Consider the following 115343-nt stretch of genomic DNA (forward strand, 5'->3'; position numbering starts at 1 on the left):
TCGTCAGCAAAGTCGGTTGTCATCGTCGGAGCAGGTACGGTCGGCACCGAGTTGGCAGGGGAAATCGCCGCAGCTCAACCCGACAAAGACATCACATTGGTTTCTTCAGATAACACTTTGTTTCCAATGTACCCGGCAAAGTTGGGCGCGCAGTTGAAACGCAAGCTGGAACGCGCAGGCGTGAACATCGTTCTGGGCCAAAGAGCGGAAAACTTGCTACACTTGGACAGACCCTATGCCGGGTCGGTCAAATTGACCGATGGCCGGGTGATTAGTGCTGATCTGGTGTTTCCTGTGATCGGATCCAGGCCAAATACGGCTTTGGCGCAAACGCTTTCCGGGGTCGCCACGGCACCTTCTGGCCGGATTCAAACCGACAAATGGTTACGTCCTTCCAAATACCCGAACGTCTTCATCGCAGGGGACATTGCCGATATCGGTGACGGTATGACCATTGTGGCAATATCCCGACAGAATCCGTGGCTAATCAAAACCTTGAAACAAGCACTGAAAGGTCAGGCGATCGAGGATCTAAAGCCATATGTGCCATGGAAAAAAGCCCCGATCTTACTGCCCCTTGGTCCCAAAATCGGGAACAGCTGGCTATTTGCGACTGTTGGCGATTGGGTCACGCGCCAGATGAAGGGAAAAGACCTTTTTATTTCGAAGTATCGCAAGGCGTTCGGGCGATAGGATCGGCTGAATGCCCCACAATTCACCTCCCGACAAGAGACCGCCAGGACATAAACTAATGACACGTGTCGACCTTCCGAAATTTCCAACCAGCCACGGGTATATGAGTGAGCGCGTTCAGCAGGCATATATCACAGCTGCGATCGAAAATGGACTGCTGCCCGCTGACGCCCACCGCATGGCAGAGGTTGTTTCGCTAACTGCACCGGGCGACACCTCGAAGCCGATTCAGTTCTGGCAGCTATTCTCTGTCTTGGGACAAGATGCAATTGTTGGCGTAGTCACCAGATTCTATGAACGCGTGTTTGCCGATGAGCCTTGGTTCACATCCGTCTTCGAAAGGGTTGGGGGATTGCACCACCATGTTGCGACCCAGGCATCCATGTGGATCGATGTCATGGGGGGTGGCCCCTATTACCACGGCGCTGAGTTTCGGTTGAACTTTCATCACGCGCATAACGCAATGGCTCTGATGAATGACAAGGGGGCAGAACGCTGGGCCAACCTGATGAGACAGACGTTGGATGCCTCTGCGGACCTGCTCACAGATGATCCACGCGTGCGGATTAGCCTCAACACGTTCCTGTCATACTTCATGACAAAATACGCCGAAGAATTCGCTTTCCAGGATCGGCACATTTTTGGTGAAACGAACGGACAGCTAAAGCGCCGGATAAACTTCCTGAGAATGACGACCGCAGCAATCGAAAACTTGAGCACGCAAGAGCTAAGCGACGCGCTGGCTGAGCGCGGTGTGGACGTGTCCCAATATCCGGACAAACAGGCGCTTGTTGAAAAAGCGTTGATGGTGTGACGCCTGCAATCCAAGCCAGACACCAAATCACCCCGCCGAAACAGCTGGCAGCATCACAAACACTTATGTTGAAGCTGCCAGACCGGTTCCGATATTGTCCCTTGTGCGGTGCAGAAACCGGGCCGCTTGGCAAGAGCGGCTCTGCGGCTTGGCTTGAAATTAGATCCGGAAGATTACATGCGCTCCGAACCAAACAGGCTGCAGGTCAGGTCATTTTCTTTAGTATCCACGCACAGGGTTCACGATATTGACCAATCTCTCGCCGCGTATCCAGCGATCCAGATTCTGAATAAACAGATCAAAAGAAGCCTGTTCCCATTCGGCATAAACCGATGAGCAATGCGGTGAGATGACCACGTTCTCAAGAGCCCAGAGCGGGCTTGTTTCGGGAAGAGGCTCGGTTTCGAACACGTCCAATACCACCGCCGCCACATGCCCTGCACTCAGTGCTACGTGAAGGGCAGCTTGATCCACCACACCGCCGCGTGAAACATCCGCGAGGATGACGCCTTGCTTCATCGCCGCAATCTCTCGCGCACCGATCAAGCCGCGTGTCGCTGGAATTAGTGGGGTCGAGACGGCAATGAAATCCGCAAATGGCAGAAGGTCATGCAGTTCATCCGCTGCGTACACCTCATCGACATTTTTCATCGGCCTGGGGCGCGCGCGGGTTCCCAGGACTTTCATTCCGAAGGCCTTGGCGCGCGCTGCCACCGCCTGACCGGTATGACCCAGCCCGATGATCAGGAGTGTTTTGCCCGCCAGCGGCCTGACCGTACGCGCGTTCCAGACCCGCGCTGCCTTGTCTTTCTGCAGACCAGGCACATCCAGGGTAAAATGCAAAAACCCGCCAAGGATATATTCCGCCATCATCCCAGCGGCCACACCCGCAGCATTGGTCACGATTGTCCTCTGAGGGTCCCACTTGCCGTAATGATCAGTACCCGCCCCACCATTGGCAATCCAACTTGGGCCTTGCGGGCCAAACAGCGCGTCGCGCGGATAGCCAGGCGTGCCCGCGAAACGAACCGAATAGACGACCTCGGGCTTATAGCTGTCGACCAGCGTGGGAAGGCCCTCATAGCTGTTGCATTCACGATAATCTGCCTTTGGGAATGCGGCGCACAAGCTTTCGGCAAGCGGTGCCGTGTCGCTATTGTGCAGAATGATACGCGGGGTGTCAGACAAGGTTTTCCTCCACGGAAGCACGGACATGCTGTTCCATTTCACTAAATGTGGTCTCAGGCCGCATCAACCGCCCTGGCATCTTTCGCGGTGCCGCGAGTGGCAAAGGCACAATCCACAGTGACTCGCCCTGCCATCACACCTGTTGCAGCGGCTACCATGCGAACCGTGTCGATCAGCAGCGCTACGCCCATGTTGAGAGCACCTCGCAGCATGTCCTGGCATGCGAGCGAGAGCTCAGCGACCCGGTCAAAACTCATAGCCGCTCTCTTTCCAAAAGCTGACCGAACCCCGGCAAGGCTTCGCCGATTCCAGCAAGCTGCATCGCACGGAAAGCCATTGCTTGATTAGACGTGATTACTGGTTTGCCCACTGCTTGCTCTAAATGGGCGATGATCTCGACGCTGCGCATGTCAGTGCAAGACAGCACAATCGCATCGGCCTCGGGATGGTTGGCGGCAAGGCCCAAATCGAACACTGCCTGCGGGTCCAGTTCGCCCTGTCCGTAGTTGTCCAAATCACTGTCCACCTCTGCGCGGATCAAGGTTTCAACACCCATTTGTGCCAAAAATCCGACGGCCATGTCATTGATCGCAGGCACATAGGGCGAGGCAAAGCCGATACGCCCCACCCCCAGTGTGGTCAGCGCGTGTACCAAAGCGCCTGCCGCCGTCACAGTTTGGGCACCACTCGTGGCTTTGATCCGTTCAGAAAGCCCTCGGTCAAATACCGGGCCGTGCGTAAGCGTAGCCGAGGTACAGCCATAAAGGATCACATCCGGACGTACACCCTGCAACAGATGCAGCGACTCGTCCAAATCCGCTGCGCCCAGCCCGTGCATCTGGTCTGCATCGGGGACCTTGTCCTGATCATAGCCCCCCATACGGGCGAAATGCATCGACACGCCATCGGGGCGCAACAGTGTCATGTCGGGTTCGAGATTTGTATTGGTGAAAGGCACCAGAACACCAAATCGGGCACGCCCACGAGAATTCGTCATGATAATCCCTCCTTTGCCAGGCGCTCCAGAAGGCTCGCTGCAATTTCGATTTGATCCGCGACACTGATGGTTACGCGTAGGCAATCGGCAAGCCCAGCTCCGGCTTGCGGGCGCAAAAACACGCCCTCTGCGCGAAGGGCATGATCGGCGTGGTGCGCCGCTTCAGGGCTTTCCAAATGGATCAGGACGAAATTGGTAAAACTTTCAGGCACGTTTAGCCCGGCCTGAAGCAGCCGTTGGCGCAATCCGTCGCGCAATCTCGCCGTTTCCCGACAGGTTTCGCGCATGTAGCCTTGATCCAAGAGCGCAGCTTTTGCAGCCGCCTGGCCGGCTATCGTGATGTTGTTGGGGTTCATCACCTTGCGAAGCTCTCGGGCGATTTCAAGTGGAAACAAGCCCCAACCTACGCGCATCCCGGCCAGACCATACGCCTTAGAGAAGGTACGCAGAACCACCGTATCGCCGCGTTCGACCAGATCGAACACGGGCTCTCTTACATGATCTGTGAACTCGGCATATGCTTCGTCGACCACCAGTAGGGTATCGCGCGGCAAGCCTTCGCGCAGACGTACCAGTTCGGCGCGCGGGATGCGGGTGCCAGTAGGATTGCCGGGATTGGCAACGAAGACGATACGGGTGTCGTCCCGGATAGCTGCAAGCAACGCATCGACTGAAACGCGCTTGTCTTCTTCCGGGGCGTCGTCATAGCGCGCTCGTGCTATCTGCGCGGCAGTTCGGAAAAACGGGTAGGCATGCGCCGGGGCCAGCACCGAATTGTGCTCATCCGCAAACGCTTGTGTGATGCATGAGATCAGCTCCATCGAGCCACAGCCACACAGGATGCCATCGGCAGGGATACCATGGAGCCTCGACAACGCTGCGCGAAGATCCCCCCAGTCTGGGTCGGGGTAGAGATTTCCGGCTTCCAGCGCTTTTGCGGCCGCGTCAATCGCGAGGGGACTGGGAGGGCGTAGGCTTTCATTTTGAGAGAGCGAAATCAGGGGCATCCCCTTCGGTGCATCAAGCTGAGCCAGCGCATAAGGTGACATCGCGGATATATGCCCAACCGAACGGATCATGGTTTGTACCCATAGATATCGCGCGCAGCCTCTTGACTGATCAGGCCTTCGTCGAGATCGCATCGAACGTCGTTCCAACTACGCTCATGCGGATCTCCAAAACCGCCACCACCCGGTGTTTCGAAAAGCAAGGTTTCTCCTGCCTTCACCCGAACCTCTCCTTTTCCAGGCAGATCTGGTCCGTCATGGCCGATGCGGATGCGCCCCGGTGCGCCAGGACCCCCTCCCTGACGCCCGCGCGCAGGGTTTAAGACACGCTCGACCGAAAGAAACACCATGAATTCTTCGTCCTGCGACGAGCGTACTTCAATATGTTGACCTAAGCCGCCGCGTGTTCGCCCGGGTCCGCCGCTGTCCGGAATGAGCTCGCGCCGTGTGATCAGAACAGGGGCGACCGCTTCGGTCGTTTCCACCTGACTTCCCCAGACACCCGACGGAAAGGCGGTGGCCGAGAGCCCATCCAGATCAGGCCGCGCCCCGGTTCCACCGCTGAATACAAGCTCCAGCGCAAACTGCTCATCCCCGCGAGACACCGCCTCGGGTGTATGGCGCAGCGGCAGGTCATACATGCATGATGCCCCCTCGGCCGGAACGGAATCCGGCAGCGCCTGCGACAGGCAGCCATAGACCAAATCGGGTGTCATCTGCCCCAGTGTATGGCGCATGGCGACCGGTGCGGGTGCTTGGGCGTTCAGAATACAGTTCTTTGGCCCCGTAACGTGGAATGGCTCAAGCGAGCCCGCATTGTTGGGAATGTCCGGCCCGATAATACAGCGAAAGGCAAACACCGAATATGCGGTGGCGTAATTGAGCGGCACGTTGATACCCTTTTTTGACAGGCCGGAAGTGCCGCTAAAATCCAGATTAACGTAATCTTCACCGATGGTCAGGGTCGCATGCAGATCAATCTCCTGCTCATACCCGTCTACCTTCAGCACATTGCGCCACGTCCCTTCGGGAAGTTCGGCAATGGCCTCAACGGTGCCACGATATGAAGTATCAATGATGTAGTCGGCTAGTTCGTCCAGATGGTCGATACCGAACTCATCCATCATGCCGGCAAGTCGCGCGGCACCAGTCTCGCAACACGCGATCAGCGCATAGATATCGCCTTCATTGGCGACGGGTTCGCGAGAGTTGGCTTTGACTATCTCCATCAGAAGTGTGTTTAGATTGCCCGTATCCACTAGCTTACAAGGTGGGATGAGCAGCCCCTCGTCAAAGATGTCAGCGCCCTCTGGCCCCATGCCCAGCCCGCCCAGATCGACTAAATGCGAGGTGCAGGAGGTAAACCCGACCACCTGATCCCGAAAAAACACCGGCATCATCAAAAGGAAATCGTTCAGGTGCCCAGAGGCTATCCACGGATCATTCGTTAAGTAAATGTCGCCGGGCCTCATATCCTGAAGCTGAAAGCGGCCGCGCAGTGTTTTGACTGCTTCAGCCATGGTGTTGATATGGCCTGGCGTGCCGGTCACGGCCTGGGCCAGCATTCGGCCCTGTAGATCGAATATGCCAGCGGAAATGTCACCGCATTCGCGCACGATGGGGCTGAAAGCTGCGCGTATCAGCGCCTGACCTTGTTCCTCTACCACGGCCAATAGCCGATTCCACATGACCTGCAGGCGAGTATTCGACGTGCTCATCGGTTGCCCTCCCGTTTGCGTATGAGCCAAATGTTACTGCCGCCATCCAAATGGGCTGAGAAATCTGCGCTGACGAATGTCGTGGTCTGCGGCTCGATAATCAGGGCAGGCCCGCTCACTTGGTCGCCGGGCCTGAGCGCTGCGCGCTCGTGGATATCGGCCTCGCGCCACTCACCGGTGACATCACACAGGATGCGCCGCTGCCCATCTGGCCGCGCAGGCTTTTTCTCAAGCGTCTCGGGGTAATGCTCCAGCGCGGGTGGCTCTGACGTGACCTCCAGCGCCCAATTCAGAACCTCGATAGTCATGCCTGGCACTGCGCGGCTGAATTGGCGGCTGTATTCCTCCTCGAACGTCTTGCGAAGCGCAGGAATATCCGCCTCTTTCAAAGCCCGGTCAGGTAGCGTGATTTCAATCTCATGCCCTTGCCCATGATAGCGCATGAAAGCCTGCCTTTGCCGGGTTAGTCGCCCTTCTGGTGCGCCAGCCCTCACAACGGCCTCAGCCTCACTGATCATTGCGTCGAAGAAGGCATTAAGCCCCTCAAGGTCGAGCGCCTCAAGGGTGCTATAGCGCGAGCGGATGATTTCAAACGAGACCGGAGCAAATAGGAACCCGACCGCCGAACCTACCCCTGGATCACGCGGGACCAGAATGCGATCGACTTGTGCACGCCGCGCCACCCTTGTGGCGTGCAGGGGGCCATTGCCACCAAAAGCGATCATCAACCGAGCGCCCAGATCCTTGCCAGATTCCACCGCATGCATCCGCCCTGCGGCAGCCATGTTCTCATCCACGATCTCGCTGACCCCATGGGCGACCTGTGCGCTGCTTAGCTCCAGCGCCTGCCCGATCCCCGACGCAAGCGCAGTTTCAGCCGCGTCCGTATCGATCCCAAGGCGTCCCTCAGCAAAACGCCCGGGTTCAATCAGCCCCTGCACCACATCGGCATCTGTTACCGTCGGATTGGTTCCACCCTTGGCAAAGGCGGCGGGTCCGGGCTCGGATCCCGCACTTTCGGGCCCGACCTGCAAGCGGCCTAACCGATCCACATGCGCGATCGAACCGCCACCTGCTCCAATCTCGATCATTTCGATCACCGGAATACGTACAGGCATACCCGAACCCTTAATAAAACGCGCCGCACGTGCGATTTCGAATTTTCGGGCTGTCTGCGGGCGATATCGGTCGATCAGGCACAGCTTGGCAGTCGTTCCGCCCATGTCGAAACTCAACACTTCGCGCTCGCCGGTCTCGGCGGCGATGCGCGCAGCCAGAATGGCGCCCCCTGCAGGACCGGATTCTACAAGTCGGATCGGCAGGCGCGCTGCGGTTTGCATCGTGGTCATGCCCCCACCCGCAGTCATCATCAAGATCGGGCATCGCAACCCCTCATCGCTAAACCGCGCTTGGAAATCAGCCAGGTAGCTTTCCAACTGAGGCTGGATATAAGCGTTGGCAATGGTGGTTGAGAGCCGGTCGAACTCGCGCGCCTCGGGGCTGACCTCGTGCGATAGCGAAATCGTTAGATCGGGTAGCGCCGCCAGCAGAAGTTCTCGCAGCCGCAGCTCATGTGTCGGGTTGGCATAGGCATGCATAAGGCAAATGGCCACGGCCTCAGCGCCGCAAGCAGAAAGCTCTTCAACCAGTCGGGAAACAGCCCCATCATCGAACGGCTGCAACTCCTGCCCGCGCGCGTCCATTCGGCCTTTAATCGTAAAGGCGCGCGCGCGCAGCACGATCAGATCAGGTTTAACAAGATTGATCTCATATTGGTTGTAGCGGCGCTCATAGGCGATCTCTAGAATGTCACGAAACCCTTCGCTCGTCACAGTCGCCACGACTGCTCCACGGCGCTCAATCAACGCATTGGTGGCCAGTGTCGTGCCATGGATAAAGCCGCTGATCTGAGGCCAGTCCGCCCCGGTTTTATCCAACACGTACTTAGCACCCGCAAGCGCCCCAAGTGTCGGGTTTTTCGGGGTGGTCGGTGTTTTGGCAGTAGCAAGGATATGACCTTGCTCATCGACCAAAACCGTATCGGTAAATGTACCGCCAATATCAACGGCAAGGCGCAACGCGTTCTTGTTGTGCATCTAGAAAAACCAGAAAATCAGGAGAGGCAGAAGAGATGAGGATGCCCGGTCCAGCAAAAGCCAAATCGGTTCATTACCAGTGTCAGTTTAGACGACCAGATCACAGCCGGTTTCCCGGCGTCCCAGTTTTGCAATCATGATTTGCGCCATGTTTGGCCGCTCTTGCTCTTTTCCATGCCCAAAACGCTGCCCGAGTACCGGACTGGCTGTCAACAAAAATGTGGACATGTCCCGCAAGCATGCGGGTGCGTCAGCCAGATTCGAACCGGCCTCAGCTAGACCAATAGGGCTATCCTTTAAGAAACGCGAAGATCGCGAAATCTGGATGAACGACCGTGCGCGTCAATTTGTATACCCCCCCGTTGGCTAGCGATCTTTCCTAATTGATGTGGTTCTAGACAAAGGAATGAGCTGCAGCGAACTTCTACCGATTTTGCATGCGCCTGAAACGTTGCATCGCGCGCTCACGTCGTCGGAAAGGAAGGTGTGAATTCTCGACGCGGTTGTTGAGCCACCTGCCCGTTTGCTGTTTTTTGAATGCACCCAGTTCTCTGAGCGCGGCTCTGTATGAGGCGAAGCGATCCGTGACGACGGTTTCCGCTTTGCCGTGTCGCTTCATTAACTTCTTGAGGAATTTCAGTGCAGCCTGCTTGTTTCGGCGTTTGGCGACAACGGCTTCCAGTACCTCGCCTTCGTGATCAACAGCCCGCCAAAGATAATGCCGCTTGCCATTCACCTTCACGAAAACCTCATCCACATGCCACTTCCATTTGGAGAATGCGCGCAGTTGTTGAACCCTCTTTCTTCGGATCTCAGAGTCAACCATCGGACCGAACCGGTTCCACCAATATCGGATAGTTTCGTGGCTCACGTCGATCCCGCGTTCGTGCAGCAGATCTTCGGCATTCCGAAGCGAGAGCGGGAAACGGATGTACAACATCACTGCAAGGCGGATGATCTCGGGACTGGTTTTGAAGTACTTGAAAGAGGCAAGTTTGGTCATGGGCAAAAGCTACGCAACGCCCCTACCCCCGCTCAAACAAAGTTCTTCTGACAAGACCCGGGCTAGTATGTGACCTCAGCCTCCGCCTTCGGCAACTTCAGGCTGACCTTTCCTTCGCTGAAGTTACTAAACGACAGATCCCAGCTCGTCCCTGGCCATACCAGTTGCAATTGCTTTGTTGCTGGTCGGTAGACAGCAGTATAGAGCGTCCCGAACCCCGAGCTGAATGCCGTGGAATAGAGAGGCGGACGCAGGAAAGCGTCGATAAACCGCTTTTCGCTTTCGGGGTGCTGGTTGAGACGGTTCAACAGGAACCGTTCCCGCTCGAGCGTAGCGGTAAAGCGTGCATGTTTCGACCATTCCACCTGGCCCTGGTGGTTGGTCGCCACCGGCACGTCAGAGATTTGCGGATGCCGGTCGGGGGCCAGAAACACCGTGCCATGATTGTACTTTGCGTCCAAAACGGTGACGTTATAGCTCATGTGGCAGGGAATACGACTTAGGCATTCAACCGCTTCAGCGGTTGTTTCGCAGGTTTGCAGAACATAGCGCAGGATCAGTGGAACGCCGAACCCCTCACCCACCTCGCGCCGTCCGCCAAATGTCAGCGACACCGTCAGACCGGCATCGTTTATCCCGTCGAGCAGGCCAAGTACGCCATCACTCATCCCGATCACGCCACGCTCACCCCAGCGGGTTCTAAGCAAGGCGGCATCGAAGGTCTTGGGGTGGTAATCATAGTTTCGCACCAGAATAGGTGTCTTGCCGCGCCAGACCGCCTGGCTGCACCCCGATAGGTATTTCGGCGGGCAGTAAAAACTGAGAAACCGCGCTTGGCTGTCGCTGCCGCCGACCAGTTCAACCACCTCTTCATACAGCGGCATGATCTCGGGCATATGCTGTTCCAGCGCGCGCAGACATTCGCGATAAGTGGGGCGGGCCGAATACCCCTCTTGCGCCCACCATTTGCGGTAAGCGGGCCAGTATTCGGCAAACAGCCCGGCCAGCTTGGGACCGGGCTGCGCCTCGTCGATAGAACGAAAAACAAGCGTCATAGGACTTTCTACATGATTTTGAACGCGGGGTCTTCCATCGGTTGCGCGGCGGGCAGAGGTTCAGCCGTATAAGCCGAAGTGATCCCATGGATCCACTTTTTCGACTTGTCAGTCAGTTTGAAACCTTTGGTCATCGACCGCCCGCGCGTCACCAGGATGCCCAGATCAGCCCCTTCATAGCGGTAATCTCCAACATTCGAGATACGCAGGAAAAACGCCTCATTCTCGCCCACGGCACGGCGGTGATAGTCGAACCGGTCAAACACCACACGCCCGTCTTCCAGCATCTTGTAGATCCCCGATTGCGGGGCCTGCGTGATGCGGTCGACACTGTCATCGGTATGTTTGATCACCATCTGTGACCAACTGTCGATCATGTCCGGGTCAGCCCAGCGGGCATTCAGTTCCTCGACATCCAGTTCGAACGGTTTCTTCGAAAACTCCAGCAGGTGGAACAGGAACAGCGGCGCATCGGCATGTGCAAAGGCCGCGTGGTTGGTCATCGAGCTGGCGCCGGTGATGCGCGGGTTCAGCTCACCCAGCCAAAGTTCATCGGTTTTCTTGTCGATCAGGAAGTCGAGTTCGAAATAGCCACGATAGCCGGATTTGCGCAGTTCTTCTCCGAACTGGAAGGTCAACTGCCGCGCCTGTTCGCGGGCCTTGGGTGGGAAGGCGGTCGAGAAAATCTCATTCCCGCACCAGCCTCCGCGATAGGGGGTGAGTTCCTTGAAGCCCACAAGCTCGGTCATCAGCGGGCCGACGATGGTGCCTTCGGACGTCGCGCAGGCCTCGATCGCCGCACCACGACAATCGATCCGTTTCATGATCTTGATTTCGCCTTCGCCGATGATCTCGTCTTTGTGTTTATTGAAATCGGCCTCTGACTTGATGAAAAACGTCGTGTGGCCGCTGTCGCCAAAGGCAGACTGCAGCACCAGATCGTTCCCCAAGCCGGCCTTGTCGCAGATCTTTTTAAGGTGATCGTAACTTTTAACCACGCTCAGCGTGTTGGGCACCGAAGGCACGCCCGCCTTGTTGCCGATGCGGACGGTTTCGATCTTGTTGTCGCATTTGGTGCGCAGCTTGGCTTTGGGGAACCAAAGCTGACCGCCCAGTTCCTTGACCAGCTTTTCGGTGGTTTCATCGAACATCAGGAAGACGAACTTGGGCTTGCCGCCGCGCCGTTTGACCAGATCAATGACTTCTTTGTGCTGTAGCAGATAGTTGTTGATGTCCTCGATGGACTGGAATTCGTCATGCGGCATTTCAGAAGGTACGAACACGTTCGGATGTCGCCCGTCAAAGCAATCCATGTAGCATATATAGGTGAAGTTCATCACCCACTCATCCAGCCCCAACAGGTTGAAATTGGTCGCTGACACGAAATAGATCGGGTCCTTGTTGGTATGAAAATACCGGCGGATTTCCGAGATGTTTTTCAGCACCTTCTTTGGCATATGGTCCTCCCAGTCCCTTATGATTTCTTAATTGTTTTCAAAGCGTCTTCGGTAAATATGCGCAGGCCCAGATCGGCGCGGAATCCATGGATTTCCGAGACGTCCAGTTCCTGCATGAATTTAAGGATTTCAGGACTGATCACCTGCCCCGGCACAAGAATGGGAAAGCCCGGCGGATAAGGGATCACAAATGTGGCCGAGACCATCTCTTCCCCTGTTTCAAGCCGGTCCAGCATGTCTTTGTCGGGCTCGACATAGTCGCAGTTGTCTTCGTCATAAGACAAGAAAAACGCTGTGCGGATGTCGCCTGCCTCAGTGCCTTTTTCACAGCGGAACGCATCGTGGAACCGGCTGAAATCGGGCAGCGGCGGGACGTGTTCGCTCAGGTTCCTGACGCGCTTCTCAAAGGCCCGTTTTTCCATCTTGGACGCATCGTCCATCAGATCGTCGAGTTCCTTGGCGATCTCGACCAGCACCTCGATCAGATAGGCGACCGAACTGCGCGTGGTACCAATATTGGTCATGAACAGCACGGTGTTGCGCGAGGTTTTGTTGATCTGGATGCCGTATTTGTCCATCAGGATCTTGGTCTTGAAGGTATCGCCATCCCAGCCGGTCGCGCCCACATGGAGCGTGATACGCGTGGCATCCAGAACGAACTCATCCTTTGCCCAGCAATCCCAGACATCGGCCCAGCCCTGATCCGGGTCGAAATAGCTGGTCATGCCGCTTTCGCGATATTGCTCGGGGATCATGTCGCCTGCGGTGACCAGCCGGAAGTATTTCTTGAGCAATGGATGCGTCGTCACCGCCCGGCGGATTGCCATGGCGCTTTCGACCTGCCGCTGGACGAACTCATACCCTTCGATCTCAACCTGCCTGCGGCCCACGTCCAGCGATGCAATGATCTGGTAGTTGGGTGAGGTTGAGGTGTGGGTCATATAAGCCTCATGAAAGGCTTCTTCGACAGCACCTTTGAACTGCTGGTCATTGACGTGGATCATTGAGCCCTGCCGCAAGGATGTCAGCGTCTTATGCGTTGATTGCGTCGCATAAACCCGGACCCGCGCATCGGGGGGCGCAATCAGGCGTGTGTTCAGCCATACCTCATCGTCAGCGCCTTCGAGAGTCGCCTGTTGCGCCTCATAAGCCTCCGCTTGTTTTGTCGAACGGAATTGTTCGCGCAGAATATTGGCCGACCGCATTGCGGTTCGTACACGTGAGTTGGGCGCAAATCTTGCATAGGCGAACCACGCTTCATCCCACAGGAACACGAGGTCTTTCTTGATCGCCAGACATTCCTGCATCACCCGCTGAACGTTATAGACGATGCCGTCAAAGGTGCAGTTGGTCAGCAGCACCATGCGCACGCGATCCAGCTTGCCCTCGGCACGCAAGGCCAGCAGTTTATGTTTGATTTCACGGATCGGCACCGCGCCGTACATCGAGTAGTCGTGCAGCGGGTAGCTGTCCATGTAGACCACGCTCGCCCCCGCCAGCACCATACCGTAATGGTGTGATTTATGGCAGTCACGGTCGACCAGCACGATGTCACCGGGCCGGACCAGCGCCTGCACCACGATCTTGTTGCAGGTCGATGTTCCGTTGGTGGCAAAGAAGGTCTGTTTAGAGCCAAACGCGCGAGCGGCGGCTTCTTGCGCCTCCTTTATCGGTCCTTTGGGTTCCAGCAGCGAATCCAGCCCGCCCGAGGTGGCAGAAGTTTCAGCCATGAAGATGTTCGATCCGTAGAAAGCCCCCATGTCTTGAATCCAATGGCTGCGGCTGATGGATTTACCCCGGCTGATCGGCATTGCGTGAAACACGCCTGTGGGCTGTTTGGAGTATTCCTTGAGCGCTGTGAAGAAGGGCGTCTTGTACCTTCGTTGCACCCCCCGCAGGATGTTCAGGTGCAGTTCCAGAAAGTCTTCCTGATTGTAGAACACCCGCCGGCACAGGCCCAGATCAAGACCGGCGATATCTTCCGCCGAGCGGTCAGTGATCAAATAGGCATCCAACTCGGGACGAAGCATACCGATCCGGCGGCAGGTTTCTGGTCCGTATTCCGAGGGCGACAGCGCATCAAGATCGGCGCCCTCGCCATAGAGGCTGATATAGCGGCCCAAAACATTGGTTTCGTTCTTGGATTTCAGGCTCAGGCCCGGGCGGACGATCACAGCCTGAACGTTCTGATTGAACAGAACCCCGATCAACGCGTCCTCGACACTAGGAACCACAACGGTTTCATATATGAACTGGTCTTCGCTGCGGCGCATCCGTTGCAAGCTGGTTTGCAGGAAGCGTTCCTGATGTTCGTTGACGTTGTCGACGATCATCACTTCGAAATAGGGCCGCCCCAGCGCGCGCGCCTCGTGGCTTTGGGCCGCTTCGTCCTCGAACTCATCGCCTTCGGTTTCATCCGCGATCAGGGGGATCGAGCGGCGACGATACGCCCCCGATGTAAGCGCACGCGACACCCGGCGCACGGCGGTTGAGAAATCGCCAAAGTTGCCATGATCCAACAACCGACGCAGGTAGTCGAAGGCCGACCCGCCTGGAAAAGCGAAATACACCTCGATCGGGGCCAGCGCCTGCAACAATTGCCGCGCGCGGTCTCGATCCTTGTCACTTGCACTTTGATCCAGAGATTCGGCCGTTTCCCGCAGCGCGCTCCATCGGTCTGCTCTCAGCTGTGAGGCGCTGTAGTAGTCCGAGATAGTGTGGAGCTTTTCGCTATCGGAAATGCCGTGCATGAAGTTTTTCCTTTCTGCCGATACCGAAAAGTTGGGCTGGTATCAGTCTGTGCCGGAGCGCCCTTTGTAGAGATACAGATTGTCGGGCTTGGTTGCGGCGTCTTCTTTATATCCCAGCGCCGTTCTGGGGTCGGATGCAGCGACACCCGCAACGTCGCCTTTTTGCGGAATACGCAGTGGGCCCAGCGTATGCAGATAAGCATCCGCCCCGCTGGTACGGTCATAAACCGGAAAGTCCGCCTCGCGGTCACGGAAACTCTTGAGAACCTGCCCCAGACCTTTCAGTCCAACTTCGCGTTGACGACGGACCTGATCCAGATCGATCTCGATGGGGAAGATGTCCTCTTGCCCTGCCGATTGGTGCAGCACAGTGGCCGAAGGATCAACGACCAGCGAGCGGCCTACGCCCCCAGCGGCCAAACCGTTCACGTCAAACACATAGCATTGGAATTGCGCCGCGGTTGCCTTGGCAATCGATAGCTCGGCCTCGCGGTCGGTTGTGCCAGTCAGGACCGGATGCAAAAGAACCTCAACCCCCTGAGAAGTCAGGTGCCGTGTTGTTTCGGGGAACCAGATATCATAGCAGATCGACAGGCCAAACCGGCCCACTTCCGGCACGTCGAATATGCAGAACTCGGTGCCTGAGGCGATGTTTTGTTCATAAGGCTTGAACGGGAACATCTTGGAGTATTTCGAAACGATCTCACCATCCGGGTTGATCACCACGGAAGTGTTATAGATCCGCCCATCCTCGCGTTTCTCGAACATCGAGCCAGGGATCAGCCAGATCCCGTAACGCCGCGCCGCGTCCTGAAAGCGCGACAGGTCGTCATTGGGAAAGGGTTGGGCAAACCGGTCAAGCGGACCATGAGGCGCCAGCTCGCTGAACAAGGCCATCTGGGTCCAGGGGAACCGAGCCATCATGATGTCGATCCGATGCAACATAGCGTCGACATTCGACTGCAGCGCGCCGACATGCATCTGGATTCCGGTTATCGCAAAGGGGGTCATATTTCGTTTCTTCTCATTTTCTCGCCGATTGCGACCGCCGCTATGATCCGGCGCTCTTCATCGGAACACAAAATCGTGTATTCACGCAAGCCTGCTGTCCTCAGGCCAATTGTTTTGGAAGATTCCGGCGTCATAGAGCCTCTTCCTCGGCTGCATCCTCTGTCAGTGTTTCCACAAAATCGATATCGTTGCGGACCCAGAAGAACCGAAAGCCACAACTGCGCAGCCATTTTTCAAGGCGGTCCAGGCTGGACCATTCCCGCCGAAGACCGCGGGTGGATTCGACCAACGCCCATTGGCTATCGACCAGAAAATACACCGTCCAGGTGTTGGGATGCGTCGAGTGGTTGGCAAAGCCGCCGCTGACCACCTCGCGCGCTGTGCGCACAGCGACAGGGTAATCTCCGATGCGGTTTTCAGCAGCAAGAATCGCCAGATCGTTTTGACGGATCGTGAAAGTCGGGAACGGGGCGACGCTCATGCAGCCTCGGTCTGTACGGCGTCGAGCAACGCCTTACGCCGTTCACTAATCTCCGCCGGTTTGAGGTTTTCGATACGGGTCGCAAGCGTCCAGACATGGCCGAAGGGATCGGCGATTGTAGAGCAGCGTTCACCCCAATAGGTATCGGTCGCCTCGGCAATCAGGCGGGCGCCATTTTCCAGCGCTGTCGCGAGGGTCGCGTCAGTGTCTTCGAGATACATGTGATGTCCAACCGGTGTGACCGTGCCCGAAACGGCGGGACCATGCGCACCCCAACCGGCGGTGACAAACAGCATCGAATTGCCAATCTTGATGGTGGCAAATCTCGGAGCCTCTTCCACGTCACAGGACTGAACCTTCGCACCAAAGGCGCTTTCGTAGAACTGCAGCGCTGCGGGTACGTCAACAACAGCAAGCGACGCGGTGCAGGTACGATAGCCACGGGGCAGAGTGGCAGGCTTCTTCATTATTCCGGTCCTCTCCGAATTGGGCGACGGTCGCCCTAAGTGACATGCAGGAATTTCCCGCACTATGCACCATACTGTGGCTCATTCCGGCGAGGCCTGCAACACTATGATGCATAGTGCTGATTTTTCACTCCAAATGCTCAGAAAGTTGGCGGTGTGCTGGCGCTGATGATCCGGCAGACTTCGGGGCCGACCTGCCGGAACCGGTGCGGCGTGCGACTGTTGAAGTAATAGGCATAGCCGGCCCCAGAACCTTGCGTTGATCGCCCACCGTCACCTCGACCCCGCCCGAGATCACGACGCCGGCCTCTTCCAACTCATGGCCATACATCGCCCGCCCTGTGTCGGCGCCAAAATCATAGGTCTCCTGCAAGATCATCATCGCGCGCGCATGCAGGTTCGATCCCACCTGCCGCAGCGACAGCCCGCCCCTGCCGATCTTGGTCAGTTCTTCAGCAGCGTAGAACACTGTCTGCTCACTTTCGATCTCGAACGAGAAAAAGTCCGACATGCTGATCGGGAGGTGCTGTCAGACGAATTTGAACCAGTCTCTGCTAGGCCAGTAGAGCTGCCCTTTATTCGGCACAAAGACCGCGCCACTCGGCGAGAGCGGCGGCGCGGGTCAGCTTGAAGGTGTCTCGGCTTGCTAGCGATCTTTCCTGGTCGAAGTGGTTGTATACGGAGGAATGGACGGAAGCGAATTTCTGCAAACTTCGCATGCGCCTGAAACGTTGCATGGCGCGTTCGCGTCGTCGAAACGGCAGGTGCGAGTTCTCGACGCGGTTGTTGAGCCACCTACCCGTCCTTTGTTTTTCGGTAGCGCCCAGCTCTCTGAGCGCGGCTCCCTATGAGGCGAAGCGATCCGTGACGACGGTTTCCGCTTTGCCGTGTGGCTTCATCAATTTCTTGAGGAATTTCAATGCGGCCTGCTTGTTTCGGTGTTTGGTGACAACGGCTTCCAGCACCTCGCCTTCGTGATCGACGGCCCGCTAAAGATAAAGACGCTTGCCGTTCACCTTCACGAAAACCTCGTCCACGTGCCACTTCCATTTGGAAAATGCTCTCAAGTGCTGAACACGCTTTCTTCGGATCTCAGAAGCAAACACTGGGCCAAACCTGTTCCACCAATACCGGACAGTTTCGTGACTCACGTCGATGCCTCGCTCGTGCAACAGATCTTCGACATTCCGAAGCGAGAGCGGGAACCGGATGTACAACATCACCGCAAGGCGGATGATCTCGGGGCTGGTTTCGAAGTACTTAAAAGAGGCAAGATTGGTTATGGGCAAAAGCTACGCAAGACCCCTGCCCGCCTCAAGCCAAGTTCTTCTGACAATACCTTGCCGTCAATTGATGTTCTGCAGGGACACAGCCTTTTTGACCTCTGGGCGAGAACTCAAGCCGGTTGAGATTCTTTTGGAATAATCGCCCCCGAATGCATCACGATCTGCGACGCGAGTGAATGCCCGTACTTCATGGCTACGCTAGTATCTCCGGTCTGCAGAAAACGGCCCAGAAAACCACCATTAAAACCATCTCCCGCCGCAGTTGTGTCGACCACTTTGTCCACCGCTTGGAACTGCTTATCTGGTTGCGGGCCTTTCAAGCATAGCGGACCTCGATGACCACGTTTCAGAGCCCCATTTTCGATACCATATGTCTGGAAGCGTTTGACAACCTGATGTTCTGAAATCTCGTCAAACAGGGTCAACTCATCATCCAACGAGGGCAAAGCAATGTCACATTGTCGCCAAGCAGCTTCGACCGCGGTCAAAGCAACGCTCTTTGATGGCCACAATGACCGGCGATAGTTGCTGTCGAAAACAAACTTTCCACCCATTGAGCGATAAGTTGGCAACCAATTTAGAAAGGCGTGACGGATTTTCTCATCTAGAATCGCAAGTGTGATTGCCGAGGCGTAGACAACGTCATATTTTTCGAGGGACTGAAATGGATGACGTTCATTCTGCTGAAAGAGCAGACGCGCGACGGATTGATGGCGCCAGTATTGGAAACTGCGCTCTCCGGATGGATCTGTTGCGATAGTATAGACACCGGGCAATCGACCTTCAATCCTTCCCAAATCGTTGATGCCAATTCCCTCCGCCTGAACAAATCGAGAGATTTCGTCAGAGAAGTGGTCGCTTCCCAGCAGACTGACAAGACTGACACTGTGTTTGGCAGGCAAGGTGCGGCGTAAATAGATCGCTGTGTTTAGCACGTCACCCGCAACTCCGATTCTGGCTGTACCGGGAATGGTAGTGGCAACCAGTTCCATCATGACTTCACCGATGCAGGCGACTTTCAAAGATTTCATTGGCCGTACTCCTTACCGGAACATTGCTTTGCATCAGTGATTGTGTCTGAGGGCGAACTTTCGTTCGATGTCCTGAAATTTAGGTGCCTGCCTCAGCACCATGCCTTCCGAAAAGGGTTGAACAGAGTCTCGGAACATTTGCTGCCATGGGGTTTGGCTTGCTGGGGCCTTGAAGCCTCCCGCGTTTTCCAGCGTCCTTCGTCGGTCAGCCAGTTCTTCATCGGCGATCAATACATTGACCGCCCGATTGTTCAGATCTACCCGCACCCGATCTCCGGTCTGCAATATTGCGAGACCACCGCCATCGGCTGCCTCGGGTGAAGCGTTCAGGATTGAAGCGGAACCGGATGTTCCCGATTGCCGTCCATCCCCGATACAGGGAAGGGAGTGAATACCTTGTTTGATGAGGTAGGACGGCGGTCGCATGTTTACCACTTCAGCACCGCCCGGATATCCAATAGGCCCTGCACCCCGCATCACCAGAATGCAATTTTCATCGATTTCAAGGTTCGGATCGTCGATGGTTTCGTGAAATACCTCTGGCCCGTCAAATACGACGGCGCGCCCTTCAAACGCATTCGGATCGTTTGGATCGCAGAGATAGCGCCGGCGAAAGGCATCACCGATGACCGAGGTTTTCATAATGGCGCTGTCAAACAGATTGCCCTTCAGATTGAGAAAACCGGCATCCTGCAAAAGAGGGTTTTCCACTGAGCGAATGACATCGGCGTCTGCGGCCTCAATCCCTGAGTTGTTTTGGGCGAGCGTCTTACCGTTGGCGCAGATCGCATCCGGATTCGGCAGCAATCCTGCGCGCATTAGCTCAGCGACAACAGCGGGCACACCACCAGCGCGGAAAAAGTCCTCACCCAGATACTGGCCTGAGGGCTGAATATTGGCCAATAGCGGAATGGCGTGACCCAGCCTTTCCCAATCCTCATTGGTCAACTCGATACACAGATGACGGGCAATTGCATTCAGGTGAATCGGCGCGTTGGTCGACCCCCCCAGCGCAGAGTTGATGACGATGGCATTCTCGAACGCTTCGCGGGTCATGATCTTGCTCGGACGCAAATCCTCTCGCACCATTTCGACAATGCGCAAACCAGTGTAGTAGGCCATTTGCCCACGTTCCCGATACGGCGCGGGTATGGCGGCACAACCCGGAAGTTGCATACCCAGCACCTCGGCGAGCGAGTTCATGGTGGATGCAGTTCCCATTGTATTGCAATAGCCAACCGAAGGGGCGGATGAGGCGGCAAGCACAAGAAACTCTTCTGCGTCGATTTCACCTGCCGCCAGTTGTTGCCGCGCCTGCCAGATAACACTTCCCGACCCGGCCCGTTCACCCTTGTACCACCCATTCAGCATTGGCCCGACTGACAGCGCGATCGCAGGAACATTTACGGTCGCCGCAGCCATTAACAGCGCAGGCGTTGTCTTGTCGCATCCAATGGTTAGCACAACCCCATCAATAGGATAGCCAAACAGTGTTTCCACTAGTCCCAGATATGCCAAGTTCCGGTCCAGCATGGCGGTTGGGCGTTTTCCGGTCTCCTGAATCGGATGCACCGGAACTTCCAGCGCAATACCGCCAGCGGTTCGAATGGCCTCGCGCGTGCGCTGCGCGAGCTCAAGATGATGACGGTTGCAGGGTGAAAGGTCGCTGCCGGTCTGGGCGATCGCGATGATCGGTTTGTCGGACCTCAATTCTTCCAGTGTCAGCCCGTAATTCAGGTATCGCTCCAGATAAAGAGCCGTCATCTCGGGATCATCGGGATTGTTGAACCACTCACGCGAGCGAAGCTTGGTCATGTCACCGCCCCACCCATGCGCCGTCATTGGCGGACGAAGATTGGGCCGCCGCTATAAACCACATCCCGTCCAGACCGTCCTGCAAATTCGGGATCAGCGCATTATCGGTGCCCGAGGAAATCACATCGGCGATGTCATTGTAGAGCGTTGCAAAACCTTCCAAATACCCTTCAGGATGTCCTGGCGGGATGCGGGTCCAATCCGGGCCCGTTCCGGCCCCACCCCGGGTCAGGATCTGTTTCGGTTCGCCAAAGCGCGTGTAGCTCATATGGTTGGGGTTCTCCTGTGCCCATTCGAGCCCACCTTTGTCGCCATAGATGCGCAGGCGCAGACCGTTTTCGCAGCCCACCGCCACCTGACTGGCCCAAAGCATTCCCCGCGCGCCGCCTTCGTATCGCAGCAGGATATGTGCATTGTCGTCCACCTTTCGGCCAGCGCCAAAGCTTTGCAGATCCGCAGACAGCACCTGAACCTTTTGTCCGGTAACAAAATTGGCCAGATTGAACGCATGAGTACCGATGTCACCAATTGCTCCAGCCCCGGATCGGGTCGGATCGGTGCGCCAACCGGCCTGCTTGTGACCGTCCTGTTCCAGCGGTTCGGTCAACCAGTCTTGCGCATATTCCGCCTGTACCAACCTGATTTGCCCCAAATCACTGCGCGCAACCATGGCGCGGGCCTGCCGGATCAGCGGGTAACCAGTGTAGTTGTGGGTCAGAAAGAACCGGGCCTTGCTGGTTTCGGCCGCAGCCTTAATCGCATCAGCTTCCTCGTTGCTGGCAGCAAGAGGTTTGTCGCAAATCACGTGGATACCCGCATTCAGAAACGCAGCGCTGGGACCAGCATGCATGTGGTTGGGGGTCACGATGGCAACCGCATCAATCCCATCCGGGCGGGCAGCCTCGGCCGTTGCCATATCCTCGTAAGAGGCATAAGACCGGCTCGATGCGATCCCAAGTTCAGCGGCACTGGCCGCCGCCCGATCCGGGTCCGAGGACAGAGCCCCAGCAACAAGTTCAAACCGACCGTCAATACGGGACGCAATACGGTGCACCGCGCCGATAAAAGCCCCCTGCCCGCCGCCAACCATGCCCAGTTTCAAACGTGTCATAGCCCCAGCATCCCCTTGATCATTGCCTCATCCCGCTCGCCACCGGCGAAGTCGTCAAAGGCTTTCTGTGTGACCTCGATCAGGTGTTTCTTAATAAACGGCGCGCCCTCGGCCGCGCCCTGTTTGGGGGATTTAATGCAGCATTCCCATTCCAGAACCGCCCAGCCGTCATAGCCGTATTGGGTCAGTTTCGAGAAGATCCCGGCGAAATCCACCTGGCCGTCGCCAAGCGATCGGAACCGGCCGGCGCGGTTTACCCATCCCTGATAGCCAGAATACACACCTTGCCGCCCGTCCGGATTGAACTCGGCGTCTTTAACATGAAATGCGTTGATGCGGTCATGGTAGAGATCGATGAACGCCAGATAATCCAACTGCTGCAACAGGAAATGGCTCGGATCATAGTTGATCATCGCCGCCTCGTGTCCACCGCAGGCATCGACAAACATCTCAAACGTTGCGCCGTCAAACACATCCTCGCCCGGATGGATTTCGAATCCTATGTCCTGCCCGTGATCAGAATAGTGGTTCAGGATCGGGGTCCACCGGCGGCCAAGCTCGGCAAAGGCTTCCTCGATCAGCCCGTCGGGCCGCTGTGGCCACGGGTATAGAAACGGAAAAGCCAAAGAGCCGGTAAAGCTGACAGTATGATTGAGGCCGAGCCGCTCGCTCGCAATCGCAGCTTTTTTCATCTGGTCCACCGCCCATGCCTGACGCTTGGCCGGGTTACCGCGACAGTCTTCCGGTGCGAAGGCATCAAAGGCTGCGTCATAGGCCGGGTTTACCGCGACCAATTGGCCTTGCAGATGGGTCGACAGTTCGGTGATCTCGACCCCGGCATCCGCGCAAATGCCTTTGACTTCATCGCAATAGGCCTGGCTGTCCGCTGCCTTGTCCAAATCAAAAAGACGCGCCTCAAAGGTCGGTATCTGAACCCCTTTGTATCCAAGCCCGGCGGCCCAGGCTGCGATTTCAGCAAGTGAGTTGAATGGCGCGTCATCCGCCGCGAATTGCGCCAGAAACAGAGCTGGCCCTTTGATCTGAGTGCTCAAGTCGGTCTCCTTGATGTTCGAACGTCAAAGGCTGTGAAGGGCGCTACGGTCGGGCACTTCCAGACATTGCATGGGTGAAATATCGGGGTTCTGGATCGCCTGAATTGTGGCCTTGGCCAGAAATGCTCCGGTCGTATCCACGTTCTCGTGCACCACAATGATCTCGGGGCGCACAAATTGCAGCATTGGAATGGCCTCTTTCGACACGATGTCGAAATCGCGCCCAACCCGGAAATCCAGGCTTTCCATTCCAGCCACAACCGCCATGGTCGCGTTGGTCGAGGCGCATATGAATCCGTCTATCTTGGGGTCTGCAGCCATCTTTCGCGTCGCCCATTCACGGGTTTCGAATGTGGTGGCATCGCTGTGCACCTGTTGTGCAACATGCAGATTCACACCCTGCTTTTCAGCAGCCACCTTTGCCCCGTTCACCATCTCCAATGCATAGTTCTGGTCAAGCGGAGGGGCGACCAACACAAGGTTTCGACGCCCCTTGCGTACAAGTTCATCAACCCCCAGCCGCGCATAGGTGAAATTGTCGAAATCGTAATAAGCATGTTGCCCTGCCCACTTGGTGCGCCCATGGGTGGCAAAGGGAAACTTGCGGTCCATAAGGTATCTTGCGCGCGGGTCCTCGATCCGGACCTGATTGAAGATAATGCCATCGGCTGTCTGATTTTCAACGATATATCGCACCGACTCCATTGGATCATCATCGGGCAGGATCGGAATCACGTTCAGATGATAAGGGGTCTCACGAAGGGACACCCCGATCGACGATAACAGGCGCGCAGTGACATTCATCATTTCGCGTTCAGTCGACATCACCAGTGAGATCACATTGGTGCGTCCGGTCCTCAGACCAACGCCAGCGCGGTTCGGGACATAACCAAGTTCCTTGGCGATTTGACGAATCTTTTTCTTGGTTGATTCGCTGATATCAGGCGCATCCGCCAATGCACGCGAAACGGTGGGAACAGCCATTCCACTCACTTCCGAAATGGTCTTGAGGGTCGGCTTCCGAGAGCTTGATCTGGGCGCAGGGCTTTTGTTTTTCATCGTTTTTACCTTCGCTTTACTGAGGCCGATCAGAACTGCAGGGCGATATCTGATGGCGTCAAATCTATCCAGAAAGAAAACTGTTGCAAGCTCAATCTAAAACGTTATAGAAAAATCTACAACGATTTAGTTGGGAGGAAAATGCAATGAAGATCAAAGCCGCACTGGCAACCACTGCAGCATTTATTAGCGCTAGCGCGTTGAGTGCTGCCGATCTTGAGGTGACACATTGGTGGACATCCGGAGGTGAAGCGGTTGCTGTTTCGGAATTCGCCAAGGCCGTAAATGAAAAGACGGCGCATAACTGGGTAGACGGCGCGATCGCCGGATCCGGCGGCACGGCGCGTCCAATCATCATCAGTCGCATCCTGGGCGGTGATCCAATGGCAGCGACACAGCTGAACCATGGCCGTCAGGCGGAAGAACTGATCGAAGCAGGCCTGATGACGGACCTCACCGATCTGGCCGAGGCCGAAGGTTGGAAAGACTTCGTTTATCCTTCGTCCCTGCTAGAGGGCTGCACCTACGAGGGGCGCATTTACTGCGTTCCGGTGAACATTCACTCGACCCAATGGCTGTGGCTCAGCCACGACGCCTTTGAACAGGCCGGTATTGAGGTACCAAAGGACTGGTTCGAATTCGTCGCCGCCGCACCCAAGCTGGAAGAAGCCGGATTGGTGCCGATGGCACAGGGTCAGCAAGGCTGGCAGCAGGCGATCGCGTTCGGCGCATTGTCAATCAGTGTGGTCGGGATCGACACCTGGAGCAAAGTTGTCGTCGAAAAGGATGCCGACGTAGCCGGCGGACCGGAATATGCCAAGGTGTTCCAGGCTTCGGCTAATGCCCGCGAACTGGCGCGCAACAGCAACGTGCAGGACTGGAATCTTGCCACCAACATGGTGATCACCGGCAAAGCGGGTGGACAGATCATGGGTGACTGGGCTCAAGGCGAGTTTGCCGTAGCTGGTCAAGTGGCAGGCGAAGACTACACCTGCCTGCCAGGTCTGGGCCTGAACCAGGTCATCGACACCGGTGGTGACGCGTTCTATTTCCCCGTCGTCGACGACCCCGATGTAAAAGCTGCACAGCTTGAGATGGCCTCGATCCTGATCTCGAAAGAGGCACAGGTCGCCTTCAATCTGGCAAAAGGTTCGCTGCCCGTCCGGGGTGACATTGATCTGTCGACGGCAAATGACTGTATGCAGAAGGGTCTTGCGATCCTTGCAGCGGGTGGCGTGTTGCCCAATGCGGACCAAACTCTGTCCGCAGACACTCAAACTCAGATCAAGGATCTGATGGCCGAGTTCTGGGCTTCGGACATGACCGCCGAAGATGCACAGGCCCGGTACGCGTCGATTATCGCGTCTGCCGACTGAGCCTGACATGTCGGGGCGCGCTACTCCCCCCGCGCCCTGACCCTTAACGGGGTTACCCATGACACTTGCAGATACCGCACGCGTATCCGACAACCCGGTACGCCGTCCAAAACAACTGTTTCGCAACCTAAGCGCCAAATTCGCCTCGATCCCGATGATCCTCACGGCACTTGTGGTGTTTGTCGGCGGCACGGCGTGGACAGTCGCACATTCCTTCACCAAGTCTCGCCTGCTGCCAAAGTGGGACTTTGTTGGACTGGATCAATATGAACGGCTCTGGAACAGCAACCGCTGGATCATTTCGGTCGAAAACCTATTGATCTATGGTGTCTGCTCACTGGTTCTGACCATGGTCTTGGGTTTTACCCTCGCGGCCCTTCTGGATCGCAAGATTCGGTTCGAGGGCGCGTTTCGCACCATCTTTCTATATCCTTTCGCCCTGTCCTTCATCGTTACCGGTCTGGCCTGGCAATGGATCCTGAACCCCGATTTCGGCATTCAGGGCGTTGTGCGCAACATGGGTTGGGAGAGCTTTACTTTCGACCCGCTCAACGATCCGGATATCGTTATCTTCGGCATCCTGATCGCAGGTCTCTGGCAGGGCACCGGCTTTGTAATGGTCATTATGCTGGCCGGCCTGCGCGGAATAGATGAAGACATTTGGAAAGCCGCACGTGTCGATGGCATCGGCATCACCAAAACCTATGTCCGCGTGATCATCCCAATGATGCGCCCTGTTTTCGTGACCGCCTTGGTCATCATCGCCAGCGGCATCATCAAGCTTTACGATCTTGTGGTCGCGCAGACCAATGGCGGCCCGGGCATCGCATCCGAAGTCCCGGCCAAATACGTCATCAACTACATGTTCGAAGCGCAGAACCTTGCGCAAGGCTTTGCTGCCTCAACCATGATGTTGCTGTCGGTCATCATCGTGCTGGTCCCGTGGGCTTATCTGGAATTCGGAGGAAAGAAACGTGGTTGATGCGACATCCCCAACCGCTGGACGGATTCTGGAAGGCCCGCGCGGCAGCAAGCCGAAATCGCGTCTCTCGCGCCGCAACATATTCCTCTATGGCACGTTGCTGCTGGTTTCGATCTACTACCTGCTACCGCTCTACGTGATGATCGTAACCTCGCTGAAGGGGATGCCGGAAATCCGGTTGGGCAATATCTTTGCGCCACCTGTCGAAATCACTTTTGAGCCCTGGGTAAAGGCCTGGGCAGAGGCCTGCACGGGCATCAACTGCGATGGCCTGAGCCGTGGGTTCGGAAATTCGGTGAAGATCCTGATCCCATCGCTTATCCTGTCTATTTCGATTGCAAGCGTGAACGGCTACGCGCTTGCCAACTGGCGGTTCAAAGGGTCCGAAGTGTTCTTTACCATCCTGATCATCGGGGCCTTCATCCCCTATCAGACCATGCTCTATCCCATCGTGATCATCCTGCGGGAGATCGGGTTGATGGGCTCGCTCTGGGGGCTGGTTCTGGTGCACACGGTGTTTGGGATGCCGATCCTGACCTTGCTGTTCCGAAACTACTTCACCTCGCTGCCGGAAGAGCTGTTCAAGGCCGCCCGCGTCGACGGTGCTGGGTTCTGGGGCGTCTATTTCCGGGTGATGCTGCCCATGTCGATCCCGATTTTCGTGGTCGCGATGATCCTGCAGGTCACCGGCATCTGGAACGACTTCTTGTTCGGCGTGATTTATACAAAGCCCGAAACTTACCCCATGACGGTGCAGCTGAACAACATCGTGAACTCGGTCCAGGGCATCAAGGAATACAACGTCAACATGGCCGCGACGTTACTGACCGGCCTTGTCCCTCTCGTCATCTACTTTGTTTCCGGCAAACTCTTCGTACGCGGCATCGCCGCCGGCGCCGTGAAAGGTTGACCCTATGAACATTAATTCCCATTCCGTCGAAGTCCGCGATCTGGACCTGCACTTTGGCGAAGTCAAAGTTCTGCAAGAGCTGAACATCGACATCCATGAAGGCGAGTTTCTTGTGCTGCTGGGGTCGTCCGGTTGTGGCAAATCCACCCTGTTGAACTGTATCGCCGGGCTGCTAGACGTGACCGACGGGCAGATTTTCATCAAAGGTCAGAACGTAACCTGGAAGGAGCCATCAGACCGTGGCATCGGCATGGTGTTTCAGTCTTATGCGCTGTACCCGCAGATGACTGTCGAAGGAAACCTGTCCTTCGGCCTCAAGAATGCGCGCGTTGCCAGAGATGAGATCGCCAAGCGCGTGGCGCGGGCCGCCGAGATATTGCAGATCGAACCTTTGCTCAAACGCAAGCCGGGCGCATTGTCCGGCGGTCAGCGCCAGCGCGTCGCCATCGGCCGGGCACTGGTACGTGATGTCGATGTGTTCCTGTTTGACGAGCCGCTCTCGAACCTTGACGCCAAGCTGCGCACCGATCTGCGAGTTGAACTCAAACGTCTGCATCAGCAGCTCAAGAACACCATGATCTATGTGACGCATGATCAGGTCGAAGCGATGACACTTGCGGACCGGATTGCCATCATGAAAGGGGGCAAAATCATGCAATTGGGCAGCCCGGACGAAATCTACAACCGGCCACAAAACATCTATGTCGCAGGTTTCATCGGCAGCCCGGCAATGAACATGATCGAAGGCCGCATCGACAATGGCCATTTCGCCGGACACGACCTGTCGCTGCCGCTGGACGGCTACGAATTCGAAAGAACAGACCACCACGCCGGACCCGTTGCCATCGGTATTCGCCCCGAACATGTTCTGACCGGCGACGCGGTTGAGACTGCTGCAGCACAGGCAGAGGTCGAAGTTCAGATCGTCGAGAAACTGGGTTCGGACACTCTGGTACACTCCACCCTTGGGTCACTCAATTTACGGTTCCGCATGGATGGGCTTAGCCGCGTGACCGAAGGCGATCGCCTGCGAATTGGTTTCGATACTTCACGGGCTTCGCTGTTTGATGCCGTGACCGAGACGCGGTTGTAATCCGCGTCAGATGAAAGGAAATATCATGCCTGCTATTTCATATCAGCTTTACGGTTCGCGAAACTGGCCCCTGCTGGACACGCTCGCCATGCTTTACGCAACAGGATTTAACGAGGTCGAAGGATATGGTGCCCTGTTCGCCCAGGCACCTTCGCTCACGGAAGACCTCGCAACGGCGGGGCTGAACATGCCCACATTGCACTACGGCCTCGCCGACCTTGAACGCGACCCGGGCGCTGCGATTGATCTCGCCCAGGCTGTTGGAGCCGAAGCGGTGTTCGCACCCTTTCTAGATGCCGAAGACCGCCCGACGGATCGCGCCGGTTGGGAAGTATTTGCCGAACGTCTGGTAGCAGCCGGCAAACCACTGCAAAAGGCCGGGCTGATCTTCGGCTGGCACAATCACGATTTCGAACTGGTCGATCTGGGTGATGGCGTAACACCGCTGGACATCATCGCCGGGGCCTCGCCCGATCTGAAGCTCGAGCTTGATCTCGGCTGGGTCGTACGCGCCGGGCTGGACCCGGTTCACCTCATCCGAACCTACGGCGATCAGATACATTCGGCGCATATCAAGGACCTTGCACCGCAAGGCGACTGTGTTGACGAAGACGGTTGGGCCGATGTGGGTTATGGGGTCATGGACTGGACCGCGATCCACGGCGCGCTTCAGGGCGCCGGCGTCTCTCGTTATGTCATCGAACACGACAACCCGAACGACCACCACCGTTTCGCGTCGCGTTCGCTGGCAACCGTACAAGCCCTTTGAGGATATTCCATGAGCAATCTTGGCGTCGGCATCATAGGATGCGGCAGCATCTCTACTACGTACCTAAAATTTGCGCCCCTTTTCAGAGGGCTGGAAGTCCGCGCGGTCGCGGACATCAATATGAGCGCGGCACAGTCCCGCGCCGAAGAGAATGATATCCGCGCCGAGACGGTAGATGACCTGCTGGCCGCCGACGACATTGACGTTGTCGTCAATCTGACCATCCCCGAGGCCCACTTCGACCTAACCAAGCGTATTCTCGAGGCCGGAAAACACGCCTATTCAGAAAAACCTCTGGTCCTGACATTGGATCAAGGCGAAGCCCTGCGGGATCTGGCCGAAAGCAAAGGGCTACGCGTGGGCTCGGCACCGGACACGTTTCTGGGTGGTCCGCACCAGCAAGCACGGGCGGTCATCGATGACGGCCAGATCGGCCGCGTGATCGGCGGAACCTGCCACGTGATGTCCCGCGGCATGGAGCATTGGCACCCAAATCCGGACTTCTTCTTCCAACCCGGTGCAGGCCCGATCCTTGATCTCGGCCCATACTACATCACCAATCTAATCCAGCTGATCGGTCCGGTTAAGGCCGTCTGCGCCATGACCGCCGCAAGTTTTCCCACGCGTACAATCGGCAATGGCGACCGCGAAGGCGAAGAGATCCCGGTCAATACGCCAACCAATATCCACGCGCTTCTTGAATTCGAAAATGGCGCCATCGTGACCTTGGGGGCCAGTTGGGACATCCGCGCTCATACACATCCAAATATGGAGCTATACGGCACCGAGGGCACGATGCAGGTGCCCGACCCAAACTTCTTCGGCGGAGACGTGATGGTTTCCGATCAAGCTGGCGACCTGCATCCTTTGCCTGGCTCAGAGCATCCATTTGGCGTTCCGAATGAAATCCACGGCGAGGATAGGCTTCTGGCCAACTATCGCACCGCTGGGTTGGCGGACATGGTACAAGCAATACTGGAAGGACGTTCCCACCGTTGCAATATCGATCTGGCCATTCACGCGGTTGATGTGATGACGTCCATTCTGGACGCAGGGGAACACCGACGCTGGGTTGAAACCTCGACGACATGCACCAGGCCCGATCCACTGACCGAGAATGACGCTCGTTTATTGCTTGTCCCATAGACGACGCTATCCAGTTCGCGGTCTTGTTCTATGTTCGGTATGATATCTCCGTGATCTGGAAGAGATCATGCATGTCAGGGGCACCGATGGCCTTTCCCGAGTCTGCGTGGTGCTCGATCAATTCAGCGACTAAATGGGGCATCTGTTAGCGGTGCTGGGAGACCAATGCGAACCAGTCTCTACTAAAATGGCGGCGCACGAGAACACCCCGGGAACTCCGGGCGATCTTCTAACTTTCTGAATTTTCTCGGTTCTGATCGAGCGAAGCGACTTCGAACTGAACGTCGCTCTACTCAGGAGTGGCGCGCACCTGGCGCGAAACGCCGCCTACTCGTTTTCACCAGCCCGTGCCTCGGAAGTTCCGAGAAGGCCGTCCAAGACATTGAGCACCTGAAGAAGGGTTTCCCGAGTTTCGTGAAGTCCCGCCCCTATCTTCAACTCGCCTCGCCCAGCCAACGAGAGCACAGCAGCCAACACCTCGTTCGAATTCCGCATGAGCTCAACCAGATGCTCTCCAGCCGGACCGTGGGAGCCCGCGAGCCAGTTCTTGGCTGTTCGCTCCGAGACACCCGTCCAGCGCATCACGATCTTGATCGCCCGATGAGATCCGCCGAGCTCCCGCTTCAACGCGGCCGCAATGGCCATTTGGTATTTTAGTCGATCGACCTTCCCTTCGTCGTCATCTGGAAAAGTTTTGCCCATCTTAGGAAACATTTTTCTGAACCTCCGCGTCTATGCTTCGGATCCATGGAATCACAGGCATTTCCCGTGACTTGCCGAAGGCGAAAAATGAAAGGCTCGGTTCTTGAGCTGGAGGGACGGACATGACGGAGGCGCAGTGGCGCCAGGGGGAGCGCGACCTCGGCGCGCCGCTCAATACGTCCGGATGTCGACCGAGCACCAACGCTATTCGACCGAGAACCAGTCGGACGCGATCGCGCATTACGCTGAGCAGCGCGGGATCGAGATCGTCCGCACCTATTCGGATGAGGGAAAGAGCGGTCTAAGGATCCAGGGCCGCGATGGGCTCAAGCAGCTCATCGATGACATTCAATCCGGCAAAGCCAATTTCGAAGCGGTGCTCGTCTACGATATCAGCCGCTGGGGTCGGTTTCAGGATGCGGACGAAAGCGCCTATTACGAGTACATCTGCAAACGTGCCGGCATCTCCGTCATCTATTGCGCCGAGCAGTTCGAAAACGACGGCAGTCCGGTCTCTACGATCGTCAAAGGCGTCAAGCGCGCCATGGCCGGAGAATACAGCCGCGAGCTGTCGCAGAAGGTCTTCACAGGTCAATGTCGCCTAATCGAACTCGGCTATCGCCAAGGCGGTCCACCCGGCTTCGGCCTGCGGCGCATGCTGATCGACGAGCATGGGATAACGAAGGGCATCCTGGAGCGCGGTGAGCACAAGAGCATTCAGACAGATCGCGTCACCCTAGTCCCAGGCCCTGCCGAAGAGATCGCCATCGTCAAAGAAATCTTCCAAGCCTTCGTTGAAGACCTGAAATCCGAAACCGAAATCGCCGAGTCTCTGAATGCCCGCGGCATTCTAACGGACCTCGAGCGTGCTTGGACCCGCGGGACCGTCCATCAAATCCTGATCAACGAGAAATACATCGGCAACAACGTCTGGAACCGCAACTCCTTCAAACTGAAGAAGCGGCGCGTCCAAAACGATCCCAAGATATGGGTCCGAGCTGAAGGGGCTTTCGAGGGCATCGTCGATCCGGATCTGTTCGCGGCCGCCAACGCCATCATCAGCGCGCGATCGAGCAAGCTCACCGACGACGAAATGCTCGAGGGTCTGAAGGAGGTGTTCGAGGCCGAGGGCTTTCTGTCTGGTCTCGTTATCGATGAAGCCGAAGCGTTGCCATCTAGCAGCGCGTACCGATCACGGTTTGGGAGCCTCTTACGCGCCTACCGGCTGGTCGGGTTCAAGCCTGATCGGGACTACAGATACATCGAGATCAATCGACGCTTGCGCGAGCTGCATCCGGATATCGTCGGCGAAACGATTGCTGGCATCGAAGCTTCGGGCGGCAGCGTCGAACGACATCCCAAAACAGACCTGCTCACCATCAACGGCGAATTCACCGCGTCTCTCGTCATCGTTCGTTGCAGCGAAACCAATGCGGGCTCTCTCCGGTGGAACATCCGCTTCGATATGAGCCTCAAGCCCGACATCACGATCGCCGTGCGCATGGATCGGCCGAACCAACGGCCGCTCGACTACTACCTGCTTCCGAGCCTAGACATGACCCTCCCCCGCATACGCCTGGCCGAACACAACGGTTTGTCGCTCGATGCCTATCGTTTCGAGACGCTAGATCCCTTGTTCGACATGGCGGTCCACGTCCCTGTTCCGGAGGTGGCCTGATGGCAGACCCGCAACCCCAAACAGCTAAATTGATCCCGATGGATCGCATCACCGTCGTGAACCCGCGCGTGAGGAACCGAAAAGCTTTCCGAGAGATTGTCGACAACATCGCCGAGCTCGGGCTGAAACGGCCAATCACCGTCGCAGCCCGCCAGAGCGAGGATGGCTTGCGATTTGATCTGGTCTGTGGCCAGGGGCGCCTCGAGGCTTTCCAGGAACTCGGACAAACAGAAATCCCAGCAATCATCATCGACGCCAGCAGCGAAGACTGCCTGGTGATGAGCCTCGTAGAAAACCTGGCACGCCGACAGCATCGGGCCCTCGACCTTCTGCGCGATATCAGAGGCTTGAAGGAGCGCGGCTATTCTGGCCCGGAGATCGCGCGCAAGACCCAGCTTTCTCTCAAGTATGTCCGCGGTGTCCTTCGGCTGCTTGAGAGCCGTGAGCATAGATTGCTCAGAGCTGTTGAAAGCGGAAAGCTTCCTGTCAGTGTCGCCGTCGATATCGCGGAAGCAAAAGACTCGGACGTGCAGGACGTTCTCCGCCAGGCCTACGAGAACAACCAGCTGCGCGGCGGCCGACTGATGGCCGCGAAACGCCTGGTCGAGGCCCGTCAGCAATACGGGAAAGGACAACCAAGTGCAGACCGGAAGAAAAGGCGCTCACTGTCCGTCGAAGGCCTGATCCGGACCTATCAGAACGACGTCGAAAAGAAACAAGTCCTTCTGCGTAAGGCGACCGCGACCCGTAACGAGCTGATGTTCATAACGGAGGCCCTTCGCAAACTCCTGAATGACGAAAACTTCGTCACCCTTCTCAGGGCCGAAGGGTTGGCGACGATCCCGAAGAACCTCTCTGACCGCTTGGCCGCTCGAACGGGAGACCTCTGATGGCACGATCCGGACGCTCCAAATCGATCAACATGGCGTTTGAAAAAGACCTCATTCAACTGCCACTCGAACAGATCTGCCCGCTCTACGCCGTTCGCAAAGAAACCAAGGACACGGTGAAATACCGCCAGGTCGTCGCTTCCATCAGAGAGGTCGGGCTCGTCGAGCCCCTCGTCGTCGTCCGCGGCCAATCCGATCCTGAGAAATACATGCTGCTCGATGGGCATGTGCGCCTCGCAATACTGAGCGACCTCGGCGAGCAGGATGCGCCGTGTCAGGTTTCGACGGACGACGAAGCCTTCACATACAACAAGCGCATCAGCCGCCTCGCCACCATTCAGGAACACAAGATGATCCTGAAAGCGCTCGAGCGCGGCGTTCCCGAAGAACGGCTGGCCCGGGCCCTCAATGTGAACGTCAAATCCCTGCAGGACAAAAAGCGCTTGCTGGATGGCATCTGCCCAGAGGCAGCTGAGCTTCTCAAGGACAAGCAGGTCGCGCTGACCGGGTTCCAAATCCTGAAGAAGATGAAGCCGATGCGTCAGATCGAAGCCGCAGAGCTGATGGTGACGATGAACAAATACACCGTCAATTACGCCCGCTCACTTTTGGCTGCGACGCCGGCTAGCCAGTTGAAAGATCCGGAGAAGCCGAAAGCTGTGAAAGGGATCTCCCGCCAGCAACTCGAGCTGATGGAGCGTGAGTCCGCGAATTTGGAGCGAGAGTTGCGCCTGGTCGAAGACACCTACGGTAGCGATCACCTCGATCTGGTTCTGGCCCGCGGCTACGTCTCAAAGCTCATCACCAATGCGCGCGTCACACGGTATCTCGAGATGTATCATCCCGAGTTTCTGCCTGAGTTCGAAAAGATCACGGAGACGGAGGCCCTGGCCTCCTGATCCGAGCAGTTCGGTCAATTTCGGCTGAGCTGCATTCGGGGACCCGGACCCACAGAAGCGCGGGGACCGCAGGAGACGCCGCACAGTGGGGCGGATCGAGTGCGGAGGTGGGGATGGCGGCGATCCCGCGCGGGGCCCACCTAGCCGAGATTATCCACTCGGCCAGACTTGCGAGAATTACCTCGCATGGGAGCCGGAGCGACTGACCCCAGGAAAGACGTTCCGGCTCATCAGTTTTCCTAGCCCGATGTGAATTGTTCCGAATTCAATGGGTTGGAGGAATCATTTGAACCGCTAGACTGCTTGCGAGGTGACCGGAATGGCGCGCGAGCGAGCAGACAGTTTCATATCAAGGTTTTTGTTTCGTGGTTCCAAGGAACGCGAGCAAGAGGCTGTGGGCGTCGATGTCGAGCAAACGTCCGAAAGCGCCCCCGAGAATGAACTGGTCTGGGCGACTAATGGGGAACGATCTGTCCGAGAGCTTGTAGAGCGCACTCTGAATGGATCAAACGCTCTCGTCGTGACTGGATACCAGGACTTTCTGTCCGCGATGTCGATCATACTTCGGGTTCGGCCAAGCATTGTATCCGACCCCCCTGAAACGATCAGGATCATATTTGGAACAAATACCGACAATCAAAGCCGCATGGACGGTGATGGGCGTGAGCTGTCGGAAGAGGCCCGTGACTATTTCCTCGAAACGCGCGGGCTTTCGCTTCGTTCCCTCGACGAATTACGGGCTGTCCTGGCTTACGATGCGATCGCATCGGGAGCGATCTCACTTCGTATCTTCGACAGTGATTTGGCTCGGGAGCGGTTCGGTCGTACCCACGCGATGCTTCACGCGAAGCTCTTCATCAGTGACGCGGGCGCGCTCGCCGGCAGCGCCAACTTCTCGGTTGGCGGCCTTAGACGCAACCTCGAGTACGTCGACGATCTTCAAGCTTTCCCTGATCTCGCCACAACGCGTCGCGCAGTTGCCGAAGACTTCTGGACGCTTGGTACCGACTGGACTGAACAAGCTCTCGAGATCCTTAGGGCACTTTTGAGGCCCGTGAGCGCCGAAGAAGCCCTCGCCCGAACAGTTCACGAAATGACGTCCTATGCGCCGTGGCGTGTTGGCGGTGACGGCGCCGCTGGGCGATCGCCGCTGCCGTTCCAGACCGACCTCGTCTACGAGGCCGCAGGCACAGCCTACGAGCACGGGTTTGCATTTGTCGAAGCACCGACAGGTGCAGGCAAGACGGACATCGGCAAGCACTTGGCGACTGTCTTGCCGACGATGCACTCGAGCGTCGTTCTCAGACATGGGAATGAACGTCCTGACCAAACGCGCAATGGCGCGCTCGGCATCATTCCCGCAAGCGTTTTCCGCAATTGGGACAAGAGCAAGCCAGCAAACCTCAATCTCATCAAGCACAGCCATCTTTCGCGCAGTAAAGGCGAAGAGGCCGAAGAGCTTGAGGAGATCAACCGAGGCGTACGGTCTTCTGCCTCCATGATCGTGGACGAGAGTCATCGATTGAACTCCCGCTATCTCGCCCCGTCGAGACGTTCCCTCGTCTTCGAACAAAGCCCTGCGATCTGGACGTCGTGCCTGTCAGCGACCCTGATGGGGAACCAGGGCCTGGATGGATTGCTCGCCTTTCATGAACGACGCGCCTCGATCTATGTGCCCCCCGAAATCACCGCCAAGATCAACGACAACCTCAAGCGAGGACGCGAGAGAGCATCCGAGCTGAACACACTCCGCGCTCTTCGGCAAAACTTCGAGGATCGTCAGCGGTCTGGCATGGAAGACATGTTCCTGTCCGAAGCAGACCTGGCGCAACCAATCGATGAAGCCGAAGAACGTCTTGCAGGCAAGCGGCTCGATCCACGCGAAATCCAGGCCGACATGGCGGACGCACTAGCGCCCTACGTGGTTAGGCGTCAGCGCCATTGCGTCGGAGAGTCCAAGAAACGCGGGCCTGGGATCTATGCGTACCCTGAGATCGAAAGCATCAGGATCGACGCCGAACTCACGCCTGAGCAATCGGCCATCCTGGACGAAATCAGAAGACTGGCTGAGAGCATCTCGACAGGCACAACTCTTGTATCTGCCGACCCAAAAAGAGCAGGCCATACGGAAGTCCGCTTTCATGACAAGGCGCGGATCCACATTCGGAACTTTCTGGCGATCTTGAGGTCGTCAATCACCTTCGCGCGAGAAGATTGGGAACGCAGGCGGGCCGCAGATGCAGATGCGCGCGGCCGCACGTCGATTGGCGAGAGCCTTAGGCGCTCAGAACGTGAAAGCCGCGGTGGGAAGACCGCAACAATCACTATCACACCGAAGAGCGGCGAGCTTCCTCTCGACAAACGCACGACGACGCCGATTTGCGACCGCATCGGTGAATTGCTGCAGAGCCCGGAACTTGATGCGATCGATGAGCAGCGCGCCGAACATATGGCAGAGATGCTCAATCAGCATCGGCAGGTGATCTTCCTGTCTGAGCGGATTGGCGTTCTGGAGGTCTATGCACGCCTTCTGTCTTCCCGGAAGGGCCCAAAACCCGACGTGATCCTTGTGGCTGCCAATCACAAACTGGGACCTGGTACCGGCATTACCGTCGCCCGAAATGGTGCAGAAGCCCAAGAATACCTGGCTCTCGACGGCAAGAAGGCGTCCGACGACCACCGCCGAGCCATGTTCATGACCTTTCAAATGGCCGAAGGCATCAACCTCCAGCGCGCACGCGCCCTGGGCATCGTCGGCGTTACTTCGGACATCAAGAGCATGCTTCAGGGCTTGGGGCGGATCGACCGCATCGACAGCCCGCATTCCAAGATCACTTACACCACCTTCGATCTGCCTGGGCTTGTGCTGTCGTCCGACAAAAAAGGCCGTGATCGCATCGAGTCCATCGCTCTGCTTTCTGGCGTTGGTGCTTCAGATCTCGCAGACGAGTATCTCGAGTTTTCTGCCGGCGATCTGACAGACCTGATCCTGGAGCAGCATAAGAAACCGCGGCCGCTTCGCCGGAACAACCTCTACGATCTGGTTGAAGACATGCGGCGCAAGCTGCCAGACGATCTCCTTCTGTCCATGGAGCGCATCAAGCCTCAAAGCCTTTGGGGCGCTGAGCTGTGTCTTCTCGCCGGCAAGACACCGATGAACATCATTGCCCTTGGTGGGCGCTCGCCCTCGTTGGTCGAGGCGTCCTATTTGCCACCGCGACTATTGGCCGTCCGCGAGACAGGCGATCGACAAGAAATCATCCGGGATCAGCCAGAAGTGACGCGGCTGCTGCGCGAGGCCTATGGGGAGACCGTTAAGGCCGGAAAACACCAGGACCGGCCGACAGAAGCCGAGCTCAGTTCCGTGATTGAGGGCCTTCAGCCGACTTTGGAAGGTCTGGCACACTGGGATATACGTCCCGAGCGCACGGTGTCACTTCTAGAGTCTTTGGACAGGTTTCTCGCGTCCGGGCCTTCAAAGAACCAAGGTTACAATCGGTTTGGGCATCTGACGCTCCCATCTTTGGAGAAACTGGCAGAGGCCTGGGCCCAAGAGCTCGATCCCCACTGGATTGAAGCCAAGAAGGACGTTAGCCAACGCAGCGAAAAAGAAAGAGAGATCCCGGATTATCTGGGGATCGATGCGATTTACGGTTTCTTTGAGCAGCAGCCATCAAAGACTCTCTCGGAAGTGCGTGCTCGAATGGAAGAGTTGTTCGGCGCGGCGGAACAAGCGTCAAGAAACGCAAACACGCAGATCTTGGATAGGGTCGCTGTGATATTTCAGGCAAATAGGTGAATCTGTCTTATGAATTTTGCTAAAGTTTCCCGAAGCCAACTATTAACTGCAGCACAGCACCCTCGGATACACACCGCTGGCTCCGGAAGCAGGTCGTTGCAGCTCGGAAGGTGGGCATGCACCCAAAACCGAGCTGCGTCACAGAGTGACAGCAGATCTAAGGCGGTGGAGCACCAATAAATAGACGAAAGAGAAAGCCGAGAACGAGCAGAAAATGTCGAATCTATCAACTCCTCCGAGAGCCATATTTCGTCACATTCAAGAGAACCTTATCCCGCTATCACACATTGAGAGAAGCTCCGCATGACACTGAATCTATTCTTGGACGCGAATATTCTTCTATCGTTCTACGCACTTTCCAACTCTGATATTGAACAGCTCAAACAGCTTAATACAGAAGTTAAGAACAAGAATATTCTGTTACTTGTAAGCGACCAATTGGTCAGCGAGGTCGAGAGGAATAGGGAAGCAAAAATTGAAGATGCATTCAAAGTGTTTAGGGGCAGTGCCTTCAAGTCTCAGGCTCCTTCATTTATTAAACCCCTAAAAGACTTTGAGGACCTTCAGGGGCATCTAAAAAAGGCCAATGAGGCACATGCCAAGATCGTCGGTGCAGTAAACGGTCTCATTGAGAATCACGAGCTTGATGCCGACAATGTCATTGCTGAACTTTTTAAGGAAAGTTTGGTGACAAAGATCAAAAAGAAACATTACAAAGCCGCACTCAAGAGATTTCATGAAGGCAGGCCGCCAGGGAAGAAGAAAGTAACTCTGGGAGACGAATTGAATTGGGAGTTCTTGCTAAGAGCCGTTCCGGAAGGAGAGGACTTGCATTTGGTCTCTTTGGATGGAGATTTCTCGTCTCCGCGAGATAGTAAGAAGGTGAATTCGGCTCTTCAAAAGGAATGGGAGAAAAAGAAAAAATCGAAGTTGCACTTTTACTACGAGCTAAATGATTTTTTCAAGAATCACATACCAAATATCAAGCTAGCGACGCAGGCAAAGCTGGATATCATAATTGGAAAATTGAAGCGTTCCGGGAGTTATGCAACAACCCATTCCATTATCGCGGAACTACCAACACCTCCAGAATTTACTGACAAACAAATTCTAGACCTCAAAGAGATTTTTTTGAAACCAACTCTCAAGTCAGTGACATTCGCGGTGATGCAGATGTAGAGCCTATCTTTGAAATGATTAAGGAAAGGCTCAAGGACATAAAGGTAGAAGAGCCGGAGTAAGCAGCGACCTTCAGGTAGTCCTCAGCATGTTGGGGATCCGGATCCGCAGAAGCGCGGGGACCGCAGGAGACGCCGCACAGAGGGGCGGATCAAGTGCGGCGTTGGGAATGCGGCGAACCAGCGCGGGGCCCACCGAGCCGAGATTATCCACTCGGCCGAACTTGCGAGAATTACCTCGCAACGGAGCCCGAGCGGCGGACCTGACGGAAAGGCGCTTCGGCTCATCAACGATTGACGGCGCTACGCTGTCGGGTCTCGAAGCAACGAATGGTGATCATCATATCCGTGCTGCGAAAGTGCCTCGAGAGCCTCTATGCGACCTTTGCGACTGTGATCGCCGTCGACCACATGGTTGATCGCCTGCAGGCGCCTAAGGTGGTCTTCGTACAAGGCGTGGTGATGGCTGCCAGCGAGCACCAGCGCTAGATACCAATCGAATGGCTCAAGTTCAGGTTCGGTAGCGCTCGCAAAATAGGTTGTCGCAGTGAGCGTTGCTCCGGTTGAAGTGCAGGTCACGCGGAAACTATCATCACGATCGTAGCCGTAGCCGGCGCCTTCAGCGCGATCGAGGTTGCGCAATTCGGACCGCTCAATCTCGAAAAGTACGCCTGGGGTGACAACCTCCTGAAACTCAGACTTAATCAGTGTCGCCTTACCAGAGCCATCCTTGCTCGGTTTGCTGAATTCTAGTCCAAAGCTGTGAGCATGCGCCGTGCCGATCACGCGGGCCGTGCTGCATCGTGCGTTCAGACGCGCCGGCAGCATGTTCGATCCGTAGGCGAAATAGGTAAAACTCATCGACCGTCTCCAATCTAGATATTCTGAAGACCAATTGCCTTGGCCCTTGGCCGCCTATGCGAGCTACAAAATCTCTCGTTCAGCTGAATAGATTTTCCCGCAAATTGTTCTGTGTCCGCGCATCAATACTTCTGGGTCGACACAGAGCCGTTCGGCATATTGGGCGCTTAGACCCTCCATGACCTGCGTGAACGAGGGAGCCAGCAGCTCCTCCTCGGAGAGATGCGTCCGACGGTACGTTTGTTCCAGAAGAGGGGCGATGTGGCGGGCGATCTTTTGGCGCTCAGCACCTGACATTGGGGCCGCGAGACAGGCCTGTAAACACCAAAGACACGTAGCCCAGCATTCGATCAGGTCGGCTGGAAATTGATCATGATCTGTATCGAGTTTTAAACTGTAGACTGCAGGTGACCGGCCACCGAATATCTTGAAGAGCAAGCGCCCAATCACAAGGGGCCAGCTATTGGGATCCGCCTCGACGGGGAGCACCTGCAGCGAAGTCCTACCTTCTTGTTTGTCCTTCTCTTTGTCTGTGCCTTTCCATCCTGCAGCGCAGATGATCATCAGCAGCGCACGCAGACGCAGGAAGTCACGCGGCGACAGTTGGTTTCGTTCCTGTTTCAGATCGATCCGTTTTGAAAAGTTGTTCGCTGCAGAAACAAGTTGATCCTTCGTCGCCTTACGCTGTTTGGCGCGGCGGCGACGCTCTTCTTCGTCGGGCTCGGGTCGTGACTCCGGCTTGGGCTTGAGCTCAAAGTCCTCGCCCGCCGCCATGGCGGCCTCTGCGTCTCCGGTTTCGTCGCCTAGGTCAAAAGCTGCTTTGAGCGTTTCTTCGTCTTCCTCTTCTGCGGCCGCCAGTAGAACACTCAATCCAACAATGCGGTTCAGAAATCCACGAACGATCGAAACATCGCTTCCACCCAAGCTGTTGTGCAGAACAGCACCGGATTGATGTGGTCGGCGACCAGAAATGAATTCTTCATAGTTCAGCTTAAGATGGCTATTGCTGGCGCCATCGTCCGCCGGTTTTTGAGCCTTTGGGATAGAGACGCCTTCGCCACTTGCCTCTGTATCGGTATCCTCGATCTTTTCCAAGACATCGAGAACTTCGAGCAAGGCAAGGCTTGCTTCAGTTTCACCGTCGAGCTGCGCGAGCACGTTTTCGGTTTTGCGCGAATGCGTCTCTCGGATGGATGCCTGCAAGACATCGATGTGAGTGATAATAGCCGGTGCATAACCCTCGGATTCGAAGAGTCCAGCGAAGGCCGGAATGTCTTCTGTGGCATCAACGTGGTAGCGCAGCTTTCCAGACCCGTTGTCTTGGAGCCTCGAAGGTGATGCATCGATTACTGCGCCCGACGTATTGAGGAGTTCGATCTCGCGGTTCTCAGGATCGCTGATATGCGCAGCCGGGCGCCAGCTCAGCGTGTCCCCATGAAGCGAGAACAAGCCGGTGTGGCGCTGGGAGAGCCCATCGAGTTCGAGATCATCCTCGTAGTGCAACTCAGGCAAGTCTGCAGGCTGGATGCGTTTTTCATCCTTAAGGATTCTCTCAAGCCCAAGAGCTGTAGCGGTGCCTCCAGTCGGAAATCGACGGTACAGGCTCGCCTCTTCATTGTGACCCGCCATGCTTCCTGTTCCAAGAGCTGCAAGCGTACAATTTGCACTCCCGATCAATAAGTGATCAGCACTGTCCGTTTCAGCAATTAGGGCTTTGGCATGAATGAACCGCCCGCTCTCGAAGCCGTCGCGGCGATAGAGTTTTAGGTTTGGGAGTTTGTCTGCAGCATCCCTTGGAAACAGCTCGGTTTCCGGGTCGATGAGCACGGCAATCTCTTTGGGCGCCAAACTGTCCGCCAAATAAGAGAGCGCAGTGAGTTGCTCATCCCAGTACGGACTGACGACGATCAACCGATTGACCGGCTCGTCGATCAAGGCTGTGTAGCGAGGACCAATGCCCGAATTAGGTCTCGCCAGTAGCAACGCAGCCTCTGTACCATCGGCCAAGGTGACCAATCCCTCGGCTGGAGTTGCGCTCCGCAACCATGCTGATCGGTTCAGCATCCATTCTTGCTGCATTGGAAGCATTGGGTCGGAGTGATCCATGAAATCGCAAAGATATTCCCAAGCTTGGGCGATCAACGCCTGCTCGCCATCTTGTTCAGCCCCGCAACTCAAAAGCGCCACCAGTTCCAAGTTTCCGGCAAGTCCGGCCGCAGTCAGGTTTGCGGAACCGATAATGAGGCGGCCGCCCTTGCGACCCACCTGCAAGAAGAGCTTCGGGTGGAAAAGCCTTTGTGTGGTTGCTCCACCGGCCGTGTAGAGCTTCCCAGCTTGCCGCGGCAACAATGACGCACCACCAAGGGCGTGCGTAAGCATTCGTCCATCCGCAATGACCATGTTGTTGCGGCACCCGCCCCCCCGGACACGCGGTAGAACGATATTCTCATACGCATCGAAATCGATGCCGAAAGTCGTAGCGATGCTGCTGTGATATCCCTTGTCGGCAAAACGCTCGTAAAGCCTCATGTCTGCGCAGCCTCCTGGCCTTTGGAGGTGAGGCCTTCAACGGTGAGCAGACCCACGTCTTTAAGGAACGTGATAGCAGGCCCCAATCGAGGGTTGGTAAAAACGGGTCCGTCTTTTTCCCTGAGGCGGAGTTTGCCGTCGTCAGTTTCAATGAGAAACGTGTAGTCACCCTGGTGACGCAGTTTGCGCAGCGCCACCCACAAATGGCGCCGGATCACCCGCTCTTCGAGCACCCGCTCAATCGTTGTTCGGAAGGGCGCGTCTAGATGGCGATCGAGAAAGCGCGTTTCGCTCAATAGAGATCGAAATGCATCGGGGTTGAAGCCGCCAAGCGGCTCCTTCAGGTCTGCACCAGTCGCCTCAATCAGGCGATGCAAGATCGATAGCAAACGCACGGCCTTCGCAGCCACGCTCGGTTCGCAGACACGAGCATCGTCACGACCCGCTCGGATGATCTCGTTGGCCAAAGATATCTCGGAGTCAGGATCGTCTTCATCGAATGCATTCTGCGCAGGCTCGGTGACGGCGGTGAAAGCTCTCCAGCTCGACGGCTCGACTTCCAACTCAGCGATTATCGCATCAGCACAAAGGCCGATCAGGCGCGCCATACTGAGCCCGACTGGGTGCTCTCCCAGCACGTCGAGAGTGAACTTCAACAGGGTTTCGTTGGCGATGTGACAAAGATCGTTAGCTTGGTACACCCACCAACGCGCACGCTGTGCCTCCAATGCCGGATCGTCGAGGTCGAGAGCATTGCCAGCTTGATCTTGTCCAGCATAGAGGACCCAGCGGATCTCTTCCGCACGGGGCTCCTTCCCCAACAAATCCGCAACCTTCAAGATCAACTGGATGCTCAATTTTCGCGACAAGGCGCCCGCGGTTGGCGCATTTGAGCGGGTCAAGAGAATGTCTTCGTAGAGGTCTTGCTCAGTGCTTCCTGAGGTGATCCGCGACGGCAAAAGGGGTGCCAGTTTATCGAGCTCTTCTCGCGAAACTTCGCCCTGCTCAATAACTGAAAAGTACGCATCCGCCGTAGAGCCGAGTGTATCCTCGAAAGCCTGTGCCAGTCCCTCTCCAAGCGGTTTGCTCGGGAGGGGAATGTCGTGCTCATCTGACCGATCGAAGACCCCGATCTCGAACAACTGGCTGCGATAGGCAGCACCAAAGGCACCCCAAGCCTGCTTGAGATAGTAGTTCTCGCTGCCTGGTTCGGCCGCCATAGCGAATTCGATGGTTTCGCCAATTTGATTTTCAAGCGATTTGGCTGCCCAGTCGGTTCCCGCGACGCCGGACTCGCCGCCATGGTGGCTGGCCACTAGCGCGTATAGAGCCTCGGCGCGACGGACATACCGCTTCCAATTGTTTGGATCTGTATCCCCAACCTGCTTTGCATAGCGATGAGCGAGCCAAGCATAGAGCCCATAGTAGCGCATTCGCAGGGTCACGTTTGAGATGCCGGGCAGGAATGTTTGGTAAAGATTGACGCTGCTATTCTGCATTCCGAGAGGATCGAGACCGTTTTTCTTCCGGTACTCGGTCCACTCTGGAAAGGCGGTTTTTGCCTCTTCGCTCACTACTTCGTCCATTCAAATCCCGTTTCAATCCTGTCACAGTAAATCATATTGATTTTAGAGGGTTAGCCAATTCTAGATATCCACAGAAAGCATTTGCCAACTGCATCTGCCGCGGAGTCCGACACTCCGCCTCGAAAACCTTTGGCGACGCGACCAAGACCGCAACGCACTTGGCCCTCGAGATTGCGACGTTGAAGCGGTTCGCACTGTACAGGAACTCCATGCCCCGTGGCGCGTCTGCATGGCTCGATGTCGCCATCGAGTAAATCGCTATAGGCGCCTCCTGGCCCTGGAATTTGTCGACAGTCCCGACGCGAGCACCCGGCAACCGCTGTTGAATTTCAAAGACCTGTGCATTGTAGGGTGCGATGATCAGGATGTCCTCGAGCGTTAGAGGCTTCTCCTGACCCTCCCGATCAACCCATGTCGGTTGACCTGACAAGACCTCTTCAACAAGTCCGGCAACGGCATCGGCCTCCTCGATCGACGAGCTCTGGTTGCCCGAGTGGTCGACGGGCAAATTCCGAAGACCTGCTCCGGTCAGGGACCCTGCACCGCGGATTTCCTGCAGCTCGCATCCTTCTACAGAGTGCAGCTTGTCGTCATAGAAAAGATCAGAATTGAACTGGCAGATATCGGGATGCAGGCGCCAGGTTTTCTCGAGGAAGAGGCCTTGATCTTCAGCGATCGTATGCGAGTCTCCAAGAATATGCTCGAGCGCGGAAACCCCCGTCCCGTCCGGATGCGTGCCCTGCGTGGGCTGGTCCAGCTGTTGCGGATCCCCAAGCAAGATCAGGGCCTTCGCGCTCTGAGCAACTGCCAGGACGTTCGCTAGCGACATCTGCGCGGCTTCGTCGATCACGAGCACATCGAGCAACTCATGTGCGTCAGCGCGAGACCAAAGAAAGTGCGTCGCACCGGCAACCTGCGCTGATCCTGAGCCCAGCGCGGCATAAACACCGGCATTGTCGGTCACGAACTTCAACCGGTCCTGATCAGGTTCCATCTCGCCGGACTTCGGTTTCTGAACACAGCAGAGATCGACCTTCATCTCCGGGACGGCTTCGACGACCTTGTCGAGCAGGTTGCGGATCACCTTGTGACTGTTGGCCGTGATCCCGACCTTCTTTCCACGCTTGACGAGTTCGCAGATCATGCGCGCGCCCGTGTACGACTTACCAGTTCCCGGAGGGCCCTGAATCGGGAAAACGCCTTCACCAAGCTCGCGAGCTACGCGAAGCGAAGCGTCCAGGGTCGTTTCTCCCGGCTGTCGGATCGGTCCATCGCCAAGTTGCGGTTGGAGACGCAGCAAGAGTGCCCGGGCGCTCTGATATGGCCCTTCTCCTTCGATGCCATTATCAGCGACATACTCCCCAAGCCGCATCAGGCTGTCGGCCTGTTCCTTCGTATTGAACATCTGATGCGCGAAGACGCCCTCGGGATGGATGTCGGCCGTCTTCCCCATCTTCTTGATGTCGACTGTCCGATCATCCGCAGAAACCGCGATCACGCTGCCGATTTTGTCGCCGCCATTCATCCGCAATGCTTCGTCGCCACGAAGATCCGTGTCCTGCTGCGGGAATGCATAACGGTGCACGGGCGTCCGAGCGCCCGGTGGCGACACGTCGCCAGCAAACACGAGCTGTGACAACGCGGCGCGCTCGTCGATGAGTTCTTCTGGCGTGAGCGCGGAAAGCCGGAAGTATTCCCACCAGGCTGCCTTGTCCTCACGGCGATGCCAGTCGAGGATATTCGCGAGGATCCAACGGGCGTGCTGTTCTTCGCTCCGCTCTTCGATATCCGCGGGCAGGTCGGCCGTGAGGCGCTCGATCAGAGCCTGCACTGCTTCCTGACGTTCTGTCAGCGCCTCGCTTGGCTCCTGATCGGACGGCAAGGGACGCGGAACAAGCGTGCCGGCATCGACAAGCTCCTGCCGGCGACGTTCAAGCCATTCGCGCAGAGCAATGGTCGAAGTGCAATCCTCGTAATTGTAAGACCGCACGGTCGCGCGCACCTCGCCGTCGATGGCATCGATATCGCCTAGCTCGAGTCCGGCTTGCAGACGCGCAAGCGCGACGTTGGCATCTGGCAGACTGATGTCCCGCTCAAAGCCGTAGATCGGCTCCAACTTCTTGATCGAGTAGCTTTCGACGCCGGCGCGCAGTCCATTGCGCACTGCGCTGTAGAGATCGACCAGCAGATTGCTGCGCAGGAAATCGTCGATCTCATCTTCGCGGGTCGCATACCGGCCCATAAGCCGTTTCAGCGCCCCGGGCTCGTAAGGTGCGTAGTGGTAGATGTGAAGATCCGGATACTGTTCCCTGCGCGCATTCACGAAGTCCACGAAGCACTCGAAGATGGCCTTCTCGCCTTCCCGGTCGAACGCCCAATCTGCCGTATCGGCCCAGGCGCCATTTTCATCGCGATAGATGTAACCGAAGAGATACTCAAGGCCGTGCTCACCAACAAACGCATCGCTTTCGATGTCGAAGAAGATGTCTCCGTCAGACGGTTCAGGCAGCAAGCACAAGCCGATATCTTCGACGATCGGCAGGAGCTCGTACCGGACCTCTCCGGCCTCGCGGGACTCCATCTGAATGCGGGCCTGCTCACGGGCCTTCTCGTAGGAGAGCGGCGACCCCTTCTTCGGCTTCCAGGGCATGGGCGTCGGCATTTCCGCGAGCGCTGCCGCGGTCGTGATCCCGTTGTCCTGAAGCTCGGCAGTCTGGTTCTTGCTGATCCCGGCGACCAGGCAGAGATGGTCATCTGCGCGGCGCCGTGCGTCACACTGGGTCCGCCATCTGCAGATGTCGCAGTGTTCCTTTGGCTCAGGATACTGACCTCCGAGCGATCCGTCGGAAGTCGCCGCTTCAGCGGCGGCCTTAGCCTTCCGGAAATACGCGGCGTAGTCCGCATATCGAAACTCTTGCGGTTCGAAGTCGGACCAAGGCGCCACGACGTACACATATTCAGGCGCGATCCCCTGCACCTGTTCCAACAGGTCGGCGTAGAGACAAAGCTGAAGCACCGAGCCAGCCTTGGTCTCGCGGGCAAGTTTCGTGTCGATGATCTCGTAGGACCATGATCCGAGACTGCTGGGTTTCTCGACCCGCCGCAGGATGTCGGCCCGCCCGACCCACCTTTGATGTGCAAGCGCCGCCTGGACGATAATCTGAACGCCGGACGCCATCGCAGCGCGGGTCTCGTTAACGGCCGCTGGGGTGATGTCGCCCCCGTCGATCCGAACAGATGTCAGTCCCTGAGCCTCAAGATGCTCGATGAACGCCTTTTCATGCTGGTCGCCCCGCTCGCGCAAGATCTCGAGAAGCGGGTCCCAGTGCTTCGGTTTCGCAAGCGCCCCTTCGGCGACCTGAAGATCCAGCTCCGTCAGATGGGCGCAGTTCAGATGGCCGACGAGGTCGGATGCGCTCAGGACGATCTTATCGATGTGCTTTTTCATTGCTGCGCCTCCCAGAGACGCTCCGAGAAGCGGTTTAGCGCTGTGACCTTATGCGTTGGCACATTGGCGTCACGACCGTAGATTTCGGCCCGGAGCCAATCGATCTCCGCCTTGGGGTCAGATGTGATCGTCCACCAGACCCTACCGAGTGGAAGTTCTGCCGGCCGCCAGCGATAACCGCGCTCCTTCAGCTTCAGGCGTTCATCGTAGGGAGCATCAACCGCTCTAATAAGGTATTCTTCGCGCAGAGCCGCATCGCGCACGGCTGACATGATCCGCTGGTTTGATTGAGGGAGCTTCTGTGCAAGCAGCGCAAGGCAAGCTTCACAGTCGGCCAATGCCCGATGACCTTCGTAGAACCAGCCAAACTGCATTCCAAGATAATCGAGCTTACCAGCAGAGAAACCCTCGCGCAGCCAATCGACACTCGTGAGTGTGCAGCCCCAAGGCTTCCCGGCAAAGCAGGGCCAGTGTTTCTCGACCATCACCCGATCGAAGTTGGCGTTGTGCGCGATGATTAGGTCGGCATCTGCCACCAGCGCCTCGACAACGGACCCGTCGATCGCCCGTCCCGCAACCGTTTCAGCAGTCAGACCGGTGACCAGACTGGCTTCGTCCGAGATCGGAACACTAGGCTCACGCAGTCCATCGAAGGCCCGGCCGTGGGCGATCTCAAGGACACGACCAGTGTCGAGCTCGTAGGTGAACGGAAGCATGGCGAGCTGGATGACCTCGTCGCCCTCGAGCGAAAGGCCGGTGGTCTCGACATCTAGAACGAGGGCATGCTTAACGGCACCCCCGCGAGGATTGTTCAGGCGGCGTGGAAGGGCCAACCGACGAAGGAGGCGCCAGTCGTCCACGTGGGTGTGCGCTGCGGTCTGAATGACCTGATCAGTGCGGATCGCAAAGAGACTGTGATCGTTCATCGCGCCACCTCTATAAGTGTTTTCACCAAGGATTGATCAGCTGCTCGCCATCTCACAACCGACGCTTTCCCTTTCAATTCGCCAGCAAAGGCTTCTCTCAAACGCCTTCCAGCACATCCGAACAAATTGCGTCCCGCCCACAAAGTGCCAAGATTGATTTGGCGCGCGAGATCCCGACATACAGCGTGCCACGGCGTTCATTTCTTGGTAGTTCGTCCAACCCCCACAAAACAAGGACCTCACCTTCTAAACCCTTGAACCTGGCGACCGTTTCTACGGTAACTCCTGGTTTGCTTGCATTTTCGATGCCCTTCCAGCAGAGGCCTGATGGCAGGGACACGCGATGTAAGGCGCTCTCGTAGTCTTTGCGCTTCATCCTATCCGCAATCAAAACGACGATTGACGAACTTGGGATCTTTTCGACGGTCAAAAGCTTCGAGACAAATTCTTGGATCTTCTTCGCCTGCTTGGGCAAATCGGGTGCCGCCAAGATCTCGATATTGTCGCCATCCAAATCCGGCGGGTCGATCAATGGACCTTTGTAATACTGGTAAGCCGTTTCGTGAATTTTTTTGTATTCCGGCAATTGAAGGACAGCGTGATGGGCGAGGCGTCGGCGGGAAAGGTGCTCGCTCTCGTGTAAACGTCTTGATTCTCATCGTGAAAAACATAAAGTGGTGAGGTATTGCCGTCCCGCAGCAGCATTTCGATTGGAAGCCAATACTCTTCTCCAAAATCTTGGCCTTCATCGACGACGATGGCGTCGTAGCGAACATCGACGATATCGAGCGCATACGCTAGTGCGATCGGAAAATAGTGATCCCAAAGATCCAATCCAGGGAAGGACGCCTTGGCCTCGGCGATCAGATCTCGACCACTCTCCCGACACGCTTCATCCACGATACGCTTGCAGAGCTTGTGAAAACCAAAGACATCAAGGTTTTCTTGGCCGCTACAGACGTCCTCCAAATGGCTTGCCAATGGGACGTTGTAGCAGGTCAGTAACGTTCTGAAGCCCTCGTCTGCAAGCCGCTTCGCTTTCTCGACTGCAAGAACCGTCTTCCCAGTTCCTGCGCCGCCGCTGATCGCGACTCGCCTTTGCCGGGAGAGCAGATCCAGTGTTTGAATCTGCCTATTGGTCAGGCGCAGTCGCTGGCTTTTTTCCAGCTCGATTTGAGCAGACAAGAGCGGCCGAGTTTGTACGACGCGAGCAAATATCCGCTGCATCAGCTGAATACCACCAGCACCCATCGGGTTGGTCCAGGAATTTGCGTCATCGCTGGACCAGTAGTTGAAAGCTTGCTCCAACCACGCACCGAGATTGGCAAGATCTGACCGGTCTCCAATGATCTCCGTTGGGGCATTGGGGCCCTTCAAAGCCCGTCCATCATCCACGTCTGGAAAGAAGGCTGCGTGTCCCGTCGAAACTTTCTTGAGCCCTAAGCGCGCCCAGTCCCGATGTTCTCTTAGCTTGGACAAGACATTGAATTTTCCCGTCATGGATTGGCGAAATGGATCCTTGATCTTGTGCTCTCGACCATTTCGATCGATTGATGACCACTCGCCTGTTGTGTAGTCCGCTCGTATGCGTCCCCCTTTGACTTCCACGACCAAGAACCCGCGATCGGGATGACAAACTAGAAAATCTGCTTCGCCGTCTCGAGCACCACCCTCCGATCTCGAAATCCACCCCACTGAATGGAACACATGATACTCGCCCTCGAGGGAGGTGCAGGCTTCGTAGAACTTGATTTCGGCGGAAGGGATATCTTCCCCGTAGTTACCTCGATAGTCTGGATAAAGTCTCACCACGGCATCAATCCTCCAGCAATTCCATAGTGGTCGCATTGAAGGTTATTGATTTCGTCCCCCAATCTTTGAATTCGATCTTGAGCTGGGTCATGACGCCGATTTTCTTGATTTCGAGGATTGTTCCAATACCAAAGCCTTCTACTTGGATACGTCGGCCAGCTACGAATTGTGCTTTGTAGTCCCCTCCCTTTTCTTCCGCGACCTCTCGCCAAACCCGATCGAACCAAAATTCATCTGCTTTGAAAAATGGATTTTTGATCGCATTGATCTTTCTCTTCTTTGGCTCCAAAGCGTGTTCGACGACGTAGAGCCAAGCTTCATCTGGATGATCCTGGGCGAATGAAATCTGCGTTCTTGAGAGCTTCACCCCTCTGTCGGTCCATTCACCGTCCAAACCTTTCACTTCGATGAGACGCTTCTCGTCAGCATTTTTCGATCGGGACATCACATCGTAGCCCGGATTGAAATGCGGCTGACGTTCGGGCAGAAAATCTCGGTTTAGCTCGTAATCCATCACTGCTTTCATGGCCGCCTCGTCGATTGCCGAAATCCGCTCACGACTAGGTCCAGATCCTTTCCCGGCTTCTCCTAGCTCGTCCTTCTCGGGTTTGACGTAAGACCTCATCCATTCGGTTCTTGCCTTCCTAGTCGTTTTTGCGGGGTCCTTGTCTATGGATGACGATCCAGAGCTTGAGCCTGGAGTTTCGCTCGTTGCAGATCCAGACGACCCTTCACTTCGCTTGTGTCCCGGCTCTTGGGTTCCTGAGGATTCAATACCAGTTGTCTTCTTCTTGGCTTCCGCTGCGATATCCGCGTCGGATGCGGCTTTCTCTGCGCCTATGTCTGGATCGTCGATCACCTCGTCGTCTTCAACTTCCCAATCGGCTGGATCTTGTTCAGATCCCGTTCCAAAACCCAGCTCCCCGATTTCGTCTTCAGGCAGCACTTCGGTTGGAAATTCTTCTGTCTCTGGCGCGCCGTAGCCGGCTTGCCTGAGTTCGTACGCGGCATCTTCGCGAGAATTTGCACTCAGAACCAACTTGGCAATCAGAGCAAACTGGCCGATTGACGCTTTGCTTTCCCCTGCCAGTAGCGTCGAGAATATCGCTCGAAAGGCCGGAATCCAGTAGTTGCCAGGCAAGTCTAGAAGTACATACACCCTCGCCTCGTTGGAATCGAAGACCACCTCGTCATTTCGCGGCGGCGACGCGAATGGAACATCATCCAAATCGAAGATAGAACGAGCGGTCAGAGCATCCGTCCGAACCAGTTCGATGTTTCGAAGAGTCTTTTCGAGATGGATCCGTGTTTCCCTGCGTAGATCGACACATAGCCATCCAAGTAGATCACTTCGTTCTCGCACCAACTGCGTCGCATCTTCGTCGTCGATCACGTCTCCCAAATCAACTATTTCCAGCCGCGTCACCAGAGATAGCGGTCGTATCTTGAACCAATCGATGAGCTCTACCGTTTCAGCAGACGAACGCACCAAACGTGCGTCGAGATCTCCTCCGAATGGCTCTGCCAGCCAATCACTATCCTGTATGGCGACTTCGTCGACGAAAGCGAGTGTTCCGGCGAGGGTGAATAGAAACGGATGTTCCCGAAGTCGTTCCAGGTGCAGAGATGTGCCCGCAGGATTGTCGCGTAGCTTTTCCGAAAGGGTTCTGGTGCAAACATCATGAACCAGCGAGATCTCACCGGGCAGAAGCGATGCGTCGCCACCAAACTCGTCGGCGATGTCGATCAGTACGTCCACGTATGTTTCGGTGGAGGGCTCTTCAGTTACACCAAGAAAGTCGAATAGCTCCTTGTATTCATGCATCCACTCTGGTGCCTTGAAACAGTACCGCGCCAGATGCGGTTTGCTCCAAAAGAAACGATCGGTTCCGATGAACTCCTTCCTCTTGGGGGCGTAGATGCATCTCTCGTTCTTCAATCGCTCGATGAAGAACTGGTCGCCTTCCTTCTTCAGACGCTCACTCAAGATCTGATAACTGTGCTTGCTCGGCTCCAGCCCACGTTCGATACAGTCTTCGAGATGGTCGACGATGATCGACGTGTCCGGTTCTGCCGGCATTTGAAGAAATTCCAGAAATTCCCTATTCAGCCGACGCCCCATACCAGTTACACCCAGCACTGCCACCTGTGATGAAAACCCTCCCGCCCGGAAAGGCTGATACAATTCATGTGGGGAATACCAATACTCGGTATCCAGCTTGCCTTCTTTCTCCGCGGGAAGCCAATCCGTATGCCGCATTCTTGATATTTCGTCCTCGAACTGCTCTTCGTTCTTAGCCAAAATCTCGTCTTGATAGACTTCGAGTATGAAACCAAAGATTTTGGAAATAGCGCCTCGTGTTTTGTCTGAGGGCGGATCTTCCACGACCACTTCGATCCTATCCAAGGCGTGCGTCAGCGAAGGCCTGGATCGCATGCCAAGAGAACGAAAAAAGCCCAGATAGAGCTCCTTCCTCGACTCGCCGAAGATGCTTTCGTCGACCCACAAGGCATCATCGTCTCCTAGGATTTCGGCGAGCGCGTCGGTCTTCGCGTAGCAATCTCTGGCAGCTCTCAGGAGGCCATCCTTGGTTTTTACCAAATGCAGAGCAGCTAAGGTCTCCCTCGTGCCTTCTTTATCGAGCAAGTCCTTCTTTGATACGAGTACATCAAGCAGGGCGACGTAATGCTCATTCGAGAGGTCTTCGTCCAGAATGTCTGCCAAATGCTCTTCGATGTAGGCCTGGAGCGTCAACGTTTCGACTTCCAAGACCTCTTTGAGGAACTTTCGCGCCCTATCCCCGAAGTAATCGAGATCCAAAGTATCGAAGCGACCAATCGGATCGTCGAACCCTCCGGGTAAGACGGCCAGTCGTGGCGTCAAAAAACGCCCATGACCTGCCAGAAACGGCGTCGAAGCCACATTTGACGAGTAATCATGGTCCTCATCGCGGGGATACTCGACTAGAAAATCATAGAACGCACGTACCCGTTTTTTATCGCGAGACAAGAATGAAACGGCAGTCTCTTCATCTTGTACCCGTTCTGCCAGTTCACCCAGGACATCCTCGAAGACGAACTCAGGAGCGAGAGAGAAAAGCTGTGGGAATTGTACGAAATCTTCCGAAGCCATCGGCAACTCAGGAAAGAAATTGCGGACATCTTGTACTTTCGCCTGGGCCGGCAGCCTTTTCAGTTCGGACAGCTTGGCCAATCGACCATCGAAACTTGGGGCAATCCGCAATTTACACAAGTCTGCTTTTTGCCGTCGCAGTTCACTCTCTGGCCCGCTAATCACCCGTAAGTTCTGCCTCGGTTTTTCCGACAGTGTATTTTCCAAAAAATATTCCAAGATACGCCAAATGGGTGAAACGGCATCATGCAGACTGGACCAATCCGGTTCGGAACCTGGGTCAAATTCGGCCTGATCCCAGGACTTCAGAGCGTCTACGAGTCTCTTGAGAGTCAAATCAGACACACCCACCGCTCGAATGACAGACTTGAAGGCCTGCAAAGACGAGTTGATTGTCGGTATTCCTATTTTTTCCAATGACCTTTCTTGATCAGCCCCGAATTGCGCTGGCAAAAGCCTACAATCGGAACGGCCAACCCATTCGTCGGCACTCGTCAAATAAATACTGGCGTCGACCGCTGCTTCAGAAATCTCCGCCCAGAACACCCCGAAGTGGTCATCGTTTCGATTTTGGTACGCTTCGTCTAAGAGCTTCCAAAGCCCCTTGGGACCGAGAACATCCTTCAAGCTTTCCAAACGCCCAGCGACCTCCTGGGCGGCATACCCCAAAAGCATCTCGTTCCAATATCGTTCGTGCTGCTCGCCCGTGAGAACGAGAGCTTTTCGTGTTTGCTCCGGAAAAAAGTCAGCGTTGATGTGGCAGGGTACCGGCGAATCCTGTTCGGTGGGCAGGTACGCAAAAAGTCGTCCCGTACGTTCCTCTTGATCGTCGAGACGAAAGGCGATTTGAGCGGTCGTCTGTCGGTCTAGCCTCTCTATCGCCACGAATCTTTCTTTCAGCGGGCGCGCTGCCTCTTCGGCATCCAGATGAATGACGTACCACTTTTCGCGTCTATTCTTTCTTTCGAAAAAAAGTTCTAGGTGGTTTTCATCTTCGACGGACTTCTGAACGAAACTCACTCTTTTTCCGTTCAGTAAGACCTCTATCGAACCCAAGTTTTTAAGGAATAGAAGGCAATCCTCGGCGGTGGTCACCAGATCGTCTTTAAGTGCCTTTAGGCTTTCTAACGAAAAGGCCGAAGCGCTGAGAGCCTCCCGAATTGGGCTTCGATCATCCAGCGCCCAAGTAATCTGAATCTCCGATCCATCGACCGGGTCGATCGTTCGGATCTGGTTCTTTTCAGACAGAGGGTCGAGCGTTAGTTCAACGTCCCCAGAACGAATGATGGGTTGATCCGTCAATTGGTAAACCGAGACAAAACCGATACCGAACCTACCGATCAATCCGGGTTGGTTGTATTTGTTTCCGCTTCCTACCTTGCTGATCGCGTGGAAGTCACAAGCCTTTCGCTTCCTAAGCTGCGGACTTCCATTCGTCGTCCAAAGGCATTCATCCGAGTTCAGTCCACAGCTGAGGAACTCTGCGTCGTTCCACACGACCAACGCCTCGTCAGTGATGTCGAACCGAATGCTCTTTGCACCCGCATCATCGGCATTCTGGATGATTTCGCGCGCCATGGAGTCGAATCCCTGTAGACCCGTCAGAATCTGCCGAATGTTGCTAATCAGTGGTGCAGAGTAAGATAGCTCTCGCACCCTATTCACAAGGTTGGACACTGCTTGATTCCGTTCTTCAGCCTAAGTCGTTGATCCACTCAAAAAGCGGTGCTGATTTGATTGTGCACCCTTCCGTCTTCGTAACTGTGTTTTCTGCAATGAATACGGCAAATCTATGATTTACATCAAGTAATGAGCCTCTGGGCATTTGCTACGATCTTACTAGGCTGCCGGAACGTTGGTCAGCCTAAAATAGCCAGTCATGTTTACGGTCCAGTGTTTAGAGTGAGATTGATGCTGGACGAACAAAACTTGTAGAATGCCTCGTGAGAGTTCGAAACCAAGCGAGAAATTTCGCATTGGGACCCATCGAAACGAAAGGTATCGGTTGTCTGTGAGCTATACAAAAATTAGAGTGGAAGAAAACAGGCGTCTCCTTTTCGACTTGGCTCTGGGTGACTGGTGGCGCTGAAAAGACTCGGTGGTAGCAGTTAGAGCCATCATCAAATGGGAGGCCCCGAGCACGTGGCGAACATTGCCTGCATCGATCTGTTCTGTGGAGCCGGCGGCCTTACTCGGGGGCTTCAGAACGTCGGTGTGAACGTCGTCGCTGGGGTCGATGTCGACCAGGCATGCAAACACGCTTTCGAAGTCAACAACAATGCAAAGTTTCTCCTCGAAGACGTCAGCGAGTTGGCGCCTGAGAAGCTGAACGATCATTTTGGAGACGCATCAATACGGGTGCTCGCAGGTTGCGCCCCGTGTCAGCCGTTCTCGACATATTCGCAGCGTTACGAAACCGTCGGCACGCCGCGTTGGGGCCTGATGTATCATTTCGCGCGCCTCGTCAAAAACACACGACCCGAATTCGTGACCATGGAAAACGTGCCCACGGTGATCAAGCACGACGTCTACAAGGACTTCGTTAGAACGCTCGTGAATCTCGGCTATCGCGTCTCGAGTGGCGTCGTGGATTGCACGAAATACGGGCTCCCGCAGACCCGGCGCAGAACCGTGCTCTTGGCCTCGTTGGACCGAACGATCGAACTGATCGCCCCACCCGAAGACGCAATACACACCGTACGAGACGCGATCGGCACCATGCCAGCGCTCAAACAGGGTCAATCATCCGAGGATGATCCGCTTCACGCGGCCGCTCGTCTTTCGGATCTAAACCTCGAACGTATCCGCGCGTCCCGACCTGGAGGCACCTGGCGGGATTGGCCGCAAGAGCTCGTCGCCGAATGCCATCGCAAAGACAGCGGCCGCACTTATCCCGGCGTCTACGGCCGGATGGTCTGGGATGCACCGTCGCCGACAATGACGACGCAGTTTTTCGGCTTCGGCAACGGTCGCTTCGGCCATCCAGAGCAAGACCGGGCCATTACGTTGCGCGAAGGCGCCATTTTACAGGGATTTCCACTCGATTATTCTTTCGTTCCTGAGGGATCCCCTATTCATTTCAAGACATTGGGGCGAATGATCGGAAATGCCGTTCCGGTCACCCTCGGAGAAATCATTGGACAGAGTATCTTGGCAAGTCTCGACGAGACCGAAAAACCGACGAACAGAGAAGACGATCATGAAACCAAGCGGGAGTGTGGTAAAACCCTCGTCGCCTGAGGCTTCGGCTCGACTGGCGCGCGTCAGACAGAAAGACACGGCGGCGGAGCTCCGATTGAGACGCACGCCGCACGCACGCGGGCTGCGATACCGTCTTCATATCCCACTTCTCGAAAAACCACGTCGCGTGGCGGACATCGTCTTCAGGCGCAGGAAGCTAGCGATCTTCGTCGATGGCTGCTTTTGGCATGGTTGCCCCCAACACGGCACCAGTTCCAAGAGCAATGCCGATTTCTGGCGAGACAAAATCGAGACGAACAAGCGGCGCGACCTCGATACGAACCGACGCCTCACCGAAGCCGGCTGGCGTGTCTTACGGGTCTGGGAGCACGAAGACGCCGAAGACGCGGCCGATCGGATAATGAAAGCATTGGAGTTCGACGCATGACATCGATGGAGCCCACATCCGGCGAACGAACCATCTCCTTTGCGCCTCCAGAGGTCGGTCAATTGGTCGACGTTCGGCGGCGCCAATGGATCGTGGCTGATGTCGATAGCAGCGCCCTTCGCCCCGGAGCGCCCAAGCAGAGCCGCGTGCGCCTGGCTTCGATTGACGAAGATGCGCTCGGTGAAGAACTCGAAGTTATTTGGGAGTTGGAACCCGGCGCCCACTCCCTGGAACGCGCCGGTTTGCCAACGATGACGGGTTTCGACGACCCAGAAGATTTGCAAGCCTTTCTAGACGCCGTGCGGTGGGGAGCTGCCACGAATGCAGATCGCGGCTATCTGCAGTCGCCGTTTCGAAGTGGTGTCAGTATCGAGGACTATCAGCTGGACCCTCTGGTGCGGGCCATCGACATGGCGCGTACGAACCTCCTCATCGCAGACGACGTCGGTTTGGGAAAGACGATCGAAGCAGGCCTCGTCGTTCAGGAAATGCTTCTGCGCCATCGAGCGCGCACCCTGCTCGTGCTTTGCCCCGCCTCGCTGCAGGAAAAGTGGCGTCTCGAAATGGAGGAGAAGTTTGGCCTCGAGTTCAAGATCGTCGACACGGACTACGTCAAGGCTCTACGCCGCAAACGTGGGCTCCACGCCAACCCTTGGACGTCCTACCCTCGGCTGATCACGTCGATCGACTGGGCCAAGCAAGGTGAAGGATTGCGGCTCTTCAAAGACGCCATTCCCGCCCATATCGGGCATCCACGCAAGTTCGATCTGATGATCGTCGACGAGGCCCATAACGTTTCACCTACGGTTGGCAAATGGGCGGTAGAGAGCCTGCGAACGCGATTGGTCCGACTTATCGCCCCGCATTTCCAGCACAAACTCTTTTTGACGGCGACGCCACATGATGGATACACCGAGTCCTTCACGGCTTTGCTCGAACTTCTCGACGATCAAAGGTTTGCCCGGAACGTTCTTCCCAACGAGACGCAACTGTCTCGCGTGATGGTCCGCCGCCTCAAGAGCGACTTGGTCGACGCGAACGGAAAGAAGATCTATCCGGAGCGTCGTCTGGAAGCCCTCGAAGTCCAGTATTCCGAAGAGGAACACGCGGCTCGCAAACTCCTGGATGACTACATTGCTGAGCGAACGGGCAACGATGCCGGTGGTCAAGCTGGCGCCTTCGTCTACCAGCTCCTCAGAAAACGTCTCGCGTCGTCACCGGCCGCCTTCGCGGCCACCCTCGAAAAACACATCGAAACGATCGAAGGCCGCAGACCGACCGAACGCAAGTCGAGCAAGCTCGACGAACGGATCCTTCGGCGCGCAATAGACCGCACACGGGAAGACTACGACGATGACGATCTTCGGGAGACCGCAGAGAGCGAAGCACTCGAAGAGATCGGTCGCCGACTGCGACCGCCGACGGACAAGGAAAGCCGCCTGCTCGCCCAGCTGAGCGGTTGGGCCAATGGCGCGCGGCATCGCTCCGACGCCAAAGCAGACGCCATTCTCGAGTGGTTGGAAAGCCATCTGAAGAAAGACGGGGAATGGACCGAAGAACGCGTGATCCTCTTTACCGAATATCGCGCCACGCAAACCTGGTTGCAGGAAATCCTCGTGAGCCATGATTTCGGCGGGGATCGACTGCGCATGATCTTTGGGGGCATGGACAAGGATGAGCGCGAGGAAATCAAAGCCGCATTCCAAGCCGACCCGTCCAGATCACCCGTCAGGATCCTGCTCGCAACGGATGCAGCTTCCGAAGGGATCGATCTGCAGAACCATTGTCATTTGATGATCCATCTCGAGATCCCCTACAACCCGAACGTCATGGAACAACGCAATGGCCGTATCGATCGACACGGGCAGCGTGCAGACGAGGTCGTCATTTGGCACCCAGTAGATGCGGACGGCTCTCACGGCCAGGACATCCTGAAGGCCCTTCAAAAGCTCGATACGATGCGCGCCGACATGGGCAGCGTCAACCCCGTGATTGCTCCACAACTGCCAGACCTTCTGGAAGGCCGCCGCAAGACGCTCGACACGACGCTCGCGGATGCGCGCATCGCGCGATCCAAGCAATTCGTACGGGCTGAAAAAGACCTCGGAGAGCGGGTCAAGAAGCTCCACGACCGATTGGCTGAAACACGCGATCTGCAACACTTCTCGCCTGGAAACGTCGAACGCTGTGTCCGAACGGCCCTCCGCCTCGCGGATTGGCCAGATCTCGAGCCCGTCTCTCTCGAGAACGCTCCTGACGGAACGGCGTTCAAAATGCCCGCGCTATCCGGATCCTGGCAGCGCTGTCTCGAAGGCCTACAGCATCCGTTTTCGGGCGAGGTCCGCCCGATCACCTTCGATCACGAGGTGGCAAAGGGGAGAGATGACGTCGTGTTGGTGCACCTCAACCACCAACTGGTGCAAATGAGGGTGCTGTCAGACGAATTCGAACCAGTCTCAGTTTGCCGCGGGAACCGTGAACCTATCCGGAACAAAGTTGACGCCACTCGGCAAGAGCGGCGCTGCGTGTCAACTTGAAGGTGTCTCGGCTGGTGAGCGATCGTTCCTGATTGAAGTGATTGTAGACGGAGGAATGAACGGAGGCGAATTTCTGTAAACTTCGCATGCGCCTGAAACGTTGCATCGCGCGTTCGCGTCGTCGGAAAGGCAGGTGCGAGTTCTCGACGCGGTTGTTGAGCCACCTGCCCGTCCTTTGTTTTTCGAGCGCACCCAGTTCTCTGAGCGCGGCTCTGTATGAGGCAAAGCGATCCGTGACGACGGTTTCCGCTTTGCCGTGTCGCTTCATTAACTTCTTGAGGAATTTCAGTGCTGCAGCTTTGTTTCGGCGTTTGGTGACAACGGCTTCCAGCACCTCGCCTTCGTGATCAACAGCCCGCCAAAGACAATGCCGCTTGCCATTTACCTTCACGAAAACTTCGTCCACGTGCCACTTCCATTTGGAGAACGCGCGCAGTTGCTGAACACGCTTCCGTCTGATCTCAGCAGCAAACATCGGCCCGAACCTGTTCCACCAATATCGGACAGTTTCGTGGCTCACGTCGATGCCTCGCTCGTGCAACAGATCTTCGACATTCCGAAGCGAGAGCGGGAAACGGACGTACAGCATCACCGCAAGGCGGATGATCTCTGGGCTGGTTTTAAAGTACTTGAAAGAGGCAGGCTTGGTCATGGACAAAAGCTACGCAACCGCCCTGCCCCGCTCAAGCAATGTTAATCTGACAAGACCCTATCGACTGCTACTGTCAGCCCTGAAGAAGAATTTATGCTATCGCCCGTTTCGCTGGCTGTTTTCCACTGAAAGAAGGCCTTACCCATTGCTTCGTTGGCGGCGGCCAGAGAGTCGATGCCGGATCCCAGTTCCAATGCCGAGAACCCGGGCATCAATAAGAATACGAAGCGGTTCACCTCAACAAGTTCACTTAGAACCACATCCATGTCTTTCTCTGGCCGCCCCATGGTTTTTCTCCTGATCAAGAACGCATGTTTGCGCCGTTGGCGTCGTAGATTGGTCCTGCCAGAACCAGCGCGTCGTAGAAGTTGCCCAGAATTTCCACCTGAAGCGTCGTTCCCGGCAGTGCGAACTCGGCTGCGACGTAACCCATCGCCATCGACTTGCCGACATGGTGCGCATAGCCGCCCGAGCTGACGTAGCCGACCGGTTCACCATCTTTCAGGATCGCCTCGTCATGGGCCACGTCGATCCCCTCGACGTCGATGGTCATTGTCACCAACTTCTGCGAGACCCCTTCATCGCGGGCTTTCAGCGTTGCTTCTTTGCCGACGAAGTCCTTCTTCCAGTTGATGAAGACATCCATGCCGGATTCGACAGCGTCGAAGTCGGGACGGTATTCCATCGTCCAGACACCCCAGCCCTTCTCGAGTCGCATCGACAGCAACGCACGCGCGCCGTACCAGCGATAGCCCAGATCGGCGCCGGCCTCTTCGATGGCGTCTGCCAGGCGCATCAGGTATTGCGGTTTGCAATAGATTTCGTAGCCCAATTCGCCAGAGAAGCTGATCCGGTTGATGATCACCGGCACGCCGCCGACAAAGGTCTGGCGCAGGTCGCGGAACTTGAAGGCTTCGGCTGAAACATCGTCCCGCGTGATCCGGGCCAGCAGGTCTCGCGATTTCGGGCCAGACAATGCAATGCCGTGCCAGTCGTCTGAAACGTTGGCATAAGAAATGCCAGCAGGCAGGTCTTTTTCGAACCAGCGGCGGTGTGCCTCTTGCATCGCGCCCGAGCCGAACAGCATAAAGTGATCCTCGGCCAGGCAAGCCACCGTCAGTTCGCCGTAAAGCTTGCCCTTGGGTGTCAGCATCGGCGTCAGAGCCAGGCGTCCGGGCTTGGGAACAAACCCGGCAAGGATATGGTTCAGGTATTCGCGAACACCCTCGCCCTTGAACTCATGCTTGGCAAAGTTGGCAATCTCAATGCCACCTACGGCCTCGCGCACGGCCTTGATCTCCCGTCCGACATAATCGTGAGACCGGTTGCGCTCGAACGAGGGAACCTCGTGCGCATCTTCCGGGCCATCGGCAAACCAGAGTACGTTTTCGAGGCCGAAACCCTGATCCATCACCGCACCTTTGGCGATCATGCGATCATAAAGCGCGGTTGTCTTCTGCTTGCGGCCCTTGGGCAGGGTTTCATTCGGGAAGGTCATCACGAACCGGCGTTCGTAGTTTTCCGACGACTTGATTGTGCCCCAGTCAGGTGTCGCGAACTCACCAAAACGCGCCACGTCCATCGCCCAGACATCGATGGATGGCTCGCCGTCGATCATCCATTCCGCAAGGGTCAGACCCACGCCGCCGCCTTGACAGAAACCCGCCATGACACCAACAGCCACCCAGTAGTTCGTCATGCCCGGAACAGGGCCGATCAGCGGGTTGCCATCAGGGCCAAATGTGAACGGGCCGTTGATCACATCCTTGATCCCGGCATTGGCCATGGCCGGAAGGCGTTGAAATGCGGTTTCCAGACGATCTGCCACGCGATCCAGATCCGGCGGCAGCAGTTCATGACCAAAATCCCAGGGCGTTCCGCCGACTTTCCACGGGGTCGCCTGAGCCTCATAGGTGCCCAGCAACATGCCCTGCCCTTCCCGACGGCAGTACACGTTGGCCTCGAAGTCGATGCCGTGCGGTAGCTGCTGACCGAAGTTCACGACTTCGTCCATGCGCTCGGTGATCAGGTAGTGGTGCTCCATCGGCTGAACCGGCAGATGAAGGCCCGCCATATGGCCCACCTCACGCGCCCACAGACCGCCGCAGTTCACGACATGTTCTGCATTGATCGTGCCTTTGGGGGTGACAATGTCCCAGCTGCCATCGGGGCGCTGTGTCATATCGGTGGCGCCACAGTGGGTGAAATACTGGGCGCCATGCGCCTTGGCCGCCTTGGCAAAAGCGTAGGTCGTGCCGGACGGGTCCAGATGGCCGTCCTGTGCGTCCCACAGAACCGCGTGATAGTGGTCCGGATCGATCAGCGGATGACGCTCGGCCAGCTCCTTGGGCGAGATGAATTCCTGATCCAGCCCCATGTAGCGCGCTTTCGAACGCTCGCCCTTCAGGTAATCATACCATTCCTTGGTCGAGGCGGCATAAAAGCCACCAGTTTGATGTAGACCAACGGATTGCCCGGACAGTTCTTCGATCTCTTTATAGAGATTGATCGTGTATGATTGCAGGCGCGAGATATTCGGATCCGAGCTGATGGTGTGGATACCGCCGGCCGCGTGCCAGGATGAGCCGGATGTCAGCTCGTCACGTTCAAGCAGGACCGCATCCTTCCAACCGAACTTGGCCAGGTGGAACAGGATCGAGCAACCAACAACGCCGCCGCCAATAACAACGACTTTGGCGTGCGACGGCAGTTTCTTTCCGCCTGTGGACTCGTCGGTCTGAATAGTAGGCATATTTCGTTTTTCCTCAGGAATTCAGCTTTCACTCTGACTGCATTTGGGTGCGCGCTCCTCGTTTTGACCCAAAGCATCTATCTCGGTGAAAAGGGGTTCACTTCTTTGCAGTGGATTGCTGGTGAGCAGAACGATCCCGGTTGTCGCGACCGTCCTGGCGAACCTGCAAGTGTCAGAAATCCGTGGCAGCACCGCCCTCGGCCTTGCGCTTGACGACAAAGGCGTCAAGCTCGTCCCTGATCGCCGGGTCCAAGGCCGGGGCCTCATAGGTGGCAAGGCGGTTTTTCCACTCTGCGTTGGCACGCTCAATCGCAATCGGCGATCCGGCCTCCTGCCAGGTCTCAAAGTTGCGCCAGTCACTCAGGATTGGCGAATAGAAGGCGTCGCGATAACGCGCCTGGGTGTGTTCAGTGCCAAAGAAGTGACCCGCTGGCCCAACCTCATTGATGGCTTCCAGCGCAAGGTCTTCCGGGCTAGTCGAAACCGGCTGAAGAAATTCCGTGACCATCTGCAGCAAGTCGATGTCAAGCATCACCTTCTCATACGAGCAGCACAGCCCTCCTTCGAGCCACCCTGCCCCGTGCATGAGCATGTTGGCGCCGCCATTGATCGCACCCCAAAGCGAGAAGACCGCCTCATACGCCGCTTGCGAGTCAACCGTATTGGCCGCGCACACATTCGAAGAGCGATACGGAATGCCGTAGCGCCGCGCCAGCTGTCCACCGATATGCTGCGCCTTCATGTATTCCGGTGTGCCAAATGCTGGCGAGCCGGTCTTCATATCCACGTTGGACGTGAAGCCGCCATACATCACCGGCGCACCTGGCCGCACAATTTGGGTAAAGGCCACACCCGCCAGAGCTTCGGCGTTTTGCAGCGTGACGGCACCCGCAATCGTAACGGGCGCCATCGCCCCTGCCAGCGTGAAGGGTGTGATCACAACAGGCTGGCCCATCTCGGACAACGCCATCACGCCCTGCATCATCGGAATATCGAGCTGGAGAGGAGAGTTCGTGTTGATGATCGAGAACATACAGGCCTGATCACGCATCTGGTCGTGCGTCAGACCATGGGCAATCCGCGTCATCTCGATTGCATCGGAGACACGCTCCTCACCAAGTGAGTAGATGCAATAGGCCTTATCGGTAAGCGCGATGTAATCCTGAATACAGTCAAGATGGCGGATAGATGCGTGAATATCGACAGGCTCCACCGGATACCCACCCGTCACGTTTAGAACGTTGTGCATCTGGGCCAATCGGAGGAAGTTGCGAAAATCTTCCTGATTGCCTGCGCGCCGGCCCCGATCCGTATCCGAACAATTCGGCGCGCTTGCCATCATGTTGAATACAATGTTGTTTCCGCCCATGGTCACGTTGTGCTGGGCGTTTCGCGCGTGGAGCGTGAATTCAGACGGCACGCTTGCAATGGCTTCGTTGATCAGATCAGGATCGAAGCGCACACGTTCTTCACCGTCCCGGACATCAGCCCCCGCTTTTTTCATCGCTGCACGCGCGTCGTCATGCAAGACATCCAGGCCGGTTTCTGAAAGCAGTTTCAGGGATGCCTGGTGAATGTGTTCAACCTGATCATCCGAAATCAGCTCAACGGCAGGATAGGAACGCTTAAGCTGCGCGAACGGGCGCTGCACGATTGCCGGGGCTGGTACCCCGCCATCACGGCGACGCCCACGGCGCCCGCGCGCTTTCTGGGCCAGTTGTTCAGTTGTCATCCGATAGTACCTTCATTGCCGGAGTTAAGCCTGAGAACGAGTGGATTGGGCGTTACGCCTCAAGTCATTTGCTGCTTACGGCGGCAGGCAAAGAAACCTGACCGCGATTCGTCGCTCAATCCTGCGTGGGCCCGCGAACGGAAAAGTCCGCTATTACTTGGAGGTACCAGTCGCTGTTTCATTTTTAATTTTCCAATATGCCGCACGAGATGCGGTATATTGGATAAATACCATATTTCAGTCAATAGGTTTTATAGGCCCTCTCAGACTGACGCTGTAGGTTCCTGATATTGAGTCGGCTGAGCCACAAGAAGGATGGCCTCCGTTTCTCCATCCGCCTCGTTGTTAATGCGATGATTGCAGTCACTGCGGTATCGCAATGTATCGCCCGCCTCAGCCCGAACAGTTCGTCCAGCGACCGTTACCGACAGTGAGCCGGACAGGCAGGTCAGGTGCTCGAAGGTTCCAGGCGCATGGGGCTTTGAATCAAGCTCTGCTCCGACCTTCATGAGAAGCCTGTGCCACTCTACGGGAAGAACAGTGCGTCGCGGGCTCAGCATATAAATCTCGCATTTACCGTCCGCACTTCGCTGCATCGGCGTGGAATAGTGATGAAGATGCTCGATTGGATCCTCGCCACCAGGCGTGCCCTCAAGCAAGCTAAGGTCAACGCCAAGTGCCTGAGAAAGGGCCCAGACTATGGAAAAGGTCGGGTTGGTGGCACCCCTCTCAATGGCGGATAGCATCGATCGGGACACCCCTGTACGCTCAGAGAGTCGCTCAAGGGTCAGGCCCAGCGATTTCCTGGCTTCCTTCATAATTTTCCCGATTTCAGGTGTAGGTAAAGGTGTGTTCATTCCGTAATTCCACTATATTAGATTTTTGTTTACGAACGATAGAGGTCTTGCTAAATCCACAATATTAGAAATCTTGGAAAATGCCATGCTCTACTCAAGTACTCGCGGGAACGCACCCGCTCGATCTCTCCGAGAGTTGCTAAGCCGTGGAACTGCCGAAGATGGCGGTCTTTACGTGCCTGAGGCCTGGCCCGAACTTACATCCAGCGAATTGGCCACGCTGAGCGGGCGGGCCTACGACCAGATTGCATCGGATGTTCTGGCACTGTTTGGCGGAGCAGAGTGGCAACAGTGCGACTTCACCACAGGCATAAGAAAAGCGCTGGCCGGTTTCGAACGCAATGATGGCCCACCTCTGTCTCGCCTGGATGACCAGATGTGGAGCATGGAGCTTTTCCATGGCCCCACGCTCGCTTTCAAGGATTACGCCCTCGCCCCTTTGGCGGAAGCGATCGATCGGGAACTCACAATCACTGACAAGCGCGCGACCGTACTCTGCGCAACGTCGGGAGATACTGGCGCAGCCACCGCAAATGCCTTTGCGGGACGTTCGCGAGCCAATGCAGTAATTCTGTTTCCGGAGGGCCGCGTCTCTGATGTTCAACGCAAGCAGATGACCTGCCTGGGAGCCGCAAACGTTCAGGCAATTTCCGTTCGAGGCGACTTTGATGACTGCCAATGCCTAGTCAAAAACCTGTATCAAAGCGAAGCTGCCAAAGAATATAGCTATACGGCTGTGAATTCGATCAACCTGGCCCGGATCCTCCTTCAGGCGTCCTACTACATTTACGCTTCGGTCAAAATCCACAACGATTGCGGCCAACCCGTGAACTTTGCTGTCCCCAGCGGGAATTTTGGGAATGTCTTTGCGGGCTATATCGCGAAGCAAATGGGCGCTCCCATTGGGAAGTTGATCGTCACATCGAACGAAAATGATGTCCTCCCCCGGCTTTTCGAGACTGGTATGATGTCGAAGGCAGAGACAATACCGACGATCTCACCGAGCATGGATATTCAGGTTTCCAGCAACTTTGAGCGTATGCTGTGGATCCTGAAAGGACGCGACGGGAACGCAACGCGCGACATGCAAAAGCAGCTCGCTGAGAAGTCTATTTACGAACTTTCGCAATCCCAGCATTCAAGACTGACCAAAGACTTCGATGCGATGAAGTGCGGCAAAGATGATGCCTTAAACACCATGCGCCAGATCCATAAGCAGTTCGGCAAGATCATTTGCCCACATTCGGCAACCGGCTACTTCGCGGCGGATCAGCTGAGGGCAACGCTTAACGGACCCATTGTTGTCGCTGAAACAGCTCATCCCGCAAAATTCCCGACGGCAGTTGAAGAAGCGCTTGGAACACTTCCAGAAACTCCGGTGCGGCTGGAAGACTTATTTGCCCGCGAAGAGGAGTTCACAACCGTCGATCCGACGGTTGAAGCGGTGCTAAGTGTGATCGATGGAATATTCGGAACGCCATGAAGCTGACGTGCTTAACCCCGGAAGTTCAATCTCTTCTGAGTGAACCGCGTGACATCCTTCTGATCGGGATGTCGGGAATTGGAAAGACGCTTCTTTCGAGCTTTTTGAACCAATCCGGGGCGTGGCGCTATGTGTCGATAGACGCCCAAATCCAAGGGCAGTATTTGCGCAAGCAGATACTTGACGCATTCAATGCCGAGGTCAGCAAGGGAGCTATGCTGTCCAGGCTGCAGGAACTGGGCATTCTCAACTTGGGCGACGAATTGTGCAAGGACACGCTTGCGCCATTGACTTCCTATTTGGGGATGCCTGGAGACCCAGACAGAGGCGGGATTGAATTCAACGAATATGTGAAACGGCAGAACTTTCATAGGCAGGCTGAACTCACCGCAGTCGAAGGCCTTCTTAGCCTGGAATCCGATCAGCCAGTTCTGGCTGATTCAAGCGGGTCGTTCTGCGAATTGTTTGCGGCTGGTGATCCCACATTTTCTGCTTTGAAAGAAAGGTTCCTCATCGTTTCGCTTAGGGAGAGCGATGAACTCGTCCAGAACCTGATAGTCAGGTACGTTGAGAACCCAAAACCAATTTACTATCCTCCAGACCTGCTTTCTGAATATTGGAGTGAGTATTCAGAAATGGCCGGAGACCGAGACAGTGATATCGATCCAACGATGTTCGCGCTTTGGTCGTATCAGAAGCTAATTTCGGTCAGGCGAGATAAATTTGCGGCACTAGCTAGGCAGAGCGACATATCTATTAGTGCCGCAGATTTGCGATACGCCTGAGTCTTCATCGACCAACGCGCCAGGCCATGTTGAGAACGATTATTCTTCGAACACTATTATGTCTTGCGTCAAGTTGACCTCCATCACAGATACCAGCTTGTTTCATGTCGGAAAGTAGATGTGAGCCCCTTTTGTGAACACGGCCTAGTCGGAAACAACTTCTATCAGTTGATTGATTAGCCAGATGTGTAGAGGACTATTGGCGTCTCGAATATGACGAACTGCATGGAGTTTGAATATTCCCCCTGCGATCGGTAGGGGTCGGTGGGATATATCGAACCTCCGAATGTTGTTATTTGCGGCCCGCTTAGGCAATGTCATCACAAGGTCGGAGCTTTCCACAATCGATAGAGCGGAAAAAAGTGAAGGCACAATCGTCTGAATGTTTCTTCTAAGCCCTTGAAGTTGCAGAGCTTGGTCGACCAAGTTTCTAGTAGGACCATGCGGTGAAATGAGCAGGTGGTTCGCCCTGGCTATTCGTTCAAATGTCAAATCTTCCTCCAAAAGAGGATGACCATTGCGACCTACCAGCACGTAATCTTCTGAAAAGAGCTCTTCTGAAACAAAGTGATTTTCACTTTTTGCCGGAAAGTCGAAATATCCTATCGCGAGATCAATGCGCCCCTGCGTCAGGGCCTCAAGAGCTTCGTCGTTGAATAATGAAAATGCGTGGATATTGATGCCCGGACTCACCTTGCGCAGCTTCGCAACCAGCGGCGGAATTACCCCGGTAAGCTCGTAGTCAAATGCACCTATCTTCAAGTCGGTGGAAGTAGAACTCGGTTCGAATTCATCGGCACCTTCTAATGTTTGTGAAATGAGTCGAACAATTCTGCGAACTTTCGGTTCCAATTCGTGCGCTAAAGCAGTTGGTTCTAGCCCATGCGCGCGCCTTAGAAACAGCGGGTCATCATAGAGTTTTCGAAGACGCTTTAAGGCATGGCTGACGGCAGGTTGGGTCAGCCCCATCTCGCGCGCGACGGCTGTGGCCTGCCTGTGGCGCATGGCCCCGAGAAACACCAGGAGTATGGTGGTGTCGACAAGTCTGAGATCAATTTGATTTATATCACTCATAGAATGAATTCATTATTGTGAAAGTGGCTGACCGTCTAGCCTTATCTCAATCGTATGCAAGGCGATTCCGGGAGGGATAGATGGCGGAAATCCAACTTCGCAACATTGGCAAGCGTTGGGGCAGCTTCATTGGGGTGGACAATTTCGACCTTAAGATTGCGGACAAGGAGTTCTTAGTCCTTCTGGGCCCTTCGGGCTGCGGCAAAACCACAACCATGCGGATGATTGCAGGACTCGAAGACGCCAGCGAAGGCGACATTTTGATCGACGGCCTGCGGGTTAATGAAATGGAACCAAAGGATCGCGATGTGGCGATGGTGTTCCAGAGTTACGCGCTTTACCCGAACATGAACGTTTATGAGAACATTCGCTTTCCGCTGAAAGTGCGCGGCGTCGATCCAAATATCCATGACGAAAAGGTGCGGCGAGCCAGCGCGATGGTTGAGTTGGATGACTTCCTACATCGGAAGCCTGCTGAACTATCGGGTGGACAGCGGCAGCGTGTGGCGTTGGCTCGGGCAATTGTACGTGAACCAAACGTTTTCCTGATGGACGAACCTCTTTCGAATCTGGATGCGAAGCTGCGGGTTTCGACGCGGGCGCAGATCAAAAACCTGAGCCACGAACTGGCGGTGACCACCATCTATGTAACCCACGACCAGATTGAGGCGATGACCTTGGCGGATCGGGTTGTGATCATGAAACAGGGTGTTGTGCAGCAAGTGGGTTCACCTGTTGAGATCTACGACAGCCCCGCCAACGCTTTCGTCGCCAGCTTTATCGGCAACCCTGCAATGAACCTGATGGATGGCGATATGTCAGGTGGAACTTTCCGCGCACAACATGTCGACGTGCCGGGATTGAGTGCACCAGATGGCAAGGTCACCCTTGGCTTCCGGGCCGAGGACGCCAACGTCGTCGAAATCGGCGGCCAGATCAACGCTCCAATCTACACGATGGAACTCCTGGGTGACGCGACCATGGTTTCGGTTCGCATCGGCGGCGCGCTTGTCTCGGTAAAAGCAGACAAATCTTACCGCGCCGAGATCGGTGAAATCGTTTCGATCAACGTCGCCCCTGAACACTTCCATCTGTTTGATCAGAAATCTGGAGCACGCATCGGAAACTGACACATGGGACATTCCGAAACAGCCGAGAAACCGGGTGCAAAGTTACAAGATGCGCCCAACATCAAAGGGAGAAAACACATGCTCATCAAAAAACTATTCGTTGCTGGAGCAATGGCAGGACTAATGGGGACGACTGCTTACGCGGCAGATTGCGGCCCGTCTGATCAGTCCATCCGTATACTTGCGAGTGATTTTCCCGCCATTCACGCTGTGGCGGGCACCGCAGAAGGAAATTGCGCCGAAGCAGCCTCAGAGTTTTCGCGCAATCATACGACCGAAGCCCGACAGATCATGAACGCGGCGCTCACTCCGGATCCTGCCGAATACACCAGCGTAATTGTAGCTAATTCGACACTGACACAATTGATGAATGATGGACTGGTCCGTCCGCTGAACGATCTAATCGAAAGCCACGGTCAGAATATTCCCGACAATCTAAAGATCGCCATTGACGGCAATGTCATGGCCATTGCTTTCATGGCTAATGCGCAGCACCTGTTCTCACGCTCCGACATTCTGGCGCAAGTGGGGATCGACAGCGCTCCGAGCACCTATGACGAGGTGATTGAAGCTGCAAAGGCGATCCGGGATGCCGGAATCATGGAATATCCCATCGTCATGAACCTGAAGACTGGCTGGAATGTAGGCGAGTCCTTTAATCTGGTCTTTCTTGCGCACGGTGGTGAGTTCTTCAAACCCGGCACCGCCGAACCAACTGTCAACAGCGAAGCTGGTATTGCTGCCTTGGAAACACTGAAAGCGATGGTGGAATACGCGCATCCAGACCATCTTACGCAAGCCTCGAACGAAACGCAGGGACTTTGGGAAGCTGGCGAGGCCGCACTTGGTATCATGTGGGGGTCTCGTGGAGCGCCAATCCTCGACGATGAAGGGTCAAGCGCGGAAGTTACGTCGAATACAGTTCTATCCGCTGCACCCTCAGTTGAACCGGGTGGCATCCCCGGAGCAACACTATGGTGGGATGGCTTCACAATCTCCACGAATGTATCTGACGCTGAAGCAGAAGCGACATTCGCTGCACTGGCAAGCGCGTTGACGCCGGAAATGGTCGCGGCCAACAACGACGACGCTGTTTGGTTGCTCGAAGGATTTACGCCTGGCCCAGCGGCAGCTGGTGTTGCGGCAACTGTTCAAGGCGGGGCGCAACCGTACCCGATGCTTCCTCAGATCGGATTGCTGCACGCTGCATTGGGTTCCGAGCTGTCGGACTTCCTAAAAGGTGACGAAAGCGCCGAGAAGGCGCTTGCCGATGTTGAGGCTGCATACAGGACAGCGGCGAAAGAAGCGGGCTTCCTTCAGTAACTCCCCTGATCGAGCGCGCGAGGGGGGTACTTGTAAGCCCCCCTCAACCTAACACCCACCGACGGGGACATTTGACATGAAGCATCGCACATTCTTCTGGTTCATCCTACCAACTCTTTCAGCAATGATTTTGTTCATCGCTCTGCCAATTGTTTCTGTCTTTATCCAATCGCTTTTCGTTCAACACGAACAGGTTCTGGTTGTTTCGGAAAGTTGTGGACCTTTTGGATGCAAGGAGTCCACCTCGGTCGATCTTGAGGCGACACAGAAACTTCGTGATGAAGCACCTTTAGGCAAGTTCAATGGATTGGGTACCTATACAAACCGCTCGCACTTGGCCTTTGCCGAAATTGGCGAGGCTTGGGCAAACACCGAGACAATGGGCGAGTTCTGGCGAGAGCTGGGTGACCTGCCATTTTATAATGCTCTCACCTTTACCCTAGCATACACGTTCATAGTAACGCCGATGGTCCTGATCCTCGGTATGGCCGTAGCGGTGGGTGTGAACACCCTGCCGCGCAAGCTCAAGGGCGCAGCGATCTTTGTCTCACTCTTGCCCTTCCTTGTCACACCGCTGGTCGGCTCGCTGATCCTGTTCTGGATGGTGGATGGCGACGGTGTCATCGGCGCAACCATTCAAAACATCTTCAATGACCCGAACCTCAGCTTGAAAGCTTCCACCGGTCTCATGTGGTTCATGCTTATGGTATATGGTGTCTGGCACACTTTGCCTTTCAGCTTCATCACATTTTATGCCGGGTTACAAACGGTTCCCGCGGACACAATGGAGGCCGCGCAGATCGACGGAGCCTCGAAGTGGCAACGCTTGGTCTACGTCGTGGTGCCACATCTGATGCCACTCGTGACCTTCGTGACACTGATGCTGATCATGGACAATTTGCGGGTGTTTGAACCGATCGTGAGTTTCTCTGCCGAGGCCCACGCCCGGTCACTGAGCTGGATTATCTTTAACGACCTGCGCGAAAGCGGCAACCCACTCTACGGTTCGGCCGGGGCAACGTCTTTGATCACAATCTTCTTGGTTGTCATCCTGATGATGCCGGTACTCGTTCGCACTTGGCGCGATTTCACACGCAAATCTCACTGAGGACAAGATCATGGCGAGAAAAGCAGAAACACGCATGACCCCACTGAAACTGTTCTCCTTCACGATGGTAGGGTTATGGCTGCTTATCGCAGCGTTCCCCTTCCTTTGGACCTTCTGGGGAAGTTTCAAGGTGCAAGCCGATTTCCTGTCCAAAGCGGATTGGATGAACGCCGTGCGAGGGACCAACACACTCGAACAAACCGGCAGCACATTCACTGGACAAGGCTATTACGGCGCGTGGGTGACGGAAGATTTTTGGTTCAACTTTAAGAACACCAGCATTGTCGTGTTCTTTACAGTCGTCATTTCCCTGACGTTCGGCACGCTTGGAGGCTATGCCCTGGCGCGCTCGGGTTTTCGGTATGCATTTTGGATTCTCATGGCCGCACTCGTGTTTCGTGCCATGCCACATATAACATTGGTTTCGGGTTATCTGTTGTGGTTCTTCGAATGGAATGTCTGGGGCATATTACCGACTACAATCATAGTGTTGGTGGCAATAAATCAACCCTTTACCCTTTGGATGTTGCATTCGTTTTTCAAGAACATCCCTAAAGACATGGACGAGAGTGCCATGGTCGACGGTTGTACACGTTTTCAGGCCTTCAGACACGTGATTGTTCCGGTAATGTGGCCTGGTGTAATCACCACCGGTTTGTTCAGCTTTCTGCTGGCGTATAATGATTTCACCGTCGCCGTGATGCTTCTCAGCGAAGAGAACGAGACAATAATCCCCGCAATCAACAGCTTCATGGGGACCACTCAAGTCGAAGGCAAGGTAATGTATGCGGTTGCCGCCGTGGTATCCGCAACAGCACCGCTGTTTGTCCTGATCCTATTCTTCCAGCGCCAAATCGTAAGCGGTCTGACCGCTGGAGCAGTCAAAGGCTAATACTATGAACGACGCTAGTCCCGTCTCAGACATACACACGCGAAACAAGGCGATCTTGGAGCCTCTTCGAAATGCGATGGTCAATTTTGAACTAAGTAACGTTCGCTCGGCCATTGCCGATATCTTTACGGCAGATGCGGTCATACACATGCCGCACCCGTTTGGTGATTTTTGCGGCCCGACGGACTTTTTCGACGCCTGCTATGTGCCACTTTTCGAAGCAATGCCCGACCTTGAGCGTCGAGATTGGATTGTAATGGCAGGCCGGACCGAGCGGGGGGATGATTGGGTCGGATGCGGCGGCCACTACGTTGGCACCTTTGTAGGGCCGTGGTTGGACATTCCGCCAACCGGGCACCTGACACATATGCGTTTTCACGAGTTCTATCGGATTGTGAACGACAAAGTTGTCGAAATTCAAACCCTTTGGGACATTCCGGAAGTGATGATGCAAGCCCAGGCTTGGCCGATGGCACCGTCATTGGGGCTAGAGTTTTGCATACCGGGCCCCGCCACAAACGACGGCATCATACCCGGACCGTGGGACGAAGTGAAGGCGAACGCATCCTGCGACCACATCGTTACAATGCTGAAGCATATGAAAAAACACCCGAGTCAGGGCGGCCCCGAAAAGATGGAAATGCCGCGTTTCTGGAGCGAACGCGTCAACTGGTACGGCCCGGCCGGAATTGGCACAGGCCGAGGCATCGCTGGTTTCCGCAATTGGCATCAGATCCCATTTCTGAATGGGATGCCGGATCGCGGCCGATACGTAGATGAAATAACCTATCACTTCTTCGGTGACGGCAACTATGCAGCCGTGACCGGGTGGCCGAATATGATCCAAACCGTGACCAACGATGGGTGGATGGGTATTGCACCCACGGGTAAACGCATCACCATGAAATCATTGGATTTCTGGCGCCTGGAAAACAATAAGATTCGGGAAAACTGGGTCATGGTTGACCTTCTGGATGCCTATCAACAACTCGGCGTGGACGTTTTTGCGCGATTGCGTGAATTCAACAAGGTGCGCGTTCCGGGTCGACTATCCTTCCCGATTGGAGACGCTTGATGCCGTCATACCAAGGACATTAGACATGAACGGTTTTGACCCAAAGTTTGTCGATTTGCCCGACTATATCATCAGCATCACGAAAGAACTGTGGGAAGACCGCCGCATCGCCAAACTGCACGACTACTACGCCCCAGATATTGTCGTTCGCTCGCCCGCGTCGGTTGTTGTAGGCAACAAGGACGTGATCGCAGCGACTATGGCGACGCTTTCAGAGTTTCCAGACCGCAAGTTGCTGGACGAAGATGTGATTTGGTGTGGTACGCCAGAAGACGGAATGCTGTCATCTCACAGGCTTTTGTCGACGGCGACGCATACGCATCCCGGCGTTTACGGCGCACCCACGGACAAACAACTTCAATACAGGATCATCGCCGATTGCCACGTCATCAACAACCAGATCAACGACGAATGGCTTATTCGCGATCAAGGCGCAATTGTGCGACAATTGGGTCTGAACCCGAAAGAATACGCACGCGGTTTGATTGAACGAGAAGGCGGACCGAGCAAATGCGTCCAGCGCTACTCTCCAGCGAATGATATCAGTGGTCCGTATTCCGGGACAGGCAATAGCAATATCTGGGGCACGCGATTGGCGAACTTGCTTGAACGTTTGATGCACGCCGAATTCGAAGCAATCCCCGAAGAATATGAACGTGCCGCGCAGTTGGAGTATCCAGGTGGGGCAGCAGCTGTTAGCTTTGACGGTGCAGATCAATTTTGGATGGGATTGCGGGCCAGCTTCCCAACGGCTGAATTCAAGATACACCATATAATTGGTCGTGATGATCCCGCGATGCCACCTCGTGCCGCCGTTCGCTGGACGCTTCACGGAATACACGAAGGATATGGCGCATTTGGTGAGCCGACAGGTGCCGAGGTTTTCGTCCTGGGAGCAACCCACGCCGAATACGGTGAATTGGTTACAGGAAAACCAAAGCTTCGTCGTGAGTGGACCCTTTACGACGAAACAGCCATATGGAAACAGATCCTATTGCAACCGAAAGTAGGGTGTCATTGAGCGTTCAAGACAATGTTGAATGTCGCCAGTGCCTGCGGTGTCTTTGCAAATTCGTATATCTCCAAAGTAATAGTCGTATCACCGGCAACACATTTTGGGCCGGCGAAATCAAAAGTGCAAAAACGTCAAAAAATCTACGTTCGACGCCGCATCCCGATTGATGCTCTCGCTCCAAGAAACCCGAGTCGTCTCAGAATTGCGCCGGGTTTAGATCTGGTTTCTGAAATCCGTCATTGGGCGCAGTGCCACGAGATCACACTCTATTGCGCATTGCGACAATAGTGGACGGACTGTCAAATGGCATGCTTTGCGACCACCGGATGTTCTGCGCCACGATAACACAGTACGAACATCGCAGTGGGGGTGTTATGTGAACCGCCTTCTGGTTGAGCGCACCACCCATCACCGCTTGTCGCGAACCACCCCACAAGTCTTCTGCCCATTCGGCCCGCAGAGTTGCCGTGACTTTCATCCAAAGCGGGCATTCGAAGACTCTACACCCGCCGTTCGGGCAGAATGCGGAAAACGGCGGGATTGAGCCCAAACCTCCCATATGCTGCACAGCGAACCAATGTCCGCTCTCTGAACTGGTGCGCTGGAAGCTGACTTCAATCAAGTGGTCAGAGTTTCCACTCGAACCCAACAGCTTTTTCAGACTCCTCCCAAAGCCGTGTCGTGACAGCTTTGTCATAGGCGTGAGCGTTCAGTGTGCCCTTGCCGACCGGGCCGACCGCTTCCATTCGGCCCGTCGGGCCGTAGAGCGCCCTTTGCTCGGTGAGGGCCTCTTCTGTCGCGCACATGACCTCTGGGTATGAGCCCTGTTCCGCAGTCTGTACCATCGGCGTCTTGGTCATCAGCCACCAGATGAACCGCATCGTGCGGCTGCCGCTGGTGGTTATGAGCGATGTGGCTGATGAGCCGGGATGACAGACGAAGACCTCGACTTCTCTGCGCCCTGCAGCGGCCAGCCGGTCCTGCAGCTCGTAAGCAAACATCATCTGCGCCAGCTTGCTCTGCGAATAGGCGGTGTTCGCTCCGTAGCCCTCATCCCAGTTCATGTCGTCGAACTTGATGGTCTTGAGACCCATGTTGTAGCCGAGGCTGGCGACGACCACGATCCGGCCTTTGCTTTCTGCGATGCGGTCAAAGAGCAGACCATTGAGCAGAAAATGTCCGTAATGGTTGGTGCCAAACTGGCTTTCGAACCCGTCGACGGTCAGCTTGCGCGTCGGCACCTGCGCGATGGCCGCGTTGTTGATAAGCGCGTCGATCCGAGGCACCGTCTTCAGAACTTCTTCGGCAGCCTCGCGCACACTGTCCAAAACCGATAGTTCCGTGCGGACGAAGCTCACGTCGGCTTTCGCGTCGAATTCCTGTCTCAGGTCCGCGATTGCCGCCTCGGATTTCTCGGCCGAGCGGTTCAGCATCACCACCTTGGCGTTCTTCTTCAGAAGAATGCGCGCGGCTTGAAAGCCTGCGCCAGCGTTGGCGCCAGTGATGATGTAGGTCTTGCCTGACTGGTCGCCGAGGCGCTCGGGTGTCCAGCCTTTGGGTCCGAATGTCGTATCTGCCATTTTCTGTCTCCTGCCAGCCCAAGCTGGCGGTTTAAGGTGTTGTTGCTTGAATGCACAGATAGAACCTGACTGGGCGCGAAAACAGGCGATATACTCTCCATTACTTGCCCAATCGTCTCAGCCCCATTGCAAAGATGAAAGTCCTCTGCCAGCTAGAGTGCATGAACAAAGACCAGATCAAAGACCTTATCGAGCGACGTCTGCCAAAGGCAGGCCTCGTCGATACCGCGTTGAAAGGCGTCCAGCTTTTCCGGGTGACCGAGGCCATGCCCTGCGTGCCTGCTGTCTACGAGCCCACGGTGGTGGCTATTCTCAGTGGCAGCAAGGAAGCTGTTCTGGAGGGTGAGCACCACGTCTATGGCAGCGACAAATACCTGCTGTGCCCCATGACTTTACCGGTGGAGGCGGGCACGCCATTGGCGTCCAAGGACGATCCTCTGCTCGGCGTGGTGATTACGCTGGAGCCACGGATGATGCGCGAGCTCACCATGGAAATCGAGGCCGCCGCTGGTGGCAACAAACAATTGCGGGATGGCGCGCCATCGGCTTTGGCATTGGCGTCCTGGGATAGTGGTTTCACGCAGGCACTGCTGCGGCTTCTCGATCTGCTCGACAATCCGGTTGATCTGGAGGTGCTCGGGCAGGGGCGAATGCGCGAGTTGTGTTACGCGGTGCTCATGGGCGAGGCCGGGGCCTCCGCAAGACGAGCCTTTGGCGTCGGCAACGAAATCGCGCGCACCATCGACTACGTCTCAAACCACTTGAATGAACAGGTCACCATCGACGATATGGCCGACCACGTCGGCATGAGCCGGGCGGTCTTCCATCGGCGTTTCAAAGAAGCCACGACAATGTCTCCAATACAGTTCGTGAAATCTATGCGGCTGAACAACGCCGCCATGAAGATTGCCGAAGGAAAGACCGTGTCGGAAGCGGCATGGGACGTAGGCTATCAAAGCGCGTCTCAGTTCAGCCGGGAGTTCAAACGGATGTACGGCCAGTCGCCCCGGCAATGGAGCCATGCGGCGCAGGGGCCCGAACGAATGGCCTAGGGTGCAACAGTGAGCTTACGTTTGAGACGAATGTCCGGTTGAGGTGGTGCTACGGTCAATAGGTGCGTTGTACCGAATGACGGGTTTGTCCGCAGAGCGGACATTTAAGCCTGGTACAGCTAAAGACTGCATTGAGCCCAAAATGACCGATGCTGCGCTCTCTATGAACGTCCGCTTTGAGACGGGCTCTGATCTTGTCGCATTGATGCTTCTTCGAGACGTGATTTAAGACGGTCAACAACATTTTGCGCTGTCGCAATATCATCTGGCGACAGACCTTCCGAGAGTTCATTCACCCATGGGACTTGCTTCGCAATCGCAGCTTCGTACAACTCCTGCCCCTTTGGAGTCATGACAACCAAGTGCGCCCGCTTGTGGTGTGGGTTCGACTGAAACTCCACTATGCCTTCTTTGCTTAATTCATTGATGATCCTTTGTACGCCCTGCCGGTGAACGCCCATCGTCCGAGCATGCCAGGCAACGGATTCCGGTCGATCAGAATATGCGATGGCACCAAGAATCTGCCATCGAGCACTTGTAAGACCGAGTTCTGACACGAGGCGATCACCGGCAAGCTGCAATCGACCGTTTAGCCGAAACACATCCAGTATCAACGCTGTCACGGCTTCTCCTTCTTCGGTTCTTCGCGCATCCGGCATGTCGATTCCTCATTTGATTTGACAACGTGTTGTCATTATGTTTGATGTTTCCCAAATATGACAACATGGCACCAAAACGAAGCTACTTTCAAGGAGTACCGAAATGGTAAGTTTCAAACCACTCGACCCTGAGTTTCCCATTGAGCGGCAATTGGGCATCGACGCTGGACCCGTCGTTCTCGTCAATCTCTTCACAGTCGATCCCGATGAACAAGACGCCTTGGTTGAAGCCTGGAAGAGCGATGCCCAATGGATGCAAAAGCAGCCAGGTTACATCAGCACCCAACTGCACAAAGCTGTTGGTGACGGCAGCATGTATATGAACTACGCGATCTGGGAGTCTGTTGCGAACTTCCGCGCGGCGTTTTCAAACCCCGAGTTTCAGCAGCAGCTCAGCCATTATCCCTCAAGCGCTGTGACCGCCCCCCATCTGTTTGAGAAGGTTGCGGTGCCGAATTGCTGCACGGCCTGACGAAATCCTTTCCAAATGCCAATTTGAGTGAGCCGCTATGAAAACAAAGATTCACGCTATTGCAGGGGGCATCGGCTTTGTGATGATCCTGCTCTTCTGGACATCAACGGCCACCAGCGAGCTCTTTGCGAGCCATGAAACAGTCGCAACCGTCAAGGCATTGATCTTGAAAGGCATGTTCATCCTCATCCCGGCAATGGCCATCGCTGGCGGGTCGGGCATGGCAATGGGCCGGAAACGCAAGGATGCACTTACGAAGGCCAAGAAAAGCCGCATGCCTGTCATTGCGCTGAACGGCTTGTTCATCCTCGTACCTGCCGCTTGGTTTCTGGCTGGAAAAGCCGCCGCTGGTGAATTTGACAGCACCTTTTACACGGTTCAGGTAATTGAGTTGATCGCCGGGGCTGCCAACCTCACTATGATGGGACTGAACATTCGCGACGGCTTGCGAATGACCGGTAGAATTCGGAGGCCTCGCTGAAAATGTGGTTCCAATCCATACATTGGCCAATTTGCCGACATTCGAGCAAACGCAGCGAATTGGCGCTCTGTCCGCATACCGGTCGTTTGCTGCAACTTGCTTGAATGTCCACTGTGCGGACAAAGCGGTTGTTCGCTGCGGCCGCTCGAATGTCTGCATTGGCTGATTGAACCTATTTCGATTCTGTTATTCGAAGCTTCAACTTGTATCTGCCCGAAAGGCGCTGCTTAGAACAGTTTGACTAACTGTTAATTTCCAACGCCTTCATCAATTCGAAGACCTGGCTGCGCATCCAGGCCGCCATCGGGGCGTTGTCTGAACGCTTGTGCCAGATGCCGATGATCAACGCTGGTTCAATATGCATCGGAGGTTCGAACACGTTCAATCCGAATGTCTTGGCCACTTTCTTTGCAAGTTGCGCGGGTACAAGCGCGATGAGGTCGCTTTCGCTAACCGCACGGCAAACGCCACTGAAGACGGGCACTGTCATAGCTACTTGGCGCTGTTTTCCGACGCGATTAAGGGCAGCATCACCCATTGCAGCCAGATTCCCTTCTGGGGAAAACAAAACGTGGTGGAGTGCGCAGAACGTATCCATGTGCATCTGCGTTCCTTCCTGAAGCTCCTCAAGCTTTGGATTTTCCTTGCGAGCTATCACGTGGAACGGCGAATGGAAGAGTGGCTCTCGATTGACCCAGTCCGGCAGGAGCAAATCTGGGATCAGCGCAATGTCAGCATTGCGTCGTTCAAGACTGGCCACATAGTCATTCGGAACCAGATCAACCAGCTGTGCTCGTAGATTGGGCGCTGACTTTTGCAGGAGATCACCCAAGGGTGGCATCAGGAGTTCCGCGAAAAAATCGCTGGCGGCGATCCGGAAAGTGCCTTCAGCGGTTCGCGGATCAAAAGTAGCTGGCGGAGCTAGCAAAGCCTCAAGACGTTCGAGTTCTTCCCGCAAACCGGATTCAATCCTGGACGCGTAATCGGTAGCGACCAAACGGTTTCCCTGCCGGACAAAAAGGGGGTCGTCCAAGGCATGACGAAGACGTGACAATGCACCGGAGACTGCGGATTGCGACATGGCGAGCTTGTCGGCCGCCTTGACGGTTGAGCCTTCGCTAAAGAGGGCGTCCAGCACGCGCAAAAGGTTGAGGTCCAGTGTAGCGAAATTCACCTGGCCGATATCCTATATTAGATATTGCGGTTTGCCTGATAGGTTGGCCTTCGGATAAGTTTCTGTCAACGGAAGCGCTTTCGTTTCAATCCAATGCAAATGGAGAGAAGCGATGAAGGACCTGGCCCAAATCGACGGAGCCATCGAATGGCTCGGCGTAAAATACAAAAACATCCTCGGCCCAGAACAGACAGGCGGCACTATGTCTATAGTGGACAGTTGGTCTCCTGCAGGTAGCGGCCCTCCACGCCACGTGCATCAAAACGAAGACGAAACCTTCGTAATCCTCACCGGAACATGCAGGTTCTGGCTAGAAGGCGAGGAGTTCACCGCAGGGGCCGGTGAAAGCGTATTCATCCCACGAGGCAAGGAACATACCTTCAAGGTGACAAACGACGAACCTTGCCGCCATCTCGTGATCCTGACGCCCGGCGGATTCGAAGGCTTCTTTTCCGACATGGCAGCCGGTCAGTGCCGCATTCCCGAAGACATGCCTGCTATTGAAGAGAGCGCCAAGCGCCACAACATGGCCTTCACTGGCCCGCCGTTGGATTAATACCATGACTGGCAAACACATCGTCTATCATATCCCCGTCTGTCCCTTCTCGCAGCGACTGGAAATCCTACTGGCGCTGCGCGGACTGACGGATGCCGTGGAATTTCGTGTAGTAGACATCACCAAGCCGCGCGACCCTGAATTGCTAGCCAAGACCCGAGGTACGACAGCCTTGCCCGTGCTGGAAACCAGCGACGGCCGTATATTGAAGGAAAGCCTCGTGATCCTGCGCTATCTTGATGAGGCTCTGCCTGGGGCACCGCTACGCCGCAGTGATCCTACCGAACATGCCATTGAGTCGATGCTGATCGCCCGCGAAGGACCGTTCACAATGGCGGGCTATCTCTTTGTCATGAATCAGGATCAGGCGCGCCGAGATGAGTATCTGAATAAGCTTCTCGCGCTCTATCGAGACCTTGATGATTTCCTAAGTCATTACAACCCGACTGGCCCCTTCTTGTTCGAGGACTTCGGGTTGGCAGAGGCTGTTTTTACCCCGATGTTCAAGCGCTTTTGGTTCCTTGACTACTACGAAGGGTTCAAACTACCCGTTGGCAAAGAATATGACCGGGTACGAGCGTGGCGTGATGCATGCATGGCGCATCCAGAAACATCGCAGGTGACTGAAGAAGAGATCGTCAAACTCTACTACGACTACGCGCTCGGGGCTGGAAACGGCGCCCTACTTGACGGTCGCAGCGTTTCAAGTTTCGCCTTCGAACCGCCTTGGCAATCGAGACCCATGCCCCCAAGGGAAAAATATGCGGTTCCAGCCACCGACAAAGAGCTGGGACTTGTCGCCTGACCATGGAGTAAACAGCCCAAACCGGACCTTCATGCGCCGACCGGCATCGGACAAAATGGGCTCGAAGCAGTCATCCGACGGCATTAGCGATGAGACTGGTTTGTGGTTGCGAGCGGTCATTGGGGCCGCTCTCAGGATTGGTCCGACATCGGCCCTCCCAGCAATATTCAACGAGTTTTCAAGCTTGACGCTGAGGTTCTACCGCCGTCTGACCCTCTCTCGATTGCGCTCCCGACGTTCGATGTTGATCCGGTGGTCCCGGCCCAATGCCCGGTAGAAGCCCGGTCCCTTGGACCAGTTCAGAAAATGGGCAAAGCTGTCGACCTGATCGTCGTTGCGCCCGCGTGGAAAGGACTGAAGCTCTCGTTTGAATACCGGCAGCCAGGGTGCGTCTGCAGGCAGATACACCTTGCCCTCTTCGACAGGACCGCAAGCGGACTGGAACCGGGTTTCCTTGTCTTTGTCGGGTTTAATGCGTTCGTAGCGCCGACGGATATCACGAAACAATTCGTCCAGAAGCGGTTTGCCGGAGGCCGCATCTTCGATCAGAACACGATCGGGATCCCAACGACCGACAAGCTGCAGTGCCTTGGCTTTTAGGTCTGGGTAGTCTACCTGCCCGCGCCAGACGTCGAGAAGGGGTGCTGTCAGACGAATTCGAACCAGTCTCAGTTTGCCGCGGAAACCGCGAACCTATCCGGAACAAAGCTGACGCCACTCGCTAAGAGCGGCGGCGCGGGTCAGCTTGAAGGTGTCTCGACTGGCTAGCGATCTTTCCTGGTTGAAGTGATTGTAGACGGAGGAATGGACGGAGGCGAATTTCTGTAGACTTCGCATGCGCCTGAAACGCTGCATCGCGCGTTCGCGTCGTCGAAACGGCAGGTGTGAATTCTCGGCGCGGTTGTTGAGCCACCTGCCCGTCTGTTGTTTTTCGAACGCGCCTATTTCTCTGAGCGCAGCCTTGTAGGAAGCGAAGCGATCTGTGACGACCTCCTTGGCGCAACCGTGCCGTTTCATCAATTTCCTGAGGAATTTTAGTGCTGCAGCCTTGTTTCGGCGCTTGGTGACAACTGCTTCCAGCACTTCACCTTCGTGATCTACTGCACGCCACAGATAATGTCGCTTGCCATTCACCTTTACGAAAACCTCGTCCACGTGCCACTTCCATTTCGAGAACGCGCGCAGCTGCTGCACACGCTTCCGTCGGATCTCAGCTGCAAACATTGGACCAAACCTGTTCCACCAATATCGGACGGTTTCGTGGCTCACGTCGATGCCTCGCTCGTGCAACAGATCTTCGACATTTCGAAGCGAGAGCGGGAAACGGATGTACAGCATCACCGCAAGGCGGATGACCTCGGGACTGGTTTTGAAGTACTTGAAAGAGGCAGGTTTGGTCATGGGCAAAAGCTACGCAACCGTCCTGCCTGCCTCAAGACAAGTTCTTCTGACAAGACCTCCCTGACGCCTTCATCCGCACCCGTGCTCAGCTCGCCTTTCTCTCACCAAAGATTCAAACGGCGATTCTCGACGGGAGCCAGCCGCCCGAACTCACACTCAAGCGTCTGGTCAGCGTGACCCACCCACTTGAATGGTCCGAACAGGAACGCCTGTTCGGCTTCTGACATCTCCAGCTCCTGCGTCCCTGATACAGACTTCGCCCTCCCTGATCCGGCGGAACAATTCCCTGTTCGCACGAGGAAATTCCCTGTTCCACCTTTTAGGGAATTTGCAACATAAACCTCTGAGAAACATACAGTTCTGATAGAAGAAATGACGGAAGTCAGTCCCGGTTTGCGAAAATTCCCTGTAAATTACAGGTTATCAGGGAAATCCAGCCCAAAGCGACCCCGCTAAAATGCGACACTGAGACTCGCGCCTGAATTGTCCTCTGAATGTACGGTTTGCTTCGTCTCTGATTGAAAGCGCATGCGCCAACGCGCGGGAATTGCGTAACAATTCCGGATCAGAAAATACAACTGAAGTGAGACAGGTATGAGTGGCGGGGAGACAGGGATTCGAACCCTGGGAACGCTCTCACGTTCAACGGTTTTCAAGACCGCCGCATTCGACCACTCTGCCACCTCCCCGCGTGCCGCAGGGTCTAAGCTGTGTTTCAGGCAGAGGCAAGCCATAAAGCGGGAAATCTTGCCTAAGCTTCAGCAGCAGTCTTTCCTTAGCCCCGTGCCCGCGTTATCATTCGCGGACAAGACCGCTAGAGACTGGCAAGAAGAACCAGCAATCACGCGGTGGGGCGCGGCCAATATGGCCTTGTCAGGCAAGGGATTGAGACAATGGAGCGAGCTACGGGCACACGCTTTGGGCCACAACGGCTGGCAATTCTGGTCGTGATTTTGGCCGCACTGGCCGGGTGCGAAGAAGGGTTCAGCCTGCAAGAGGCCCCGGAAGAGGAAGTTGCGACCGAAGAGGCGGACAATACCAACAGGTTCGAATTGTTCCCAGACGCAGCACCTACGAACCAGCGTGATGTTGAGGCACCCGATGTATTTCAGGTAACCGAAGCCGGACTTTGGGATGGACGCCCCTCTCTGGGTGGAATTTGGGTGGCACATCCTGATGTTACTCAACCCGAGCGGGTGCGGATCAAGAACACAGCCAACAACAAGACAGTTACGGGCGCATTGTTCCGCCGTGAGCGGGCTTTACCTGGACCTGCGCTACAGGTCTCTTCCTCGGCTGCAGAACAACTTGGTATGCTGGCGGGGGCCCCAACCAAGGTTCAAGTCGTGGCGCTGCGCCGTGAGGCGATTGAGGTGCCTCCTGCCCCTGAAGAGACAGAGGCGACCGAAGATGGAGAGGTTGCGGAAGGAACCGAAGCGGCGACGGAAACAGCTGAAGGCGAAGCAGTCGAACAGCCCGTTAAACGTAAGTGGTGGCAGAAAAAACCAACCGATGACACGAATGCTGGTGCTGCAGTCGTTGCTGGGGCAGCCGCTGGCGCCGTCGTCGCATCTTCGGACGATGAGTCGGCCCCTGCCGAATTGCAAAGCACCGAGGTTGCCGATGCAGATCCACAAGCGACTGAGCAACCAGTCAAACGCAAATGGTGGCAGAAAAAACCAACGGATGAAGCCAACGCTGCGGCAGCAGGAGCAGCTGCTGCCGCCGTCACAGAGGCTGATGCCGCCCCGACCGAGGTGCAGTCGGCGGCATTGTCAGACCCAGAGATAACACCGCCAACTGAGAAGCCCGCTAAGCGCAAGTGGTGGCAAAAGAAAAACCCTAACGAGATCACCGAAACGCCATTGGACCCGATCGCAGGTGCTGCGGCAGCAATTGAAGCATCCGAGCCGACCGCTGCAGCGGCACCGGTGGCAGCAAGCACTGCAACGGCAGGAGGCTTATCCAAGCCGTATGTTCAGGCTGGAACTTTTGGCGTTGAATCCAATGCCAAGAGCGCAGCGGAAAAGATACGTCGGAATGGGATGAATGCTGACGTGTTTGAACTGAAAGGTGAAGACAAATCAGTATGGCGCGTTCTGGTTGGACCTGTTGCAACACGCAGCGAACGCCGGGCATTGTTGAATGACGTCAAAGACCTTGGGTTTACTGATGCCTTCACGGCCAAGAACTGACTGAACTAGGAGGCGAATGATGCTTTCCGCTTTACGATCAACCTCTCTTGCCATCGGGCTGGCACTAATGGCGCTGCCGGCCTATGCGTTCGACACCACCGCGCGCGCTGCTTATGTGATCGATCAGAAAACCGGCACTGTGCTGTTGTCGAAAGACGCTGATCAGCCTCTGCCCCCGGCTTCTATGTCGAAACTCATGACGCTTTATGTCGCGTTTGAAGCGCTGCGCGATGGTCGCCTTACGCTGGACGAAACTCTGCCCGTATCTGAACACGCCATGAGCTATGGTGGCTCGACCATGTTCCTGAACACGCAGGACCGTGTGCGGGTCGAAGACCTTCTGCGCGGGATCATTGTGCTATCTGGAAACGACGCCTGCGTCGTGATTGCCGAGGCATTGAGCCCCGACGGGACCGAAGCCGGGTTTGCCCGTTTTATGACCCAGCGCGGGCAACAGATGGGTATGAACAACTCAAACTTTGCCAATTCTAATGGCTGGCCTGCTGCGGGGCACATGATGTCTGTGCATGATCTGGCAGTTCTGGCCGATCGATTGATCACTGATTTCCCTGAATACTATCCCCTCTTTGCGGAAGAGGTTTTCGAATTCGACGGTCGTGCCCCGTCGAACGCACGCAACCGCAATCCTCTACTGAAACTGGATATCGGGGCCGACGGTCTCAAGACCGGTCACACGCAAGAAGCAGGATATGGTCTGGTTGGTTCGGCCAAACAAGGGGATCGCCGGGTTGTCTTTGTGCTCTCCGGGCTCGACAGCGTCGGCAAGCGGGCAGAGGAGGCTGAGGCCGTGGTTAACTGGTCGTTTCGAAATTTTGTCGAGAGGACAGTTGCCAAATCGGAAGAACCGGTAGCGCAGGCCAAGCTTTGGATGGGTGCGGAAAAAACTGTGGGTTTGGTGCCCGAAGGCGATCTGACCCTGCTATTTCCAGTCCTGGGCAACAAGGACATTGAGGCCGAAGTCGTTTATGAGGGCCCGATCAATGCGCCGGTCAGCAAAGGCCAACAGCTGGCTGAGTTGGTGATCAAACCCGAAGGCCTACCGGAAATCCGCCGCCCGTTGGTGGCAGACAGGGATGTCCCCCTCGGCGGGTTTGTCGTCCGCATGATGACAGTGGGCGGCATCGTTCTAAAAGACGTGATCAACAATCCGCTGGAGCAAATGTGACGGCGCGCGGCACGTTTCTTACCTTCGAAGGCATTGACGGATCCGGCAAGTCTACACAAGCTCGACTGCTGGCCGATCACCTGCGACGTGAAGGCCGCGATGTCATTCTGACTCGGGAACCGGGTGGGTCTGCCGGTGCCGAAGAAATTCGCAATCTGGTTTTACAGGGCGACCCGGATCGTTGGTCGGCCGAAACGGAAATTCTGCTATTCACTGCAGCCCGGCGTGACCATCTGGAACGCACAATCGAACCCGCACTGGCCGCTGGAAAAGTGGTCATCTGCGACCGATTTGCCGACAGCACTCGCATGTATCAGGGGATGTCGCGTGGCGATCTTCGCAGCCTCGTGGATCAGCTGCACAATTTGATGATCGGGCGCGAGCCTGACCTGACACTACTGATCGATATGGATCCGGAAACCGGTCTATCACGCGCTAAGGGTCGGCAAGGTGCCGAAGAACGGTTCGAAGATTTCGGTGTCGATCTTCAACTGCAGATGCGTGCAGGTTTTCTCGCTCTGGCGGACGAATTCCAGGATCGTTTTCGAGTAGTGAACGGCAATAGGGACATGGACAGCGTCGCGCAGGATGTGACAGATATTGTTATGACTTCTCTGCGATAGACCAGACATGAGCGACGACACCCTAACTCCGGATCAGGCCCCTGGCGCACCACATCCGCGAGAAACCACCCCTCTTATCGGGCAGGACGCAGCACAACAGGCCTTTCTGACCGCGTACAATTCGGATCGATTGCACCATGGTTGGTTGCTGACCGGTCCTCGTGGAGTGGGCAAAGCAACACTAGCATGGCGGATCGCGCAGTTCTTGCTGGCCACGCCGCCACGCGAGGATGGCGGACTGTTCGGCGCTCCACCTCCGCCTGACACTTTGGATATTGCCCCGGAACACCCGGTCGCCCATCGCATTCTTGCCGGGGCCGAACCCGGCCTTGCCGCAATTACCCGCTCTGTCAACGATCAGGGACGGCTGCGCAATGAAATTGTTGTTGATGACGTCCGCAAACTTGGGCGGTTCTTCGGCTTGTCCTCAGCTGATGGGGGTCGACGGGTTGTCATTGTGGACTCGGCGGATGAAATGAACGTCAGCGCCGCAAACGCGCTGCTGAAAATGCTAGAAGAGCCCCCCGCGCGCACAACTCTGCTGCTGATTTCGCACCAACCCTCGCGCCTGCTGCCGACCATCCGGTCGCGTTGCCGCACACTGCGGCTATCCCCTCTCTCGCCTGACGACATGCAGGCTGCGCTGTCGCAAACCGATACGGAAATTCCTAGCCAGACTGACCATCTCGCAGCGCTCGCAGCTGGATCAGTGGGCGACGCCGTTCGCATAATAAACCTCGGCGGGCTGGAACTTTATGCCGAACTGATCGCTATTTTAGGCACCCTGCCCCGGTTTGACCGCCAGCGCGCTCTGAAACTGGCCGAAACGGCTGCGCAGCGGGGGGCGGCCGAACGGTTCGATCTGCTGCTTTCATTGATAGACGTGGTGCTCTCGCGCCTGGCTCTGACTGGTGCGACCGGCACCGCACTGATGCCCGAGGCCGCCCCGAATGAGGCCGAAACTTTATCGCGTCTCTCCAGCTCACCGCAAAAGGCCCGCCAATGGGCCGAAATCGCCGCCCCCATCACGGCGCGTGCGCGGCATGGGCAGGCGGTGAACCTTGACCCTGCCTCGCTTGTCCTAGATACGCTGTTCAAGATACAGGAAACCGCCGGTCACAACAGATGAGCCCCACTCCCGAAATTACCGACAGCCATAGCCATCTGGATTTCCCGGATTTTGACGGTCAGTTGGAAGAAATCGTTTCACGCGCTGCCGACGCTGGCGTGACACGCATGGTGACCATCTGCACACGGTTGCGTAACGAGCCCACGGTACGTGCCATCGCCGAGGCTCATGCCCCTGTCTTTTATGCCGCGGGCACCCACCCGATGAGCGCCGCTGACGAGCCGATGGCAACAGTCGATGAACTGCTCGCATTCGCCAAGCATCCGAAATTCGTGGGCATTGGGGAAAGCGGGCTTGATTATCACTACACGGCTGAGTCGGCGGACGTTCAAAAGCGTTCGCTGCGTATCCATATCGAAGCGGCGCAGCGGACCGGATTACCCCTGATTATCCATGCACGTGCCGCGGATGAGGACATGGCACGTATCTTGGCGGATGAGCATAGAAACGCTCCGTATTCCTGTGTCATGCATTGCTTTTCTTCCTCAGCCGAGCTGGCCCGAGCCGCCCTTGATCTTGGCTTCTATCTATCCATGTCCGGCATTGCAGCATTCCCCAAAAGTCAGGAGCTGCGTGATATCTTCGCCGCCGCGCCCATAGATCGTATCCTGGTTGAAACCGACGCGCCCTATCTGGCGCCGCCGCCATACCGCGGCAAACGAAACGAACCGGCCTACACCGCGCATACAGCGCGTAAAGGGGCCGAAGTGTTCGGTTTGGAGTACGCCGATTTCGCCGCCCAAACACAGGCCAATTTTGACCGGCTGTTCACCAAAGCCGCTAGCTACAAGGCCGCTGCATGAGCGAGCTGCGCTTTACAATACTTGGCTGCGGTTCGTCCGGAGGTGTACCGCGACTTGGGGGGCATTGGGGTGAATGCGATCCGGAGAACCCCAAAAACATCCGGCGTCGCTGCTCACTGTTGGTCGAACGCGATGGGCCAGAGGGTACAACCTCGGCATTGATCGATACGTCTCCTGATATGCGCAGCCAATTGCTGGGCACCGGAACGGGGCGTTTGGATGGCGTGATCTACACCCATTCCCATGCCGATCACACCAATGGCATCGACGATCTGCGGATGATTGTTTTCAACATGAAAACCCGCGTGCCTGTATGGGCGGACGGCGATACCCAGAACGATCTACTCGGCCGCTTTGGTTATGCGTTTGTTCAACCCGAAGGCTCACCCTATCCGCCCATCCTGGACCTAAAGACAATCAATGGCCCGTTTGAGATTTCCGGCCCCGGCGGCCTGATCCCCTTTCGACCATTCCGTGTGAACCATGGGTCGATTGATGCTCTTGGCTTCAAGATGGGAAATCTCGTTTATCTGCCTGATGTTGCAGAGCTTTATGATGAGAGCATGGCTGAGCTTTCAGAACTCGACTGCCTTATCATTGATGCCCTACGCCGATCCCCGCATCCAACCCATGCCCATCTGGAGAAGACGCTGGGCTGGATTGAGCAATTGAAACCAAAACGTGCCGTTCTGACCAACATGCATATCGATCTGGATTATGCCACGGTTAATGCGGAAACACCGGATCATATTACGCCTGCTTTTGACGGCATGGTGATCCGGCAACCTCTGTAGGGCAAGACGCTGTTCGCGCGCGTGATACCGTCGATGGCAGTGCCATGTTCCAAAGCCTGATCGATGTCATCCTGCCGGTGTTTTTGGTCATCGGCGCCGGGTATACGGCAACCCGGTTCGGATATTTCCGCGAAGACCATATCGACGGGTTGATGAAATTCACGCAGGGATTCGCCATTCCCTGTTTGTTGTTTCTGGCCATCGCCAATCTCGATCTCAGCGCAAGCTTCGACCCCAGACTATTAACCAGTTTCTATTCGGCAGCCGGCCTCTGTTTTGTCGCCGGAATGGTTGGCGCTCGCCTCATATTCGGACGCGAGTGGGAGGACTCGATCGCGATTGGCTTCTGCTGCTTGTTCTCAAATTCGGTGCTTTTAGGGCTGCCCATCACAGAACGTGCCTACGGACCGGACAACTTGACGGGAAATTTTGCGATCATCGCCTTCCATTCACCGTTTTGCTATTGTGTTGGTATCACCGTGATGGAGATCTTTCGAAACCGTGGCCATGGTGGGACACGGATGGTGAAATCCGTATTGTCCGCAATGTTCAAGAATGCGTTGATACTGGGCATCTCATTGGGCTTTGTTGTCAATCTTACCGGATTTGTAATACCGGGCGTGGTTGATGACGCGTTGAACCTGATTACGCGCGCGGCCCTACCCGGCGCACTGTTCGCATTGGGGGGCGTGTTGGTGAAGTACCGACCCGAAGGCGATTTGCGCGCCATTATCTTCGTCTGTTGCATCTCGCTGTTGCTACATCCAAGCCTCGTATGGCTATTCGGAACTTCACTGGCGCTACCGCAAGATCTGTTTCGCTCAGGTGTTCTTACCGCTGCGATGGCTCCGGGCTTCAACGCCTATATCTTTGCAAACATGTATGGGCGCGCCAAACGGGTTGCTGCATCTTCAGTTTTGATCGGCACCGCATCATCCATACTGACTGTCTGGCTTTGGTTGACTCTACTTGGATAGCCAGATCAAAAATCCTGCATTGACTCTGCAAACAAGCAGGACATCTTTCGCAGCACCATCTCGGAGCACCGCATGCCACACGCCGTTATCGTCGCACATGGACAACCGTCAAATCCGGCACCCGCCGAGGCGGCGCTGGCGCGCTTTGCCAGGCAAATAGATTCACTGTGTCATCGGGTCTCGGTTCATTCCGCCACTTTGGCTGCACCTGACGCACTTGAGACGTGCCTTGACGAATTGCACGGCGACATAGCGATCTATCCGTTGTTCATGGCGAAGGGTTGGTTTGTGACCAAGGCTTTACCTAAGCGACTTGGTTCTCGGTCGGTCAGAATTCTGGATCCTCTAGGTATCGACCCACAGTTGCCATTTTTGGTTAAAAGCGCCCTGCATCAAAAACTTGAAAATCTAGGATGGTCAGCACCTGACACTGATCTGGTAATTGCAGCCCATGGTTCAGGGCGCAGCAATAACCCGGCAACGGTGGCCCATGGGTTTGCAGATACGCTGGGCCAATTGGTCACATTCAAAAGCACCCGAACCGGCTTTGTTGAGCAATCTCCAAGCATTGCCGAGTCAGCATCAGGATGTGGTGAAAAGGCGCTTTGCCTACCCTTCTTTGCCTGTACCGGAGGCCATGTGCTCGAAGATGTGCCGCAAGAATTGGCCCGCGCAAACTTCGCCGGCCAAGTTATGCCAGTCATTTCTGAGCTACCCCAAGTCGAACAACATATCGCTGCGATATTGGACGCCATTTAGGCAAGCGCATTCTATCCGGATTGTCGTGCATTCGAAAACTCACAGTAGAACCGGTGGCAAGATCGTCCGTTTCGTTTTGCGGCGTATAGCGCTAGGTCAGCGGCATGCAGTACATCCTGCGCTTTTGGCATTTCGAACTGGGTCGACAAAGCAGTACCAACGCTCGCTGATACACTGCAGGCCGCTCCCTCGAATTTCATCGGCTGGCAAAGTTGCGCGATCAGGCGCCGGGCAATGCTGTCGAGTTTTTTCCGGTCGGTCACCCCTTTGATAATCAAGACAAACTCGTCCCCGCCGACACGAGCGACCGTATCATCACTCCGCGTTTCATCAAGCATGATCATTGCGGCTTGCTGCAGCACAAAATCCCCTGCGGCGTGGCCCAGGCGATCGTTGACCGATTTGAAAAAATCCAAATCCAGATGCATTAATGCAAATGACGATTTCGTTGATATCAAATGCCCGAGTATATGGTCCATTGCACGCCGGTTTTTTAGCCCGGTCAGCGTGTCTGTATAGGCCTGCTCCTCAGCCGCCAGCTTTGCACCTTGCAGACGCAGGTTCAATGATCTGGAAGCCTCCATCGCGGCAGATTTAGCTTCGACCAAATACAGCAATTCGATCGCCAAGTCGGTGCCTGAGAAATCTGCGCTTGTCAGTGCATAGTCTCGCACCGCATCCAATATTGAAATTCCGAATGACAGGTTAACAACCGATGCACCCTTTCCAGAAAGTGGCGCGATCAGGCCCTTAAAGGCTGTTTGCGGTTGATCTTGGAAACGAAGACGTAACCGCGCGCCTGGCGTCGAAAGCAACGTTGGAAACTCAGTGACAGAACGCGGGCGCTGCAACTCAAAGACGTCAAGAAAACGCCGCCCTGCCATGGGTTGCTCCGGGCGCAGTTTCTGCACTGTGGGGCCCACTTGAACAATTCGCCCCTCATCATTGATAAGAACATACATGGGGCACAAAGTATCGAGAAGGGAACCAAGATCTTCGGTTTCGATCATGATTTCCGCGCCCCAAGCTCAAAATGACGCCCTTCGGCAAAGGCGCTTTCGATCAGTGTAATCGAAATGAGCTCTGACCCATTTCGACGCTCTTCGTTCGAAAGAACAACAAGTGCGCCGTAGTCATCCGCCATAGCCCGCAAAACACCAGTCATAACACTGGAAAATCCCGGCAGCCCGGGAGAGCAATATAGTTGGTATTCCGCTGATGAATGTTCCTGCAATTCAAGGTCCGGCAGCGTGAGATCCGAAACAGCAAGGCGCACTCGATCAGACAAATCATCTAGCGAGTGCAAAAACTCGACATACGTTACGCCCCCGAAACGCAGCAATCGCCGTAGGTCCTCCATATTCCGATGTGATACGAGGTAGGTTCCCAAGTCCTCAAGAAACTCGGATTTTCGACGGTTCAACTCGGTACAAAGCACCTCCAGCACACGATCTGAAACCTCTGCCTCATAGATCAGCATCGCCTCGAATTCGACGAAATCCAATCCTGCGGCTTGGGTCGCCTGCAGCCAGCATTGGCGCCCATAAGTGGCACAAACGAATGATTGGATCGCCCTGTTAATCAGCCCATGCATGAAACAACTCGAATTGGATATCTGCTTCAGGTGACCCCAGAAAACTTAACAAACACCCAATATCCTGGCCGAGATCATGAGAATGTTAGACATTCATGACTAATCTGCGTGGTTCGGTTAGGTCAGAAATCTGTCGGCGCGCCCCCTTCAGCCTTGCGGCGGGCAACAAAATCTTCAAGCTCTTCGCGGATCGCCTCGTCCAATGCCGGCGCTTCAAAATTGTTAACGATTTCTTTGAACATTCGATGGGCCCGTTCCGCAGTCCAGATGCCGCCAGCGACTTCCCAGGCCTCAAAGTTTTTCCAATCGCTCAGAAACGGCTGATAAAACGCCGTGGTATAGCGATCCTGTGTGTGTTGAATGCCAAAGAAATGCCCGTCATTTCCCACTGAACGGATTGCTTCAAGGGCGATCTCGTCCGGTCCTGTCGCTGTCAATTCCGGCTGCATATATCGCTGAATCTGTTGCAGGATTTCGCAATCCATGATGAATTTCTCAGGACTCGCGATCAGACCGCCTTCAAGCCAACCAGCCGCGTGATAGACCATATTTGTTCCAGATTGAACAGCGGCCCACAGTGAATTTGATGTCTCCCAAATGGCCTGACCATCTGGCACATTCGCAGCGCACACACCCGAAGAGCGCATCGGCAATCCATAGAACCGCGCCATTTGTCCGGTCATCTGCGTCGAGCGCATGTATTCCGGCGTCCCGAACGCAGGTGCTCCGGACTTCATATCAACATTCGAGGTGAACGTCCCAATCACGCACGGAATGCCGGGCCTGACATATTGGAACAGCGCAATCGCACACAATGCCTCAGCCAGCGATTGGGCGACCGCACCCGCCATCGTCACTGGGGCCATTGCACCTGCCAGCGTAAACGGAGTTACTACGATCGCTTGCCCGCGCCGCGCCAACCTCAGACAACCATCGATCATCGGATGGTCGTGCTTGAGCGGTGAGGTCGAGTTGATGTTGGTATACATCCGAGGCGATGCCTCAAACTCTTCGTGACTCAAACCGCCTGCGATACGGACCATTTCCATCACATCTTCGACACGTTCCTTACCCAGTGAGTAGGCGTGCATCGCCTTGTCAGTCAGCGTGAGCTTGTCATAAAGCACATCAAGATGTCGGACGCTGGCATGGATATCGACAGGTTCAACCGGATAACCTCCGGCAAAATGGATGCAGTTGAAATACTGCGTCAGTTTCAGCAAATCCTGACACATCCGTCGGGTGCCGGGTACTTTTTTACCAATTTCCATGTCCCAATAGTTCGGCGGTGACGAAACATTGCCGAACAACATGGTTTTGCCTCCAACCTCGATCTGACGGTCCAAATTGCGTGGCGTTATGGTGAATGAGCTTGGGGCTTTGCGCACCATTTCCATGACAAAGTCCCGCCCCATACGGACGTTATCACCAGAGATCGTACAGCCAGCTTCGCGCAAAATGCCAAGAGCTTCTTGATTATAGAACTCGATACCGATCTCTTCGAGGATGCGCATAGCTCCTTCGTGGATCGCCTCAATCCCCTCTGATCCCAACGGTTCTGTTGGCCGGTCTAAGTTCACAGGCGGATTCCACGGCATCTGATCGATGACTTCGCTACCGCGACGGGTGGCTGCACCAGCGCGGCCACCGCTGCGGCGTCTGCGTGTCCTGCTGTCTTCCATAGCTGTCCTCCTGCGCTCTCTTATTCAAGAAAGCCCCGAAGATTTAGCTCTGGCCGCTCTATCTGCGACAAGTGGTGTCGGTTTTGTCGTTCAAACCGGCGTTTCAGAGCACCGAACAATCAGATTTCTGACAACCAGCCGGGAATATGGCCGATGTCGGGTAAAACTACATCTGCCAAAGGTTCGAGCGTTTCTGTTGTGGCAAGCCCCGTAAGAACACCAATCGTCACCATGCCTGCGGCGCGACCCGCTTCAAGATCATGAAGACTGTCACCAACCATGGCGACGCGCGACGGATCAACATCGACATGTTTGGCAAATGCCAAAAGCTGTCCTGGACCGGGTTTGAAGCCATGGCCACTGTCATACCCTGCAACAAAATCGAAGTGGCCCCGAACTCCGACCGATTCGAGATGACGCAGCGCCGGTATCTCGGCATCATTGGTCGCAACACCCAGTTTAAGCCCGGCATTTCGCATATTTTCAAGAAAAGGTGCGAGAGGAACAGCAGGCATTTGCTCTGACGCTGCGGATGCGTCATTGAGAGTTTCGACGATTTGATGCTGAGCGATGCCAGTCAAGTGCGGCGTCAGGGCACGCGCAATTTCATCGACGGTTCCCGCAATAACGATACTGTCAGAGCTATATCTCTCCTCGGCATAATCAAAACCGATGACCTGGCCAAGTTCAGCCGCGCACTGCGTATCGCCGTCGGATAGGCGTTCAAGCGCGATACGTCCGAACGCACCCCATGTAGACGCAAAGTCAAAAAGCGTGCCGTCCTTGTCGAAGACGAGGGCGTCAATGTTCATAAATTTAGGCTCCTATTGGTCAGGTCCAGTGCATATCAGAAGTGCCGGATAACACAGCGCGGGCACGGCCCGGTTCTTCGTAGGGCACGGAATGGGCGTCACAAAAGGCGATCACCCAGGAATCGTCAAGCATCAGAAAGTCCAGTACCGATCCCAAAAACTCGCTTTCTCCTGCCCGAGCACGCAAATCCTCTATGGAAGCGCCGGTTGCACCCAGAAAAACTGGGAGCAACTCATCATTTCCAACCAACCAATTCAGCACCCTCAGGGCCAATGTTTCAGCAGAATGGACAGAGATCGGCATTATCTGGCCTCGACGACGCTCTTAGAAAGGGTTTGTTAACCAGACTCATAAACACTTTGGTAGCGCATGCAATCTAACGGTGAACGGCAATGTCTGTACAGGGTACCATACTGGTCCTCGACGGGGTCTCGACCAATCGCATTATGCTTAAGGTCCAGCTCACCGCGGCCTGGTATCATGTTGTACAAGGGGAAAAGCTGGCCGGATTGGGTGCTTTACTAAGGCGCACGCGTCCTGACTTGGTTTTGACCGCCCAAACCTTGCCCGACGGGACCGCCTCGGATGTTAAGAAGTTAATGGCAGTTGATCCCGCTTTGGCCGATGTACCGATTGTTGCCATCACGCCGCAAAATGATAGGGCGGCGCGATTAAAGGCCTTATCGGATGGTTTAGACGACGTGCTGGGTTACCCATTTAAGGATACTTTGCTTCTCGCGCGCGTTCGCAGCATGTTGCGCTCACGTGCCGATCGGCAGGAACTGAGCCTTGGAGACGCCAACCAATCCATTGGTTTTGGTGAGGCGGCACAGATACCGCTTGCGCCACCGGCGATCGCGCAGATTGCGCTGTTGACCCAGACCCCACGCGCCGGAGCGCTATGGGGCAGTGCGTTGGCACAGCAAACACGACACCGCCTGTCCAACTACACTTTACCCGATCTGCACGGCGTTTTCTCTGACCCCGCTCCTGATGCCATTGTCATTGAGCTTGCGCCCGGCGGATCAGGAGGGCACATCCTGGCCGATCTAAAATCCCGCAGCACCACCCGAAACACAGTTTTAATCGGCGTTCTGTCAAACGAGGATGCGACCCTCGCCGCCGAGGCTTTGGACAAAGGGGCGGATGCAATTTGTATGGGAGGGTTCCACCCGGACGAAATCTCGCTCCGGCTCGATACCCAGATCGCCCGCAAAACCCGCGACGACAAATTGCGTGCGTCGATACGTAAAGATCTATCCGAATCGCTAACCGATCCTTTGACAAGGTTACACAATCGTCGATTCGCCATGAGGGCACTTGATCAGATCGCCCACCAGGCCTTGGAAACAGGGCGTGGGTTTGCATTGATGCTGGCGGATTTAGATCACTTCAAGGCGATTAATGATCGTTTTGGTCATGCTGGCGGTGACATCGTTCTGACAGAAACAGCGCGCAGGCTTCAGGAAGCAACAGAAAAGGCCGGCTTTGTCGCACGCATCGGCGGAGAGGAATTCATGATTGGGCTGCCTCATTGCTCGGCAGAGCAGGCGTTAAAACTCGCGGACAAGATCTGCGAAAGCATTTGCAACAAACCGTTTTGCCTGCCCGACGAATCCGTATTGACCTCGGTCACGATCAGCGTAGGCGTAAAATGGTGTTCCTCACCTGATCTGAATATTGCAGATCGCAGAAATGCCGTCGGTCAGTTGATTCGTTCAGCCGACCAAGCTCTGTATGCGGCGAAAAATGCGGGTCGCAACCAGGTGCATATCCGTAGTTCAGCAGCCTGACGTGTCAGTTTCGTTTCTTGTGTTTTCCTGGGCCGCGTCTGACGACCTCCTCCAGCCGATTTGCATATTCGACCCGCTCTTCCGCACTCATTTGCGTGACCTGCGCAAGCCATTGCTGGTGCAGCGCTGCCTGCAGCTCTGCCGTTGCCTGCGCTTGCTTCTCAAGCAAATCTTCAACCGCAGACGGATCAAATGGCACGGCTCGCAAGGCCTGGCTAAGCGCACCAAAATCCTGTTTGCGTCGATGCGATCCTTTGCCACGCAGATCTGACAATTCATCCTTGAGAGCTTTGCGATCAGATTTGGGCAGGGCATAGTACAATGCTGGGCCAAATCCTGGCGGTATCGCGGCACGATCACTGCCTTTGAAACGCAAGGCTGTACCCAGGACGACTCCTGCAATCAGCAGGTTCAGAGCAAGCGAAGCGATCAGCAGAATAGGCATCCATTTGCGTTTGGGTGCAGGATTATCGCTCATTCCGCGTCCTCCAGATAGTTTTCATCTAAGTTGAGATCAGCCACCAGATAGGTTGCATCCTGCGAGACAAAATAGTCTGCAGGGTCAGGTAGAAAAGCAGGCGCAGAAAACCCGATCCAGATGCCAGCTGCACTTGCGGCCACAAGGCCACTTACCCCATGCCATCCGCCGATGACATTCATCCGGTCCCGCCATGTTCGACGCCGTTTGTGTGCGGATCGAGCCAACCGAACCGCCTCTGCATCGGTTTCAATTCGGACGGCAAGATTGTCCGGGAACACATCCCGAGCGTCGCGCGCTTGCGCAAACAGGTGTTCAAGTTCTTTGTCATGATCAGCCATGTTCGTACCCCAGTTCATCCCGACGCCCCGCAAGTAGTGCGGCCAGTGATCGTTTTCCACGCGCTGTCAGGCTTTCAACCGCCTCAACCGAGATATCCATAATCCCTGCGATTTCAGGGTTGGACAACTCTTCGATATGCCGCAGAACCACCGCTTGCCGTTGTCGATCCGGCAACTGATCCAATGCCGCCTGCAACGCATCCTTACGCTCGGTATCTTGCATCCGATCAACCACGCTGGCGGATTCGTCTTCTGGCTCTGCAACATTTTCGAGCGCATCAGGTCGCTTTCTTCGGCGCAGATCCAGGCACAGGTTCAATGTCACACGATAAAGCCAGGTCGATATCTGCGCCTGTCCCGGCACCCAGTCGGGTGCCATCTTCCAAAGACGCATCATCGCCTCTTGTGTCACGTCTTCGGCTTCCGCCTGATTTCCCAACATTCGCAAGGCCACGGAATAGCTGCGCGGTCCAAGCCGTCCGGTCAGCAGACGGGCCGCAGCCGCATTGCCATCAGCAAACCGGCCCAGCAACTCCTCGTCGCTGAGCTCGGGCACGGCAGAAAAACCGCCGTGCGCCTCGTTCGGGTAAGAGGTCAGATCCTCCATCCCGTATCAGTTGTTGTCTGTGTCCGACTTCTGGTGCCGCTTGTGTTTCCGACCCATCCTGTCTTTCGCATCCGCATATTCCGGCTCTGATATCGATCCGTTCCCATCGGCGTCGATACGCTCGAACATCTTGGAGGCACGGCGCGGTTTCGGCAATTCATCTTCGCTGAGGAAACCATCGGAGTTAGCATCGTGCTTCTCAAACATCTTAGAGACACGCTCGTCGGCTTTCACCTGTGCTGCTGCCTGCATTTCCTCAACGCTCAGCTGCCCGTCTCCGTCCGTGTCAGCAGCCGTGAATTTCTGGTTGCGATGCGCCGCGATCTCGGCCTGCGTTACCTGCCCGTCTCCGTCGGCATCCAGTTCCTGAAACGTCGGACGCGGCCCTTTGGCCAGTGCTGAGCTGCCGGATACTGCAACTGCCGCAAGAACGATGGCGGAGATGAATGTTTTGGTTTTCATTACTAAGTTCCCTGAATTTAGAGGCACCTTGCCGCTGTTGATACTTCTTAAAACGCAGCCCGGGCAGCTTTCCGTCGCATCGCGCACAACTTTTTTCGTCATGTTTGAAATTCGATCAGTTGCTGATACGCTGTAAGCTATCGCCACAAAGCGACGCACCCCCCTTTTCCGACGGGTTCGAAACGGCCTATATCGCCCGAATAGAAACGCGCGAGATTCAAATGATTGATCAGACTATCGACACTGCGGTCGAGGAAGACCGCCCGACCAAACCCGCACTGATCCGTGGGTTTCGTTGCAAATGCCCGAATTGCGGCGAGGGCAAACTGTTGCACAGCTATCTCAAGGTGAATGATAGTTGCTCGGAATGCGGTCAGGAATTGTTTCACCACCGTGCAGATGATGGCCCGGCCTATCTTACCATTTTGATCGTCGGGCACCTTCTGGCACCTGCGCTGCACGTCTCATACGTACACTGGCGGCCTGACCCTTGGGTCATGGCCATTGGCTTCTCGATCGCCTGCGTTGCCCTCTCACTGTACCTTCTGCCCCGCTTAAAAGGGGCTGTGGTCGCATATCAATGGGCGCGTCGGATGCACGGGTTCGGCAAATCTGCATGAGCGCGGACAAAACCGCCATTCGCAATGCCGCGACCGTCATCGTTCTGCGCGACAGGCTCAGCGACCCCTCGATCCTGATGGGGCAGCGTGGTGCGAAAGCCGCGTTTATGCCAAACAAATTTGTCTTTCCCGGCGGTGCAGTCGACCCTGAAGACGCGCACGTTCCACTGAGCACTCAGTTACCCGATCTCTGCTCCGAACGTCTGTCACAGCGATCCGAACTAGGGTTGCAGAATGCGCTGGCGGCTGCCGCGATCCGGGAATTGTGGGAAGAAACCGGATTGATCCTTGGGCAACCGGGCGAATGGCAGGGTACGGCCCCGAACGACTGGCAGAGCTTTGCCGCTATGGGCTTTCAACCTTCCGCAGAAGCGCTGCAATTCGTGTTCCGGGCGGTCACGCCACCCGGTCGCTCACGCCGGTTTGATGCCCGGTTCTTTTTGGTCGATGCAAACGCAATTCAAGGCGATCTGGATGACTTCACTCATGCCTCGGACGAGTTATCGCATTTGCAGTGGGTCAAAATCAGCCAGGCGCGCGAATTCGATCTGCCTTTCATCACCGAAGTCGTTCTGGCCGAAATCGCCGCGCGCGCTGCAGACCCAAGCCCGCCGGACACAGTGCCTTTTTTCCTCAACAATGAAGAAGCCAGCTTGTTCCTGCAATTGCGCGGCTTTCCAATGCCCTACACGAGCTAACGCATCCGGCTGACGACTACCGTCACCTCGGGTTTTTTGCCGATCTCAGCCTGAGCGGTCTGGCGCGCAATCCGGCGCAACCCCTCTTCCAGCTTGTCTTCATCGCGCAGCGTTTTTGCACCAGCGCGCATCAGGAACTGGTTCAAATCTTCTTCCAACACCTCGACCAGCCCGGCACGGGACGATCCCATCTCGGGCAGTCCCATCGTATCGCACCATGGCTCGCCCAACGGTTCGTCTTCTTCGTCCAGAATGACTGTGATTGTGATATGGCCATTCAATGCCATGCGGATACGGTCACGCACAACACCATCCAATGCGCCAATCTTGACCGTACCATCCAGATAGGTCCGACCCGTCTCGATGTAGTCTACCACTTTCGGAGCATTTCCGGTCAGATCCAACATGGTGCCATTCACGGCTAAAATTCCGGTTCGACCACCCGCCTCAGCCAGTTTGGCATGTTCACGCAGATGGCGGTGCTCGCCGTGCATCGGGATGATCATCTGCGGATCAACCAGAGCATGAACCTTTTCCAGATCAGGTCGGTTCGCGTGTCCCGAGACGTGATACAGCCCCGAGCTGTCATCGACCACATCCACGCCCTTTTCACTGAGCTGGTTCATAATACGGATCACGCCGCGTTCGTTTCCAGGGATAGTCTTGGACGAGAACAGGAACAGATCCCCCTCTTTCACCTCAAGCCCGCGATATTTACCGCGCGCCAGTTGGGCGCTGGCCGCACGGCGTTCTCCCTGACTGCCAGTCACGATAAGCATCAGGTTTGCGCGCGGGACATCCAGCGCCTCTTCCGCGCTTATGACTTTCGGGAAATCGCTGAGAATGCCCGTTTCAGTGGCCGCCTCGATCATCCGGCGCATCGCACGGCCCAGCAATACGACCGAACGCCCAGCCTTCTGGCCAGCCTCGGCAAGCGTTTTCACGCGCGCCACGTTCGATGCAAATGTGGTTGCGATAACCATGCCATTGGCATCCTGCACCAGCTGCGTGATTTCAGGCCCGACCTCGGATTCCGAGCGGCCGGGGTGGGATGAAAAGACGTTAGTACTGTCACACACCAACGCTTTGACACCCGACTTGGCCACCTCGGACCACAAGTCAGGATCAAACGGCTCACCCACAATTGGGTTGGCATCAAGTTTGAAATCACCTGTGTGCACAACGCGTCCAGCCGGAGTATCGATGACCAGCCCCGCACTTTCCGGGATCGAATGCGATACCGGCAAGAAACCAACTGTGAATGGTCCGGCATTGATCTGTTCGGGCCACGGAGATGCTGTTCGCACCGTCTCGGTCGGATGACCATGCTCCTCCATCTTGCGGCGCGCAATATTCGCCGTGAAGGCACGCGCATAAACAGGGGCACCCAGTGCCTCATAGCAATGCGCGACCGCTCCGACGTGGTCCTCATGCGCATGAGTGACAAAGACCGCTTCAAGCTGATCGACACGCTCCTTCAGCCATGTGATATCGGCAAAGATAAGATCAACGCCGGGCGAGGTATCCATGTCCGGGAAAGCAACCCCGAGGTCCACCAGAATCAACCGCTCTTGTCCTGGTTTGCCGTAGCCATAGACATAGGCATTCATGCCGATTTCGCCTGCACCGCCCAGCGGTAGATAGATCAGTCGTTCACTGCTCATGTTGAGCCATTTTCCTTGTTATAGCGATGGATCACGGTCAATCCGTGCATCGTCAGATCGTCCTCAAACTCGTCGAACAAGTCAGCGGCTTGCTGAAACAGGGGCGCAAGACCCCCGGTCGAGATTACTTTCATAGGCACCCCGGCCTCGGCTTTAATACGCTCGCAGATCTCGCGCACCAGGCCGACATAGCCCCAGAAGACACCGGATTGAATGCACTCTACCGTGTGGGTCCCGATCACCTTTTGTGGCTTCGATATGTCTACATGTGGCAGCGCGGCGGCTGCGAGGTGCAGCGCCTCAAGGCTAAGATTGACGCCAGGCGCGATAACTCCGCCGACATATGCACCGTCGTGAGCGACGACATCAAATGTCGTTGCCGTACCGAAATCCACCACGACCAGATCACCGCCAAAGCGGTCAAAGGCCCCTGCTGTGTTAACCAGACGGTCCGGTCCGACTTGCGTGCCTTCGTCGACACGAGGGTTGGCGGGCAGCAGGCAGTCGGGTTTACCAACGACCAGAGGGCGACATCCGAAGAAACGGTCTGCAAAGACCCGCAGGTTAAAAACAACACGTGGCACCGTCGATGAGATGATTACATCTGTAATGTCCACCTCAATTCCGTAGTGCTTTACCAATGTCGAATACCACGTGAAATACGCATCCGCAGTTCGCGCGTGGTGGGTGGAGGTGCGCAGGGTGCACAGAAATTTCTCGCCATCCCAGATCGAGAAAACGGTGTTGGTATTGCCGCAATCAATCGCCAGAAGCATTTGTGCCCCCTTTAGAAATAGACGTCCGCGGCAGGAATGCTGACACGGCCCTTGGCGGTGTTTAGGACAAGGCTGCCACCCGCGTCTACCGTTTCGAAGGTTCCTACCGTCTCGGACGCTGCGGTACGCGCGGTAATAACCTCACCCAGCCGTGCTGCGCGAGAAAGCCACGCGGTGCGGATCGGATCGAAACCATACGTCATGAACTGGGTTTCATAGTGGGCATAGGCCGAAGCCAGCTCTGCCAGAAAATCCTCAGGCGTGACATGGGAACCGGTTTCCGAAAGCAACGACACCGGCCGCACGGCGCCGGGTTCGACGCTGTCAGCGCTGGGAGCCTCGGACAGATTGACGCCAATGCCGATTGCCAGATGCGAAATACCTCGTCCCTGCCCAGTGCTTTCCAGCAAGATACCAGCCAGCTTGCCACCGTTGAGCAACACATCGTTGGGCCACTTCAGTGACAGACCCGCCGCTCGACCGGTCACCGCGACGCAGGCATCGTAAAGTGCGAGGGCCGCGACGAAACTGCGAAGCGCGGCCTGTTCCGGATCTCCGGGTGGTCGCATCAGCAAGGTCGCGGCCAGATTGCCCTTGGGGTTGGTCCAGGCACGACCACGCCGACCACGCGCTGCGGTCTGGCGATGCGCCAAAATCCAGGCGGGTCCCGAGGCGGTCGGCGCGAGTCGCGCGGCTTCGTTTAGGGTGCTGTCCACCTCTTGCAGTACATGCAGCCCGTATCCTTGCGGCCAATCACTCATGTCAAAAAGGCCCGGTACAGTGACCGAGCCCCTTTCTGTTTACGGAACCAAGATCAGTTGACAAGCGTTGTCGCCGCTGCAGCTGCAGCGCCTTCGATTCCGAACTGATAAAACACACCGATCAGCATCAGCGCGGCAGACCCCATCAGAGCGCCCCACAGAACTGGTGACGATAGCGTTTCGATCGGGTCCTCGTTCTCAGCCCCGAAATACATGTAGAACACGATCCGCAAGTAATAGAACGCACCGATGACCGAAGCGATTGCCGAGGCAATAACCAGACCGGTCAACCCGGCCTCTACACCAGCTTGCCAGACGCCAAACTTGGCGAAAAAGCCCAGCATCGGGGGCACGCCCGCAAGGCTGAACATCAGGATCAGAACAGCCAGAGCTTTCCCGGGGTCACGTTTTGAATACTGACTCAGAGCATCGATATCCGTCACTGGCTTGCCATCACGCTCCATCATCAAGATGAAGGCGAATGTGCCGATGTTCATCGTCACATAGATTGCCAGATACATCAGCATGGCCTTGACGCCCATCTCGGTACCAGCGGCCAGACCAATCAGGGCATAGCCCATATGTGCAATCGAAGAGAACGCCATCAGGCGCTTGATGTCACGCTGCCCAATCGCCGCGACCGCACCCAGCAGCATCGACAGAACTGACAACAGAACGATCACCTGCTGCCAGTCTTTGACAACCCCGCCAAAGGCATCGTGCAAAACACGCGCGAACAGGGCCATCGCGGCCACTTTCGGGGCAGTGGCGAAGAACGCGGTAATGGGTGTCGGTGAGCCTTCATACACATCCGGTGTCCACATGTGGAACGGCACGGCAGAGACTTTGAATGCAAGGCCCGATATCAGCAAAACAAGGCCAAACAGTAGGCCGAGCGATATGTCGTCGTGATGCACGGTCTGGATGATGCCCGAGAACAAAGTCGTTCCGGTAAAGCCATAAACCAGCGACGCGCCGTAAAGCAGCAGGCCGGAACTGAGCGCGCCCAGCACAAAATACTTCAGTCCCGCCTCGGTCGATTTGGCACTGTCCCGACGCAGCGCAGCCACGACGTAGAGCGACAGCGATTGCAACTCGAGGCCCATATAAAGTGACATCAGATCGCCCGCGCTGACCATCATCATCATGCCAACAGCGGCCAGAGCCACCAGAAGCGGATATTCAAAACGCAACAGACCACGGCGTGCCATGTAATCCTGACTCATCAGCAGGACAGCTGCTGCAGAGAGAAGGATTGCAACTTTGGCAAACCGGGCAAATCCGTCATCCACGAACATGCCGTTGAAAGCAATATTCGTGCCATCGCCATTGGTTGCGATCCAGATCGCCAGCAACGCCATAAGCCCCGCTGTTGACCAGACCAACACCGGTGCCAGCCCATCTTTTGTTGTGTAGACAGCCCCGATCAGCGCCGCCATCGCATAGATCGCCAAAACGATTTCCGGCAGGATAATTGTCAGATCAGCCTGGATCATGTCTCCAAAGCCTCCTTAATGCGATGCAGCTGACTGGGTCGCGGTCTCAGCCGCGGCCAGAGCCGTGTCATAGTTCGAAATCAACGCAGCCGTCGAGTTGCCGATCACATCGGTCACCAGCGAAGGATAAACCCCCAGCAGAATGGTCATCACGATCAGTGGCGCAAAGATCAGCCGCTCGCGCGAGCTCATGTCGGTGATGGCCTTTAGGCTTTCCTTGATCAGGTCGCCGAATACCACACGGCGGTACAGCCAAAGCGCATAGCCGGCCGAGAAGATCACACCAGTCGCGGCCACAGCTGTTACCCATGTGTTGACCTGGAAGGCGCCCATCAGGGTCAGGAATTCTCCTATGAATCCGGACGTACCCGGCAAGCCAACATTTGCCATGGTGAACAACATGAAGACCAGCGCATAGGCGGGCATCCGGATTACCAAACCGCCATACGCCTCAATATCGCGGGTGTGCATTCGGTCATAGATCACACCGACGCATAGGAAGAGCGCGGCCGAGATGAACCCGTGGCTGAGCATCTGGAAGATCGCGCCGTCAATGCCCTGCTGATTGGCCGCAAAGATGCCCATGGTCACAAAGCCCATATGTGCGACCGAGGAATAGGCGATCAGCTTTTTCATATCTTCCTGCACCAGCGCCACCAGCGAGGTGTAGACAACCGCAATCGCCGACATCCACAGCACTACGTCCGTCATCACAGCCGAACCCACCGGGAACATCGGCAGGCTGAACCGCAGGAAGCCATAGCCGCCCATCTTCAGCAGGATCGCAGCAAGAACGACCGAGCCTGCAGTCGGAGCCTGAACGTGCGCATCCGGCAGCCAGGTATGCACCGGCCACATCGGCATCTTCACCGCAAACGACGCGAAGAAGGCTAGGAACATCAGCGTCTGCATGCCGCCGACGATATAGAATCCCAGCACGCTGAACCCTTCCGACGAGAACTGATGGCTCATCAGCGCCTCGATATCCGTGGTGCCCGCATCCGCGTACATCGCAACCATCGCCACCAGCATCAGCACCGAGCCAAGGAAGGTGTAGAGGAAGAACTTGAAGCTGGCATAAATCCGGTCTTTGCCGCCCCAAATACCGATGATCAGGAACATCGGGATCAGGCCCGCCTCGAAGAACAGGTAAAACAGCACTAAATCCAGCGCCATGAACACGCCAAGCATCAGCGTTTCCAGCAGCAGGAAGGCGATCATGTACTCTTTGACACGATCCGTGACGTTCCAACTGGCCAAAATGGTCAGCGGCATGATGAAGGTGGTCAGCAGGACGAACAGAACGCTGATCCCATCCACACCCATCTTGTATTTCAGGCCCAGCAGCCACTCGCCCTCTTCCACCATCTGGAAGCCGGTGTTGGACGGGTCAAAGCCGGTATAGATGCCGATCGAGACCAAAAAGGTCACAGTCGTCGCCACCAAGGCAACCCATTTGGCGTTGCGTTGCGCGGCTACGTCCTCACCATGCAGGAACAGGGCCAGAATGCCTGCAGCGATGGCGGGGATGAAGGTGACAATAGATAGGATATTGTCCATTAGTGAGCGCCTCCGCCGATAGACATCCAGGTTACAAGGGCGGCGATGCCCAAGACCATCCAGAAGGCGTAAGTAAAGATGTAACCGGTCTGAGCTTTCCCGGCGAGGCGGGTGAAGAAGGGCACAACGCCCATCGCAACCCCGTTCAGGAAGCCGTCAATCGTGTTGCCGTCGCCGCGCTTCCACAGGAACCGGCCAAGCGTCACGGTGGGCTTGACGAAGATCGCGTCGTAGATCTCGTCAAAGTACCATTTGTTCAACAGGAACAGGTAGAGCGGACGCTGGTTCGCGGCCAAACGTGCAGGCAGCGAGGTGTTCGCGATGTAGAACCAGTAAGCCACGATGAACCCAAGCAACATCGCTACAAAGGGTGAGACCTTAACCCATTTCGGGGCTGCGTGCGCATCGTCCAGCACATGGTTGTCGGGTGCCATATAAAGCGCACCTTCACCCGGTTCTCCGGCAAAGACATAGTGGTGATCGCCGCCATGCGCGTCCTTCTCACCATGCCCGTCATCCGTACGGGCGGTATCGGTATGGCTGTCATCGGCGTGGCTGTCGTCGGCATTCGAATCCGCTTTGCCGTGATCGCCCGCCTCTGCATGCTCTGATGCCTCGGCCACTGGAATTCCGTAGAACTTGCCCACCTTGTCCGCATGGCCAAAGAAATTACCGTACCAGATCATCCCGGCAAACACTGCACCCAGTGACAGCACGCCCAGCGGTACCAACATGGTCATTGGGCTTTCATGCGCATGTTCATGGGTATGCTTGTCGCCACGCTCCTCACCATAGAAGGTCAGGAAGATCAGGCGCCAGCTGTAGAACGATGTGAACATCGCAGCGATGACCAGCATCCAGAAGGCATATCCAGTGCCACCGGCATACGCGCTTTCGATGATGGCATCTTTGGAAAGGAAACCGGCGAAGCCGAAAGTGGTCAGCGGAATACCCACGCCAGTAATCGCCAGAGTGCCGATCAACATCGCCCAGAACGTATAAGGTATCTTCTTCCGCAGGCCACCATACTCGGTCATTTCCTGCTCGTGATGCATTGCATGGATGACCGAGCCTGCACCAAGGAATAGCAGCGCCTTGAAGAACGCGTGTGTCAGCAGGTGGAACATCGCCGCCGAGTACATGCCCACACCAGCCGCGACGAACATATAGCCCAGCTGAGAACAGGTCGAATAGGCGATGACGCGTTTGATGTCGGTCTGAACCAGACCCACAGTCGCGGCGAAGAACGCGGTCGATGCGCCAAGGAAAGTGATGAACCCGGTCGCACCCGGTGCAAACTCCATCAGCGGCGACATGCGGCAGACCAGGAACACACCCGCGGTCACCATCGTCGCCGCGTGGATCAGTGCCGATACAGGCGTTGGGCCTTCCATCGCGTCGGGCAACCAGGTGTGAAGGATCAACTGCGCTGATTTACCCATCGCGCCGATAAACAGCAGGACGCAGATCACTTCAATCGCGGTCCACTCCCCCCACAGGAAGTGCAGCTTTTCTTCTGCCAGCGCGGGCGCCGACGCGAAGATGTCGGAAAAGTTGATGCTGTCCGTCAGGAAGAACAGCGCGAAAATCCCCAGTGCAAAGCCAAAGTCGCCCACTCGGTTGACGATGAACGCTTTCATCGCCGCGGCATTGGCCGACGGCTTACGATAGTAGAAGCCGATCAGAAGATACGAGGCAACGCCCACGCCTTCCCAGCCAAAGAACATCTGAACCAGATTATCTGCGGTCACCAACATCAGCATGGCGAAGGTGAAGAAGGACAGATAGGCAAAGAAACGCGGCTTATAGCTCTCGCCCTCGCGCCATTGCGGATCGTGGTCCATGTAGCCGAAGGAATAGAGGTGCACGAGCGCCGAGACGGTCGTCACCACGATCAGCATGATCGCCGTCAGACGGTCCAGACGAATAGCCCAGCTTGTCGACAAAGATCCGCTCTCGATCCAGCGCATGATCTCGATTTGTTGCGTAACCCCGTCGAACGCGAAGAACACGATCCAAGACAGCAGACAGGCCAGAAACAGCAGGCCTGTTGCGGTCCACATGGCGGCTTTCTCGCCGATAAAGCGCCAGCCAAACCCGCAGAGCAGCGCGCCCACCAGCGGGGCAAAGAGGATGGTGGTTTCCATGTTCTCTTACCCCTTCATCATATTGACGTCTTCAACCGCGATGGTGCCGCGGTTGCGGAAGAAGCAGACCAGAATGGCCAGCCCGATCGCCGCCTCGGCCGCCGCCACGGTCAGAACGAACAGCGTAAACACCTGCCCGACCAGATCGCCGAGGAAACTGGAAAATGCCACAAGGTTGATATTCACCGCCAGCAGCATCAGTTCGATGCTCATCAGTAGGATGATGACGTTCTTGCGGTTCAGGAAGAGACCGAAGATGCCGATGACAAACAGCGTCGCCGCGACCGTAAGATAGTGTTCAAGTCCGATCATCGTCTTATAGCCCCTGCCCCGGTTTCACGTCCTTCAACTCCATCGCTTTGGCCGGGTCGCGCATCATCTGGCCGATGATGTCCTGACGTTTGATGTCCTGACGGTGGCGCAGCGTCAACACGATTGCGCCGATCATGGCCACCAGCAGGATCAGCCCCGCCAATTGGAACAGAAGGAAGTATTGATCATAGAGGATGACACCCAGCGCATCGGTGTTGTGGCGGTCGACCGGGACCGGCTGCGCCAGATTGGCCGCCGCGCCCTGAGCGCTGTCCCAAGCCCCAAAGGCCATGACGAACTGCATCAGAATGACCAGACCGATCAGCAGGGCGAGCGGCATATAGCGTGCCATCTCGGCCTTGAGCTCGGCAAAGTCCACGTCGAGCATCATCACCACGAACAAGAACAGAACCGCGACCGCGCCGACATAAACGATGATCAGCAGCATCGCCACAAACTCGGCCCCCAGCAGCACGAACAGTCCCGCCGAAGACAGGAAGGACAAGATCAGCCATAGGACCGAGTGCACCGGCTGGCGGCTGATCACCGTGAACAGCCCACCGGTGATGGCGCTGATGGCAAACAGATAGAAGGCAAAGACGGTCATTGATCCTCATCCTCGTTGTCGCCCATGACCTCTTGCGCTAGATCCAGCGCACGGGTCATGGCCGGGATGCCGGCAAAGACCGACATCTGGCCGATCGTTTCCACGATCTCTTGTTTCTTGGCACCAGCCTCCAACGCGTGGCGCACAGTCTGACGCACTGCCGAGTCCGCTTGCGCGCCCTGACAGGTCAACCCGGCAAGAGTCAGCAAAAGCCGGGTCTTGGCGTCCAGCCCGTCCTTGTTGACTGTGTTGCCGAACATCATCTCCATGACCTCTTTCGGCATGGTCGGCCACAGCGCCTCGAACCCTTTGGGCGAAAAATTCTCCATCGCCGGGTTCATCGCCTTGGCCATGTCCTGAGCCTGCTTCATCATCAGCTCAAACGGATTTGTCGGGCTGTCACTCATCGGTACGGCGCATCCATTTCCAGATTGCGGGCGATCTCGGCTTCCCAGCGTTCTCCGTTATTCAGCAGTTTTTCCTTGTCGTAGAACAGCTCTTCCCGGGTTTCCGTGGCGAATTCAAAATTCGGGCCTTCGACGATAGCATCGACCGGGCAGGCCTCCTGGCAGAAACCGCAATAGATGCACTTAGTCATGTCGATGTCATACCGCGTTGTGCGGCGGCTACCGTCTTCGCGTGGTTCGGCGTCGATTGTGATGGCCTGCGCCGGGCATATCGCCTCGCACAGTTTGCAGGCGATGCAGCGTTCCTCGCCATTCGGATAGCGGCGCAGGGCGTGTTCACCCCGGAAACGCGGCGACAGAGGTCCTTTTTCGTGCGGATAGTTCACGGTGGCTTTGGGGGCGAAGAAATACTTCAGCCCCAGCTTCATGCCGACCCAGAAGTCCTGCAAAAGGAAGTATTTGGCAGCGCGGGTGTAGTCGATTTGAGTCATGATCAGCCTCCTACGCTCCAACGGGCGAACGCACCCCAGAACCAGTCGAATTTCGCTGCGAAGGCCACGAAGACCACCCAAGCCAGTGAGAACGGCAGGAATACTTTCCAGCCCAGCCGCATCAGCTGGTCATAGCGGTAGCGGGGGGTAATGGCCTTGACCATCGCGAAGATGAAGAAGAAGAACGCCATCTTGGCAACCATCCACAACACGCCATCGGGCAAGCCCGGGATCGGCGACAGCCAGCCGCCGAAGAACAGCAGCGTGGTCAGGGCGCACATCAGGAAGATAGCGATGTACTCACCCGCCATGAAAAGCAGGAAAGGCGTGGCTGAGTACTCGACCTGGTAGCCGGCAACCAACTCGGATTCCGCTTCGGGAAGGTCGAAGGGTGGCCGGTTGGTCTCGGCCAGCGCCGAGATGAAGAACAGGAACACCATCGGGAAATGCGGCAACCAGTACCAGCTGAAGAAGCCAAACGAGCCATCCTGCGCGCGAACGATATCACCGAAGTTCATCGATCCGGTCGAGATGATGATGCCAATGATGATCAGGCCGATCGACACTTCGTAGGAAATCATCTGCGCGGCTGAGCGCAGCGATCCCAGGAATGGGTACTTTGAGTTCGACGCCCAACCGCCCATGATCACGCCATAAACTTCCAATGAAGACACGGCAAAGACATAGAGGATGGCGACGTTGATATCCGACAGAACCCAGCCATCGTTGAACGGGATCACTGCCCAAGCGATCATCGCCAGAACAAAACTGGTCAATGGTGCGAGGATAAACACCGTGCGGTCAGCGCCCGCGGGAATGACGACCTCTTTCACCACATATTTTAGTGCGTCCGCCACCGATTGCAGCAGGCCGTAGACGCCGACCACATTGGGGCCGCGGCGCATCTGGACCGCTGCCCAAATCTTGCGGTCGCCGTAAACGAGGAACAACAGCGAGATCATCACAAAGGCCACAACTGCAAGCACTTGCGCCAGAATAATGATGGCTATTCCGCCTGGGGTGTTAAAGAATTCAGCCATTGGTCCTCACACCGTGGGTATTCCGTTTTCCGCGTGCGATGCAAAGGCCAGTTGCCTGCGCAATCTGCGGCTGGGTCGGCGCGTTGGTGTAAACAGCATCTGCCGTCTTTACGCCACCCTTAATCTTCAATTTCACACGCAATTCCGGCGCGGCTAACTGCCACCCGGGCACCGCGTTTGTCTGCGATATGAAACGTGTCTGGTTCATTCCGCCGCAATCTTCTCAGTCTTGCGGGCCTGCGCTTGTGCCGATAGCTCGGCCATCAGTTGCGAGGCGCGTGCTATCGGGTTGGTTAGATAGAAATCTTTGACGGCATCGCGGAATGTCGCCTTGCCCAACGGGCCTGCGTCCAGAGCCCGAACGTCATTCTCGATCACTTCATCGATACGCGCCAGATGCGGAACCGCTTCGATCAGAACAGTGCGCAGTTGCGCCAGAGAGTCGTAGGGCAGTGTTGCACCAAGCTCGGCAGAAAGGGCACGCAGGATGGCCCAGTTCTCCTTGGCCTCACCCGGGGCGAATCCTGCACGCATCGCGAGTTGAGGTCGACCTTCCGTGTTGACGAACAGGCCGTTTTCTTCTGTGTAAGCCGCACCCGGCAGTATCACATCGGCGCGGTGCGCTCCACGATCGCCGTGACTGCCCTGATAGATCACAAATGCGCCCTCGCCGATCTCGACCTCATCGGCGCCGAGATTATAGATCACATCGGCCGCGCTTACCGCATCCATGCCGCCTTCGCTGGTCGCATCCACATCCATGGCACCCACGCGCGATGCTGCGGTGTGCAGAACGATAAGCCCACTTTCGGTATTGCTTGCAATGGTTTGTGCGGCGGCCAGAACGGCAGAGCCATCAGCCTCTTGCAGCGCGCCTTGCCCGACGATGACCAGAGAGCGCTTGCTCTTGATCTCATCATTGCCACCCATATCAACGACGGTTTGCAGCGCAGCACGGTCGTCGCCTACATGGTGATACTCGTAGGTCAGATCGATGGCGGGCCCGACCAAGGCCACCTCGGCACCGTGTGCCCATGCCTTGCGGATGCGGGCGTTCAGAACCGGCGCTTCATCACGTGGATTGGTGCCAACCAGAAGGATACGCTCGGCGCTGTCGATATCTTCAATCGCGGCTGTACCGGCATATGCCCCACGGTTACCCGCCGGCAGCTTGGCACCATCGGTGCGACATTCGACAACACCGCCCTGCCCTTCGATCATCTGTTTCAGCGCGAATGCGGCCTCGACCGGGGCCAGATCGCCCACGATGCCTGCAGGTTTATCAGCCCCTTTCAGCGCCTCGGCGGCTTTGTTCAGTGCCTCTGGCCACGACGCCGGGCGTAGTTTGCCGTTTTCCCGCACGTAAGGCCGATCCAGGCGCTGACGGCGCAGACCATCCCAGACAAAGCGGGTCTTGTCGCTGATCCATTCCTCGTTCACACCATCATGATTGCGCGGCAAGAAGCGCATCACTTCACGGCCTTTGGTATCCACGCGGATGTTCGAGCCCATGGCATCCATGACATCGATGCTTTCGGTCTTGGTCAGTTCCCAAGGGCGGGCGGTGAAGGCATACGGCTTCGAAGTCAGCGCCCCGACAGGGCACAGATCGATGATGTTGCCCTGCAGGTTCGAGTCGAGAGTCTGGTTTAGATACGACGTGATCTCGGCATCTTCCCCTCGCCCGGTCTGGCCCATTTGGGTAATCCCAGCAACCTCGGTTGTGAAACGCACGCAGCGGGTACAGCTGATGCAGCGCGTCATTGCGGTGCCAACCAGCGGGCCAAGGTCCAGATCATCCACGGCACGCTTGGCTTCTTTGAAGCGTGTGCCTGACAGACCATAGGCCATCGCCTGATCCTGCAGGTCACACTCACCGCCCTGATCGCAGATCGGGCAATCCAACGGGTGGTTGATCAGCAGAAACTCCATCACCCCTTCGCGGGCCTTCTTGACCATGGGTGAGTTTGTCTTGACCACAGGTGCCTGCCCTTCCGGACCCGGACGCAAGTCGCGTACCTGCATCGCGCAGGAGGCCGCAGGTTTCGGCGGGCCGCCAACGACCTCGACCAGACACATCCGGCAGTTCCCGGCAATCGACAGACGCTCGTGATAGCAAAAGCGCGGCACCTCGACCCCGGCCTGCTCACAGGCTTGGATCAGTGTCATCGCGCCATCGACTTCGATTTCCTGTCCGTCGATATTGACTTTGCGGAGGTCAGACATGGTCTAGTTCGCCCTCAAATACACGCCGATGGCGCTGTTTCTTTCAATTTCCTTCTTGCCCAACGCGCAGAAGGTTTTGGGATTTTCGTAAGATACGCCGTTCTGCGCCAGATAGCTCTCGCCCTTGGCGCGCATACGATCTTTTTCAGAATCCGAATCCACATAAGCCCGGATTTCCTTGTCCGAATATCCAAGTTTGTTCGCTTTCGAGCGCAAATCCCACATGACACCAATCGCCTTGAGCCGACGCCCGCTTATTGACGGACAATAC

103 protein-coding genes, 1 tRNA gene and 2 pseudogenes (2 of these 106 cut by a window edge) are annotated in these 115343 nt (G+C 56.0%); 40 read left to right on the plus strand and 66 right to left on the minus strand.

Annotated elements, in window-relative coordinates:
- Together G7G_RS24735 and G7G_RS0117070 are read left to right on the plus strand one after the other, a co-directional pair.
- Positions 1-693 carry the 3' portion of an FAD-dependent oxidoreductase gene (locus tag G7G_RS24735; protein ID WP_238528825.1) on the plus strand. Its footprint begins 3 nt before the window's first position, so 693 of the gene's 696 nt are visible here — the last part of the coding sequence; the start codon falls outside the window, past its left edge; its stop codon occupies positions 691-693.
- Positions 694-751: 58 nt separating this feature from the next.
- Positions 752-1507: a globin domain-containing protein gene (locus tag G7G_RS0117070; RefSeq protein WP_010442664.1), complete on the plus strand. Its 756-nt coding sequence runs from the start codon at positions 752-754 to the stop codon at positions 1505-1507.
- A gap of 219 nt (positions 1508-1726) precedes the next feature.
- Here the strand turns inward: G7G_RS0117070 and G7G_RS0117075 are convergent, their stop codons facing one another.
- The 21 genes and pseudogenes from G7G_RS0117075 to G7G_RS0117180 all read right to left on the minus strand — a co-directional run bounded on the left by G7G_RS0117075 (position 1727) and on the right by G7G_RS0117180 (position 24091).
- The gene (locus G7G_RS0117075) at positions 1727-2695 is read right to left on the minus strand and encodes a D-2-hydroxyacid dehydrogenase (RefSeq protein ID WP_010442665.1); all 969 of its coding nucleotides are present in this window, start codon (positions 2693-2695) and stop codon (positions 1727-1729) included.
- 53 nt (positions 2696-2748) lie between these two features.
- Positions 2749-2952 carry a hypothetical protein gene (locus G7G_RS0117080; RefSeq protein WP_010442666.1) on the minus strand — a complete coding sequence of 68 codons (204 nt, stop codon included), beginning with the start codon at positions 2950-2952 and terminating at the stop codon, positions 2749-2751.
- Positions 2949-3692: a maleate cis-trans isomerase family protein gene (locus tag G7G_RS0117085; protein ID WP_010442667.1), complete on the minus strand. Its 744-nt coding sequence runs from the start codon at positions 3690-3692 to the stop codon at positions 2949-2951. Before G7G_RS0117085 ends, G7G_RS0117080 begins: the two co-directional genes overlap by 4 nt.
- A complete protein-coding gene (locus G7G_RS0117090; protein ID WP_010442668.1) occupies positions 3689-4771 on the minus strand; it encodes a pyridoxal phosphate-dependent aminotransferase in 1083 nt (360 codons plus the stop codon). The genes G7G_RS0117085 and G7G_RS0117090 overlap by 4 nt, the downstream gene beginning before the upstream one ends.
- Positions 4768-6417, minus strand: coding sequence for a hydantoinase B/oxoprolinase family protein (locus tag G7G_RS0117095; protein ID WP_010442669.1), 1650 nt, complete (start codon positions 6415-6417; stop codon positions 4768-4770). The genes G7G_RS0117090 and G7G_RS0117095 overlap by 4 nt, the downstream gene beginning before the upstream one ends.
- Positions 6414-8513 carry a hydantoinase/oxoprolinase family protein gene (locus tag G7G_RS0117100; protein ID WP_010442670.1) on the minus strand — a complete coding sequence of 700 codons (2100 nt, stop codon included), beginning with the start codon at positions 8511-8513 and terminating at the stop codon, positions 6414-6416. The genes G7G_RS0117095 and G7G_RS0117100 overlap by 4 nt, the downstream gene beginning before the upstream one ends.
- Positions 8514-8600: 87 nt before the next feature.
- On the minus strand, positions 8601-8741 hold the full coding sequence (locus G7G_RS24425) for a hypothetical protein (RefSeq protein WP_010442671.1): 141 nt from the start codon (positions 8739-8741) through the stop codon (positions 8601-8603).
- Positions 8742-8940: 199 nt separating this feature from the next.
- Positions 8941-9516, minus strand: a pseudogene (locus G7G_RS23280) (IS6 family transposase); the annotation flags it as partial.
- 62 nt (positions 9517-9578) lie between these two features.
- Positions 9579-10571 carry a C45 family autoproteolytic acyltransferase/hydrolase gene (locus G7G_RS0117115; RefSeq protein ID WP_010442673.1) on the minus strand — a complete coding sequence of 331 codons (993 nt, stop codon included), beginning with the start codon at positions 10569-10571 and terminating at the stop codon, positions 9579-9581.
- Between the two features lie 8 nt (positions 10572-10579).
- Complete coding sequence (locus tag G7G_RS0117120; RefSeq protein WP_010442674.1) at positions 10580-12028, minus strand: biotin carboxylase; 1449 nt, start codon at positions 12026-12028, stop codon at positions 10580-10582.
- A 17-nt stretch (positions 12029-12045) separates the two neighbouring features.
- The gene (locus G7G_RS0117125; protein WP_010442675.1) at positions 12046-14778 is read right to left on the minus strand and encodes an aminotransferase class I/II-fold pyridoxal phosphate-dependent enzyme; all 2733 of its coding nucleotides are present in this window, start codon (positions 14776-14778) and stop codon (positions 12046-12048) included.
- Positions 14779-14820: 42 nt separating this feature from the next.
- Complete coding sequence (locus G7G_RS0117130; RefSeq protein WP_010442676.1) at positions 14821-15789, minus strand: carbon-nitrogen hydrolase family protein; 969 nt, start codon at positions 15787-15789, stop codon at positions 14821-14823.
- A 130-nt stretch (positions 15790-15919) separates the two neighbouring features.
- Entirely contained in the window at positions 15920-16270 is a 351-nt protein-coding gene (locus G7G_RS23285) for a hypothetical protein (RefSeq protein ID WP_010442678.1), read from the minus strand.
- Positions 16267-16737 carry a VOC family protein gene (locus tag G7G_RS0117145; RefSeq protein ID WP_010442679.1) on the minus strand — a complete coding sequence of 157 codons (471 nt, stop codon included), beginning with the start codon at positions 16735-16737 and terminating at the stop codon, positions 16267-16269. Before G7G_RS0117145 ends, G7G_RS23285 begins: the two co-directional genes overlap by 4 nt.
- A gap of 127 nt (positions 16738-16864) precedes the next feature.
- Positions 16865-17248 carry a cupin domain-containing protein gene (locus G7G_RS23290; protein ID WP_010442680.1) on the minus strand — a complete coding sequence of 128 codons (384 nt, stop codon included), beginning with the start codon at positions 17246-17248 and terminating at the stop codon, positions 16865-16867.
- Between the two features lie 64 nt (positions 17249-17312).
- Positions 17313-17957 (minus strand): annotated as a pseudogene (locus G7G_RS23975) (IS6 family transposase).
- A 176-nt stretch (positions 17958-18133) separates the two neighbouring features.
- Positions 18134-19054, minus strand: coding sequence for a sugar kinase (locus tag G7G_RS0117160; protein WP_010442683.1), 921 nt, complete (start codon positions 19052-19054; stop codon positions 18134-18136).
- Positions 19055-19087: 33 nt separating this feature from the next.
- Positions 19088-20896: an IlvD/Edd family dehydratase gene (locus G7G_RS0117165; protein WP_010442684.1), complete on the minus strand. Its 1809-nt coding sequence runs from the start codon at positions 20894-20896 to the stop codon at positions 19088-19090.
- Positions 20871-21980 carry a Gfo/Idh/MocA family protein gene (locus G7G_RS0117170; protein WP_010442685.1) on the minus strand — a complete coding sequence of 370 codons (1110 nt, stop codon included), beginning with the start codon at positions 21978-21980 and terminating at the stop codon, positions 20871-20873. Before G7G_RS0117170 ends, G7G_RS0117165 begins: the two co-directional genes overlap by 26 nt.
- A complete protein-coding gene (locus G7G_RS0117175; RefSeq protein WP_010442686.1) occupies positions 21977-23032 on the minus strand; it encodes a sugar phosphate isomerase/epimerase family protein in 1056 nt (351 codons plus the stop codon). Before G7G_RS0117175 ends, G7G_RS0117170 begins: the two co-directional genes overlap by 4 nt.
- A gap of 24 nt (positions 23033-23056) precedes the next feature.
- Positions 23057-24091, minus strand: a complete 1035-nt coding sequence (locus tag G7G_RS0117180) for a LacI family transcriptional regulator (RefSeq protein WP_029622126.1) — start codon at positions 24089-24091, stop codon at positions 23057-23059.
- A 146-nt stretch (positions 24092-24237) separates the two neighbouring features.
- On the opposite strand from G7G_RS0117180, the gene G7G_RS0117185 reads away from it, so the two are divergent.
- From G7G_RS0117185 to G7G_RS0117210, 6 genes are read left to right on the plus strand one after another with little or no spacing between them, the layout of a single operon-like run.
- Positions 24238-25467, plus strand: a complete 1230-nt coding sequence (locus G7G_RS0117185) for an ABC transporter substrate-binding protein (RefSeq protein WP_010442688.1) — start codon at positions 24238-24240, stop codon at positions 25465-25467.
- Between the two features lie 58 nt (positions 25468-25525).
- Positions 25526-26449 carry a carbohydrate ABC transporter permease gene (locus G7G_RS0117190; protein ID WP_010442689.1) on the plus strand — a complete coding sequence of 308 codons (924 nt, stop codon included), beginning with the start codon at positions 25526-25528 and terminating at the stop codon, positions 26447-26449.
- Positions 26442-27359: a carbohydrate ABC transporter permease gene (locus G7G_RS0117195; protein ID WP_010442690.1), complete on the plus strand. Its 918-nt coding sequence runs from the start codon at positions 26442-26444 to the stop codon at positions 27357-27359. The genes G7G_RS0117190 and G7G_RS0117195 overlap by 8 nt, the downstream gene beginning before the upstream one ends.
- 4 nt (positions 27360-27363) lie before the next feature.
- Positions 27364-28452, plus strand: a complete 1089-nt coding sequence (locus tag G7G_RS0117200; protein WP_010442691.1) for an ABC transporter ATP-binding protein — start codon at positions 27364-27366, stop codon at positions 28450-28452.
- A 25-nt stretch (positions 28453-28477) separates the two neighbouring features.
- On the plus strand, positions 28478-29221 hold the full coding sequence (locus G7G_RS0117205) for a sugar phosphate isomerase/epimerase family protein (RefSeq protein WP_029622127.1): 744 nt from the start codon (positions 28478-28480) through the stop codon (positions 29219-29221).
- A gap of 9 nt (positions 29222-29230) precedes the next feature.
- Positions 29231-30367: a Gfo/Idh/MocA family protein gene (locus G7G_RS0117210; protein ID WP_010442693.1), complete on the plus strand. Its 1137-nt coding sequence runs from the start codon at positions 29231-29233 to the stop codon at positions 30365-30367.
- A 327-nt stretch (positions 30368-30694) separates the two neighbouring features.
- Here G7G_RS0117210 and G7G_RS0117215 read toward each other — a convergent pair whose 3' ends face one another.
- Positions 30695-31081, minus strand: coding sequence for a hypothetical protein (locus G7G_RS0117215; RefSeq protein WP_010442694.1), 387 nt, complete (start codon positions 31079-31081; stop codon positions 30695-30697).
- A gap of 124 nt (positions 31082-31205) precedes the next feature.
- Between G7G_RS0117215 and G7G_RS0117220 the strand changes: the two genes are divergently transcribed.
- From G7G_RS0117220 to G7G_RS0117240, 5 genes are all read left to right on the plus strand, one after another.
- Positions 31206-32747 (plus strand): recombinase family protein, encoded by a 1542-nt coding sequence (locus tag G7G_RS0117220; protein ID WP_259462649.1) that lies wholly within the window; start codon positions 31206-31208, stop codon positions 32745-32747.
- Positions 32747-33637: a plasmid partitioning protein RepB C-terminal domain-containing protein gene (locus G7G_RS0117225; protein WP_010442696.1), complete on the plus strand. Its 891-nt coding sequence runs from the start codon at positions 32747-32749 to the stop codon at positions 33635-33637. Before G7G_RS0117220 ends, G7G_RS0117225 begins: the two co-directional genes overlap by 1 nt.
- A complete protein-coding gene (locus G7G_RS0117230) occupies positions 33637-34536 on the plus strand; it encodes a plasmid partitioning protein RepB C-terminal domain-containing protein (protein ID WP_010442697.1) in 900 nt (299 codons plus the stop codon). The genes G7G_RS0117225 and G7G_RS0117230 overlap by 1 nt, the downstream gene beginning before the upstream one ends.
- A 319-nt stretch (positions 34537-34855) precedes the next feature.
- Positions 34856-38335: a phospholipase D family protein gene (locus G7G_RS0117235; protein WP_010442698.1), complete on the plus strand. Its 3480-nt coding sequence runs from the start codon at positions 34856-34858 to the stop codon at positions 38333-38335.
- A 303-nt stretch (positions 38336-38638) separates the two neighbouring features.
- Entirely contained in the window at positions 38639-39514 is an 876-nt protein-coding gene (locus G7G_RS0117240) for a PIN domain-containing protein (RefSeq protein WP_010442699.1), read from the plus strand.
- Between the two features lie 302 nt (positions 39515-39816).
- Here G7G_RS0117240 and G7G_RS0117245 read toward each other — a convergent pair whose 3' ends face one another.
- From G7G_RS0117245 to G7G_RS0117275, 8 genes are all read right to left on the minus strand, one after another.
- Positions 39817-40374, minus strand: a complete 558-nt coding sequence (locus tag G7G_RS0117245; RefSeq protein ID WP_010442700.1) for a gamma-glutamylcyclotransferase family protein — start codon at positions 40372-40374, stop codon at positions 39817-39819.
- Between the two features lie 63 nt (positions 40375-40437).
- Complete coding sequence (locus G7G_RS0117250; protein WP_139056623.1) at positions 40438-42774, minus strand: phospholipase D-like domain-containing protein; 2337 nt, start codon at positions 42772-42774, stop codon at positions 40438-40440.
- 125 nt (positions 42775-42899) lie between these two features.
- Positions 42900-44489, minus strand: a complete 1590-nt coding sequence (locus G7G_RS0117255) for a hypothetical protein (protein WP_010442702.1) — start codon at positions 44487-44489, stop codon at positions 42900-42902.
- Positions 44490-44520: 31 nt separating this feature from the next.
- Positions 44521-47937 (minus strand): TM0106 family RecB-like putative nuclease, encoded by a 3417-nt coding sequence (locus tag G7G_RS0117260; protein ID WP_010442703.1) that lies wholly within the window; start codon positions 47935-47937, stop codon positions 44521-44523.
- The gene (locus G7G_RS0117265; RefSeq protein ID WP_010442704.1) at positions 47934-48863 is read right to left on the minus strand and encodes a 3'-5' exonuclease; all 930 of its coding nucleotides are present in this window, start codon (positions 48861-48863) and stop codon (positions 47934-47936) included. Before G7G_RS0117265 ends, G7G_RS0117260 begins: the two co-directional genes overlap by 4 nt.
- A gap of 97 nt (positions 48864-48960) precedes the next feature.
- A complete protein-coding gene (locus tag G7G_RS24590; protein WP_202945041.1) occupies positions 48961-49395 on the minus strand; it encodes a DEAD/DEAH box helicase in 435 nt (144 codons plus the stop codon).
- Entirely contained in the window at positions 49392-50675 is a 1284-nt protein-coding gene (locus tag G7G_RS23295; RefSeq protein ID WP_202945042.1) for a nuclease-related domain-containing DEAD/DEAH box helicase, read from the minus strand. The genes G7G_RS24590 and G7G_RS23295 overlap by 4 nt, the downstream gene beginning before the upstream one ends.
- 4 nt (positions 50676-50679) lie before the next feature.
- Positions 50680-55485 carry a protein NO VEIN domain-containing protein gene (locus G7G_RS0117275; protein WP_476651089.1) on the minus strand — a complete coding sequence of 1602 codons (4806 nt, stop codon included), beginning with the start codon at positions 55483-55485 and terminating at the stop codon, positions 50680-50682.
- Between the two features lie 465 nt (positions 55486-55950).
- On the opposite strand from G7G_RS0117275, the gene G7G_RS23300 reads away from it, so the two are divergent.
- Genes G7G_RS23300 through drmD form a run of 3 tightly spaced genes read left to right on the plus strand, consistent with a single transcriptional unit; the run spans position 55951 to position 59973 of the window.
- On the plus strand, positions 55951-57048 hold the full coding sequence (locus G7G_RS23300) for a DNA cytosine methyltransferase (RefSeq protein ID WP_010442706.1): 1098 nt from the start codon (positions 55951-55953) through the stop codon (positions 57046-57048).
- Complete coding sequence (locus G7G_RS0117285; RefSeq protein WP_050806475.1) at positions 57008-57436, plus strand: very short patch repair endonuclease; 429 nt, start codon at positions 57008-57010, stop codon at positions 57434-57436. Before G7G_RS23300 ends, G7G_RS0117285 begins: the two co-directional genes overlap by 41 nt.
- Positions 57433-59973, plus strand: coding sequence for a DISARM system SNF2-like helicase DrmD (gene drmD / locus G7G_RS0117290; RefSeq protein WP_010442708.1), 2541 nt, complete (start codon positions 57433-57435; stop codon positions 59971-59973). Before G7G_RS0117285 ends, drmD begins: the two co-directional genes overlap by 4 nt.
- On the opposite strand, the gene G7G_RS0117295 is transcribed toward drmD, so the two are convergent.
- From G7G_RS0117295 to G7G_RS23305, 5 genes are all read right to left on the minus strand, one after another.
- Entirely contained in the window at positions 59918-60625 is a 708-nt protein-coding gene (locus tag G7G_RS0117295) for an IS6 family transposase (protein WP_029622131.1), read from the minus strand. The two genes, drmD and G7G_RS0117295, sit on opposite strands and share 56 nt — an antisense overlap.
- A gap of 41 nt (positions 60626-60666) precedes the next feature.
- On the minus strand, positions 60667-60912 hold the full coding sequence (locus G7G_RS0117300) for a transcriptional regulator (RefSeq protein WP_010442710.1): 246 nt from the start codon (positions 60910-60912) through the stop codon (positions 60667-60669).
- Positions 60913-60926: 14 nt separating this feature from the next.
- The gene (locus G7G_RS0117305; protein WP_010442711.1) at positions 60927-63377 is read right to left on the minus strand and encodes a GcvT family protein; all 2451 of its coding nucleotides are present in this window, start codon (positions 63375-63377) and stop codon (positions 60927-60929) included.
- Between the two features lie 172 nt (positions 63378-63549).
- Positions 63550-65109, minus strand: coding sequence for a trimethylamine methyltransferase family protein (locus G7G_RS0117310; protein ID WP_010442712.1), 1560 nt, complete (start codon positions 65107-65109; stop codon positions 63550-63552).
- A gap of 263 nt (positions 65110-65372) precedes the next feature.
- Entirely contained in the window at positions 65373-65927 is a 555-nt protein-coding gene (locus G7G_RS23305) for a helix-turn-helix domain-containing protein (protein ID WP_010442713.1), read from the minus strand.
- A gap of 124 nt (positions 65928-66051) precedes the next feature.
- On the opposite strand from G7G_RS23305, the gene thrC reads away from it, so the two are divergent.
- A complete protein-coding gene (gene thrC, locus G7G_RS0117320; RefSeq protein ID WP_010442714.1) occupies positions 66052-67449 on the plus strand; it encodes a threonine synthase in 1398 nt (465 codons plus the stop codon).
- Between the two features lie 131 nt (positions 67450-67580).
- Positions 67581-68234: a hypothetical protein gene (locus G7G_RS23750; protein WP_139056624.1), complete on the plus strand. Its 654-nt coding sequence runs from the start codon at positions 67581-67583 to the stop codon at positions 68232-68234.
- Positions 68235-68378: 144 nt separating this feature from the next.
- On the opposite strand, the gene G7G_RS0117330 is transcribed toward G7G_RS23750, so the two are convergent.
- Positions 68379-69308 (minus strand): LysR family transcriptional regulator, encoded by a 930-nt coding sequence (locus G7G_RS0117330; RefSeq protein ID WP_010442716.1) that lies wholly within the window; start codon positions 69306-69308, stop codon positions 68379-68381.
- Positions 69309-69388: 80 nt separating this feature from the next.
- Between G7G_RS0117330 and G7G_RS0117335 the strand changes: the two genes are divergently transcribed.
- From G7G_RS0117335 to G7G_RS0117360, 6 genes are all read left to right on the plus strand, one after another.
- Positions 69389-70438, plus strand: coding sequence for an ABC transporter ATP-binding protein (locus G7G_RS0117335; RefSeq protein WP_010442717.1), 1050 nt, complete (start codon positions 69389-69391; stop codon positions 70436-70438).
- A 78-nt stretch (positions 70439-70516) separates the two neighbouring features.
- Positions 70517-71761 carry an ABC transporter substrate-binding protein gene (locus G7G_RS0117340; RefSeq protein ID WP_029622133.1) on the plus strand — a complete coding sequence of 415 codons (1245 nt, stop codon included), beginning with the start codon at positions 70517-70519 and terminating at the stop codon, positions 71759-71761.
- 76 nt (positions 71762-71837) lie between these two features.
- Positions 71838-72869 carry a carbohydrate ABC transporter permease gene (locus tag G7G_RS0117345; protein ID WP_010442719.1) on the plus strand — a complete coding sequence of 344 codons (1032 nt, stop codon included), beginning with the start codon at positions 71838-71840 and terminating at the stop codon, positions 72867-72869.
- A 10-nt stretch (positions 72870-72879) separates the two neighbouring features.
- Complete coding sequence (locus G7G_RS0117350; protein WP_010442720.1) at positions 72880-73761, plus strand: carbohydrate ABC transporter permease; 882 nt, start codon at positions 72880-72882, stop codon at positions 73759-73761.
- Between the two features lie 76 nt (positions 73762-73837).
- On the plus strand, positions 73838-74836 hold the full coding sequence (locus tag G7G_RS0117355) for an ester cyclase (RefSeq protein WP_010442721.1): 999 nt from the start codon (positions 73838-73840) through the stop codon (positions 74834-74836).
- 25 nt (positions 74837-74861) lie between these two features.
- Complete coding sequence (locus tag G7G_RS0117360) at positions 74862-75857, plus strand: nuclear transport factor 2 family protein (RefSeq protein WP_010442722.1); 996 nt, start codon at positions 74862-74864, stop codon at positions 75855-75857.
- Between the two features lie 620 nt (positions 75858-76477).
- On the opposite strand, the gene G7G_RS0117365 is transcribed toward G7G_RS0117360, so the two are convergent.
- Positions 76478-77431 (minus strand): SDR family oxidoreductase, encoded by a 954-nt coding sequence (locus tag G7G_RS0117365; protein WP_010442723.1) that lies wholly within the window; start codon positions 77429-77431, stop codon positions 76478-76480.
- Between the two features lie 161 nt (positions 77432-77592).
- Between G7G_RS0117365 and G7G_RS0117370 the strand changes: the two genes are divergently transcribed.
- On the plus strand, positions 77593-78483 hold the full coding sequence (locus G7G_RS0117370; RefSeq protein ID WP_010442724.1) for an AraC family transcriptional regulator: 891 nt from the start codon (positions 77593-77595) through the stop codon (positions 78481-78483).
- Between the two features lie 161 nt (positions 78484-78644).
- Here G7G_RS0117370 and G7G_RS0117375 read toward each other — a convergent pair whose 3' ends face one another.
- Positions 78645-79142 carry a MarR family winged helix-turn-helix transcriptional regulator gene (locus tag G7G_RS0117375; RefSeq protein WP_010442725.1) on the minus strand — a complete coding sequence of 166 codons (498 nt, stop codon included), beginning with the start codon at positions 79140-79142 and terminating at the stop codon, positions 78645-78647.
- Between the two features lie 103 nt (positions 79143-79245).
- Between G7G_RS0117375 and G7G_RS0117380 the strand changes: the two genes are divergently transcribed.
- Both G7G_RS0117380 and G7G_RS0117385 read left to right on the plus strand, forming a co-directional pair.
- Positions 79246-79614, plus strand: coding sequence for an antibiotic biosynthesis monooxygenase family protein (locus G7G_RS0117380; protein WP_010442726.1), 369 nt, complete (start codon positions 79246-79248; stop codon positions 79612-79614).
- Positions 79615-79651: 37 nt separating this feature from the next.
- Positions 79652-80095 carry a hypothetical protein gene (locus G7G_RS0117385; protein WP_010442727.1) on the plus strand — a complete coding sequence of 148 codons (444 nt, stop codon included), beginning with the start codon at positions 79652-79654 and terminating at the stop codon, positions 80093-80095.
- Between the two features lie 241 nt (positions 80096-80336).
- On the opposite strand, the gene G7G_RS0117390 is transcribed toward G7G_RS0117385, so the two are convergent.
- On the minus strand, positions 80337-81269 hold the full coding sequence (locus tag G7G_RS0117390) for a LysR family transcriptional regulator (RefSeq protein WP_010442728.1): 933 nt from the start codon (positions 81267-81269) through the stop codon (positions 80337-80339).
- A gap of 112 nt (positions 81270-81381) precedes the next feature.
- Here G7G_RS0117390 and G7G_RS0117395 point away from each other — a divergent pair, with 112 nt between their 5' ends.
- On the plus strand, positions 81382-81825 hold the full coding sequence (locus G7G_RS0117395) for a cupin domain-containing protein (protein WP_010442729.1): 444 nt from the start codon (positions 81382-81384) through the stop codon (positions 81823-81825).
- A 4-nt stretch (positions 81826-81829) separates the two neighbouring features.
- Positions 81830-82630 carry a glutathione S-transferase family protein gene (locus G7G_RS0117400; protein WP_010442730.1) on the plus strand — a complete coding sequence of 267 codons (801 nt, stop codon included), beginning with the start codon at positions 81830-81832 and terminating at the stop codon, positions 82628-82630.
- Positions 82631-82828: 198 nt separating this feature from the next.
- Here the strand turns inward: G7G_RS0117400 and terL are convergent, their stop codons facing one another.
- From terL to G7G_RS0117420, 4 genes are all read right to left on the minus strand, one after another.
- Entirely contained in the window at positions 82829-83302 is a 474-nt protein-coding gene (terL, locus tag G7G_RS23980) for a phage terminase large subunit (RefSeq protein ID WP_083829030.1), read from the minus strand.
- Positions 83303-83323: 21 nt separating this feature from the next.
- On the minus strand, positions 83324-84031 hold the full coding sequence (locus tag G7G_RS0117410) for an IS6 family transposase (protein ID WP_010442732.1): 708 nt from the start codon (positions 84029-84031) through the stop codon (positions 83324-83326).
- Positions 84032-84132: 101 nt separating this feature from the next.
- A complete protein-coding gene (locus G7G_RS24860; protein ID WP_010442733.1) occupies positions 84133-84258 on the minus strand; it encodes a hypothetical protein in 126 nt (41 codons plus the stop codon).
- 372 nt (positions 84259-84630) lie between these two features.
- Positions 84631-84720: transfer RNA gene (locus G7G_RS0117420), tRNA-Ser, on the minus strand.
- 204 nt (positions 84721-84924) lie between these two features.
- On the opposite strand from G7G_RS0117420, the gene G7G_RS25010 reads away from it, so the two are divergent.
- The 8 genes from G7G_RS25010 (at position 84925) to G7G_RS0117460 (ending at position 92497) form a co-directional block, all read left to right on the plus strand.
- The gene (locus G7G_RS25010) at positions 84925-86226 is read left to right on the plus strand and encodes an SPOR domain-containing protein (RefSeq protein ID WP_029622137.1); all 1302 of its coding nucleotides are present in this window, start codon (positions 84925-84927) and stop codon (positions 86224-86226) included.
- A gap of 19 nt (positions 86227-86245) precedes the next feature.
- Positions 86246-87412 carry a D-alanyl-D-alanine carboxypeptidase family protein gene (locus tag G7G_RS0117430; RefSeq protein ID WP_010442735.1) on the plus strand — a complete coding sequence of 389 codons (1167 nt, stop codon included), beginning with the start codon at positions 86246-86248 and terminating at the stop codon, positions 87410-87412.
- The gene (gene tmk / locus G7G_RS0117435) at positions 87409-88035 is read left to right on the plus strand and encodes a dTMP kinase (RefSeq protein ID WP_010442736.1); all 627 of its coding nucleotides are present in this window, start codon (positions 87409-87411) and stop codon (positions 88033-88035) included. The genes G7G_RS0117430 and tmk overlap by 4 nt, the downstream gene beginning before the upstream one ends.
- 7 nt (positions 88036-88042) lie before the next feature.
- Positions 88043-89164: a DNA polymerase III subunit delta' gene (locus tag G7G_RS0117440; protein WP_010442737.1), complete on the plus strand. Its 1122-nt coding sequence runs from the start codon at positions 88043-88045 to the stop codon at positions 89162-89164.
- The gene (locus G7G_RS0117445; RefSeq protein ID WP_010442738.1) at positions 89161-89967 is read left to right on the plus strand and encodes a TatD family hydrolase; all 807 of its coding nucleotides are present in this window, start codon (positions 89161-89163) and stop codon (positions 89965-89967) included. The genes G7G_RS0117440 and G7G_RS0117445 overlap by 4 nt, the downstream gene beginning before the upstream one ends.
- Complete coding sequence (locus G7G_RS0117450; protein ID WP_010442739.1) at positions 89964-90761, plus strand: MBL fold metallo-hydrolase; 798 nt, start codon at positions 89964-89966, stop codon at positions 90759-90761. The genes G7G_RS0117445 and G7G_RS0117450 overlap by 4 nt, the downstream gene beginning before the upstream one ends.
- A gap of 44 nt (positions 90762-90805) precedes the next feature.
- A complete protein-coding gene (locus G7G_RS0117455; protein ID WP_010442740.1) occupies positions 90806-91738 on the plus strand; it encodes an AEC family transporter in 933 nt (310 codons plus the stop codon).
- A gap of 72 nt (positions 91739-91810) precedes the next feature.
- Positions 91811-92497: a sirohydrochlorin chelatase gene (locus tag G7G_RS0117460; protein ID WP_010442741.1), complete on the plus strand. Its 687-nt coding sequence runs from the start codon at positions 91811-91813 to the stop codon at positions 92495-92497.
- 11 nt (positions 92498-92508) lie between these two features.
- Here G7G_RS0117460 and G7G_RS0117465 read toward each other — a convergent pair whose 3' ends face one another.
- The 5 genes from G7G_RS0117465 to G7G_RS0117485 form a co-directional block, all read right to left on the minus strand.
- Entirely contained in the window at positions 92509-93507 is a 999-nt protein-coding gene (locus G7G_RS0117465) for a GGDEF domain-containing protein (protein WP_010442742.1), read from the minus strand.
- Positions 93504-94091, minus strand: a complete 588-nt coding sequence (locus G7G_RS0117470) for a heme NO-binding domain-containing protein (RefSeq protein WP_010442743.1) — start codon at positions 94089-94091, stop codon at positions 93504-93506. The genes G7G_RS0117465 and G7G_RS0117470 overlap by 4 nt, the downstream gene beginning before the upstream one ends.
- A 122-nt stretch (positions 94092-94213) precedes the next feature.
- Entirely contained in the window at positions 94214-95773 is a 1560-nt protein-coding gene (locus G7G_RS0117475; RefSeq protein ID WP_010442744.1) for a trimethylamine methyltransferase family protein, read from the minus strand.
- A gap of 119 nt (positions 95774-95892) precedes the next feature.
- Positions 95893-96585: an HAD family hydrolase gene (locus G7G_RS0117480; RefSeq protein WP_010442745.1), complete on the minus strand. Its 693-nt coding sequence runs from the start codon at positions 96583-96585 to the stop codon at positions 95893-95895.
- Between the two features lie 19 nt (positions 96586-96604).
- Positions 96605-96889, minus strand: a complete 285-nt coding sequence (locus tag G7G_RS0117485; RefSeq protein WP_010442746.1) for a DUF3572 domain-containing protein — start codon at positions 96887-96889, stop codon at positions 96605-96607.
- Between the two features lie 89 nt (positions 96890-96978).
- Here G7G_RS0117485 and G7G_RS0117490 point away from each other — a divergent pair, with 89 nt between their 5' ends.
- Complete coding sequence (locus tag G7G_RS0117490) at positions 96979-98379, plus strand: diguanylate cyclase (RefSeq protein WP_010442747.1); 1401 nt, start codon at positions 96979-96981, stop codon at positions 98377-98379.
- Between the two features lie 4 nt (positions 98380-98383).
- On the opposite strand, the gene G7G_RS0117495 is transcribed toward G7G_RS0117490, so the two are convergent.
- The 4 genes from G7G_RS0117495 to G7G_RS0117510 are packed head-to-tail and all read right to left on the minus strand — an operon-like array spanning position 98384 to position 100267.
- A complete protein-coding gene (locus tag G7G_RS0117495) occupies positions 98384-98857 on the minus strand; it encodes a periplasmic heavy metal sensor (protein WP_010442748.1) in 474 nt (157 codons plus the stop codon).
- A complete protein-coding gene (locus G7G_RS0117500; RefSeq protein ID WP_010442749.1) occupies positions 98854-99198 on the minus strand; it encodes a hypothetical protein in 345 nt (114 codons plus the stop codon). The genes G7G_RS0117495 and G7G_RS0117500 overlap by 4 nt, the downstream gene beginning before the upstream one ends.
- Positions 99191-99805: an RNA polymerase sigma factor gene (locus G7G_RS0117505; RefSeq protein ID WP_010442750.1), complete on the minus strand. Its 615-nt coding sequence runs from the start codon at positions 99803-99805 to the stop codon at positions 99191-99193. The genes G7G_RS0117500 and G7G_RS0117505 overlap by 8 nt, the downstream gene beginning before the upstream one ends.
- A 6-nt stretch (positions 99806-99811) precedes the next feature.
- Positions 99812-100267, minus strand: a complete 456-nt coding sequence (locus tag G7G_RS0117510) for an EF-hand domain-containing protein (RefSeq protein ID WP_010442751.1) — start codon at positions 100265-100267, stop codon at positions 99812-99814.
- 221 nt (positions 100268-100488) lie between these two features.
- Between G7G_RS0117510 and G7G_RS0117515 the strand changes: the two genes are divergently transcribed.
- Positions 100489-100887: a DUF983 domain-containing protein gene (locus tag G7G_RS0117515; RefSeq protein ID WP_029622143.1), complete on the plus strand. Its 399-nt coding sequence runs from the start codon at positions 100489-100491 to the stop codon at positions 100885-100887.
- Positions 100884-101585 carry an NUDIX hydrolase gene (locus tag G7G_RS0117520; protein ID WP_010442753.1) on the plus strand — a complete coding sequence of 234 codons (702 nt, stop codon included), beginning with the start codon at positions 100884-100886 and terminating at the stop codon, positions 101583-101585. The genes G7G_RS0117515 and G7G_RS0117520 overlap by 4 nt, the downstream gene beginning before the upstream one ends.
- Here G7G_RS0117520 and G7G_RS0117525 read toward each other — a convergent pair.
- The 14 genes in view from G7G_RS0117525 to G7G_RS0117590 are tightly spaced (at most 53 nt apart) and all read right to left on the minus strand, a layout consistent with a single transcriptional unit that may run on beyond the window.
- Positions 101582-103249, minus strand: coding sequence for a ribonuclease J (locus G7G_RS0117525; protein WP_010442754.1), 1668 nt, complete (start codon positions 103247-103249; stop codon positions 101582-101584). The two genes, G7G_RS0117520 and G7G_RS0117525, sit on opposite strands and share 4 nt — an antisense overlap.
- Positions 103246-104025, minus strand: a complete 780-nt coding sequence (locus G7G_RS0117530) for a type III pantothenate kinase (RefSeq protein ID WP_010442755.1) — start codon at positions 104023-104025, stop codon at positions 103246-103248. The genes G7G_RS0117525 and G7G_RS0117530 overlap by 4 nt, the downstream gene beginning before the upstream one ends.
- An 11-nt stretch (positions 104026-104036) precedes the next feature.
- On the minus strand, positions 104037-104786 hold the full coding sequence (locus tag G7G_RS0117535) for a biotin--[acetyl-CoA-carboxylase] ligase (protein WP_010442756.1): 750 nt from the start codon (positions 104784-104786) through the stop codon (positions 104037-104039).
- A 53-nt stretch (positions 104787-104839) separates the two neighbouring features.
- On the minus strand, positions 104840-106282 hold the full coding sequence (gene nuoN, locus G7G_RS0117540; RefSeq protein WP_010442757.1) for an NADH-quinone oxidoreductase subunit NuoN: 1443 nt from the start codon (positions 106280-106282) through the stop codon (positions 104840-104842).
- Between the two features lie 15 nt (positions 106283-106297).
- Positions 106298-107842, minus strand: a complete 1545-nt coding sequence (locus G7G_RS0117545) for an NADH-quinone oxidoreductase subunit M (RefSeq protein WP_010442758.1) — start codon at positions 107840-107842, stop codon at positions 106298-106300.
- Positions 107842-109989: an NADH-quinone oxidoreductase subunit L gene (nuoL, locus tag G7G_RS0117550; RefSeq protein ID WP_010442759.1), complete on the minus strand. Its 2148-nt coding sequence runs from the start codon at positions 109987-109989 to the stop codon at positions 107842-107844. The genes G7G_RS0117545 and nuoL overlap by 1 nt, the downstream gene beginning before the upstream one ends.
- Before the next feature lie 6 nt (positions 109990-109995).
- A complete protein-coding gene (gene nuoK / locus G7G_RS0117555; RefSeq protein WP_005984024.1) occupies positions 109996-110301 on the minus strand; it encodes an NADH-quinone oxidoreductase subunit NuoK in 306 nt (101 codons plus the stop codon).
- A 4-nt stretch (positions 110302-110305) separates the two neighbouring features.
- Entirely contained in the window at positions 110306-110908 is a 603-nt protein-coding gene (locus tag G7G_RS0117560; protein ID WP_010442760.1) for an NADH-quinone oxidoreductase subunit J, read from the minus strand.
- Positions 110905-111315, minus strand: a complete 411-nt coding sequence (locus G7G_RS0117565) for a carboxymuconolactone decarboxylase family protein (protein ID WP_010442761.1) — start codon at positions 111313-111315, stop codon at positions 110905-110907. The genes G7G_RS0117560 and G7G_RS0117565 overlap by 4 nt, the downstream gene beginning before the upstream one ends.
- Complete coding sequence (gene nuoI / locus G7G_RS0117570; protein WP_010442762.1) at positions 111312-111806, minus strand: NADH-quinone oxidoreductase subunit NuoI; 495 nt, start codon at positions 111804-111806, stop codon at positions 111312-111314. Before nuoI ends, G7G_RS0117565 begins: the two co-directional genes overlap by 4 nt.
- Before the next feature lie 2 nt (positions 111807-111808).
- A complete protein-coding gene (gene nuoH, locus G7G_RS0117575; RefSeq protein ID WP_010442763.1) occupies positions 111809-112846 on the minus strand; it encodes an NADH-quinone oxidoreductase subunit NuoH in 1038 nt (345 codons plus the stop codon).
- Positions 112839-113054: a hypothetical protein gene (locus tag G7G_RS0117580; protein WP_010442764.1), complete on the minus strand. Its 216-nt coding sequence runs from the start codon at positions 113052-113054 to the stop codon at positions 112839-112841. The genes nuoH and G7G_RS0117580 overlap by 8 nt, the downstream gene beginning before the upstream one ends.
- On the minus strand, positions 113051-115072 hold the full coding sequence (nuoG, locus tag G7G_RS0117585) for an NADH-quinone oxidoreductase subunit NuoG (protein WP_010442765.1): 2022 nt from the start codon (positions 115070-115072) through the stop codon (positions 113051-113053). Before nuoG ends, G7G_RS0117580 begins: the two co-directional genes overlap by 4 nt.
- A gap of 3 nt (positions 115073-115075) precedes the next feature.
- On the minus strand, positions 115076-115343 hold the 3' portion of the coding sequence (locus G7G_RS0117590; RefSeq protein ID WP_029622146.1) for a DUF5333 domain-containing protein. The gene runs 137 nt beyond the window's last position; only the last 268 of its 405 coding nucleotides appear in the window; its start codon lies off the right edge, out of view — the gene reads right to left on this strand; it ends in the stop codon at positions 115076-115078.

It is taken from the genome of Ruegeria conchae (assembly GCF_000192475.1).
Lineage (GTDB): Bacteria > Pseudomonadota > Alphaproteobacteria > Rhodobacterales > Rhodobacteraceae > Ruegeria > Ruegeria conchae.

Excerpts from the sequence above, each read along its gene's own strand:
- G7G_RS0117350 (WP_010442720.1), top strand. The coding sequence starts at position 72,880 with ATGGCGAGAAAAGCAGAAACACGCATGACCCCACTGAAACTGTTCTCC.
- G7G_RS0117260 (WP_010442703.1), bottom strand. The coding sequence starts at position 47,937 with ATGAAAAAGCACATCGATAAGATCGTCCTGAGCGCATCCGACCTCGTC.
- G7G_RS0117410 (WP_010442732.1), bottom strand. The coding sequence starts at position 84,031 with ATGACCAAACCTGCCTCTTTCAAGTACTTCAAAACCAGTCCCGAGGTC.
- G7G_RS0117085 (WP_010442667.1), bottom strand. The coding sequence starts at position 3,692 with ATGACGAATTCTCGTGGGCGTGCCCGATTTGGTGTTCTGGTGCCTTTC.
- nuoH (WP_010442763.1), bottom strand. The coding sequence starts at position 112,846 with ATGGCTGAATTCTTTAACACCCCAGGCGGAATAGCCATCATTATTCTG.
- G7G_RS0117375 (WP_010442725.1), bottom strand. The coding sequence starts at position 79,142 with ATGCCGGATGCGCGAAGAACCGAAGAAGGAGAAGCCGTGACAGCGTTG.
- G7G_RS0117360 (WP_010442722.1), top strand. The coding sequence starts at position 74,862 with ATGAACGGTTTTGACCCAAAGTTTGTCGATTTGCCCGACTATATCATC.
- G7G_RS0117340 (WP_029622133.1), top strand. The coding sequence starts at position 70,517 with ATGCTCATCAAAAAACTATTCGTTGCTGGAGCAATGGCAGGACTAATG.
- G7G_RS0117100 (WP_010442670.1), bottom strand. The coding sequence starts at position 8,513 with ATGCACAACAAGAACGCGTTGCGCCTTGCCGTTGATATTGGCGGTACA.
- G7G_RS0117465 (WP_010442742.1), bottom strand. The coding sequence starts at position 93,507 with ATGATCGAAACCGAAGATCTTGGTTCCCTTCTCGATACTTTGTGCCCC.
- G7G_RS0117210 (WP_010442693.1), top strand. The coding sequence starts at position 29,231 with ATGAGCAATCTTGGCGTCGGCATCATAGGATGCGGCAGCATCTCTACT.
- G7G_RS0117240 (WP_010442699.1), top strand. The coding sequence starts at position 38,639 with ATGACACTGAATCTATTCTTGGACGCGAATATTCTTCTATCGTTCTAC.
- G7G_RS0117455 (WP_010442740.1), top strand. The coding sequence starts at position 90,806 with ATGTTCCAAAGCCTGATCGATGTCATCCTGCCGGTGTTTTTGGTCATC.
- G7G_RS0117430 (WP_010442735.1), top strand. The coding sequence starts at position 86,246 with ATGCTTTCCGCTTTACGATCAACCTCTCTTGCCATCGGGCTGGCACTA.
- G7G_RS23305 (WP_010442713.1), bottom strand. The coding sequence starts at position 65,927 with ATGAAGGAAGCCAGGAAATCGCTGGGCCTGACCCTTGAGCGACTCTCT.
- G7G_RS0117525 (WP_010442754.1), bottom strand. The coding sequence starts at position 103,249 with ATGAGCAGTGAACGACTGATCTATCTACCGCTGGGCGGTGCAGGCGAA.
- G7G_RS0117310 (WP_010442712.1), bottom strand. The coding sequence starts at position 65,109 with ATGACAACTGAACAACTGGCCCAGAAAGCGCGCGGGCGCCGTGGGCGT.
- G7G_RS0117450 (WP_010442739.1), top strand. The coding sequence starts at position 89,964 with ATGAGCGAGCTGCGCTTTACAATACTTGGCTGCGGTTCGTCCGGAGGT.
- G7G_RS0117385 (WP_010442727.1), top strand. The coding sequence starts at position 79,652 with ATGAAAACAAAGATTCACGCTATTGCAGGGGGCATCGGCTTTGTGATG.
- G7G_RS25010 (WP_029622137.1), top strand. The coding sequence starts at position 84,925 with ATGGAGCGAGCTACGGGCACACGCTTTGGGCCACAACGGCTGGCAATT.
- G7G_RS0117545 (WP_010442758.1), bottom strand. The coding sequence starts at position 107,842 with ATGGACAATATCCTATCTATTGTCACCTTCATCCCCGCCATCGCTGCA.
- G7G_RS0117185 (WP_010442688.1), top strand. The coding sequence starts at position 24,238 with ATGAAGATCAAAGCCGCACTGGCAACCACTGCAGCATTTATTAGCGCT.
- G7G_RS0117365 (WP_010442723.1), bottom strand. The coding sequence starts at position 77,431 with ATGGCAGATACGACATTCGGACCCAAAGGCTGGACACCCGAGCGCCTC.
- G7G_RS0117485 (WP_010442746.1), bottom strand. The coding sequence starts at position 96,889 with ATGCCGATCTCTGTCCATTCTGCTGAAACATTGGCCCTGAGGGTGCTG.
- G7G_RS0117580 (WP_010442764.1), bottom strand. The coding sequence starts at position 113,054 with ATGAACCAGACACGTTTCATATCGCAGACAAACGCGGTGCCCGGGTGG.
- G7G_RS0117440 (WP_010442737.1), top strand. The coding sequence starts at position 88,043 with ATGAGCGACGACACCCTAACTCCGGATCAGGCCCCTGGCGCACCACAT.
- G7G_RS24425 (WP_010442671.1), bottom strand. The coding sequence starts at position 8,741 with ATGTCCACATTTTTGTTGACAGCCAGTCCGGTACTCGGGCAGCGTTTT.
- G7G_RS0117355 (WP_010442721.1), top strand. The coding sequence starts at position 73,838 with ATGGTCAATTTTGAACTAAGTAACGTTCGCTCGGCCATTGCCGATATC.
- G7G_RS0117230 (WP_010442697.1), top strand. The coding sequence starts at position 33,637 with ATGGCACGATCCGGACGCTCCAAATCGATCAACATGGCGTTTGAAAAA.
- G7G_RS0117300 (WP_010442710.1), bottom strand. The coding sequence starts at position 60,912 with ATGGGGCGGCCAGAGAAAGACATGGATGTGGTTCTAAGTGAACTTGTT.
- G7G_RS0117295 (WP_029622131.1), bottom strand. The coding sequence starts at position 60,625 with ATGACCAAGCCTGCCTCTTTCAAGTACTTTAAAACCAGCCCAGAGATC.
- G7G_RS0117130 (WP_010442676.1), bottom strand. The coding sequence starts at position 15,789 with ATGACCCCCTTTGCGATAACCGGAATCCAGATGCATGTCGGCGCGCTG.
- G7G_RS0117480 (WP_010442745.1), bottom strand. The coding sequence starts at position 96,585 with ATGAACATTGACGCCCTCGTCTTCGACAAGGACGGCACGCTTTTTGAC.
- G7G_RS0117245 (WP_010442700.1), bottom strand. The coding sequence starts at position 40,374 with ATGAGTTTTACCTATTTCGCCTACGGATCGAACATGCTGCCGGCGCGT.
- G7G_RS0117495 (WP_010442748.1), bottom strand. The coding sequence starts at position 98,857 with ATGAGCGATAATCCTGCACCCAAACGCAAATGGATGCCTATTCTGCTG.
- G7G_RS0117565 (WP_010442761.1), bottom strand. The coding sequence starts at position 111,315 with ATGAGTGACAGCCCGACAAATCCGTTTGAGCTGATGATGAAGCAGGCT.
- G7G_RS0117225 (WP_010442696.1), top strand. The coding sequence starts at position 32,747 with ATGGCAGACCCGCAACCCCAAACAGCTAAATTGATCCCGATGGATCGC.
- G7G_RS0117470 (WP_010442743.1), bottom strand. The coding sequence starts at position 94,091 with ATGCATGGGCTGATTAACAGGGCGATCCAATCATTCGTTTGTGCCACT.
- G7G_RS0117510 (WP_010442751.1), bottom strand. The coding sequence starts at position 100,267 with ATGAAAACCAAAACATTCATCTCCGCCATCGTTCTTGCGGCAGTTGCA.
- G7G_RS0117535 (WP_010442756.1), bottom strand. The coding sequence starts at position 104,786 with ATGAGTGATTGGCCGCAAGGATACGGGCTGCATGTACTGCAAGAGGTG.
- G7G_RS0117160 (WP_010442683.1), bottom strand. The coding sequence starts at position 19,054 with ATGAAATCTTTGAAAGTCGCCTGCATCGGTGAAGTCATGATGGAACTG.
- thrC (WP_010442714.1), top strand. The coding sequence starts at position 66,052 with ATGCTCTACTCAAGTACTCGCGGGAACGCACCCGCTCGATCTCTCCGA.
- G7G_RS0117490 (WP_010442747.1), top strand. The coding sequence starts at position 96,979 with ATGTCTGTACAGGGTACCATACTGGTCCTCGACGGGGTCTCGACCAAT.
- G7G_RS0117285 (WP_050806475.1), top strand. The coding sequence starts at position 57,008 with ATGAAACCAAGCGGGAGTGTGGTAAAACCCTCGTCGCCTGAGGCTTCG.
- G7G_RS0117265 (WP_010442704.1), bottom strand. The coding sequence starts at position 48,863 with ATGAACGATCACAGTCTCTTTGCGATCCGCACTGATCAGGTCATTCAG.
- G7G_RS0117520 (WP_010442753.1), top strand. The coding sequence starts at position 100,884 with ATGAGCGCGGACAAAACCGCCATTCGCAATGCCGCGACCGTCATCGTT.
- G7G_RS0117475 (WP_010442744.1), bottom strand. The coding sequence starts at position 95,773 with ATGGAAGACAGCAGGACACGCAGACGCCGCAGCGGTGGCCGCGCTGGT.
- G7G_RS0117200 (WP_010442691.1), top strand. The coding sequence starts at position 27,364 with ATGAACATTAATTCCCATTCCGTCGAAGTCCGCGATCTGGACCTGCAC.
- G7G_RS0117305 (WP_010442711.1), bottom strand. The coding sequence starts at position 63,377 with ATGCCTACTATTCAGACCGACGAGTCCACAGGCGGAAAGAAACTGCCG.
- nuoN (WP_010442757.1), bottom strand. The coding sequence starts at position 106,282 with ATGATCCAGGCTGATCTGACAATTATCCTGCCGGAAATCGTTTTGGCG.
- G7G_RS0117120 (WP_010442674.1), bottom strand. The coding sequence starts at position 12,028 with ATGCCAAAGAAGGTGCTGAAAAACATCTCGGAAATCCGCCGGTATTTT.
- nuoI (WP_010442762.1), bottom strand. The coding sequence starts at position 111,806 with ATGACTCAAATCGACTACACCCGCGCTGCCAAATACTTCCTTTTGCAG.
- G7G_RS0117165 (WP_010442684.1), bottom strand. The coding sequence starts at position 20,896 with ATGACGGCGCATGGGTGGGGCGGTGACATGACCAAGCTTCGCTCGCGT.
- drmD (WP_010442708.1), top strand. The coding sequence starts at position 57,433 with ATGACATCGATGGAGCCCACATCCGGCGAACGAACCATCTCCTTTGCG.
- G7G_RS0117205 (WP_029622127.1), top strand. The coding sequence starts at position 28,478 with ATGCCTGCTATTTCATATCAGCTTTACGGTTCGCGAAACTGGCCCCTG.
- G7G_RS0117090 (WP_010442668.1), bottom strand. The coding sequence starts at position 4,771 with ATGATCCGTTCGGTTGGGCATATATCCGCGATGTCACCTTATGCGCTG.
- G7G_RS0117500 (WP_010442749.1), bottom strand. The coding sequence starts at position 99,198 with ATGGCTGATCATGACAAAGAACTTGAACACCTGTTTGCGCAAGCGCGC.
- G7G_RS0117215 (WP_010442694.1), bottom strand. The coding sequence starts at position 31,081 with ATGTTTCCTAAGATGGGCAAAACTTTTCCAGATGACGACGAAGGGAAG.
- G7G_RS0117190 (WP_010442689.1), top strand. The coding sequence starts at position 25,526 with ATGACACTTGCAGATACCGCACGCGTATCCGACAACCCGGTACGCCGT.
- G7G_RS0117560 (WP_010442760.1), bottom strand. The coding sequence starts at position 110,908 with ATGACCGTCTTTGCCTTCTATCTGTTTGCCATCAGCGCCATCACCGGT.
- G7G_RS0117250 (WP_139056623.1), bottom strand. The coding sequence starts at position 42,774 with ATGGTCATTGCGGATGGACGAATGCTTACGCACGCCCTTGGTGGTGCG.
- G7G_RS0117095 (WP_010442669.1), bottom strand. The coding sequence starts at position 6,417 with ATGAGCACGTCGAATACTCGCCTGCAGGTCATGTGGAATCGGCTATTG.
- G7G_RS23290 (WP_010442680.1), bottom strand. The coding sequence starts at position 17,248 with ATGTCGGACTTTTTCTCGTTCGAGATCGAAAGTGAGCAGACAGTGTTC.
- nuoL (WP_010442759.1), bottom strand. The coding sequence starts at position 109,989 with ATGGAAACCACCATCCTCTTTGCCCCGCTGGTGGGCGCGCTGCTCTGC.
- G7G_RS0117170 (WP_010442685.1), bottom strand. The coding sequence starts at position 21,980 with ATGACACGTTTGAAACTGGGCATGGTTGGCGGCGGGCAGGGGGCTTTT.
- G7G_RS0117345 (WP_010442719.1), top strand. The coding sequence starts at position 71,838 with ATGAAGCATCGCACATTCTTCTGGTTCATCCTACCAACTCTTTCAGCA.
- G7G_RS0117255 (WP_010442702.1), bottom strand. The coding sequence starts at position 44,489 with ATGGACGAAGTAGTGAGCGAAGAGGCAAAAACCGCCTTTCCAGAGTGG.
- G7G_RS0117395 (WP_010442729.1), top strand. The coding sequence starts at position 81,382 with ATGAAGGACCTGGCCCAAATCGACGGAGCCATCGAATGGCTCGGCGTA.
- G7G_RS0117515 (WP_029622143.1), top strand. The coding sequence starts at position 100,489 with ATGATTGATCAGACTATCGACACTGCGGTCGAGGAAGACCGCCCGACC.
- G7G_RS0117400 (WP_010442730.1), top strand. The coding sequence starts at position 81,830 with ATGACTGGCAAACACATCGTCTATCATATCCCCGTCTGTCCCTTCTCG.
- G7G_RS0117145 (WP_010442679.1), bottom strand. The coding sequence starts at position 16,737 with ATGAAGAAGCCTGCCACTCTGCCCCGTGGCTATCGTACCTGCACCGCG.
- G7G_RS0117080 (WP_010442666.1), bottom strand. The coding sequence starts at position 2,952 with ATGAGTTTTGACCGGGTCGCTGAGCTCTCGCTCGCATGCCAGGACATG.
- G7G_RS0117235 (WP_010442698.1), top strand. The coding sequence starts at position 34,856 with ATGGCGCGCGAGCGAGCAGACAGTTTCATATCAAGGTTTTTGTTTCGT.
- G7G_RS0117530 (WP_010442755.1), bottom strand. The coding sequence starts at position 104,025 with ATGCTTCTGGCGATTGATTGCGGCAATACCAACACCGTTTTCTCGATC.
- G7G_RS0117505 (WP_010442750.1), bottom strand. The coding sequence starts at position 99,805 with ATGGAGGATCTGACCTCTTACCCGAACGAGGCGCACGGCGGTTTTTCT.
- G7G_RS0117180 (WP_029622126.1), bottom strand. The coding sequence starts at position 24,091 with ATGAAAAACAAAAGCCCTGCGCCCAGATCAAGCTCTCGGAAGCCGACC.
- G7G_RS0117380 (WP_010442726.1), top strand. The coding sequence starts at position 79,246 with ATGGTAAGTTTCAAACCACTCGACCCTGAGTTTCCCATTGAGCGGCAA.
- G7G_RS0117070 (WP_010442664.1), top strand. The coding sequence starts at position 752 with ATGACACGTGTCGACCTTCCGAAATTTCCAACCAGCCACGGGTATATG.
- G7G_RS0117370 (WP_010442724.1), top strand. The coding sequence starts at position 77,593 with ATGAACAAAGACCAGATCAAAGACCTTATCGAGCGACGTCTGCCAAAG.
- nuoG (WP_010442765.1), bottom strand. The coding sequence starts at position 115,072 with ATGTCTGACCTCCGCAAAGTCAATATCGACGGACAGGAAATCGAAGTC.
- G7G_RS0117445 (WP_010442738.1), top strand. The coding sequence starts at position 89,161 with ATGAGCCCCACTCCCGAAATTACCGACAGCCATAGCCATCTGGATTTC.
- G7G_RS0117335 (WP_010442717.1), top strand. The coding sequence starts at position 69,389 with ATGGCGGAAATCCAACTTCGCAACATTGGCAAGCGTTGGGGCAGCTTC.
- G7G_RS24860 (WP_010442733.1), bottom strand. The coding sequence starts at position 84,258 with ATGTCAGAAGCCGAACAGGCGTTCCTGTTCGGACCATTCAAGTGGGTG.
- G7G_RS0117115 (WP_010442673.1), bottom strand. The coding sequence starts at position 10,571 with ATGACGCTTGTTTTTCGTTCTATCGACGAGGCGCAGCCCGGTCCCAAG.
- G7G_RS0117460 (WP_010442741.1), top strand. The coding sequence starts at position 91,811 with ATGCCACACGCCGTTATCGTCGCACATGGACAACCGTCAAATCCGGCA.
- G7G_RS0117125 (WP_010442675.1), bottom strand. The coding sequence starts at position 14,778 with ATGCACGGCATTTCCGATAGCGAAAAGCTCCACACTATCTCGGACTAC.
- nuoK (WP_005984024.1), bottom strand. The coding sequence starts at position 110,301 with ATGATCGGACTTGAACACTATCTTACGGTCGCGGCGACGCTGTTTGTC.
- G7G_RS0117330 (WP_010442716.1), bottom strand. The coding sequence starts at position 69,308 with ATGAGTGATATAAATCAAATTGATCTCAGACTTGTCGACACCACCATA.
- G7G_RS23285 (WP_010442678.1), bottom strand. The coding sequence starts at position 16,270 with ATGAGCGTCGCCCCGTTCCCGACTTTCACGATCCGTCAAAACGATCTG.